Source organism: Aurantiacibacter odishensis, assembly GCF_003605195.1.
Classification (GTDB): Bacteria; Pseudomonadota; Alphaproteobacteria; order Sphingomonadales; family Sphingomonadaceae; genus Alteraurantiacibacter; species Alteraurantiacibacter odishensis.
Genome location: NZ_QYOS01000025.1, coordinates 1 through 110,257, shown reverse-complemented (window position 1 = coordinate 110,257; position 110,257 = coordinate 1). Strand labels below are relative to the sequence as shown.

121 protein-coding genes and 1 tRNA gene are annotated in these 110,257 nt (G+C 64.5%); 61 read left to right on the top strand and 61 right to left on the bottom strand.

All coding sequences use genetic code 11. The features are described 5' to 3' along the window. Window positions 1-62: 62 nt before the first annotated feature. The 13 genes from D4Q51_RS12405 (at window position 63) to D4Q51_RS12345 (ending at window position 10,193) form a co-directional block, all read left to right on the top strand. Entirely contained in the window at window positions 63-656 is a 594-nt protein-coding gene (locus tag D4Q51_RS12405) for a malonic semialdehyde reductase (RefSeq protein ID WP_120078088.1), read from the top strand. A 26-nt stretch (window positions 657-682) separates the two neighbouring features. Then, on the top strand, window positions 683-1,303 hold the full coding sequence (gene tsaB, locus D4Q51_RS12400; RefSeq protein WP_120078087.1) for a tRNA (adenosine(37)-N6)-threonylcarbamoyltransferase complex dimerization subunit type 1 TsaB: 621 nt from the start codon (window positions 683-685) through the stop codon (window positions 1,301-1,303). 20 nt (window positions 1,304-1,323) lie between these two features. Then, entirely contained in the window at window positions 1,324-1,755 is a 432-nt protein-coding gene (locus D4Q51_RS12395) for a GNAT family N-acetyltransferase (protein ID WP_240624715.1), read from the top strand. A 169-nt stretch (window positions 1,756-1,924) separates the two neighbouring features. Continuing rightward, window positions 1,925-2,359 carry a Ros/MucR family transcriptional regulator gene (locus D4Q51_RS12390; RefSeq protein ID WP_120078085.1) on the top strand — a complete coding sequence of 145 codons (435 nt, stop codon included), beginning with the start codon at window positions 1,925-1,927 and terminating at the stop codon, window positions 2,357-2,359. A 91-nt stretch (window positions 2,360-2,450) separates the two neighbouring features. Next, window positions 2,451-2,879, top strand: a complete 429-nt coding sequence (locus D4Q51_RS12385) for a Fur family transcriptional regulator (RefSeq protein WP_120078736.1) — start codon at window positions 2,451-2,453, stop codon at window positions 2,877-2,879. A gap of 11 nt (window positions 2,880-2,890) precedes the next feature. Further along, on the top strand, window positions 2,891-3,646 hold the full coding sequence (locus D4Q51_RS12380; protein ID WP_120078084.1) for a lysophospholipid acyltransferase family protein: 756 nt from the start codon (window positions 2,891-2,893) through the stop codon (window positions 3,644-3,646). Between the two features lie 48 nt (window positions 3,647-3,694). Next, on the top strand, window positions 3,695-5,038 hold the full coding sequence (gene miaB / locus D4Q51_RS12375) for a tRNA (N6-isopentenyl adenosine(37)-C2)-methylthiotransferase MiaB (RefSeq protein ID WP_120078083.1): 1,344 nt from the start codon (window positions 3,695-3,697) through the stop codon (window positions 5,036-5,038). Between the two features lie 130 nt (window positions 5,039-5,168). Beyond that, complete coding sequence (locus tag D4Q51_RS12370) at window positions 5,169-6,227, top strand: PhoH family protein (RefSeq protein ID WP_120078082.1); 1,059 nt, start codon at window positions 5,169-5,171, stop codon at window positions 6,225-6,227. Window positions 6,228-6,286: 59 nt separating this feature from the next. After that, window positions 6,287-6,679: a hypothetical protein gene (locus D4Q51_RS12365; RefSeq protein ID WP_120078081.1), complete on the top strand. Its 393-nt coding sequence runs from the start codon at window positions 6,287-6,289 to the stop codon at window positions 6,677-6,679. 3 nt (window positions 6,680-6,682) lie between these two features. Then, window positions 6,683-7,174, top strand: coding sequence for an rRNA maturation RNase YbeY (gene ybeY, locus D4Q51_RS12360; RefSeq protein WP_120078080.1), 492 nt, complete (start codon window positions 6,683-6,685; stop codon window positions 7,172-7,174). 20 nt (window positions 7,175-7,194) lie between these two features. Further along, entirely contained in the window at window positions 7,195-8,145 is a 951-nt protein-coding gene (locus tag D4Q51_RS12355) for a hemolysin family protein (RefSeq protein ID WP_120078079.1), read from the top strand. 120 nt (window positions 8,146-8,265) lie between these two features. After that, complete coding sequence (locus D4Q51_RS12350) at window positions 8,266-9,144, top strand: LysR family transcriptional regulator (protein ID WP_120078078.1); 879 nt, start codon at window positions 8,266-8,268, stop codon at window positions 9,142-9,144. Window positions 9,145-9,212: 68 nt separating this feature from the next. Further along, the gene (locus D4Q51_RS12345) at window positions 9,213-10,193 is read left to right on the top strand and encodes a nuclear transport factor 2 family protein (RefSeq protein WP_120078077.1); all 981 of its coding nucleotides are present in this window, start codon (window positions 9,213-9,215) and stop codon (window positions 10,191-10,193) included. 62 nt (window positions 10,194-10,255) lie between these two features. Here the strand turns inward: D4Q51_RS12345 and D4Q51_RS12340 are convergent, their stop codons facing one another. Then, window positions 10,256-10,720: a peptidylprolyl isomerase gene (locus D4Q51_RS12340; protein ID WP_120078076.1), complete on the bottom strand. Its 465-nt coding sequence runs from the start codon at window positions 10,718-10,720 to the stop codon at window positions 10,256-10,258. A gap of 115 nt (window positions 10,721-10,835) precedes the next feature. Between D4Q51_RS12340 and mgtE the strand changes: the two genes are divergently transcribed. The 3 genes from mgtE (at window position 10,836) to D4Q51_RS12325 (ending at window position 13,590) form a co-directional block, all read left to right on the top strand. Next, window positions 10,836-12,254, top strand: a complete 1,419-nt coding sequence (gene mgtE, locus D4Q51_RS12335) for a magnesium transporter (RefSeq protein ID WP_120078075.1) — start codon at window positions 10,836-10,838, stop codon at window positions 12,252-12,254. A gap of 124 nt (window positions 12,255-12,378) precedes the next feature. Further along, window positions 12,379-13,002 (top strand): class I SAM-dependent DNA methyltransferase, encoded by a 624-nt coding sequence (locus D4Q51_RS12330; protein ID WP_162925315.1) that lies wholly within the window; start codon window positions 12,379-12,381, stop codon window positions 13,000-13,002. Between the two features lie 180 nt (window positions 13,003-13,182). Then, window positions 13,183-13,590 (top strand): hypothetical protein, encoded by a 408-nt coding sequence (locus D4Q51_RS12325; protein ID WP_162925314.1) that lies wholly within the window; start codon window positions 13,183-13,185, stop codon window positions 13,588-13,590. Here D4Q51_RS12325 and D4Q51_RS12320 read toward each other — a convergent pair. Next, window positions 13,587-14,522, bottom strand: a complete 936-nt coding sequence (locus tag D4Q51_RS12320; protein WP_240624714.1) for a cyclase family protein — start codon at window positions 14,520-14,522, stop codon at window positions 13,587-13,589. The two genes, D4Q51_RS12325 and D4Q51_RS12320, sit on opposite strands and share 4 nt — an antisense overlap. Before the next feature lie 95 nt (window positions 14,523-14,617). Between D4Q51_RS12320 and D4Q51_RS12315 the strand changes: the two genes are divergently transcribed. The 3 genes from D4Q51_RS12315 (at window position 14,618) to D4Q51_RS12305 (ending at window position 15,652) form a co-directional block, all read left to right on the top strand. Next, a complete protein-coding gene (locus D4Q51_RS12315; RefSeq protein ID WP_120078072.1) occupies window positions 14,618-15,007 on the top strand; it encodes a DUF1489 family protein in 390 nt (129 codons plus the stop codon). A 110-nt stretch (window positions 15,008-15,117) separates the two neighbouring features. Beyond that, a complete protein-coding gene (locus D4Q51_RS12310) occupies window positions 15,118-15,327 on the top strand; it encodes a hypothetical protein (protein ID WP_120078071.1) in 210 nt (69 codons plus the stop codon). Between the two features lie 76 nt (window positions 15,328-15,403). Beyond that, window positions 15,404-15,652 carry a hypothetical protein gene (locus D4Q51_RS12305; RefSeq protein WP_120078070.1) on the top strand — a complete coding sequence of 83 codons (249 nt, stop codon included), beginning with the start codon at window positions 15,404-15,406 and terminating at the stop codon, window positions 15,650-15,652. Here the strand turns inward: D4Q51_RS12305 and D4Q51_RS12300 are convergent, their stop codons facing one another. From D4Q51_RS12300 to D4Q51_RS12290, 3 genes are read right to left on the bottom strand one after another with little or no spacing between them, the layout of a single operon-like run. Further along, window positions 15,653-16,333 carry a DsbA family oxidoreductase gene (locus D4Q51_RS12300; RefSeq protein WP_120078069.1) on the bottom strand — a complete coding sequence of 227 codons (681 nt, stop codon included), beginning with the start codon at window positions 16,331-16,333 and terminating at the stop codon, window positions 15,653-15,655. Further along, window positions 16,330-17,211: an NAD(+) diphosphatase gene (nudC, locus tag D4Q51_RS12295; RefSeq protein WP_240624713.1), complete on the bottom strand. Its 882-nt coding sequence runs from the start codon at window positions 17,209-17,211 to the stop codon at window positions 16,330-16,332. Before nudC ends, D4Q51_RS12300 begins: the two co-directional genes overlap by 4 nt. 7 nt (window positions 17,212-17,218) lie before the next feature. Beyond that, on the bottom strand, window positions 17,219-18,571 hold the full coding sequence (locus D4Q51_RS12290) for a serine hydrolase domain-containing protein (RefSeq protein WP_120078067.1): 1,353 nt from the start codon (window positions 18,569-18,571) through the stop codon (window positions 17,219-17,221). A gap of 105 nt (window positions 18,572-18,676) precedes the next feature. Between D4Q51_RS12290 and D4Q51_RS12285 the strand changes: the two genes are divergently transcribed. Continuing rightward, complete coding sequence (locus tag D4Q51_RS12285; RefSeq protein WP_120078066.1) at window positions 18,677-18,898, top strand: hypothetical protein; 222 nt, start codon at window positions 18,677-18,679, stop codon at window positions 18,896-18,898. A gap of 113 nt (window positions 18,899-19,011) precedes the next feature. On the opposite strand, the gene mutY is transcribed toward D4Q51_RS12285, so the two are convergent. Then, a complete protein-coding gene (gene mutY / locus D4Q51_RS12280) occupies window positions 19,012-20,097 on the bottom strand; it encodes an A/G-specific adenine glycosylase (RefSeq protein WP_120078065.1) in 1,086 nt (361 codons plus the stop codon). On the opposite strand from mutY, the gene D4Q51_RS12275 reads away from it, so the two are divergent. From D4Q51_RS12275 to smc, 4 genes are all read left to right on the top strand, one after another. Beyond that, window positions 20,079-20,639 carry a DUF721 domain-containing protein gene (locus D4Q51_RS12275; protein ID WP_120078064.1) on the top strand — a complete coding sequence of 187 codons (561 nt, stop codon included), beginning with the start codon at window positions 20,079-20,081 and terminating at the stop codon, window positions 20,637-20,639. The genes mutY and D4Q51_RS12275 overlap by 19 nt on opposite strands. After that, window positions 20,636-21,319, top strand: a complete 684-nt coding sequence (locus D4Q51_RS12270; protein WP_120078063.1) for a DsbA family protein — start codon at window positions 20,636-20,638, stop codon at window positions 21,317-21,319. The genes D4Q51_RS12275 and D4Q51_RS12270 overlap by 4 nt, the downstream gene beginning before the upstream one ends. 139 nt (window positions 21,320-21,458) lie before the next feature. Next, window positions 21,459-22,217 carry a thioredoxin domain-containing protein gene (locus D4Q51_RS12265; RefSeq protein ID WP_120078062.1) on the top strand — a complete coding sequence of 253 codons (759 nt, stop codon included), beginning with the start codon at window positions 21,459-21,461 and terminating at the stop codon, window positions 22,215-22,217. Between the two features lie 19 nt (window positions 22,218-22,236). Further along, window positions 22,237-25,659 (top strand): chromosome segregation protein SMC, encoded by a 3,423-nt coding sequence (gene smc / locus D4Q51_RS12260; RefSeq protein WP_120078061.1) that lies wholly within the window; start codon window positions 22,237-22,239, stop codon window positions 25,657-25,659. A gap of 48 nt (window positions 25,660-25,707) precedes the next feature. Here the strand turns inward: smc and D4Q51_RS12255 are convergent, their stop codons facing one another. Both D4Q51_RS12255 and soxR read right to left on the bottom strand, forming a co-directional pair. Then, window positions 25,708-26,154, bottom strand: a complete 447-nt coding sequence (locus D4Q51_RS12255; RefSeq protein ID WP_240624712.1) for a hypothetical protein — start codon at window positions 26,152-26,154, stop codon at window positions 25,708-25,710. Window positions 26,155-26,309: 155 nt separating this feature from the next. Next, window positions 26,310-26,747, bottom strand: a complete 438-nt coding sequence (gene soxR / locus D4Q51_RS12250; RefSeq protein WP_120078060.1) for a redox-sensitive transcriptional activator SoxR — start codon at window positions 26,745-26,747, stop codon at window positions 26,310-26,312. A 150-nt stretch (window positions 26,748-26,897) separates the two neighbouring features. On the opposite strand from soxR, the gene D4Q51_RS12245 reads away from it, so the two are divergent. After that, a complete protein-coding gene (locus D4Q51_RS12245; RefSeq protein WP_120078733.1) occupies window positions 26,898-27,272 on the top strand; it encodes a VOC family protein in 375 nt (124 codons plus the stop codon). 16 nt (window positions 27,273-27,288) lie between these two features. Here the strand turns inward: D4Q51_RS12245 and D4Q51_RS12240 are convergent, their stop codons facing one another. Together D4Q51_RS12240 and D4Q51_RS12235 are read right to left on the bottom strand one after the other, a co-directional pair. Beyond that, window positions 27,289-28,674, bottom strand: a complete 1,386-nt coding sequence (locus tag D4Q51_RS12240) for a glutamate--cysteine ligase (protein WP_120078059.1) — start codon at window positions 28,672-28,674, stop codon at window positions 27,289-27,291. Window positions 28,675-28,734: 60 nt separating this feature from the next. Next, a complete protein-coding gene (locus D4Q51_RS12235; protein ID WP_120078058.1) occupies window positions 28,735-29,514 on the bottom strand; it encodes a 16S rRNA (uracil(1498)-N(3))-methyltransferase in 780 nt (259 codons plus the stop codon). 39 nt (window positions 29,515-29,553) lie between these two features. Here D4Q51_RS12235 and ubiA point away from each other — a divergent pair, with 39 nt between their 5' ends. Further along, window positions 29,554-30,480: a 4-hydroxybenzoate octaprenyltransferase gene (gene ubiA, locus D4Q51_RS12230; protein ID WP_120078057.1), complete on the top strand. Its 927-nt coding sequence runs from the start codon at window positions 29,554-29,556 to the stop codon at window positions 30,478-30,480. Between the two features lie 4 nt (window positions 30,481-30,484). On the opposite strand, the gene D4Q51_RS12225 is transcribed toward ubiA, so the two are convergent. The 5 genes from D4Q51_RS12225 to D4Q51_RS12205 all read right to left on the bottom strand — a co-directional run bounded on the left by D4Q51_RS12225 (window position 30,485) and on the right by D4Q51_RS12205 (window position 36,246). Beyond that, entirely contained in the window at window positions 30,485-31,840 is a 1,356-nt protein-coding gene (locus tag D4Q51_RS12225; protein ID WP_120078056.1) for a methyltransferase family protein, read from the bottom strand. Between the two features lie 82 nt (window positions 31,841-31,922). Then, entirely contained in the window at window positions 31,923-33,293 is a 1,371-nt protein-coding gene (locus D4Q51_RS12220) for a PQQ-binding-like beta-propeller repeat protein (RefSeq protein WP_120078732.1), read from the bottom strand. Window positions 33,294-33,310: 17 nt separating this feature from the next. Next, the gene (locus D4Q51_RS12215; protein ID WP_120078055.1) at window positions 33,311-34,102 is read right to left on the bottom strand and encodes a tetratricopeptide repeat protein; all 792 of its coding nucleotides are present in this window, start codon (window positions 34,100-34,102) and stop codon (window positions 33,311-33,313) included. A 141-nt stretch (window positions 34,103-34,243) separates the two neighbouring features. Further along, window positions 34,244-35,383 carry a glycosyltransferase gene (locus tag D4Q51_RS12210; RefSeq protein ID WP_120078054.1) on the bottom strand — a complete coding sequence of 380 codons (1,140 nt, stop codon included), beginning with the start codon at window positions 35,381-35,383 and terminating at the stop codon, window positions 34,244-34,246. Further along, window positions 35,380-36,246 (bottom strand): alpha/beta fold hydrolase, encoded by an 867-nt coding sequence (locus D4Q51_RS12205; RefSeq protein WP_120078053.1) that lies wholly within the window; start codon window positions 36,244-36,246, stop codon window positions 35,380-35,382. The genes D4Q51_RS12210 and D4Q51_RS12205 overlap by 4 nt, the downstream gene beginning before the upstream one ends. A 61-nt stretch (window positions 36,247-36,307) precedes the next feature. On the opposite strand from D4Q51_RS12205, the gene D4Q51_RS12200 reads away from it, so the two are divergent. From D4Q51_RS12200 to rarD, 4 genes are all read left to right on the top strand, one after another. Next, on the top strand, window positions 36,308-37,708 hold the full coding sequence (locus tag D4Q51_RS12200) for a protein adenylyltransferase SelO family protein (protein ID WP_120078052.1): 1,401 nt from the start codon (window positions 36,308-36,310) through the stop codon (window positions 37,706-37,708). Between the two features lie 66 nt (window positions 37,709-37,774). Beyond that, window positions 37,775-38,233 (top strand): DUF3617 domain-containing protein, encoded by a 459-nt coding sequence (locus tag D4Q51_RS12195; protein WP_120078051.1) that lies wholly within the window; start codon window positions 37,775-37,777, stop codon window positions 38,231-38,233. 183 nt (window positions 38,234-38,416) lie between these two features. Further along, window positions 38,417-39,835 (top strand): succinylglutamate-semialdehyde dehydrogenase, encoded by a 1,419-nt coding sequence (gene astD / locus D4Q51_RS12190; RefSeq protein WP_120078050.1) that lies wholly within the window; start codon window positions 38,417-38,419, stop codon window positions 39,833-39,835. Between the two features lie 287 nt (window positions 39,836-40,122). Beyond that, window positions 40,123-41,046 carry an EamA family transporter RarD gene (gene rarD, locus D4Q51_RS12185; protein ID WP_120078049.1) on the top strand — a complete coding sequence of 308 codons (924 nt, stop codon included), beginning with the start codon at window positions 40,123-40,125 and terminating at the stop codon, window positions 41,044-41,046. On the opposite strand, the gene pyrC is transcribed toward rarD, so the two are convergent. Together pyrC and D4Q51_RS12175 are read right to left on the bottom strand one after the other, a co-directional pair. Next, window positions 41,047-42,084 carry a dihydroorotase gene (gene pyrC, locus D4Q51_RS12180; RefSeq protein WP_120078048.1) on the bottom strand — a complete coding sequence of 346 codons (1,038 nt, stop codon included), beginning with the start codon at window positions 42,082-42,084 and terminating at the stop codon, window positions 41,047-41,049. 10 nt (window positions 42,085-42,094) lie between these two features. Then, the gene (locus tag D4Q51_RS12175) at window positions 42,095-42,919 is read right to left on the bottom strand and encodes a patatin-like phospholipase family protein (RefSeq protein ID WP_120078047.1); all 825 of its coding nucleotides are present in this window, start codon (window positions 42,917-42,919) and stop codon (window positions 42,095-42,097) included. Between the two features lie 38 nt (window positions 42,920-42,957). On the opposite strand from D4Q51_RS12175, the gene ygfZ reads away from it, so the two are divergent. Beyond that, window positions 42,958-43,695 (top strand): CAF17-like 4Fe-4S cluster assembly/insertion protein YgfZ, encoded by a 738-nt coding sequence (gene ygfZ, locus D4Q51_RS12170; RefSeq protein WP_120078046.1) that lies wholly within the window; start codon window positions 42,958-42,960, stop codon window positions 43,693-43,695. Here ygfZ and D4Q51_RS12165 read toward each other — a convergent pair. Further along, window positions 43,692-44,288: a TetR/AcrR family transcriptional regulator gene (locus D4Q51_RS12165; RefSeq protein WP_120078045.1), complete on the bottom strand. Its 597-nt coding sequence runs from the start codon at window positions 44,286-44,288 to the stop codon at window positions 43,692-43,694. The genes ygfZ and D4Q51_RS12165 overlap by 4 nt on opposite strands. 53 nt (window positions 44,289-44,341) lie before the next feature. Here D4Q51_RS12165 and D4Q51_RS12160 point away from each other — a divergent pair, with 53 nt between their 5' ends. Then, window positions 44,342-45,205: a metal-dependent hydrolase gene (locus D4Q51_RS12160; RefSeq protein WP_120078044.1), complete on the top strand. Its 864-nt coding sequence runs from the start codon at window positions 44,342-44,344 to the stop codon at window positions 45,203-45,205. An 18-nt stretch (window positions 45,206-45,223) separates the two neighbouring features. Here D4Q51_RS12160 and D4Q51_RS12155 read toward each other — a convergent pair whose 3' ends face one another. The 3 genes from D4Q51_RS12155 to rplU form a co-directional block, all read right to left on the bottom strand. Continuing rightward, on the bottom strand, window positions 45,224-45,769 hold the full coding sequence (locus tag D4Q51_RS12155) for a GNAT family N-acetyltransferase (protein ID WP_120078043.1): 546 nt from the start codon (window positions 45,767-45,769) through the stop codon (window positions 45,224-45,226). 187 nt (window positions 45,770-45,956) lie between these two features. Further along, window positions 45,957-46,226 (bottom strand): 50S ribosomal protein L27, encoded by a 270-nt coding sequence (rpmA, locus tag D4Q51_RS12150; protein WP_120078042.1) that lies wholly within the window; start codon window positions 46,224-46,226, stop codon window positions 45,957-45,959. A gap of 12 nt (window positions 46,227-46,238) precedes the next feature. Then, window positions 46,239-46,730: a 50S ribosomal protein L21 gene (rplU, locus tag D4Q51_RS12145; protein WP_120078041.1), complete on the bottom strand. Its 492-nt coding sequence runs from the start codon at window positions 46,728-46,730 to the stop codon at window positions 46,239-46,241. A 218-nt stretch (window positions 46,731-46,948) separates the two neighbouring features. Here rplU and D4Q51_RS12140 point away from each other — a divergent pair, with 218 nt between their 5' ends. After that, window positions 46,949-47,449: a hypothetical protein gene (locus tag D4Q51_RS12140; RefSeq protein ID WP_120078040.1), complete on the top strand. Its 501-nt coding sequence runs from the start codon at window positions 46,949-46,951 to the stop codon at window positions 47,447-47,449. A gap of 12 nt (window positions 47,450-47,461) precedes the next feature. After that, on the top strand, window positions 47,462-48,145 hold the full coding sequence (locus tag D4Q51_RS12135; RefSeq protein ID WP_120078039.1) for a Crp/Fnr family transcriptional regulator: 684 nt from the start codon (window positions 47,462-47,464) through the stop codon (window positions 48,143-48,145). Between the two features lie 3 nt (window positions 48,146-48,148). Here D4Q51_RS12135 and D4Q51_RS12130 read toward each other — a convergent pair whose 3' ends face one another. From D4Q51_RS12130 to D4Q51_RS12105, 6 genes are all read right to left on the bottom strand, one after another. Continuing rightward, on the bottom strand, window positions 48,149-48,574 hold the full coding sequence (locus D4Q51_RS12130) for a hypothetical protein (protein ID WP_120078038.1): 426 nt from the start codon (window positions 48,572-48,574) through the stop codon (window positions 48,149-48,151). Window positions 48,575-48,639: 65 nt separating this feature from the next. Next, window positions 48,640-49,089, bottom strand: a complete 450-nt coding sequence (locus D4Q51_RS12125; RefSeq protein WP_120078037.1) for a molybdenum cofactor biosynthesis protein MoaE — start codon at window positions 49,087-49,089, stop codon at window positions 48,640-48,642. Between the two features lies 1 nt (window position 49,090). After that, window positions 49,091-49,333, bottom strand: a complete 243-nt coding sequence (locus D4Q51_RS12120) for a MoaD/ThiS family protein (RefSeq protein WP_120078036.1) — start codon at window positions 49,331-49,333, stop codon at window positions 49,091-49,093. Next, entirely contained in the window at window positions 49,333-50,334 is a 1,002-nt protein-coding gene (gene moaA, locus D4Q51_RS12115) for a GTP 3',8-cyclase MoaA (protein WP_120078035.1), read from the bottom strand. Before moaA ends, D4Q51_RS12120 begins: the two co-directional genes overlap by 1 nt. A 12-nt stretch (window positions 50,335-50,346) precedes the next feature. Next, window positions 50,347-50,673 (bottom strand): Rossmann fold domain-containing protein, encoded by a 327-nt coding sequence (locus D4Q51_RS12110; protein WP_120078034.1) that lies wholly within the window; start codon window positions 50,671-50,673, stop codon window positions 50,347-50,349. After that, window positions 50,673-51,041: a dihydroneopterin aldolase gene (locus D4Q51_RS12105; RefSeq protein ID WP_120078731.1), complete on the bottom strand. Its 369-nt coding sequence runs from the start codon at window positions 51,039-51,041 to the stop codon at window positions 50,673-50,675. Before D4Q51_RS12105 ends, D4Q51_RS12110 begins: the two co-directional genes overlap by 1 nt. 159 nt (window positions 51,042-51,200) lie before the next feature. Here D4Q51_RS12105 and D4Q51_RS12100 point away from each other — a divergent pair, with 159 nt between their 5' ends. Further along, a complete protein-coding gene (locus tag D4Q51_RS12100) occupies window positions 51,201-51,977 on the top strand; it encodes a DUF1499 domain-containing protein (protein ID WP_162925313.1) in 777 nt (258 codons plus the stop codon). A 4-nt stretch (window positions 51,978-51,981) separates the two neighbouring features. Here D4Q51_RS12100 and D4Q51_RS12095 read toward each other — a convergent pair whose 3' ends face one another. The 10 genes from D4Q51_RS12095 to coxB all read right to left on the bottom strand — a co-directional run bounded on the left by D4Q51_RS12095 (window position 51,982) and on the right by coxB (window position 60,898). Beyond that, entirely contained in the window at window positions 51,982-52,869 is an 888-nt protein-coding gene (locus D4Q51_RS12095) for a class I SAM-dependent methyltransferase (protein ID WP_120078032.1), read from the bottom strand. After that, window positions 52,869-54,296: a threonine synthase gene (gene thrC, locus D4Q51_RS12090; protein ID WP_120078730.1), complete on the bottom strand. Its 1,428-nt coding sequence runs from the start codon at window positions 54,294-54,296 to the stop codon at window positions 52,869-52,871. The genes D4Q51_RS12095 and thrC overlap by 1 nt, the downstream gene beginning before the upstream one ends. Window positions 54,297-54,357: 61 nt before the next feature. Further along, complete coding sequence (locus D4Q51_RS12085) at window positions 54,358-54,990, bottom strand: SURF1 family cytochrome oxidase biogenesis protein (protein WP_240624711.1); 633 nt, start codon at window positions 54,988-54,990, stop codon at window positions 54,358-54,360. Further along, on the bottom strand, window positions 54,987-55,343 hold the full coding sequence (locus tag D4Q51_RS12080; protein WP_120078031.1) for a DUF983 domain-containing protein: 357 nt from the start codon (window positions 55,341-55,343) through the stop codon (window positions 54,987-54,989). Before D4Q51_RS12080 ends, D4Q51_RS12085 begins: the two co-directional genes overlap by 4 nt. A gap of 45 nt (window positions 55,344-55,388) precedes the next feature. Beyond that, a complete protein-coding gene (locus tag D4Q51_RS12075; RefSeq protein ID WP_120078030.1) occupies window positions 55,389-56,270 on the bottom strand; it encodes a cytochrome c oxidase subunit 3 in 882 nt (293 codons plus the stop codon). A 64-nt stretch (window positions 56,271-56,334) separates the two neighbouring features. Next, window positions 56,335-56,940 (bottom strand): cytochrome c oxidase assembly protein, encoded by a 606-nt coding sequence (locus D4Q51_RS12070; protein ID WP_120078029.1) that lies wholly within the window; start codon window positions 56,938-56,940, stop codon window positions 56,335-56,337. A gap of 1 nt (window position 56,941) precedes the next feature. Next, window positions 56,942-57,067, bottom strand: coding sequence for a hypothetical protein (locus D4Q51_RS16050; protein ID WP_276309493.1), 126 nt, complete (start codon window positions 57,065-57,067; stop codon window positions 56,942-56,944). After that, complete coding sequence (locus tag D4Q51_RS12065; RefSeq protein ID WP_120078028.1) at window positions 57,064-57,975, bottom strand: heme o synthase; 912 nt, start codon at window positions 57,973-57,975, stop codon at window positions 57,064-57,066. Before D4Q51_RS12065 ends, D4Q51_RS16050 begins: the two co-directional genes overlap by 4 nt. A gap of 77 nt (window positions 57,976-58,052) precedes the next feature. Next, window positions 58,053-59,771 carry a cytochrome c oxidase subunit I gene (gene ctaD / locus D4Q51_RS12060; RefSeq protein WP_120078027.1) on the bottom strand — a complete coding sequence of 573 codons (1,719 nt, stop codon included), beginning with the start codon at window positions 59,769-59,771 and terminating at the stop codon, window positions 58,053-58,055. Between the two features lie 53 nt (window positions 59,772-59,824). Then, a complete protein-coding gene (gene coxB / locus D4Q51_RS12055) occupies window positions 59,825-60,898 on the bottom strand; it encodes a cytochrome c oxidase subunit II (protein ID WP_120078026.1) in 1,074 nt (357 codons plus the stop codon). Between the two features lie 182 nt (window positions 60,899-61,080). Between coxB and pyrE the strand changes: the two genes are divergently transcribed. The 9 genes from pyrE (at window position 61,081) to D4Q51_RS12010 (ending at window position 67,990) form a co-directional block, all read left to right on the top strand. Continuing rightward, a complete protein-coding gene (pyrE, locus tag D4Q51_RS12050; RefSeq protein WP_120078025.1) occupies window positions 61,081-61,659 on the top strand; it encodes an orotate phosphoribosyltransferase in 579 nt (192 codons plus the stop codon). Beyond that, window positions 61,656-62,717, top strand: a complete 1,062-nt coding sequence (locus tag D4Q51_RS12045; RefSeq protein ID WP_120078024.1) for a serine hydrolase domain-containing protein — start codon at window positions 61,656-61,658, stop codon at window positions 62,715-62,717. Before pyrE ends, D4Q51_RS12045 begins: the two co-directional genes overlap by 4 nt. Before the next feature lie 48 nt (window positions 62,718-62,765). Then, window positions 62,766-63,506 (top strand): pyridoxine 5'-phosphate synthase, encoded by a 741-nt coding sequence (locus D4Q51_RS12040; protein WP_120078023.1) that lies wholly within the window; start codon window positions 62,766-62,768, stop codon window positions 63,504-63,506. Between the two features lie 10 nt (window positions 63,507-63,516). Further along, a complete protein-coding gene (gene acpS / locus D4Q51_RS12035) occupies window positions 63,517-63,921 on the top strand; it encodes a holo-ACP synthase (RefSeq protein WP_120078022.1) in 405 nt (134 codons plus the stop codon). Window positions 63,922-63,932: 11 nt separating this feature from the next. After that, on the top strand, window positions 63,933-64,787 hold the full coding sequence (gene lepB / locus D4Q51_RS12030; RefSeq protein WP_120078021.1) for a signal peptidase I: 855 nt from the start codon (window positions 63,933-63,935) through the stop codon (window positions 64,785-64,787). Between the two features lie 5 nt (window positions 64,788-64,792). Continuing rightward, window positions 64,793-65,944, top strand: a complete 1,152-nt coding sequence (locus D4Q51_RS12025) for an AI-2E family transporter (protein ID WP_240624710.1) — start codon at window positions 64,793-64,795, stop codon at window positions 65,942-65,944. Between the two features lie 28 nt (window positions 65,945-65,972). Then, a complete protein-coding gene (locus D4Q51_RS12020) occupies window positions 65,973-67,094 on the top strand; it encodes a DUF3089 domain-containing protein (RefSeq protein ID WP_240624709.1) in 1,122 nt (373 codons plus the stop codon). Next, window positions 67,070-67,567, top strand: a complete 498-nt coding sequence (gene ruvX / locus D4Q51_RS12015) for a Holliday junction resolvase RuvX (RefSeq protein WP_120078020.1) — start codon at window positions 67,070-67,072, stop codon at window positions 67,565-67,567. Before D4Q51_RS12020 ends, ruvX begins: the two co-directional genes overlap by 25 nt. 108 nt (window positions 67,568-67,675) lie before the next feature. After that, window positions 67,676-67,990 carry a hypothetical protein gene (locus D4Q51_RS12010; RefSeq protein WP_120078019.1) on the top strand — a complete coding sequence of 105 codons (315 nt, stop codon included), beginning with the start codon at window positions 67,676-67,678 and terminating at the stop codon, window positions 67,988-67,990. Window positions 67,991-68,089: 99 nt separating this feature from the next. Here D4Q51_RS12010 and D4Q51_RS12005 read toward each other — a convergent pair whose 3' ends face one another. The 7 genes from D4Q51_RS12005 to argH all read right to left on the bottom strand — a co-directional run bounded on the left by D4Q51_RS12005 (window position 68,090) and on the right by argH (window position 73,906). Continuing rightward, on the bottom strand, window positions 68,090-68,989 hold the full coding sequence (locus D4Q51_RS12005) for a transposase (RefSeq protein WP_120078018.1): 900 nt from the start codon (window positions 68,987-68,989) through the stop codon (window positions 68,090-68,092). After that, on the bottom strand, window positions 68,977-69,945 hold the full coding sequence (locus tag D4Q51_RS12000) for a hypothetical protein (protein WP_120078017.1): 969 nt from the start codon (window positions 69,943-69,945) through the stop codon (window positions 68,977-68,979). Before D4Q51_RS12000 ends, D4Q51_RS12005 begins: the two co-directional genes overlap by 13 nt. An 11-nt stretch (window positions 69,946-69,956) precedes the next feature. Next, window positions 69,957-70,112 (bottom strand): hypothetical protein, encoded by a 156-nt coding sequence (locus D4Q51_RS15770; RefSeq protein ID WP_162925312.1) that lies wholly within the window; start codon window positions 70,110-70,112, stop codon window positions 69,957-69,959. A 106-nt stretch (window positions 70,113-70,218) separates the two neighbouring features. Beyond that, window positions 70,219-70,998 (bottom strand): precorrin-2 dehydrogenase/sirohydrochlorin ferrochelatase family protein, encoded by a 780-nt coding sequence (locus tag D4Q51_RS11995; protein WP_120078016.1) that lies wholly within the window; start codon window positions 70,996-70,998, stop codon window positions 70,219-70,221. Continuing rightward, a complete protein-coding gene (gene lysA / locus D4Q51_RS11990; protein ID WP_120078015.1) occupies window positions 70,998-72,278 on the bottom strand; it encodes a diaminopimelate decarboxylase in 1,281 nt (426 codons plus the stop codon). Before lysA ends, D4Q51_RS11995 begins: the two co-directional genes overlap by 1 nt. 15 nt (window positions 72,279-72,293) lie before the next feature. After that, the gene (locus D4Q51_RS11985; RefSeq protein WP_120078014.1) at window positions 72,294-72,533 is read right to left on the bottom strand and encodes a hypothetical protein; all 240 of its coding nucleotides are present in this window, start codon (window positions 72,531-72,533) and stop codon (window positions 72,294-72,296) included. Beyond that, entirely contained in the window at window positions 72,530-73,906 is a 1,377-nt protein-coding gene (argH, locus tag D4Q51_RS11980) for an argininosuccinate lyase (RefSeq protein WP_120078726.1), read from the bottom strand. Before argH ends, D4Q51_RS11985 begins: the two co-directional genes overlap by 4 nt. Window positions 73,907-73,925: 19 nt before the next feature. On the opposite strand from argH, the gene D4Q51_RS11975 reads away from it, so the two are divergent. From D4Q51_RS11975 to D4Q51_RS11965, 3 genes are all read left to right on the top strand, one after another. Then, window positions 73,926-74,531, top strand: a complete 606-nt coding sequence (locus D4Q51_RS11975) for a TlpA family protein disulfide reductase (RefSeq protein ID WP_240624708.1) — start codon at window positions 73,926-73,928, stop codon at window positions 74,529-74,531. Between the two features lie 133 nt (window positions 74,532-74,664). Then, window positions 74,665-74,740 (top strand) — tRNA-Val (locus D4Q51_RS11970). A gap of 69 nt (window positions 74,741-74,809) precedes the next feature. Then, complete coding sequence (locus D4Q51_RS11965) at window positions 74,810-75,790, top strand: asparaginase (protein ID WP_120078012.1); 981 nt, start codon at window positions 74,810-74,812, stop codon at window positions 75,788-75,790. On the opposite strand, the gene D4Q51_RS11960 is transcribed toward D4Q51_RS11965, so the two are convergent. Continuing rightward, window positions 75,787-76,797 (bottom strand): winged helix DNA-binding protein, encoded by a 1,011-nt coding sequence (locus tag D4Q51_RS11960; RefSeq protein ID WP_240624707.1) that lies wholly within the window; start codon window positions 76,795-76,797, stop codon window positions 75,787-75,789. The genes D4Q51_RS11965 and D4Q51_RS11960 overlap by 4 nt on opposite strands. A gap of 76 nt (window positions 76,798-76,873) precedes the next feature. After that, window positions 76,874-78,163 carry an adenylosuccinate synthase gene (locus D4Q51_RS11955; protein ID WP_120078011.1) on the bottom strand — a complete coding sequence of 430 codons (1,290 nt, stop codon included), beginning with the start codon at window positions 78,161-78,163 and terminating at the stop codon, window positions 76,874-76,876. Window positions 78,164-78,323: 160 nt separating this feature from the next. On the opposite strand from D4Q51_RS11955, the gene D4Q51_RS11950 reads away from it, so the two are divergent. Beyond that, on the top strand, window positions 78,324-79,139 hold the full coding sequence (locus D4Q51_RS11950) for an aldo/keto reductase (protein WP_120078724.1): 816 nt from the start codon (window positions 78,324-78,326) through the stop codon (window positions 79,137-79,139). A 12-nt stretch (window positions 79,140-79,151) separates the two neighbouring features. On the opposite strand, the gene D4Q51_RS11945 is transcribed toward D4Q51_RS11950, so the two are convergent. The 3 genes from D4Q51_RS11945 to D4Q51_RS11935 form a co-directional block, all read right to left on the bottom strand. Further along, window positions 79,152-80,264, bottom strand: coding sequence for an ATP phosphoribosyltransferase regulatory subunit (locus D4Q51_RS11945; protein ID WP_120078010.1), 1,113 nt, complete (start codon window positions 80,262-80,264; stop codon window positions 79,152-79,154). Window positions 80,265-80,306: 42 nt separating this feature from the next. After that, on the bottom strand, window positions 80,307-81,890 hold the full coding sequence (gene serA, locus D4Q51_RS11940) for a phosphoglycerate dehydrogenase (RefSeq protein WP_120078009.1): 1,584 nt from the start codon (window positions 81,888-81,890) through the stop codon (window positions 80,307-80,309). A gap of 126 nt (window positions 81,891-82,016) precedes the next feature. Beyond that, window positions 82,017-83,177 (bottom strand): phosphoserine transaminase, encoded by a 1,161-nt coding sequence (locus D4Q51_RS11935; protein ID WP_120078008.1) that lies wholly within the window; start codon window positions 83,175-83,177, stop codon window positions 82,017-82,019. Between the two features lie 215 nt (window positions 83,178-83,392). Here D4Q51_RS11935 and D4Q51_RS11930 point away from each other — a divergent pair, with 215 nt between their 5' ends. Then, a complete protein-coding gene (locus tag D4Q51_RS11930; RefSeq protein WP_240624706.1) occupies window positions 83,393-84,100 on the top strand; it encodes an extensin family protein in 708 nt (235 codons plus the stop codon). A 33-nt stretch (window positions 84,101-84,133) separates the two neighbouring features. On the opposite strand, the gene D4Q51_RS11925 is transcribed toward D4Q51_RS11930, so the two are convergent. From D4Q51_RS11925 to D4Q51_RS11890, 8 genes are all read right to left on the bottom strand, one after another. Further along, on the bottom strand, window positions 84,134-84,826 hold the full coding sequence (locus D4Q51_RS11925) for a response regulator transcription factor (protein WP_120078006.1): 693 nt from the start codon (window positions 84,824-84,826) through the stop codon (window positions 84,134-84,136). Between the two features lie 228 nt (window positions 84,827-85,054). Further along, on the bottom strand, window positions 85,055-85,810 hold the full coding sequence (locus D4Q51_RS11920) for a proteasome-type protease (protein WP_120078005.1): 756 nt from the start codon (window positions 85,808-85,810) through the stop codon (window positions 85,055-85,057). Next, complete coding sequence (locus D4Q51_RS11915; RefSeq protein ID WP_120078004.1) at window positions 85,807-86,631, bottom strand: transglutaminase family protein; 825 nt, start codon at window positions 86,629-86,631, stop codon at window positions 85,807-85,809. Before D4Q51_RS11915 ends, D4Q51_RS11920 begins: the two co-directional genes overlap by 4 nt. Before the next feature lie 12 nt (window positions 86,632-86,643). Further along, window positions 86,644-87,588 carry an alpha-E domain-containing protein gene (locus D4Q51_RS11910; RefSeq protein ID WP_120078003.1) on the bottom strand — a complete coding sequence of 315 codons (945 nt, stop codon included), beginning with the start codon at window positions 87,586-87,588 and terminating at the stop codon, window positions 86,644-86,646. 22 nt (window positions 87,589-87,610) lie between these two features. Continuing rightward, complete coding sequence (locus D4Q51_RS11905) at window positions 87,611-89,008, bottom strand: circularly permuted type 2 ATP-grasp protein (RefSeq protein ID WP_205689513.1); 1,398 nt, start codon at window positions 89,006-89,008, stop codon at window positions 87,611-87,613. Window positions 89,009-89,120: 112 nt separating this feature from the next. Continuing rightward, window positions 89,121-89,912, bottom strand: a complete 792-nt coding sequence (locus tag D4Q51_RS11900) for an esterase/lipase family protein (RefSeq protein ID WP_120078001.1) — start codon at window positions 89,910-89,912, stop codon at window positions 89,121-89,123. 82 nt (window positions 89,913-89,994) lie between these two features. Beyond that, complete coding sequence (locus D4Q51_RS11895; protein ID WP_162925311.1) at window positions 89,995-90,531, bottom strand: DUF3617 domain-containing protein; 537 nt, start codon at window positions 90,529-90,531, stop codon at window positions 89,995-89,997. 152 nt (window positions 90,532-90,683) lie between these two features. Next, a complete protein-coding gene (locus tag D4Q51_RS11890) occupies window positions 90,684-91,229 on the bottom strand; it encodes a DUF3617 domain-containing protein (RefSeq protein ID WP_120077999.1) in 546 nt (181 codons plus the stop codon). A 154-nt stretch (window positions 91,230-91,383) separates the two neighbouring features. On the opposite strand from D4Q51_RS11890, the gene uvrB reads away from it, so the two are divergent. Next, window positions 91,384-93,573: an excinuclease ABC subunit UvrB gene (gene uvrB / locus D4Q51_RS11885; protein WP_120077998.1), complete on the top strand. Its 2,190-nt coding sequence runs from the start codon at window positions 91,384-91,386 to the stop codon at window positions 93,571-93,573. Window positions 93,574-93,639: 66 nt separating this feature from the next. Beyond that, window positions 93,640-94,221 (top strand): hypothetical protein, encoded by a 582-nt coding sequence (locus D4Q51_RS11880; RefSeq protein ID WP_120077997.1) that lies wholly within the window; start codon window positions 93,640-93,642, stop codon window positions 94,219-94,221. On the opposite strand, the gene D4Q51_RS11875 is transcribed toward D4Q51_RS11880, so the two are convergent. Further along, complete coding sequence (locus D4Q51_RS11875; RefSeq protein WP_120077996.1) at window positions 94,218-96,239, bottom strand: protein-disulfide reductase DsbD family protein; 2,022 nt, start codon at window positions 96,237-96,239, stop codon at window positions 94,218-94,220. The two genes, D4Q51_RS11880 and D4Q51_RS11875, sit on opposite strands and share 4 nt — an antisense overlap. Before the next feature lie 54 nt (window positions 96,240-96,293). Here D4Q51_RS11875 and D4Q51_RS11870 point away from each other — a divergent pair, with 54 nt between their 5' ends. Next, window positions 96,294-97,520 carry an FAD-dependent monooxygenase gene (locus tag D4Q51_RS11870; protein WP_120077995.1) on the top strand — a complete coding sequence of 409 codons (1,227 nt, stop codon included), beginning with the start codon at window positions 96,294-96,296 and terminating at the stop codon, window positions 97,518-97,520. Here the strand turns inward: D4Q51_RS11870 and D4Q51_RS11865 are convergent. The 3 genes from D4Q51_RS11865 to hemC are packed head-to-tail and all read right to left on the bottom strand — an operon-like array spanning window position 97,517 to window position 100,159. Beyond that, a complete protein-coding gene (locus tag D4Q51_RS11865; RefSeq protein ID WP_240624705.1) occupies window positions 97,517-98,491 on the bottom strand; it encodes an MICOS complex subunit MIC60 in 975 nt (324 codons plus the stop codon). The two genes, D4Q51_RS11870 and D4Q51_RS11865, sit on opposite strands and share 4 nt — an antisense overlap. 59 nt (window positions 98,492-98,550) lie before the next feature. Continuing rightward, window positions 98,551-99,219: a uroporphyrinogen-III synthase gene (locus D4Q51_RS11860; protein WP_120077994.1), complete on the bottom strand. Its 669-nt coding sequence runs from the start codon at window positions 99,217-99,219 to the stop codon at window positions 98,551-98,553. A 7-nt stretch (window positions 99,220-99,226) separates the two neighbouring features. Beyond that, window positions 99,227-100,159 (bottom strand): hydroxymethylbilane synthase, encoded by a 933-nt coding sequence (hemC, locus tag D4Q51_RS11855; protein ID WP_120077993.1) that lies wholly within the window; start codon window positions 100,157-100,159, stop codon window positions 99,227-99,229. A gap of 44 nt (window positions 100,160-100,203) precedes the next feature. Here hemC and tsaD point away from each other — a divergent pair, with 44 nt between their 5' ends. The 9 genes from tsaD to D4Q51_RS11810 all read left to right on the top strand — a co-directional run. Continuing rightward, window positions 100,204-101,241, top strand: coding sequence for a tRNA (adenosine(37)-N6)-threonylcarbamoyltransferase complex transferase subunit TsaD (tsaD, locus tag D4Q51_RS11850; protein WP_120077992.1), 1,038 nt, complete (start codon window positions 100,204-100,206; stop codon window positions 101,239-101,241). Continuing rightward, window positions 101,238-102,221 (top strand): NAD(P)H-dependent glycerol-3-phosphate dehydrogenase, encoded by a 984-nt coding sequence (locus D4Q51_RS11845; protein WP_120077991.1) that lies wholly within the window; start codon window positions 101,238-101,240, stop codon window positions 102,219-102,221. The genes tsaD and D4Q51_RS11845 overlap by 4 nt, the downstream gene beginning before the upstream one ends. Then, window positions 102,218-103,789: a lipopolysaccharide biosynthesis protein gene (locus D4Q51_RS11840; protein ID WP_240624704.1), complete on the top strand. Its 1,572-nt coding sequence runs from the start codon at window positions 102,218-102,220 to the stop codon at window positions 103,787-103,789. The genes D4Q51_RS11845 and D4Q51_RS11840 overlap by 4 nt, the downstream gene beginning before the upstream one ends. A gap of 154 nt (window positions 103,790-103,943) precedes the next feature. Then, complete coding sequence (locus tag D4Q51_RS11835) at window positions 103,944-105,566, top strand: vWA domain-containing protein (protein ID WP_240624703.1); 1,623 nt, start codon at window positions 103,944-103,946, stop codon at window positions 105,564-105,566. 19 nt (window positions 105,567-105,585) lie between these two features. Next, window positions 105,586-106,326, top strand: a complete 741-nt coding sequence (locus D4Q51_RS11830) for an OmpA family protein (RefSeq protein WP_162925310.1) — start codon at window positions 105,586-105,588, stop codon at window positions 106,324-106,326. Between the two features lie 176 nt (window positions 106,327-106,502). Next, entirely contained in the window at window positions 106,503-107,195 is a 693-nt protein-coding gene (locus D4Q51_RS11825) for a hypothetical protein (protein ID WP_120077988.1), read from the top strand. A 73-nt stretch (window positions 107,196-107,268) separates the two neighbouring features. Beyond that, window positions 107,269-107,649 carry a response regulator gene (locus D4Q51_RS11820; protein ID WP_240624702.1) on the top strand — a complete coding sequence of 127 codons (381 nt, stop codon included), beginning with the start codon at window positions 107,269-107,271 and terminating at the stop codon, window positions 107,647-107,649. Window positions 107,650-107,713: 64 nt separating this feature from the next. After that, entirely contained in the window at window positions 107,714-108,898 is a 1,185-nt protein-coding gene (locus D4Q51_RS11815; RefSeq protein WP_205689494.1) for an acyl-CoA dehydrogenase, read from the top strand. A gap of 166 nt (window positions 108,899-109,064) precedes the next feature. Then, the coding region (locus D4Q51_RS11810; RefSeq protein WP_162925309.1) for an OmpA family protein at window positions 109,065-110,257 on the top strand (1,193 nt) is incomplete at its 3' end.

The following is a 110,257-nucleotide window of genomic DNA, read 5'->3' as shown; positions in this document are numbered from 1 at the left end:
GAACGATTGCGGGGGTTCGGCGTTGGGACATTGAAACCAACCCACCGGAGATTTCCCCGCAAATGACCGATACGCTTTCCGACGCCGACCTCGACCTGATCTTCCGCGAAGCGCGCAGCATGAATGGCTGGCACGACAAGGAAGTCACCGACGAGCAGATCCACGCCATCTACGAACTGGCGAAGATGGGGCCGACCTCGGCCAACCAGCAACCGGGCCGTTTCGTGTGGTGCAAGTCGAAGGAATCGAAGGAGCGGCTGGCGAAGTGCGCCAGCGAAGGCAACGAGGACAAGATCCTCACCGCGCCCGTCTGCGTCATCATCGGCTACGATCTCGATTTCCACGAACAGCTACCCTGGCTGTTCCCGCACACCGACGCGAAGAGCTGGTTCGAGGGCGACGAGGAAAAGCGGCGCGAGCACGCATTCCGCAACTCCGCCCTGCAAGGTGCCTACCTGATGCTTGCCGCGCGCTCGCTCGGCCTCGACTGCGGCCCGATGTCCGGCTTCGATCAGGATGCGACGACGAAGGAATTCTTCGCCGACCAGCCGCGCTACCGCGCGGACTGGCTGTGCTCTATCGGTTACGGCGACCGTACCACGATCTTCGATCGCAGCCCGCGCCCGGATTTTGACCGTTTCAATCAATTGATCTGATCGCAAACGCCCCCTAACCGGGGCGCGTGAGAACGCTTGCGATAGAATGTGCGACGGAGGCCTGCTCGGCGGCCCTTTTCGATGGCTCTGCACTGGTCGACGGTCGGTGCGAGATCATCGGGCGCGGCCATGCCGAGCGGCTGGTGCCGATGATCGCCGAACTGCCACACAAGGGCCGGGCTGACCGCATCGTCGTCTCGCTCGGCCCCGGCAGCTTTACCGGTGTACGAATCGGCCTTGCCGCGGCGCGTGCGCTGGGGTTGGCCTGGGGCGCGCCGGTGCTGGGCTATCCCACCCTCGAACTCGTGCGCGCGCGCAGTGTGGAGGCCCAACCGCGCGCCGTCACCGTATGCATGAACGGAGGCCACGGCGAATTCTTCGTGCAGAACTTTGCCGCCGATGGCAGCGCGCAGGATGCTGTACGATCTCTTCCGCCAGCCGACGCCGCAAAGGCTGCGAAGCACGAAGTAATCGTCGGGAACAAGGCGAAGGAGCTGGCAGACTTCCTGGGCGACGGCAGGCTGGCGCTGGACCTGTTGCCGGATGCCAATTACGCCCACCTCATCCATGACGTCCGGCTGATATCCGACCTGACGCCCATCTACGGGCGCGGACCCGATGCGAAATTGCCGGAGAGGCGCAGGTGAGGGACGCACTCGATGCCATCATGGCCGTCATGGAAGGAGCCTTCGATCCCCGCTTCGGCGAGGCATGGACGCGGCGGCAGGTGGCCGACTCGCTTACCCTGCGAAATGTCTTCTTTACGCTGATCGATCCGGCGGGGGCGGACCACGTCGATCCGGAACGCGTGACCGGCTTTGCCCTGACGCGCCAAGTACTGGACGAAGAGGAAATCCTCTTGATCGCTGTCCTGCCGGAGCATCGCGGCAAGGGCATCGGCAAGCAATTGTTGCAGGAAGTTATTGATAGGGCCCGCAATCGAAGCGTTACGCGCGTTTTTCTTGAGATGCGCGACGGTAACCCTGCCGAGCACTTGTATCGCGGATTCGGCTTCGAGAAAATTGGTCATCGCGCGGGCTATTACCGCGGGGCTGTTGGCGGACCATTGGATGCCATTACTTTTGCGAAAGATATTTGAAGCAAAAGACAAAGTAAGGGAAATGATAATTCGTTAAGCATTTCTCCAACGTGTTTTCCCGTTTTCCTATCTCAAAGACCTTGTGATTGGCGCGCAATGGCGTAAACGCGCCCGTTCCTTCCCGCCAAGAGGAAGGGTGAATAACGGGTCCCCCAATACCGAGGTACACATGGAAACTACCGAAACCGGTGCCAACGAGATGCTGATCACGCTGACAGCAGATATCGTCACCGCCCACGTCGCCAACAACAATGTGGATGGCGAAACCCTGCCCGGCCTGATCGAAAGCGTCTATGGCGCACTCTCCGGCCTGGGCACCGAAGAAACTGTCGAAGAACGCCCCGAGCCCGCCGTTTCCGTGCGCGCTTCGGTGAAAAACGATCATCTCGTCTGCCTGGAAGACGGCAAGAAGATGAAGATGCTCAAGCGCCACCTGATGACCGATCACGGCATGACGCCGGAAGAGTATCGCGAGCGCTGGAATCTGGGCGCCGACTACCCGATGGTCGCCCCCGACTATGCCGAGAAGCGCCGTGAACTGGCGAAGAAGATCGGCCTCGGCCGCAAGCCCGGTCAGAAGCGCGGGCGCAAGAAGGCTGCCTAAGCGCCTGTAGATGGGCGAAGGCCCAAGCTTGAGTGAAACGCCCCGGGCCACTATGGCTACGGGGCGTTTTCATTTTTATGCGGGACCAGCCTTGCACCAGCAGATCGATCTTGAAGCCCTTTGTGCCGAACGTGGCCTGCGGATTACCGACCAGCGCCGCGTGATCGCCAAGGTCCTGTCGGAAAGCACCGACCACCCGGACGTGGAAAAGGTGCACGAACGCGCCAGCGCAGTCGATCCCAAGATCTCCATCGCCACCGTCTATCGCACCGTGCGCCTGTTCGAAGAGGCAGGCATCCTCGATCGCCACGATTTCGGCGATGGCCGCGCCCGCTACGAAGCCGCACCCGAAGCGCACCACGATCACCTGATCGACGTGGAAAGCGGCAAGGTCGTGGAGTTCGTCGATCCCGAACTGGAAGCCCTGCAGAAGCAGATTGCCGAGAAGCTGGGCTATCGCCTCGTGGATCACCGCATGGAGCTTTACGGCGTGCGGATCGACCGCGAAGACAAGAACTGAGGCGCCGCGCCATGGCACCCGCTGTGGCTCCTGCTGCGCCCGCGATTTCCCCCCTCGGCTGGCTGCTGATCGGCTTTCGCCTCGTGTTGATGCTGGTGCTGCTCGCCATCTGCGTGCCGCTGCATTACCTCTGGAAACTGCTGGGGCTGGACAGGTTCTGGCCCCGCATTTTTCTTGCCGGGATCGGCATGGTGGCAGGGCTGGACCTTCACCGCCATGGCCAGCGCCAGCGCGGCGCGCTCCTGCTGTCCAACCATGTCAGCTGGCTGGATATTCCCGCCCTCGCCCACGCCGCCAACAGCGCCTTCATCGCGCACGATGGGCTGGCGCAGTTCGGCCTGCTGAAATGGCTGTGCGACATGAACGAGACAGTCTTCATCGCCCGGCACAAGCGTTCCGACGTCGGCAACCAGGCCGAGCAGATCCGGCTGGCGATGGACCACGGCGGCACGCTGACGCTGTTTCCCGAGGGCACGACCAGCGACGGCACCGGCATCATCCCTTTCAAGTCCAGCCTGCTCGGCGCGCTGGAGCCCTTGCCGGAAGGCGCCGTCGTCCAGCCGGTCGCCCTCGTCTACGAAGACGTGCCGGAGGTAAGCTGGGTCGGCGAAGAGCCGGGACTCGACAATTTCAAGCGCATACTTGCCCGGCTGCGTCCGGTGCGACTGGACGTGCACTTCCTTCCGCCCGTCAGCGGCGAGGATCTTGCGAACCGCAAGACCATAACTGCTGCGGCCCAGTCCGCCATCGGCACGGTCGTGCGCTAGCGGCGGCGATTGAATGGCGGCGCTCTTTCGCCTAAGAGCGCGCCCATCATGAAAACCACGGATTCCCCCAGGACCTACAGGGTCAAGAGCTTCGGCTGCCAGATGAACGTCTACGATGGCGAGCGCATGGCCGAATTGCTGGAGGCGAAGGGCATCACGCCCGCGCCTGAAGGCGAGGCGGCGGACCTCGTGGTGCTCAACACCTGCCACATTCGCGAGAAGGCGACCGAGAAGGTCTACTCCGACATCGGCCGCCTGGTGAAGAGCGGCGCGGAGGCAGGCAAGGAGCCGATGATCGCTGTCGCCGGCTGCGTGGCGCAGGCCGAGGGCGAGGAAATCATGAAGCGCGCACCTGCCGTCGGCATGGTGGTCGGCCCGCAGGCCTATCACCGGCTGGGCGACATGCTGGACCGCGCAGTAAAGGGCGAACGCTCCACCGACACGGACATGCCGGAGGACGCGAAGTTTGCCGCGCTGCCGAAGCGCCGCAAGGTGTCTCCCACCGCGTTCCTGACGGTGCAGGAAGGGTGCGACAAGTTCTGCACCTATTGCGTGGTGCCCTATACTCGCGGTGCGGAAATTTCCCGTCCTTACAGCGAGCTGGTGGACGAGGCGGCAAAACTGGTTGATGCGGGCGCGCGGGAAATCACGCTGCTGGGCCAGAACGTGAATGCCTGGAGCGGCGAGGATGCCAAGGGCCACACGCTCGGCCTCGACGGGCTGATCCGCGAACTGGCGAAACTGCCGGATCTGAAGCGTATCCGCTACACCACCAGCCACCCCAACGACGTGACCGAGGGCCTCATCGCCGCGCACGGCGAGGTGGAGAAGCTGATGCCCTATCTGCACTTGCCGGTGCAAAGCGGCAGCGACCGGGTGCTGAAAGCGATGAACCGCTCGCACACCGCCGAAAGCTATCTCAAGCTGCTCGAACGCTTCCGCGCTGCGCGGCCCGATATCGCGCTGTCGGGTGATTTCATCGTCGGCTTCCCCGGCGAGACCGAAGCCGAATTCGAGGAAACGCTGAACATCGTCGATGCCGTTGGTTACGCCCAGGCCTTCAGTTTCAAGTATTCGCCCCGCCCCGGCACGCCTGCCGCCGGCATGGAAAACCATGTGGCGAAGGAAGTGATGGACGAGCGCCTGCAACGGCTGCAGGCACACCTCGGGCGCGACCAGTATGCCTTCAACAAGGCCAGCGTCGGCAAGACCTGCGACATCCTGATCGAGCGCAGGGGCCGCAGGCCGGGCCAGTGGCTGGGCAAGTCACCCTGGCTGCAATCGGTGTTCTTCGACAGCGAACTGCAGATCGGCGACACGGTGCGGGCGGAACTGGTCCATGCCGGACCAAGCTCGCTGCAAGGTCGCCTGCTGGAACAGGTCGCCGCATAATCTATTGTTGCGACCCCATTTGTTACGATTGGACGACTATCCACCGTCATGTTGACGCACCCCGCTTGCCACCGCGCGGGCGCGCCCTATCTTCGCAGGTAGCCAATCGAAAGGAATCGCCAAGACCCGCATGGCCCGCAAACCTCCCCGTGACGCCGGCGACCACGCCGCCACGATCGCCCACCCCGAAGAGCGACGCGACGCGTCGAGGCGTGCCAGAGTGGAGGTTTCTTTCGACGACCAGACCACGCTTGGCGCGCTGTTCGGGGAGTTCGACGCCAATCTGGTCCAGATCGAGAACCGCCTCGGCGTCTACATCGCCGCACGCGGCGATACGGTTTCCATCGAGGGGACCGAAGACGACGTCGCCCGCGCGCGCGACGTGCTTATCAAGCTGCACGAGAAGCTGCTGACCGGCGAGGATATCGATGCAGGCGCGATCGACGCGCTCATCACCATGGCGGACGAGCCGCTGCTAGACGGCATCGTGACGGGCAAGGCCAAAGGCCCGCCGATCATGATCCGCACCCGCAAGAAGACGATCACCCCGCGCAGCAACACGCAGGCCGATTACATGCGGCAGCTGAACAGCCGCGACATCATCTTCGCGCTCGGCCCTGCGGGCACCGGCAAGACCTACCTCGCCGTGGCGCAGGCGATCAGCCAGCTTATCACCGGCAGCGTGCAGCGCCTGATCCTCTCGCGTCCCGCCGTGGAAGCGGGGGAGAAGCTTGGCTTCCTGCCTGGCGACATGAAGGACAAGGTCGATCCCTACCTGCGCCCGCTCTACGATGCGCTCTACGATTGCATGCCGCCCGAACAGGTGGACCGGCGCATCGCATCGGGAGAGATCGAGATCGCGCCTATCGCTTTCATGCGCGGCCGCACGCTGGCCGATGCCTTCGTGATCCTGGACGAAGCGCAGAATACCACGCGCGAGCAGATGAAGATGTTCCTCACCCGCTTTGGCCAGAACAGCCGCATGGTGATCTGCGGCGACCCAAGACAGGTGGACATTCCCGGCGGCGACCGCATGAGCGGCCTTGCCGATGCCGTCACCCGCGTGGAAGGGCTGGAAGGCATCGGCGTGACCCGCTTCACCGCCGCCGACGTGGTGCGCCACCCCATCGTGGGCCGCATCGTGGAAGCCTACGAAGGCCCTGCCGATGGGCGCGGACACGCGGATTGAGCGGCATCCTGTCGCCAAGGCAAGCATCGAGTTGACTGAAGCATAAGGGGCGAACGCTGTTGGGTTGGCGACATTACCGCGAACAAGGGCGTCGCTGGCCGCTATACTGGTTTGGGATCAACGCTGCGCTCTATTGCATAGCCCTGCTTATCCTGACCTTCGTTTTTCTGGACGAAGAGCAATGGTTCGTCCGTCTTTCGATTCCGCTCACCATCATTGCAGCGCTCTATGCATGGCGTACCTGTGACGCCAAGGTCAGCAAGATTTGGCGGATTTCCTTCGCAATATTCGTTCTGCTGTGGTGGGCGTACTGTCTTATGCTGGTGTTTTGGCCCGATGGTGACACAATCCTATGTTACGACCGAATTCAACAAACTGCGTTCAGGGGGCCGCTGATAAACAAAGGCCCCGATCCTTCATGTGCAGGCATTCCAATGAGTGGGCTCGATTAGCAATTGAACCTTGAGATCGACATCGAACACTGGCCGGACGGCGACTGGCATGCCCTTACCCTGCGGGTGGCCGAAGCAGCGCAAGCGGTCGCGCCCGAGCTTGCAAATCCGCGACTGATCACGAGCCTGCTGTTCACTTCCGATGCCGAAATCCACGCGCTCAACCGCGAATGGCGCCAGCGCGACAAGCCTACCAACGTGCTCAGCTTTCCGATGCTGGAACGCAGCGATCTGATCCATCTCGATCCCGAGGAGCCATTCCCCGAAATGCTCGGTGATATAGCCCTCGCCCACGAGACCTGTGCGCGCGAGGCCGAGGCGAAGGGCATCGCTCTGGAAACCCATGCCGCGCACCTCATCCTGCATGGTCTGCTCCACCTCGCGGGCCACGATCACGAGATTTCGGACGCGGACGCCGACAAAATGGAACAACTGGAAGTGAAGGCGCTTGCACTTTTGGGGATAGCAGACCCATATAGCGCGGCCACATCCTGAACGGAGAAAGTAACAGGGCAATGCCCGATAGCGACAGACCTGACGATTCCCAAAACGGAGAATCGGAGAGTAGCAGCCCCTCAGGTACTGGGGGCGGCTTATGGAACGCGATCCGCGGACTGTTTGAAGAACAGGGCGACACCAGCCTGCGCGCGCAGCTGGAAGAGGCCATCGACGAGCACGAGGACGAAACTGCCAACGGTGGCGAGCAGCCTTCGAAGGGGGACTTGTCCTCCGTCGAGCTGACGATGCTGCGCAACCTGCTGCATTTCAGCGAGCACGATGCCGACGACGTGGCGATCCCGCGCAAGGAGATCATCGCGGTGGAAGCCACCGTGCCCTGGGAAGAGATGGTGGGTCTGTTTGCCGAGCACGGCATTTCCCGTATGCCCGTCTACCGCGACCAGCTGGACGACGTGATCGGCATGATGCACCTGAAGGACGTGTTCGCCGTTCTCGCCAGCGGCAAGGCCCCGCCGCCCGACTGGACCACGATGATGCGTCAGCCGCTCTACGTGCCGCAGGCGCGCGGCGCGCTGGACGTGCTGGCCGACATGCGCCAGCGCCGCGTACACCTTGCCATCGTGGTGGACGAGTTTTCCGGCACCGACGGGATCATCACGATCGAGGACCTGGTCGAGGAAATCGTCGGCGAGATCGAGGACGAGCACGACGAGGCCCCCATCGAGCAGGTGGTGGCCGTCGACGAAGGTGTGTGGGATGCCGATGCCAGCGTGGAACTGGACGACGTTGCCCAGGTTGTCGGCGATCCGGCGCTGGCCGAGGTCGAGGAAGCCGTCGACACGCTGGGCGGTCTTGCCTTCGTGCTGGCGGAGGAGGTGCCCCAGCCCGGCACCATCCTTACCCATCCGAGCGGATGGCGCATCGAGGTGACGGCTGGCGACGAGACCCACGTCACGCGCCTGCGGCTCCACAGCCCCGACCGGGAACGCGAGACAGAAGAGGCCTGAGACGCGAGCCTGGGGTCAAGTGCTTCGCACTGCACAGTTTTTGGGTGCAGTGCGGCAAAAAGCCGCTGCGGCTGCAAATTTGATCTCGACAGAGACCAGTTTTCCCTCGACATTGTGCGTATGCGTCGTCTTCCGCCCTTGCGCGCCCTGGAGGCTTTCATTCGCGTGGTGCGGCTAGGCTCGGCGCGTTCGGCGGCGACGGAACTGGGTCTCAGCCCGTCGGCCCTGTCGCGCCGGATCAGCAACCTGGAGAGCTTCACCGGGCGCAAGCTGTTCTCGCGTTCGGGGCAGACCATGCGACTGACGGACGAGGGGCGCGCGTTCTACGATGCCGTAGCCCCGCATCTGGAATCGTTGGCAGCCGCCGTCGAAACGCAGAGCGAGAACCTGCAATTGATGCGTCTGCGCCTCGGCGTGATGCCGCTGTTCGGGACGCAGCGACTGTTCCCCCGGCTGATAGAACTGCGCAAGGCGCACCCGCGCCTGCACCTCGATATCGACACCGGCCCGCACCTGATCGACCGCGTGGGCGACACGCTGGACGCGGCGATCACGCTGACGCACCGGCCAGATTCCTCGCTCTATTCGGTACAGCTCGATCACAACACGGTCCACGCCATCGCCAGCGCCCAACTTGTCGAGGAGATAGGAGAAAACCCCGGAATTGACGTGCTGTCGCAGCAAACATTCCTGCTCCACACCGACATGGTGATGAGCTTCGATGCGTGGAAAGCGGCGCTGGGGCTGGAAAAGCTGCAACCTGCCGCCATCGACCATTACGATTCGGGGCAGATCATCCTGGAGGCCGCGGCGCAGGGCATGGGCATCGCCATGATGCACGACGATCACCTCAACCGCATCAACGATCCGCGACTGGCGCGCATCTTCGACAAGCAGATCGAAAGTCCGTATTCGTACTGGTTTGTCTGCCGACCCGCCGATCTGGCAGCGCGGCCGGTACGGATCTTCCATGACTGGATCGTCAACGCAGGGCTATAATCTGGCCTCTAGCGTGAGGAGATGAAATCGGGCATCTTCGGGCAAAGTCAACAAGGGAGGACTGTCCGATGAAACTTGCAACCCTGCTTGCCGCCACCGCTGCCGTAACGCTTGCCACGCCTGCCGCCGCGCAGATGCGGGCGCTGAACGATCCGGTCGTGGCGCACCCCGATCCGGAAAGCCTGTTCACCAGCGACGACCCCGAACTGCACCGCAACAAGCAGGCGGCGCTGCACATCATGCGCGAACTGCTTCAGTGCAACCAGTGGGATCGCGCGGGCGAGTGGCTGACCGACCGTTATATCCAGCACAACCCGATGGCCGCTTCCGGCCTGGAGGGCGTGGTCTACTACTTCACCGAAGTCGCCAAGGTGGAACGCATCGACGATTGCGGCGAACTCACCAGCCCGATCGTGGACGTGGTGGCGGAGGACGATCTCGTCACGGTGCTGATCAAGCGCGAGATACCTTACGGCGACGATCCGGAGGATACCTACACCACCACCTGGTTCGACACCTGGCGCTTCGTAGACGGCAAGGCCGATGTCCACTGGGACCCGGCCACCCTGCCGCCCGCCCAAACTCAATCGGCACCGCCGCAATCCGCCGCTCCCGCCTCTCCGGAACAGGAACTGGCCGACCGCGCCGCGATCGAGGACCTGATGTGGCGCTACGTCCGCGCCACGGACACGCTCGATGCCGATGCCTATGCTTCGGTCTTCACCCCTGACGGCTCGTTCAACAACGTGGAAGGCCGCGACGCGCTGCGCGGAATGATCGCATCGCTGGAAGAAGGGAATGCCGGACGGTTCGCGCGCGGCGAGATGCCGGGAGCGGGCATGTACCACATCATGTCGAACCAGCGGATCGAGTTCGTCGATACCGATCACGCCCGCGTCCACTACTACTGGCAGACGCTGTTCGGCGGTGGTGCCGGAGTGGAACCCGCGCCGCGTGTGGCCGCCGTGGGCCGCGGCGTGGACGACGTGGTGCGCGTGGACGGCGAGTGGCTGATCCGGAGCCGCAACGTGGTGCCGACGGAGGGCTGATCGCCCCACCGCCACCTCACCACATAAAGAAAGGGGCGCCGCAGCGGGCGCCCCTTTTCACATCAGGCGACGGTGGCCTTGACGATCTTGCCCGGGTTGGCGGGCGGTTCGCCGGTCGGCAGCGCGTCGACATGCTCCATGCCGCTCTCGACCTCGCCCCAGACGGTGTACTGGTTGTCGAGGAAGCGGGCATCGTCGAACACGATGAAGAACTGCGAGTTGGCGCTGTTGGGATCCATCGTGCGGGCCATCGAGCACACGCCGCGCACGTGCGGCACGTTGCTGAATTCCTGCTTCAGGTCGGGCTTGTCCGAACCGCTCATGCCGGTGCCGGTGGGATCGCCGCCCTGCGCCATGAAGCCGGGGATCACGCGGTGGAACACCACGCCGTCATAGAAGCCTTCCTTCGCCAGCTCGGTGATGCGGGCCACGTGGTTGGGCGCAACGTCGCTGCGCAGCTTGATGACGACATCGCCGCCCTTCCCGTCTCCGCAATCGAGGGTGAAAGTCAGTTTCTCATCGGCCATTTACGTATCTCCTGTGATCGGGTTGCCCGCCGCCTAGATGATCGTGCGAGGAAAGTCACCACGCCCTTGAAGCCCCGCCTTGCTTTTGCGGCCATTGTGCATAGACCCCGCAGACATGGCCGAAACCGATCTCCACGAACATGACGCAGAGGCAGCCCAGCAGGGCGAAGGCGAGCAGTTCGACGAGGAGAATCGGCTGAAGCCCGAATTCGTTCGGCAGGTTCGCGAGAGCCTGCGGGACGATAACGAGGACAGTACCTACGACCTCGTAGAACCGCTTCACCCCGCCGACATCGCCGACCTGTTTGAACTGCTGGAGCGGGAGGATCGCCGCGAGCTGGCCGCCGCCATCACCGACCTGATGAGCAGCGAGGTGGTGGCCGAACTGAACGACTATGTCCGCGAGGACATGCTGGAAGACCTGCCGCCCGAAGCAGTGGCGGAGATCGTCGGCCAGCTCGACACCGACGATGCCGTCCAGCTGATCGAGGATCTCGACGAGGGCGACCAGCGCGCCATTCTTGCCGAAGTACAGGCTGAGGATCGCGCGGTCATCGAGACCGCCCTCGCCTACCCGGAAGAAACCGCCGGCCGCCTGATGCAGCGCGAGCTGATCGCGGTGCCCGATTCGATGACAGTGGGTGACCTGATCGATTACCTGCGTAGCGAGGAGAACCTGACCACAGAGTTCTGGGAAGTCTTCGTGGTCGATCACCGATTCCACCCGCTCGGCACCTGTCAGCTGTCGTGGATCCTGCGCACGCCCCGTTCCGTGAAGATCACCGACGTGATGAAGCGTGACCAGACGCTGATTCCTGTCGGCATGGACCAGGAAGAGGTGGCCCTGCGCTTCCAGAAATACGCGCTGATCTCCGCCGCCGTGGTCGACGAGAACGGGCGGCTGGTGGGCCAGCTGACGGTCGACGATATCGTCCACATCATTTCCGAGGAAGCGGGCGAGGATGCCCTGCTGATGAGCGGCGCGGGCGAAGGCGACATCAACGAGCCGCTGCGCGATGCCTACTCCGCGCGCGTGCGCTGGCTGGTGGCGAACCTCGGCACTGCCGTAGTGGCCAGCGCCATCATCGCCTATTTCGGAGCGGCGATCGAGCAACTGGTGGCGCTTGCCGTGCTGATGCCGATCGTCGCCAGCATCGGCGGCAATGCAGGCACGCAGACCATGGCCGTGACCGTACGCGCCATTGCCATGAACCAGCTGACCAAGTCGAATACGAGCAGGCTCGTGTTGCGCGAACTGAAAGTCGCGCTGATGAACGGCGCGACCATCGCGGTGCTGATCGGGCTGGCGACGGCGGCGATTTTCACCCCGCAACTGGGCGGCGTTATCGCGGCGGCCATGGTTATCAACATCATCGTATCGGGCATGGCCGGCGTGCTGGTGCCCGTCGCGTTCGAGCGGCTGGATCAGGACCCTGCCGTCGCCTCCAGCGTGTTCGTGACCATGATCACCGATTCCATGGGCTTCTTCGCTTTCCTCGGCCTTGCCGTCGCGAGCGGCCTCGTGTCGATGTAACTGTCCTCCCATGTGAAGGGGCCACTTCGAGGTATTTCGGAACATGGGCAAGGCCCGCCCATTCGAGTCCTAGTGCAACCTGCACTTTCACCCCGACACCATCATGGCGAACAGGGAAATCCACATGGCGAACAAGCACCTGGACAGGGTTTACCAAGCATCCGGCAATTCCGAGATGCGCGAGATCTATGACGAATGGGCGGAGCATTACGATGACGATGTTGTCGGCAACGGCTACCTCACGCCCAGCCGACTGGCAAAGACGCTGGCCCGCTTCGTCCCCGATCGCGACACCCCGATCCTCGACTACGGCTGCGGCACGGGTCTGTCCGGGCAGGCGCTGGCCGATGCCGGTTTCACCACCATCGACGGCGCGGACCTTTCTGAAGGAATGCTCAAGCGGGCGCGCGAGACGAACGTCTATCGCAAGCTGCAGCATGTCGATCCCGACAATTCGCTGAACGCGCAGCTTGGCGAATACCCCGTCTTCACCGCCGTCGGCGTCATCAGCAAGGGCGCAGCCCCGCCGTTCGTCTACGACGACCTGCTGGGCCTGATGCAACCCGGCGCGCTACTGGCGTTCTCGCTCAACGACCTCAGCCTGGAGGACCCGGACTATTCCAGCCTGGTGCCTGGCAGTGTCGAGGCCGGAAAGGTCAAGATCCTCTGCGAAGAATACGGCCCGCATCTGGCCAAGTACGGCGACAACAGCGGCTCCAGCGTGGTGGTTATCGAAAGGCTTGGTTAGCATCAAAGCTTCCCGTCTCGCTTGTTCGGGTGAGCCGTTAAGTATAAATGCTTTCTGTCCTTCGGGGGCGACTTCCTTCAGTTAGGAACCAGTCGCAATCCGGTTGATTATATCGACCGGAAACCACCCGGATCATGCGAACTGTAACAGCGGTCGTATTCCCTAGTCGGAGACCGCTGCTTGTATTCTTTTGAGTCGCTCGATCGATTGGAGAACGTATACCACCTGCTGGTATCCGCGACTCTTGCAGACACCCCGCCCGATCTCTTGGCGATCCTTGCACTGCGCCAACGTTTCGCCGCCGAGTTCAACACCCTGCTGCTCACTCTCGGCGAGGACCTGAACGCGCCAGCACAGGCCGCTCTGCATGACGAACTGCAGGATCGGCTCGGGACTCTGCGCATCAGGCTCATGTCCTACACACTCGATTGGCAACCCCGGCAGATCGAGGATGATCGCAAGGGCCATCGGCAGGCCGCTCAGGACACCGCAGACCTCGTGCGACAGTTCATTGCCGAAACGCGCGACAGGCTGGAGCGGGCTGCACAAAGCCGTCCTGCCCCAAGGGAAGACCGCGCGACCGGCTAGCGAATCGCAACCGGATTGATGATCGCCTGCACGCTGCCCTGCAGGCGCGGCGCGCCAAGCACGAAGAAGAACTCGTGCACGCCGTCTGCTGCCAATTCGCGGGTATCGACTGTTTCGAGGATGTAGATGCCGTTCTCGGCAATCAGCATCGCGTGGACGGGAAGGACGCGGCCTTCGGGATCGGGCGCGTTGGTTTCGCCGCCTGCCGAATCCGATCCCACGGCCACCACGCCCTGCTCCACCAGCCACGCCGCCGCATCGGCATTGATGCCGGGCGCCTGGTTGATGAACACGTCCGTCTCGTCGATCCGGTTCAGCCAGCCGGTGTGGATCAGCACCACGTCGCCCGCACGAACGGTGACGCCCTGCGCCTCCGCCGCGGCCTGCACATCGGCGGCGCTGAACGAATCCATCGGCTCGTTTATGTCCACGCCCTTGTAGGCCGCCATGTCGATCATCACGCCGCGCGTGGCGATGGCCGGGATGTTTTCCGCGCCGTAGCGGACCAGACCGTCCTCGCGCATGATTTCAGAGTTGGCGACACCGTTGTAGTGCACGCCGTCGAGCCCGATGTGGCCAAGCCCGTCGATCTGGGTGCCGATGCCGAGGTGGGTTTCCACCCGGTCATCGTGGCCGGTCACCTTGTTCGGCCCGTTCACGCCGAGGTCGAAGATTTCCATCGAATAGGTGCGATCGCCCCAGACCGGCGTTTCCGGCCCGCTGACCACGCCCAGCCGATAGACCTTGCCTTCGGTGACGAGGTCGGCCGCGTCGCGAACCATGGCGGTGGTGAGACCGGTGAGCGCGCCTGCGTCCGGATCGGTGTACAGCTGCTCCACCGTTTCCGCCGTTTCCGCCGTCTCGTGTTCCTCGGCCTGCGCGGTGCCCGCGATGAGTGCCATCGCCGCAGTTGCGGCTACCAGTTTACGCATAGAAATCCCCTCTCCTGATCCTTTGCCGCAGACTGCGACGGCGCGGGCCGCTATGCAAGTCTTGAGGCAGGCATCCGAGTGCCTATCTAGTCGCCATGCCCGCCCACCTGACCAAGATCGCTTTCGGCGCCGCGAGCTTTGCCGATATCGAAAGCTGGTATGCCGGGCGGCGCAGTCCCCATGTCACCACCCGCTATCGCCCCACCCGCTGGGAGGAGTGCATAGGCGGATCGCTGTTCTGGATTCACCAGCACAATATCGTCGCGCGCTCGAAGATCCTCGGCTTTTCGCAAACCGACAACGGTCGCTGGCTGATCGAGTTGGAGCCCAACCTCGTGCGCGTGATGCCGAGGCCCAAGCGCGCGCACCAGGGATGGCGATACCTGAAAGGAGAGCCACCACGCGATCTGGAAGAGGGCGAGGAGATCGGCGACGTGCTGCCCGGCAAGCTGGCTGGAAAACTCCAGCGGCTGGGTCTCATCTGATACATTTGCTTCGAAATCCGTAAGTTATCACGCCGCAACACCGTTGTGCATTGCAGCATAAATCGCCAACAGAAGGCGGAACAAAGTCTGTCGCAGGCGGTTCAACCGCCATGAAGAACTCGAAGGATTCGCGCTTGGATCAGAAATTGATGCGCCGGCTGCACGAAGCCTGTCGTCCGTCGTATTCCCAAAGCGCCTTTGCCTTGCGGGTAGAGGACAACGGCGATTACGTGGCGCAGGGAGCGCAAAAGGTGGTCAAGCATTCGACGCTGGGCGCTTCGATCAACTTCCTTACCCCAAAACGCCTGTCGCGAACCTGAGCCTTCCAATTCACTTTGGAAATCCGTTCGGAACATTGCCCCTCCCCATCCCGTTGATCGGGAAAGGAGACTGCAAATGCCAGAACGCCAAAGCCGCCACCCCGACAATGACCTGATCGACAGCATGCAGGACGGCGCCACGCCTTCGCAGGGCAGCCGGTCGGGCGGCGCAGTGAACACCCGCGTGGGGACGCGTGACGAGATCAATCGCGCCACCGATCCCGACAACCGGGAGCCCGAAGTGGGCAGCGACAATCCATCAGACGATGCGAAGAAGGGCCCCAAGACCCGCGCCGCCATCCAGGACGAGCGCAACGATTCGTAATTAGGCCGCCGCTTCCATCGAAGCGATTTTCAGCAGGGCGTTCGCGAACCCTTCCGGTTCCTGGGCGCCCTGCAGCATGTACTTGTGGTTGATGACGAAAGTCGGAACGGCGGAGATGCCGCCCGATACGCCGCGCTCTTCCTCTGCGCGCACGGCCAGTTCCAGCGCCTCGTCATCCAGTGCCTCACGCGCTGCCTTGCCATCGAGGCCCGCGTTCTCGCACAACGACACTAGAACGTCCCGGTCCGCCATGTTGCGGCGTTGCTGGAAGTGCGCGGCGAACATCGCCTCCTTCAATCTCGTCTGCTCTGCCGGACCATAGGCCGCCAGCGACCAGCGCAGCAGCTTGTGGCAGTCGAAGGTGTTCCACATCATCGCAGGCGGTTCCTCACCCTCCCCCTGCCACGAGATAGAAAAACCTACGCGCTCCGCCGCGCCTTCCAGTTCGGCGCGCATCGCGGCAATCTCGTCCTCGCTGCGGTTGTAGGTCTTGGCCAGGTGCTCGGCCTGCAACTTGCCCTCGGGCGGCATCTGCGGGTTGAGTTCGAAGGGCATCCACCGGATCGTCACCTCCACGTCGCTGCCCGCCAGCCGCACGCCCTCGGCAAAGCTGCGCCAGCCAACGAGGCACCACGGGCACATCACGTCGGACCAGATATCGACGATCATCGGATGGCTCATGCCATGTTCTCCAGCCAGTATTCGAACAGGTAATTCGCGATAGCCGTGCGCGGCGGCGGCAGGAAGCTTTGCGCATCCTTCGGGTTCGCCATGGCATCGGCCACATCCTCGCGGGTGAACCAGCGCGCGTCCTCGATCTCGGTCTCGTCGATGGTCAGATCGCGGCTGTCGGCGTAGGAGTGACAGCCGATCATCAGCTGGCTGGGGAACGGCCATGGCTGGCTGGCGATGTAGGACACGTCGCGCACGCGCACGCCTACCTCTTCCCAAACCTCGCGTTTTACGCCTTCCTCGATGCTCTCTCCCGGCTCGATGAAACCGGCAAGCGCGGAATAGCTGCGTTCCGGCCAGCCCTTCCCGCGCCCGACAAGCAGCGCGCCGTCGTGCTCCACCAGCATGATCGCGACCGGATCGACACGCGGGAAATGTTGCCCTTTGCAAGACTCGCAGTTGCGCTGCCAGCCGCCCTTGGCGATCTGCGTGCGTTCACCGCAGCGGGCGCAGAATCGGTGCCGCGCGTGCCAGTCCGCGATCGAGCGCGCGCCGCCGAACAGGGCCAGTTCCTCTGGCGGTAGTTGCATCAGCGCCATCATGGTCTCGCGCATGGTGACGGCCTGGCGCATATCACCCTCAGGCGGCACAGCGACGAAGAGCGGCGCCCCGGCGCGCAGGCCGAGATAGACCAGTTCCGCATCCTTGCTCACCCCCGAAAGATCGGTGGTCAGCAGAGCGTTGCCATCGAAACGGGGCATCACGCCATCGAGAGCCACTAGCCGCGCATCGTCCCTTGCACGAAGCTGCGCCAGTTGCGCAGGATCGGCGCGGGCGTGATCGTCGCGGTCGAGATCGTGACCGGTGAAAGCGAGCGGTGTGGTCAAATCAGCCTCAATCAACGGAACGGGGCAAGCTACGCGAAAGGGCGGCCATGTCATTCGCCACGGCCAGCGGGAAATCGCCCTGCACGTCGTAGGCGTCGGCGGGCATGTATTGCGTCATCAGCGTGTGGCGCAGGCCCCAGTTGGTGTTCACGAGGCCGACGGTGCCAGCCGCGCCGAACCACCCGAACAGTCCTGCCGCATCGTCCGTGCCGACAAGCCCGCCCGCGCCAAAGCCAAAGGTGCGTCCGTTCCGCTCGAACCTGCCGTTCACGGCCAGCGTGTTAGGGAACAGGTCCGACGTGGCGAGCGCCACTGCCGCTTCGCTGGCGACCTGCGTGCCCTCGATCACCCCGCGACCGGCAAGCATCTGCAGGAAACGGTCATAGTCGCGCGCGCTGGAGACTAGCCCCGCCCCGCCGAAGGGGAAGGCAGGTTCGTCGAGGTAGACCGAGCTTTGCGGCAGGTCGATCGGCACGGGTATGCCGCCCAGCAGGAAATAGTTGCCGGTAAAACGCTGCACGTCGTCGCGATCCACGCGGAAACCTGTGGATGTCATGCCGCAGGGCGTGAAGATGCGTTCTTGCAGGAAGCTGTCAAACGACTGTCCGCTCACCACCTCGATCACCCGGCCCAGCAGGTCAAGGCTGACCGAGTAGCTCCAGCGCGTGCCCGGCTGGTAGACCAACGGCAGTTCTGCAAGTCCGTCGGCAAAGTCCGCTAGCGAGCGAGCGGGCTGTCCGCCGAAAATCTCCTGCGCGATGGCCATGTTGCTGACCTTACCCGGCACGATGCCGTTGGCGCGATAGGCGGCGCTGATCGGCCCGCCCTGCACGATGGTATAGCCAAGGCCCGCCGTGTGGGTGAGCAGGTGGCGGATAGTGATGGGACGCGCCGCAGGCTCAAGATTGTCGCGCGTGATCGGGCCGTCGTACCGGCGCTGCACCTGCATATTGGCGAAGGCAGGCAATACGTCGGCCAGCGGCTGATCCAGTTCCAGCAGGCCATCGTCGATCAGCATGACTGTTGCCATGCCGGTGATCGGCTTCGTCATCGAATAGATGCGGAACAGCGTGTCCGCGTCCACCGCGCCGCGTCCGCCGAAGGTGCGCGTACCTGCGGCAATGGTATCTGCCTCGCCTTGGCCTAGGCCCATGCGCGCCACCATGCAGGCGACGATGTCGCGCTCGACATAGCCGTTCACGAAGTTGGCAACCGTGGGCCAGCGCGTGGCGGCCGCCTCGCGCGCGAACACCGGATCGGCGAAGGGCAGCGAGGCTGCGACAGCCCCCGCGCCGAGCATGGCGGAGGAGCGCAGCATCGTGCGGCGGGAAACGAACTGGGAGGGGGATTCGTGGAGCATGGGGCAAGCGACCTTCGGCAAGCGTGTAGCGTGGCGCAAGGCTTAGGCAGCGAAAATGGATGCTGCAACCTTGCACCCATCTGCTGTGTTACCTATCTATAACACATGCTGAACATCATCTCGATTCTCGTCGGACTGCTGTCCCTGCTCATCGTCATCCCCGCGCAGATCCCGCTGCTGGGCTGGGCCAACTGGATCGCCCTGCCCTTCATCGTGGTGGGCGTGGTGATCGGCCAGCTCTCCAGCAGCAATTCGGGCCGCAACTTCTGCCTGATCGTGCTGCTGATCGCAGCCGTGCGCCTGACGCTGGGCGGCGGGATTTTCTAAGCTCGTCTTGCGCTCACGCCTCCGCGTGAGCGTCCTCGCTAGATGCGCAGTGTTGCTGCGCCCGCTGCGGGGCGGCCGCGTGGCCTTGCGGTGTGCTACGCCCACCGATGCAGCTATTCCGTTTCCCGGCCCGCCAGAACCAACCGGACTGCTTTCAGGAAGAGTGTCGGCAATCCGGCATCGTCGATAGTGTCGACGGGCCACCACTCGCCCTCGCCATGCGGTGAAGGATCGTCGCCCGCGTGAACGGCCACGCCCAGTTCGATGTCGAAATGTGTGAAGCCATGGCGCACTACCCCTGCCGCTCTCCACGCGCCCGATACCGGGGCATCGCCCTCGCCGTCGCCGCGGGCGGACCAGCCATCGTCCGGCAGGGCGCGCATTCCGCCCAGCATTCCCGTGCCGGGGCGCTTCACCAGCCATACCCTGTCCTCCCGCTCGATCCAGAAAGCCGTCCCCGTGCGGCTGGGCTTGGCCTTCTTCTTCGCCTTCACCGGCAACTCCAGCGGATCGCCCTCCGCCCGCGCGCGGCAATCGGCATTGAGGGGGCATAGCAGACACCTCGCATCGCGGGCGGTGCAGATGGTGGCGCCAAGGTCCATCATGGCCTGCGCGAAATCTCCAGCGCGCTCCTCCGGCGTGATCGTATCGGTCGCTGCGCGGATCGCCGGGCGCGAGGCAGGCAGCGGCTCGCGAATGGCGAACAGGCGGGACACCACCCGCTCTACGTTGGCATCCACCACCACGGCGCGTTTTCCGAAGGCGATCGCCGCCACCGCCGCCGCGGTATAGGCGCCCAGCCCCGGCAGCTTGCGCAATTCGGCTTCGGTCTCGGGAAAGCCGCCGCGCGCTGCCACTTCCCTCGCGCATTTCACCAGGTTTCGCGCCCGCGAATAGTAACCAAGGCCCGCCCAGGCGGCCATTACGTCGTCCTCCGGCGCAGCGGCCAGCGCCTCCACCGTGGGCCAGGTCTCGGTGAATTTCGCGAAATAGGGCGCGACGGCGGCAACGGTCGTCTGTTGCAGCATCACTTCGGAGAGCCACACGCGATAGGGATCGGGCGCGGGAGAGCCGGGTGCGCTGCGCCACGGCAGGGCGCGGGCGTGGCTGTCGTACCAGGCCAAAAGCTTGTCTGAAACGGTGGCGGACACGCCTCGCCTATGGCATGGGAGCGCCAGCCATGGAACGCGACACACCATCGAAATCGGGGAAGACTGCAAGCAAGGCACCGAAGAAAGGCGCCAAGCCCTACCAGCGCCCGCGTGGCGGCCCGGCAAGGCCAGTGTCCGAACTGGTGCCGCAGATCGGCCGCGCGGCCTTTCGCCGCTACGGCTTCGTGCAATCGAGCGTCGTTACCCGCTGGCCGGAAATCGTGGGGGAGCACCACGCGAAGGTCTGCGCGCCCGAAAGCATCCGCTTCCCGCCCGGCGAAAAGAGCGAGGGCATCCTGCAACTCGTCGTGCTGCCCGCCCACGCGCCGCTGATCCAGCACGTGATCCCCGAAATCATGGAGCGGGTGAACCGCTTCTTCGGCTACCGCGCCGTGGCCAAGGTGAAGATGCGGCAAGGTGCGGTTAAGCCGCCTGCTGCTCAGGAGAAAAGAACCGCTCCGCCCTCGCTCAAGCCCATTCCGATGGAACTGGGAGACAGCTTGCGTGATATCGGCGACCCCGAACTGCGGGCGGTACTGGAATCACTCGCGCGCACGGTCGCGCAGAAGGAAGAGGACGAACAGGGATGATACGCTGGGCAGCCGCCGCGCTGGTGGCCATGGCCGTGCCGATGGCTCCGGCCACGGCTCAGAACTGGAATGCACAAGTTGTCGAGACGGAGCAGGGATACCGTGTCGGCGATCCCGATGCTCCGCTGCAGATCATCGAATTCATCAGCTACACCTGCCCCCACTGCGCCACTTTCGACAGGGAAGCGGAGCCGGAACTGCGCTATCACTACGTCCACGAAGGCTACGCAGCGGTGGAAGTGCGGCACATGATACGCAACCCGGTGGACCTTGCCGCTGCGCTGCTCACCGAATGCGGCGATCCGGCGCGCTTCTTCGATAACCACAAGGCCGTACTGGCAACGCAAGACGACTGGCTCGCCACGGCCCGCGGCCTCACCCAGGCGCAGACCGCGCGCTGGGCCAGCGGCACCGTGGGCAGCCGGATGCGCGCCATCGCATCGGACCTCGGCCTCGACGATCTGATGGAAGGCCGCGGCTACTCCGCCAGCGAAGTGTCCGCGTGCCTGAACGACGAGAACCGCGCCGCCGAAATCGCCGAGAAATCGGAAGCCAATGTTGCCGAATATTCCGTGCCGGGCACTCCCAGCTTCGTGCTAAACGGCACCCTGCTGGAAGGCGTGCACGCGTGGCAGCCGCTGCGCCAGGCGCTCGTCGCCGCGCGGCAGAATAACGAATAGGGCAGACCGAATAGGGGACAAGCCTGTGCAAAAGCGCCAATTTACGCATAGAGGCGCTTTCCAAACACCAACCATCCGGTTCTAAACTGCGCATTCGCCTGATTGGGCCGGCCAAGATCATGACGGGAAGATTATTGCCATGACCATTTCGCGCCGTATCGCTTTCGCCACCCTCGCTGCGCCGCTGGCGCTGGGCCTCGCCGCATGTGGCGACAGCGCGGAGGGCGAACTCACCTCCAGCGAGCCGATCGAGCAGATCGCCGCACCTGATGGCCAGGCGTGGACCGACATGGTGCAGGTGACGGACGCAGACGGCTACCTTATGGGCAACCCCGATGCGCCGCTCAAGCTCATCGAATACGGCTCGCTCACCTGCGGCGCCTGCGCCAATTTCGCGCAGACCGGAGCCGACACGCTGAAGGAGCAATACGTCTCCACCGGCGTCGTCTCGTTCGAACTGCGCAACCAGGTGCACAACGCTTTCGACCTGACGCTGGCGGCGCTGGTGCGCTGCTCCGCACCGGAAAGCTTCCATCCGCTGGCCGACCAGGTGTGGAAGAACTTCGACGGCGTGATGGGCCAGATGCAGGGCGCGCAGGCGCAGCTTGCCAACTTGGCTGACGTGCCGGACGAGCAGCGCTTCGTCGCCATTGCCGACGCTGCCGGTTTCCTCGATTTCTTCGCCGCCCGCGGCATCAGCCGTGATCAGGCCGCCGCCTGCCTCGCCGATACCGAAGAAGTGATGGCCATCGGCGAACGTTCGGAACAGCAGTCCGAGGAACTGGGCGTCGATGCCACCCCCACCTTCATCCTCAACGGCCGCGTTCTGGAAGAACGCAGCTGGGAAGACCTGGAAGCCGTGCTGCAGACCGCAGGCGCGCGCCCGGCAGAGGGATAAGGGGTAGCGGCGGGCGCTTATGGAGTTTCGCAAGCTCAGACTTAGCGGCTTCAAGAGCTTCGTAGAGCCCGCCGAACTGCGCATAGAACCCGGCCTGACGGGCGTCGTTGGCCCCAACGGTTGTGGCAAGTCCAACGTGCTGGAAGCCATTCGCTGGGTGATGGGGGAGAATTCTCCCAAGTCCATGCGATCGGGCGGCATGGAAGACGTGATCTTTGCCGGCACTGCCAGCCGCCCGCCGCGTGATTTCGCCGAAGTCGTGCTGCACGCAGTCGACGACGAAGGCGAACCGCTGGACGTCACCCGCAGGATCGAACGCGGTGCAGGCAGCGCCTATCGCCTGAACGGCAACGACGTGCGTGCCAAGGATATCGGCCTGCTGTTCGCCGATGCCGCCACCGGCGCGCATTCGCCCGCCCTCGTCAGCCAAGGCAAGATTGCGCAGGTCATCGCTGCGAAGCCCACCGAACGGCGCATGATGCTGGAGGAAGCGGCGGGCATCGCCGGCCTGCACGTGCGCCGCCGCGATGCCGAGAGCAAGCTGCGCAGCACGGAGAAGAACCTCGAGCGGCTCGAAGACCTGATGTCGAGCCTCGATTCGCAGATCGGTTCGCTCAGGCGGCAGGCCAAGCAGGCAGAGCGCTACAAGGCCCTGTCGGACCAGATCCGCGTGGCCGAGGCGCGGTTGGTCTTCGCCCGCTGGCGCGATGCCGCCGCTGCAGCAGATGCGGCGCGCAGGCAGGCAAAGGGCGCTGACGAGGCGGTAGCCGAGGCGCAGGCCGCCGCGAAGGAGGCCCAGAAGACGCAGGCGGCCCTCGCGGAAAAGCTCCACGAACTGCGTGACGAACTGGCCGACCGGCGCGACGATGCCAGCGCCCACGGGCACCGCATGGCGGCCCTCGCCAGCCAGCTGGAAGCGGCAGAGCAGCGCCTTAAAGACCTCGACCGGCAGAAATCGCGCCTCGAGGAAGACAAGATCGACGCGGACCGCATGACGCGCGATGCCGCCAATGCCCTGAAAGAGCTGGAATCCGCGCTCGACAAGGGCGCGAAGGCGCTGGTGGCGGACGAGGCAAACCGCCCCGATATCGCCAAGGCCGTCGACAAGGCGGAGAGCGAGGGGCGCAAGGCGGAACTCGCGCTGGCCAAGGCCACGGCAGACCACGCCGGTGTCGAGGCCGAATGGCGCGTCGCCGAGGCGGAGATTTCGCAGGCGCAGTCACGCGTGGACCGGCTGGAAGCCGAGGCCCGGCGGCTGGAGGATCAGCGCGCGGCGCTTCTGGGCGAAAGCGATCCCGAGGAGGACGTTACCGCTGCGCAGAAGAGCGCCGAGAAGGCCGCAGCGCGGCTGGCGCAGCTGCGCGAGGGGCTGGAACAGGCCCGCGCCCGCAAGGATGAACTCGCCGCCACGCGCGACGAGGCCGCCTCGCAGCTATCCACCGCCCGCGCCGAGCTCGCAGGCGTGGAGCGCGAATGGCAGGCGCTGAAGCGCGACCGCGAAGCGCGCGAGCGGCAGAAGAAGGGAGACCATGGCTTGCCCGCCGCGCTCGACCGCGTGTCGGCGCAGCCCGGATACGAGCGCGCGTTGGCTGCTGCGCTTGGCCGCGATGCCAAGGCACCGCTGGGTTCGCCCGATGCCAAGGCGGAAGGTCGCTACTGGACAGGCTCGAAGCCTCCCTCCCCCGTCGCCGACAGTCTTGCTGCGCACGTGCGCAATTGCCCGCAGGAACTCGCCGCGCGGCTGGCGCTGGTGCACGTGGTCGACACAGATGACGGGCGCAACCTCAAGCCTGGCGAGTGGCTGGTGACGAAGGACGGGTTCCTGCGCCGCTGGGACGGTTTCGTCGCCCGCGGCGAAGGCGCTGCGGAGGCTGCGCGTCTGGAAGCGGACAACCGTTTTACGGCGCTAGAAGGTGAATTGCCCGTGCTGCGCGAGGCTGTCGAGACAGCGACCTTGGCTCAGGACACAGCACAGGCGGAACTCTCCGACCTCCAGCGCGACCTGGTGGCGCAGGAGCGCGGTATCAACGAGGCGTCCGAAGCCGAGCGGCAGGCTCTGCGCGCGCTCGATCAGGCGGAGGCGCGCCGCGAACGCCTGGCCGCCCGGCGCGAGGAACTGGCGACTAGCGGCAAGGACCTGGACGAGCAGAAGGCAGCGGCACTCGCCGACCTCGAAGCCGCCAAGGCGAGGAAAGCCGACCTGCCCGATCCCGAAAGCGGCCGCGCCGCATTGGAAGCCGCCCGCGCCAAGAACGAGGCCGCGCGCGAGGCCGCCCAGTCCGCCGCTGCAGCGCTCGCTTCGCACGACCAGGCGCTGGCCGTTTCGCGCGAGCGTGTCGCCACGCAGCGCAAGGACATGGCCGCCTGGCAGGCCCGCGCAGGCGATGCAGCGAACCGCCTTGCCGGCATGGAAGCCCGGTTCGAGGAGATCGCCGAGGAGCGCGCCGTGATCGCCGCCAAGCCGGCCGGGCTGATGAAGGAAATCGAGGGCGGCGAGGCCGTGCGCGCGCGGTTGGGCGAGGAACTGGCCAAGGCCGAGACCGCCGTGCGCGAGGCCGAGGAACAGGCCCGCGCCGCCGATGCGAGGCTGAACGACGTCAACGAAACGCTCTCCGCCGCACGTGAGACGCGCGCCACGCTGGCTACGCGCGCGGAGAACGAGGAACAGCGCCGCGAGGAAATGGCGCGGCTTTCGGGCGAGCGCTTCCAGTCGCCGCCTCCGTTGCTCCCGACAAAGTTCGAATTCGACGAAGGAAGCGTGAAAGACTCCGCCGCCGAGAGCGAGGAAATGGACCGCCTCACCGCCAGCCGGGAGCGGATCGGGCCGGTCAACCTCGTCGCTGCCGACGAACTGGAGCGGATCGAGGCCGAGCATGGTGCAAGTGCCGCCGAACAGGCCGAACTGGCCGAAGCCGTCGCGCGCCTGCGCGGCTCCATCGGCAATCTCAATCGCGAGGGTCGCGAGCGGCTGCGCAAGGCGTTCGAGGAAGTCGACGGACATTTCCGCAAGCTGTTCGCCCGCCTGTTCGACGGCGGTCAGGCGCACCTTGCGCTGGTGGACAGCGACGATCCGCTGGAAGCGGGCCTGGAGATCTACGCTCAGCCGCCGGGCAAACGGCTCCAGTCGCTAAGCCTGCTGTCAGGCGGCGAACAGGCGCTCACCGCCACGGCGCTGATCTTCGCCCTGTTCCTGACGAACCCCGCCCCCATCTGCGTGTTGGACGAGGTGGATGCCCCGCTGGACGACGCCAATATCGAACGCTTCTGCGACCTGCTGGACGCGATGAACCGCGATACCAAGACCCGCTACCTGATCGTAACCCACAACGCCGTGACCATGAGCCGCATGCACCGCCTGTTCGGCGTGACGATGGTGGAACGCGGCGTCTCTCGCTTGGTCAGTGTGGACCTGGGCGAAGCGGAAGCGATGGCAGCCGAATGATAAAGGGGCGCCGAAAACGGCGCCCCTTCCCCCTGTGAAACGGGTAAATCAGTCGTTCCAGACGAGGCGGCGCAGCAGCATGTCGCTGCCCACGCGCCGGTATTCCGCGCGGCCGGCCGATGCCTGCTGCATCTGTTCTCTCGTCATCTGCATATGTGCACGCATGGCCTCGCCGCGCGCCTCGCCATCCTCGGTAGACGGCCATTCGGAGTAGCGCACGAGCAGATAGAGGTCCGGCTCGCCGTCGCGGGCGTAGGTGTTGGCAAGAATTTCGTAGCTGTCGATCCAACCCTGCTCGACCTGGAAATCCATCGAACTGCGCCACATGCTGGCAAGGTGATTGGCATATTCGAGCTGGTGTCCGTCATCGATGTGGATCGCGCTTACGTCCACATATTCGGCCGGCCGCAGCGGCTGGTCCTGTGCCGCCGCGGCGGCAGGTAGCGCGGCAGCCAGGATAACGGCAGCGGCAGTGCGTTTGATCAGATTCTTCATGACAGAGTCCCCCTGTGAAGCCGCGGCGGGAATTCACCGCAGCAGCGCCGGGAGACGGGCGACCCATCCAGAAACTGGCTGCCCCCCATTGGCAGGCGCAATAATCTATCTTTTTACACGAGAGTCAATTCGCAGTGCAGCAATAGCCTTCTGCGCTAATCCAGCACCGCCCGCGGCCCCGGCCCTTTTAGGCCCAGCTTGTCGTCCTTGTTGTAGAGCTGGCATTTCGTCAGCGACAGGCAGCCGCAGCCGATGCACTGGTCCAGCTGGTTGCGCGTGCGATTGAGAAGCTTGATCTTCTCGTCGATCTGTTCACGCATGGCGCGGCTGATCTTCTGCCAATCCGTCAGCGTGGGGTTGCGGCCCTCGGGCAACTGCGCGAGGTGGTCCTCGATCTCCGCCAGCCCAAGGCCCAGTTTCTGCGCAATCAAAACGAAGCTGACGCGGCGAATGTCGCTGCGCAAGTAACGCCGCTGATTGCCGCCGCTGCGCAAGGGGTGGAGCAGGCCCTTATCCTCGTAGAACCGCAATGCGGACACCGCGACGCCGGTGCGTTTCGAAAGCTGGCCGATGCTGATGAATTGCGCCTGCAAGACTTGTCCCCACTATCCCCGATTTCCACAAATGCTTGACCTCAACTTAGCTTGAGGTTGCATGACAGGGCAAGCAGCGATTCGCGGACGACTTGCACAGGCTCCACGTTCTCGTTGTGAAACAGAAACTTGGAACAAGGAATTGCCATCATGTCGCAAGGTCGAATCGAACACGTCAATCTCACAGTCAGCGATGCCGAGCGTTCGGCGGCGCTGTTCACGAAACTGCTGGGCTGGCACGAACGCTGGCGCGGGGCGTCCAAACTGGGCGGTCGTACGATCCACCTTGGCGAGCGAGACACCTACCTCGCGCTTTACAGCGACGACGAAGGTGCCGAGCGGCGCGAGAAGGGCAAGCCGCTCAACCACGTCGGTTTCGTGGTCGACGATCTCGACGCGGCAGAGCGCGTAGTCAGGGATGCAGGGCTGGAGCCTTTCAACCACGGCGCCTATGATCCGGGCCCTACCAGCTTCTATTTCTTCGACTGGGACGGGATCGAGTTCGAAGTCGCCAGCTACACCTGACGGCGATCGGGCGGCGTCAGAAGGCTTCTTCGTAGACGCGCGAAATGTCGCCGCCCCACTCGCCGTGGTACTTGTCCAGCAAGCGCTGAGCGGGCACCCTGCCGCTCTCCACGATCTCCTTGAGCGGAGCAAGGAAACCGCTTTCGTTGTCGCCCATCGAGTTCTGGCGGCCACGCGCCACCAGTCCGTCGTGCGCAATGTCGAGAACGTGGCGCGCAAGGTCGCGCAGGGTTCCGCCGCGCGGTAGCGGCGCGTCGAGCGCCTGCGCCGGCACGGCATTGCGCAGGTGCTCGCGCTCTTCCATCGTCCAGCCCTTCACCAGGTCCCAGGCGGCTTCGAGCGCGCTGTCATCATACAGCAGCCCCACCCACAGCGCGGGCAGCGCGCAGATTCGGTTCCACGGCCCGCCATCGGCACCGCGCATTTCGAGGAAACTTTTCAGCCGCACTTCGGGAAAAGCGGTGGACAGGTGATCCTCCCAGTCGCTGGCAGTCGGCTTCTCGCCGGGCAGCGCGGGCAGTTCGCCCATCAGGAAATCGCGGAAGCTCTGCCCGGCGGCATCGATGTAGGTGCCGTCGCGGTAGACGAAGTACATCGGCACATCGAGCATGTAGTCGACGTAGCGTTCATAGCCGAAATCGTCGTCGAACACGAAAGGCAGCATGCCGGTGCGGTGCGGATCAGTGTCGGACCAGATGTGGCTGCGATAGGAGAGGAAGCCGTTGGGCTTGCCCTCCGTAAACGGCGAATTGGCGAACAGCGCGGTGGCGAGCGGTTGCAGCGCGAGCCCGGTACGGAACTTCTTCGCCATGTCCGCCTCGCTCGAATAGTCGAGGTTCACCTGGATTGTGCAGGTGCGCAGCATCATGTCGAGGCCCAGGCTGCCTACGCGCGGCATGTGGTTGCGCATGATCTCGTAGCGCTGCTTGGGCATGATCGGCAGGTCTTCGCGCGCCTTGTCCGGCCACATGCCGAGGCCTAGGAAGCCCACGCCGCAGGCCTCGCCCACCTGCTTGCACTGGTCGAGGTGGCGGCCGGTTTCGGCGCAGGTCTGGTGCAGCGTTTCCAGCGGGGCGCCGGACAGTTCAAGCTGGCCCGCAGGTTCAAGGCTGATCGTGCCATCGCTGCCGCTCATGGCGATGGTGTTGACGGTGCCGTCCGGGCCCCGTTCCTTCACCGGCTCCCACCCGAACTGCCGCATCGACATCAGTATGTCGTGAATGCCGCCGTCCTCGCCGTAGGAAGGCGCGTGGAAATCGGAAGTCTTGAAGACGAGCTTCTCGTGCTCCGTGCCAATGCGCCATTTCTCGCGTGGCTTCTCGCCAGCCTGCATGGGTGCGACCAACTGGTCGCGGCTTTCGATCACGGGCTCCTGCCCCTCGGATGCCTTGCGCGTGCTCATGGTGCCAGCCTCTAGCGGATCATGCCGCCGAAGCCAGCAGCAAATTGACCATGTCCCGGGTCAGGCGTCACCAGCCCAGTCGCCCGCCAGCCCCATCCACAGGGCGACTGCGGCAAGCGCAGCGGTTTCTCCGCGAAGGATTCGGGGGCCCAGCGAGATCGGGCGGGCCTGTGGAAGGGCGCGGATCGCCTCGCGCTCCGCATCGTCGAAGCCGCCTTCGGGGCCGGTGAGGATCGCAGCCTTGTGCGCCCCCTCCCCGCGTTCCGGGTACTTGGTGAAGGTGAACGCCTCTGCCGCGGGCCTGCCGCCTTCCTCGTCGGCGAAGAACAGCAGGCGGTCCGTGGGCCAGTCGCGCAACAGGGCGTCGAGCTTCCGCGGCGCTTCCAGTGCGGGCAAGGCGGTGCGGGCGCACTGTTCCGCCGCTTCGGTCACGATGGTGCGGGCGCGGTCCGGATTCAGCTTGTCCGCCACGCAGCGGCGCGTGACGACGGGGTGAATGGCGGCGACACCAAGCTCGGTCGCCTTTTCCAGCACCATGTCGAAACGGTCTTTCTTCAGGAGCGCAGGGCACAGCCAGAAGTCAGGCACGGCCTCGCGCTCGCGCAGCTTTTCACTGACGGTGAGCGAGACGGCGCGCTTCCCCGCCCCCTCCACCACGGCGAGCCATTCGCCAGTCACGTCGTCGCACAGGATAACGGCATCGCCGGGCGACACGCGCATGACCTTGGCGAGATAGTGCCCCTGCTGACCGTCGATGGACAGCACATGCCCTTCGGCAAGACCGTTCTCCACGAAAAGGCGCGGGGCAGACTTGGGCGGCCAGGCGGGCGTTGCGGGCATGGCTTTCCACTAGGGCCAAGCGCGGCTAACAGGCAAGCCATGTCCCCCACTCGTGCCCAATCCGAAACCGTTACGCCCGACAGCGAGCACAAGTCGCTTGCCGAACGCCTGCCGCAGCCCGCGCGCGACTATGCCCTGCTGGCGCGGTTCGACAGGCCCATCGGGTGGTGGCTGCTGTTCTGGCCCTGCGCCTGGGGCACCTGGCTGGCGGGCGCCGGCCTGCAATGGCAGCTTGTCGCTTGGTTCCTGCTGGGGAGCATCGCCATGCGGAGCGCGGGATGCGTCTATAACGACATCGTCGACCGAGACCTGGACAAGAGCGTGACGCGCACGGCCAATCGCCCCATCGCCAGCGGCAGGGTGAGCCGAAAGCAGGCGTGGATTTGGCTGCTGGCGCTGTGCGGCGTTGGCCTGATCGTGCTGCTGCAACTGCGCTGGGAGGCGCAGCTGGTCGCGCTTGGCAGCCTTGCGCTGGTGGCGGCCTATCCCTTCATGAAGCGGATTACGTGGTGGCCACAGGCGTGGCTGGGCCTCGTCTTCACCTGGGGCGCGCTGGTGGGCTGGACTGCGCTGCGCGGAGACAATCTCGGCGTGATGCTGGCTCTGTATGCGGGTGCCTTCTTCTGGTGCATGGGGTACGACACGATTTACGCCATGCAGGATCGGGAGGATGATGCGCTGGTCGGCATCAAGTCCTCCGCCCTGCGGCTTGGCAACAGGGTGAAACCGGGCGTCGCGGGCTTCTATGCTGCTGCCGTGGCGCTTTGGGCGCTGGCCTTCTGGCAATTGCGCGGCGATTGGATCGCGCTGTTGGCACTCCTCCCGGCAGCTCTGCACCTTGGCTGGCAGGTGGTGACGCTGGACGGAGACGACCCGATGAACCTGCTCACCCGCTTCCGCTCGAACCGCTATGCAGGCGCGCTGGTGGCGGCTGCATGCTTCGTCGTCGGCAACGCGGGCGGCTGATAACCTACTCCGCCGGTTGCGGCACCGGATCGGCCTTTCGCGGGTTCATCCGACGGGTCAGGCGCGCAAGACGCGACGTGATGACGCCGTTCTCCTGCATCCAGTCGTAGTATTCGCGGTACTTCGGATCCTCAGCCAGCAGGTGCGCCTCCTCCGTGCGGGCCCGCCAGTAGTAGATGACGCTCACCACACCCAGGAACACGGTATTGCGGATCGCGTCCGTCATGGTGTCCGAGGTGACAAGGAAGGGCATGTAGCAGAACCACCAGAAGGCATTCTTGGAAAGGTAGGCCGGGTGCCTCGTGTAGCGATACGGCCCATTGGTAATCACGCCGCGATAGGTGAGGTTGGAAAAGCGAATGCCGAAAGCCACCGTCGCCCATGCGTAGATAGCGGTGAGGAAGACCAGCCACGCAGCCCAAAGGTATAGCATCGGCGTATTGCCTGCGAACCAGTAGGCCCAGTCGGCGGTGTTGTATTCATACTGGATCATCCCGCCTTCGCCCATGATGCCATAGACGAACGGCGGATAGCACAGCAGCGCGGCCACCCATCCGGCAAGGAAGGGGTTGCCGCTGCGAATGTGGGCGTCGAGCGGCCTGAGAGTGAGCAGGTAGCCGACAGTCCCGATCTGCACGTCGATCACGAACAGAAGCTCGAACAGCGTTACGCCGAGACGGACCGGATCGTTCAGGATGTCCGCACCACTGGCTTCCACGACGGCGGCGAAACCGGGCGCGAGGATGCCGATCATGAAGGCGCTGAAGAACCCCTTGATAATCCAGGCACGCCAATGCTTCTTCACCTGCTCGCCGTCCCACGCCTCGCGCCCCACCAGCATGGCGCCGAAGTGCCAGCAGTGGTCCTTCGGGTTCACCATCACCCGGTCGATCCAGATGACGTAGGGCACGGAAAGGACGAACATGGGCACCACGGCCCAGCCGATGACCTGCATCGCAAACAGGTAATTGCCGTCCCAGTACCAGCGGCCCAGCATGTAGAACGCGCCGATGATGAACCACGTGGCCCACAGCCCGGCAAGCTTGGTGGTGGACACGTCCAGCACTTCTGACACCGGGCGGCGGCGCGACCAGTCTATGCCGGTGCTGGGATTGCGGTGGACCTTTTCCACCAGCACCGACCATGCCGCCATGGCTATGCCCGTCAGCACCATCGTTGCGAGCGCAGCGTTGGGACCGGATAGCCGCCCGCGATCGTTTGCCCAGCCCATGAACTCGCAGATTTCCGGCCAGCTGCGCGCAAGCAGGATGCAGGACAGCAGCGTGATCAGGCCGACTAGACCCACCCACGGGGAAACATCGCTGGCCGGGGGCCGCGAATCCTGCATCTTTGCGCTCATCGCCGCCGTGGTAGGCGCGAACGGTTAAAGGCCGGGTAACACCCGGCCCCATTCCCTCGCCAATGTCCCTGTAAGGAACAGCTTAGCGGAAGGCGTGAATCTCGCCGCTATCGTCGAGTATATAGAGCATGTTGTTCGCCACCACGGGGGGCAGCGACACGCCATCGTCAAGCTCGGTGAAATCGGTGGCCTCGCCGGTCATCACGTCGACGCTCTTCACCACGCCGCGGCTGCTGGCGATCCACAGGCGACCGCTGGCCAGCACGGGGCCGGTCCAGAAAATCGGCCCCTCGCGGTCCTCTGCATCACGCCAGCGATCGAACTGGCTGAGCCAGCGGATGCGGCCGGTGTTGCGCTGGATGGCCAGAAGCTGCGCATCGTCGGTCAGCGTGAACACCCATTCGCCCACTACCGTGGGGGTGGAAATGCCCGCCAAAGTCAGTTCCCAGATGCGCTGCCCGGTCAGCAGTTCATAGGCGGCCATGCGGCCACCCTGGCCCAGCGCATAGACGCGGCCCTGGTCGATGATGGGATCGGCGTCCACGTCGGTCAGCGTGCCTACCTGCGTGCTGATCGAGGTGCGGGCAAGCGCGTCAGACCATAGCTCGCGACCATTCTCGTAACGGTAGGCGACCAGTTCGCCGGTGGAGAACCCGGCAACGACAGTGCCCTGCCCGGCAGCCGGAGCCGCCACGCCGAACACGCCGGACTGGCCGGAAGCAGCGGCGCGTTGCCAAACGATCTCGCCATCGTCCGTGTCGAGCGCGAAGACCTGGTTGTCCTGCGTCATCACGAACACTTCGTTGAACGCGATGGTGGGCGCGCCGCGCAGCGGACCGGCAGGCTTCGCGCGCCATAGCTGTGCGCCCGTCTCGGCATCCAGAGCCACAACGTCGCCCACGCCGTTGGTCGCATAGACGCGGCCATTGTCATAAGCCGCACCGCCGCCGAAGGTTGCGTCGCGCAAGTCGCCCGACACCTGGATCTGGTGCTGCCAGCGCCGCGCGCCGGTGGCAGCGTCGAATGCGTGAATAACGGCAGCAGTATCCACTACGAACAGCTTTCCGCCACCCACCACGGGTGCGGCGGCAAGGCGGCGGGTCTTGGTGGTCCCGGCAATGCTTGCCGTCCACGCTCGGGTGGGGTTGTTCGAAAGGGTGACGTGGCCGGGCACCTTCGCGGCATTGCCGCCAGCCTGCGGCCAGGTCTCGTTGGTCTGCGCCGGGGGCACCACGACCGCGACGTTCGCCAGGGCCGGATCGGCGCTGATATCGGTGGCGATGCGCGACAGGATCGGCACACGGTTGCCGGTGGTGGGCGTCTGTTCCTCGTCACCCCCGCCGCCGAACAGGCCACCGGCGCAACCGGCAAGAGCCAGCGCGAGCATGGGGACGGCGGTCTTCTTTGCCCAGCTACGGGCCCCGTTTCGATTAGGGCGGTTGCGGTTCGTCATCGTCATAAATCTCGCTCTTATTCGACCAGCTCTACGGCCGGTTCTTCGAGGTCCTGCCCGGTCATTTCGGCAAGCGTGGCATCGACATCCTCGATCGCGTCGAAGCCCAGCAAACCCGCCAGGCGGCGCGCACGCTCGCGGATGGAGCCGGGCACTTCGTCGTTCCCGGCGATATCGACGAGCAGCGCACCTGCCTCGTCGTTCTTATCCTGGGCGAGGTAGGCATGGGCCACCAGTTCGCCTGCACTGCCGTAATAGGGGTTATCCGCCACGGCCAGCGGCCCGACGCGGTCGATCACTTCCTGCGGATCGAGTTGATCGAAACGGGCGGTGACGCTGCGGATGGTGGCGACGTCGCGCAGTTCGGCGGGCAGGTCTGCGTCATTGGCGATCTCGTCGAACAGGGCGGCACCTGCCTCGGCATCGCCTCGTTCCACCGCGATCCCGGCGCGCAGCATCCTGGCCATCGCCGCCGTGCCGCCTTCGCCCTGCGCCAGAAGCGCCAGTTCATCGTCGGCGATGTCGATGTTGCCAGCTTCCAGTTCGTCGATGGCGACGATCAACTGATCGGACTGTTCTTCGAGGTTGCCTTCCTGGCTGCCCTGCCACCACAGGAAACCGGCGAAGGCCGCCATGGCAAGTACGAAGGCAATGCCCAGCGGCCAGCCGTATTTCTTCGCGAAATCGCCCACTTCGTCTTGGCGGACGGCCTCGTCCACCTCGCGCATGAGCATATCCTGCTCCGCATCGGCGCGATCTCGCGACTTCGAACGGGCGGGCACGTTGGTGTTGGTCGGTTCTTTGGCCACTAGCTTTCGATCATGTCCGGATTTGATATCAAGCCGCGCTCTTTAACGGATGGTGCGGGCTTTTCAATCGAAGAGGCGAGAGTGTCCCCGTCGTGGTGAACGCCCCATGAAGCGCGTTTGATCTCCAACAGGGTGGCCAAGTCACTGGCCACGCGGATATTTCTGCATCAGGCCCCAGTACAGCGCGCGGTAGCGTTCAATCATGCGGCGCTCGTCGAATTCCTCGCGCGCTTTCTGACGGTTGGCCTGTCCCATACGCTTTCGCGTTGCGGGATCCTCGGCCAGCCGTGTCAGCGACCGGCGCAGTTCGGTCTCGTCATCCGGCTCTACCAGAGCAGGCCCGTTGTCGCTCGACACCATGGAGCCGATGTCACCCACGCGCGGCGCGACGACGGGCAGACCGGCGGCCATGGCCTCTACAAGGGAGATGGGAAACTGCTCCGAGTGGCTGGAGAGCGCGAACATGTCGAACAGGCCGATCAGCTTGGCAGGCTCCGTCACGAAGCCGGGCAGGTGGACGCGGTCTTCGACGCCCACGCGCTCCGCCTCGGCCAGCAGGGCATCGCGCTCCGGCCCCTCTCCGGCGATTACCAGCTGCCATTCGGGCGGCATCCATTCCATTGCCCGCACCAGCACATCGAGCTGCTTGACCGCGCGCAGGCCGGCAATGGTGCCCAGCCAGAACTCGTCTTTGTGCTTGATGAGGCCGGGCAGGATGTCGCGCTTGGGCGGAGCGGCAAAGGCACGGGTGTCGATGCCGTTGGGAATACGCCGCACGCGCGTTCGCGGCTGGCTCCACACGTTAAGAGCGATGTCCTCCAGCTTGGCCGAGGGCACCACCAGCGCCGCCGTGCGCCCCAGCGCGATCTTGCGGTACCAGTTGCGCCGCTTCTTCAGGCGCTTCGCCTCGTCCTCGTTGAAGCCGTCCTCGTGATGCACCAGCGGCGGCAGCTTGAAGGCATCGGCAAAGACCGTGTGCGCCATCACCGCATCGATCGCGCCCCAGTTGTAAGTGCATACGAGATCGTAACCCCGCATCCCCTTCGCCAATGCCGCCAGCCGCCCCGGCGTGGGCCTGCCCTGCAGCGGGGGGAACTTGGGCCACGAAACACGCGCCTTCTTGCCCAGCATCGCCGCCGCGCCGCGCTTCTCCAGATCGCCCGAGACGATCGCGTGGTCCACTTCCTTGCCCCATTCGTTGATGAGGCGGACATTGCGCAGTTCCTTGCCCCCTGCATCGAAAGTGGAGTGCAGGTGCAGTATCTTTGGTGTCTTGCTCATGCCTGTGCCACCTTGGCCAGCAGCCGCGCGATGGCTTCCAGCGCGGCGGGTTCTTCCAGCGTGGGCGCGTGGCCGACACCCGGCACGGTGACGAGTTCCATGCCTTTCACTTCCTCGCCCATACGGCGGAAGGTCGCGTCGGAGAGCAGGTCCGACAGTTCACCGCGCAATGCCAGCAGCGGCAGCCCTTCCAGAGACTTCAGCGCAGGCCACAGGTCCACGCCCAGCCCGCCACCGGGCTGCGCGAACGGAAGGGCGATCTTCATGTCGTAATCGTAGGCGATACGCCCGTTGCCCGACACGCACATCAGCCGCTTGGTGTAGCGCAGCCAGTCCTCGATATCGAAACCGGGATAAATGTGGCTCGCCCCGTCGCGCGTGGCCCAGGCGGCGTGCATCCATGTGGGATAGCTGCGGCCCTGCCCCACGTAGTCGCGAATACGCTCCATCCCGTCTTCCTCGATCACGGGACCGATATCGTTGATGACGGCGCCTGCGAATTTCACCCCCGCCTGTGCCAGCAACATGGTGATAATCCCGCCAAGCGAGGTGCCCACGGCCACCACTTCGCCCAGGTCTGCCTGCTCGATCAGGGCGGTCACGTCCTCTATATAATGGGCAGGTGTGTAGCTGGCGGGATCCTTGGCATAGTCGCTCTGCCCGCGCCCGCGCAGGTCCGCGCAGACCACCCGCCATTCCCCCGCGAAGGTTTCGGCCAGCGGCTCGAAATCGCGGGCATTGCGGGTTAGGCCGGGGATGCACAGGATCGGCGGGCGGTCGGCCCGTCCGGGATAGTCCCTGTAATGCAGAGTCAGCCCGTCGCTGCTTTCCCAAGTGCCTGTCGAGTAGGCCGCGTCGCTCAAATCATGTCCCTTTGTCCCGCGCGCCTTGCGGTGCGCCTTGCGAAGGGCCACTAATGGATGGATGCGACACGAACCGCAACCGGCCAAGTACACACCCGACACACGAATTGACGAGGTGGCGGATTTCCTTGCCGATCCGGTCGCCGCCGCCGACTTCCCGAAGAATGTGCTGCGATTTCGCAACCGCAGGTGGGACAAGGCCGTGGGTCTGGATTCGCTGTCGGACGAGGACTGGCTACGCCACTTCGGCCAGTTCGAACCGCTGCCGGATAACCTGCCCCGGCCGCTCGCGCTCAGGTATCACGGGCACCAGTTCCGCGTTTACAATCCGGAAATCGGCGACGGTCGCGGTTTCCTGTTCGCGCAGATGCGGGACGGCGAAGGCCGCCTGCTGGACCTTGGCACAAAGGGCAGCGGCACCACGCCCTACAGTCGCACCGCAGACGGTCGCCTGACGCTGAAAGGCGGGGTGCGCGAGATACTCGCCACCGAGATGCTGGAAGCGCTGGGCGTGAACACGTCCAAGACCTTCTCCATCATCGAGACCGGCGAAGCGCTGGAGCGCGGGGACGAGCCGTCTCCCACCCGCTCCGCCGTAATGGTGCGCCTGAGCCATGGGCACATCCGCATCGGCAGCTTCCAGCGGCTGATGGCATTCGAGGAGAACGAGCATCTCGCCCGGCTGGTCGACTATTGCCTCGCCACCTACCCCGGCCCGCCCCCGCCCGACGACGCGCCGGGGCGCGATGAGCCCGCGATCCGACTTATACACCAGGTGACGGAGCGGATGGCGGACCTTGCTGCCAGCTACATGGTGGCAGGATTTGTCCACGGCGTGCTCAACACCGACAACATGAACATCACCGGCGAGAGCTTCGATTACGGCCCCTGGCGCTGGCTGCCCCGGTGGGACCCCGGCTTCACCGCCGCCTATTTCGACCAGACCGGCCTCTACGCCTTCGGCCGCCAGCCCGAAGCGATCCGCTGGAACCTTGGCCAGTTCGCCATCGCCCTGCGCCCGCTGGTTGAGGCAGAGCCGCTGGTCGCCGCGCTGGAGCGGTTCGGCACGCTCTACCATCACGCAATGGCGCGCCGGTTCTGCTGGCGGCTGGGGATCGAGGAGCGCGGACTGGAGACCGATGCCGCTGTCATCAATGCTGCCGAGGGCACGATGCGGGAAGGCAAGATGGGGCCGGACGCATTCTTCTATCGCCATCGCGGAGGCAGGAACGCGCAAGGAGCGCTGGCAGACGCGCTGGAGGGCAGCAAGCCGCTCGATTTCAGTCACGAATACTGGAACGAGGGCGCGCCCGAATCGATGCTGATCGACGAGGTCGAGACGCTGTGGTCCGCCATCGACGAACGCGACGACTGGGCACCGCTTCACGACAAGGTTGCTCGCCTGCGCCGCGTGGGCGAGGCGCTGGGCGAACCGCCCTCTCCGCCTGCGCACGAGGGATGATTGGCGCTGAACCCGGTGATTTGATACGCTGGCATGTAATTGCCGTATCCAATCAGGGGGAAGACCATGCGCAAGTTAGCAATAGTTGGCATCGCAACCGCCGCCATCGCCACTTCGGCCTGGGCCATCGAGCCGGGCAATTGGGAAACCAACAGCCGCCTCGCCGATCTACAGCTGCCGGCAGACATGCCGCCGCAGGCTGCCGACATGATGCGCCAGATCATGGGCGGCGAGGGCATGACGGCGCAGAACTGCATCACGCAGGACGATATCGACAACTCACCTGAACGCATCTTCGAGGAAACCAACGGTGAGTGCCGCTACACCGAATTCGAGATGTCGGGCGGCGAAATCCATGCCGTGGCCCAGTGCGAGAGCGACGAAGGTACGATGGATATGACCATGGACGGCACCTACACCGCGTCCACCTACGACATGACCATGTCGATGCGCGGGAACATGGGCATGGGGCCGATGACCATGACCTTCGACGTTACCGGGCGCCGTCTCGGCGATTGCGGGTGACCGGCGTTTTGAGGCTGGAGTTGACAATCCGGCCTGCACGTTAAATCTGGCACGATAAATCTGGTTTGCGTTGAAACCGGTTTGCTTGGCGAGGATTTCCCTCGAGAGTTAACCCCACTTTGCCCGCGCGCAGCAATTCTGTAAGCCGCGCGGGACGTTCATCCTGAAGAAGGGCAGCCCGCCTTGAGCCACACCGCCGAACTCATCTCGTACGAGCCTGCTACCGGAGCCGAATTGTGGCGCGCCGCCCACGGCAATGTGGACGAACTGGTCGACCGCGCACGGCGCGCGTGGCCCGCATGGGCGTCCGAGCCGCTTTCGAAGCGCATAGAATTGGTGCGCCGCTTCGCCATCCAGGTGGAAAAGGACCAGGAGGCTTTTGCCCAGCTGATCGCGCGCGAAACGGGCAAGCCGCTGTGGGAAGCGCGCACGGAAGTGGCCGCCGTGATCGCCAAGGTCGATATCTCGATCAAGGCCTATTCGGAGCGGACCGGCCAGCGGAAACTCGACAGCGCGCTGCAGGGCTCTGCCGCGCTGCGCCACAAGCCGCACGGCGTAATGGCGGTGCTCGGCCCTTACAATTTCCCCGCACACCTGCCCAACGGACACATCATCCCGGCCCTGATCGCGGGCAATGCCATCGTCTTCAAGCCGTCCGAGAAAACGCCCGCCGTGGGCGAGGCGCTGGTCGGCTATTTCGCCAAGACGGGCATTCCGGCGGACCTGGTGCAATGCCTTGTCGGCGGGCCTGACGAGGGTAAGGCGCTGGTGGCCCATCCCGGCGTCGACGGCGTTCTGTTCACCGGCAGCGCGCAGGTGGGCATTGCCATCAACCGCAAGCTGGCGACCGATCCGGGCAAGATCGTGGCGCTGGAAATGGGCGGCAATAACCCCATCGTGCTCTGGGACACGCCCAAGATGGAGGACGCCGCCGCCCTCATCATCCAGTCCGCTTTTACCACCGCCGGGCAGCGCTGCACCGCAGGCCGCCGCCTGATCGTGAAAAGCTCGATGTATGACGAGGCGGTAAGCGCGGTGAAGAAGCTTGCCAGCCGCATCATCGTGGACGAGCCGTTTGCCGAACCGCAGCCGTTCATGGGCTGCGTGATCGACAACAACACGGCCGACCAGCTTACCGAAAGCTTCCTCTACCTGCTTTCCAACGGCGGCAAGGCCATCAGCCATCTGCGTCGCCCCATCGACGACAAGCCCTTCCTCTCGCCCTCGATCATCGATGTGACGGGCATGAAGGAACGACCCGATGTGGAGCTGTTCGGTCCGCTGCTGCAGGTCATCAAGGTGGACGATTTCGACGAGGCGATTGCCGAAGCGAACAACACCCGTTTCGGGCTGTCGGCATCGCTGATCGGCGGAGATCCCAAGCAATACAACCGCTTCTGGGCGAACATTCGCGCAGGCATCGTCAACTGGAACAGGCCCACCAACGGCGCATCCAGCGCCGCACCCTTCGGCGGCATTGGCCTCTCCGGCAACCATCGCCCAGCTGCCTATTACGCTGCCGACTATTGCGCCTACCCGGTGACAAGCACCGAGGTGGACCAGCCGCGCGCCAGCGTCGGCGTCGGGTTTACCGAGGGCTGAGCGACCGCTCATAAAAGCGAACAAGGCGCCCGGACCCGTAAGCCCGGACGCCTTGGCGCGACCCCCCTAAACACGACCCGAAGGGTCGCGCTTCAGTTGCTGCCCAACAGGGAGAGCAGCACCGATCCCTTTGTTTCAAAAACAAATTTCTCAGATTTCATCGTTTTGATAGCGGGTTTCCCCTTAACATCAAGCAACGTACCAATCGTTCGCTACACCGCAATTTCGCGAAATTTCCATCGATGAATGGCTTGGCCTTTTGCCACTTACCACCCTAGGGACCGGCCATGGCCGAGCAGGAAACCAGCAGGGAGCGTGCACTGATTCTCGCGCTCTGCACCCATGCGATCTGGGGTTCGATGCCGGTCTATCTGATGCTGGTGGACCGCGTGCCGCCGCTGGAATACGTGGCCTGGCGGACGTTCTTCACCCTGCCGATCTGCCTGTTCTTCGTCATCCGCTCCCGGATGCTGGGCGATCTTGCGCAGGTGCTGGTCAACTGGCGCACCATGCGCACCCTTGCCTTCAGTTCCGCGCTGATCGCCGTGAACTGGTTTCTCTATGTCTGGGCGATCCAGCAGCACCAGGTCTACGCTGCCAGCCTCGGCTACTACATCCTGCCTCTCGTGATGATGCTCCTGGGCGTTGCCTTCCTGAAGGAACGCCTCACGAAGCCGCAGGCGGGTGCGGTGGCGCTGGCAGTTATCGGCGTTGCGGCCCTGTCTGCCGGCGCGCTGACCACGCTGTGGCTCAGCGTGACCGTGGCCACCACTTTCGGCATTTACGGTTTGCTGCGCAAGACAGTGGAGGCCGGGCCTCTGCTGGGGCTGACCTGCGAATCCATCATTCTCCTGCCGTTCGTGATCGCATTTCTCGGCTGGACCGAACTGGTGGGAGACGGCGTGGTTCTCGGCCGGGAGGCGCTGGAAACGACCGCGATCGTGTTCGGCGGCGCGATGACCGCGGTCCCGCTGCTGCTGTTCGCCACGGCCGCCCGCGCCCTGCCCTACAGCACCATCGGCTTCCTGCAGTTCATCTCGCCCACGATCGTCTTCCTGCTTGGCCTCTTGGTATTCCGGCAGGAAATGAAGCCCGCGCAGCTCGTCTGCTTCGTCCTGATCTGGACCGCTATCGCGCTGTTCAGCTGGGACATGTTCCGCAACGCTCGCCGGGAGCGGCAGGCGAAGCTGGCACGCGGCGTAACGCCCTGATTAGCCGAGAAAGCGCCAGCGCAGCTTCTCGCCCGCGTGAAACGGCACGAGCTGCGTGCCATCGGCCTTGATCGCTTCGGGAACTTCGGTCTGGGCGCGCTCCAGCGTCACGCGATCCTCGTTCATCGGCAGGCCGTAAAAGCGCGGGCCATTCTCGGAGGCAAAGCCCTCGAAGTGGTCGATAGCACCCTCGTCCTCGAACACGGAGAGGTAGCTTTCCAGCGCAAAGGGCGCATTGAAAATACCTGCGCAACCGCAGGCGCTTTCCTTGGCCTCGCGCGCATGGGGCGCGCTGTCGGTGCCGAGGAAGAACTTGGGAGACCCGCTGGTGGCCGCGCGGCGCAGCGCCAGCCGGTGCTTCTCGCGCTTGGCGACGGGCAGGCAATAGGCGTGCGGGCGCATCCCGCCCACCAGCATGGCGTTGCGGTTGATGTGAAGGTGCTGCGGGGTGATCGTGGCCGCAACGTTCGCGCCTGCGCTCTCCACGAATTGCACCCCTTCCTCGCTGGTGAGGTGCTCGAACACCACTTTCAGGTCTGGCAATCCCTTCAGGAGCGGCGCAAGCGTGCGCTCGATGAACACCGCCTCGCGGTCGAAGATGTCGACGTCCGCGCTGGTCACTTCACCGTGTACGCACAGCACCATGCCGATCTCGGCCATCACTTCCAGCACGCCCCGAATGTTGGCGACATCGGTGACACCGCTGTCGGAATTCGTGGTCGCACCTGCGGGATAGAGCTTGCAGGCGGTGAACACCCCTGCCTCGAACCCGCGCCGCACTTCGTCGGGATCCGTGTTGTTCGTGAGATAGCAGGTCATCAGCGGAGTGAAATCCGCTCCTTCAGGCAGCGCCGCGATGATCCGCTCGCGATAGGCCTGTGCGGCGGCAACAGTCGTCACCGGCGGAGTGAGGTTCGGCATTACGATGGCGCGAGCGAACTGGCGCGCGGTGTGGCCGACTACGGCCTCCAGCATGGCGCCATCGCGCAGGTGTACGTGCCAGTCGTCGGGGCGGCGGATCGTCAGGGAATCGGTCATGCCTTGCGCCTTAATCGCCTCCGCCCTGCTCCGCCAGCCACGCCTTGCCGTCGCGCACGCCCTGATCCCATGTTCGCGTGACCTTGCTGGCATCGGAAAAGTCTATCTTGTCTGCCGCCACCTCGCAGCTGGGCATCACATAGGTTCGGCCCGGAACCTGCGGGCACTGCCGATAACGCGAGGTGAGCAGGACCAGCGTTTCGCCCTCGCTCTCCAGCGGCAGCGGGGCCTTGTCCAACATACCACCATCAAGGACGCGGCAATCCTGCCATCGGGGAACGTCGAACACCGGCGGGATGGTCGCGGCGGCGCAGATCAGATCCACCAGCTTGCCATCGCGCGCGGCCTGCCTGCCATCGACACGGATTTCACCAAGCCCCGAACCACGCGGCCAGCGCAGGTGCGGCGTGGAACGCACGGCCTGGTCCAGCTGGTAGAGCAAGCCATAGAAGATAGCCGAGAGGTGCGGCGCAAGCTGCTCGGGCGGCACGCTGAGAGCGACCTCGTATTCCGGGCCATCGGCCACCCGCTCGATCGCTTCTGCATCCAGCGTCACGTCCACCACGTCCCGGTAGATTTCCTGGTGCGGGGTGAAATTGGATTTCCCGGCATCGACGTTGGAATCGTTCACCTTGAACGCTTCGCTCATCACCGCCAGCAGGTCTTCCTCGCGCCCGCCGATCCAGCTGGCGGCGCTCAGTGCTCCGCCTGATACGCTGCTGATCCGCCGGGGTTGCAGTTCCTCGAAACTCCCGACCTCACTGAGGAAACCCCCGTGCCAGAAGCAACGGATGCCTCCGCCGGAAAAGACCACCTGATCGTATGTGCGCGCCATTGCATTGCCTATGGCGCGCGCGGTCCTATCTGTCACCCATGAGTGCAACCCGCCTGAAATCCCGCGCGCTGGTGCGCGTTTCCGCCACCGACTCCGCCGAGGACCCCGCCGCTTTCCTGCAAGGCCTGCTGACGAACGACGTCGTGGGTGACTTGCCCACCTACGCCGCGCTGCTGACGGCGCAGGGCAAGACCATGTTCGACATGATCGTGTGGCGCGATGGCGGCGACATCCTGCTCGACTGCGAGGCCGAGGTGGCGGACGATCTCGCCAAGCGCCTGTCGCTCTATCGCCTGCGCCGCAAGCTGGAGATCGGCCGCGACGAGACGCTGGCGGTGCATTGGCAGGCTGACGCGCGCGAGGGAGCCTCCCCCGATCCGCGGTTGCCCGCGCTGGGGTGGCGCTGGCTGGCCCCGGCAAACGATGTCGACGAAAGCGCAGACGCGGCGTGGCGCGCCCATCGCCTTGCCCTCCGCGTGCCCGAGGGGAGCGCGGAACTGGGCGATATCCTGTGGCTGGAGACGAACGCCGTCGAACTCAACGGCGTCAGTTTCAACAAGGGCTGCTACATCGGGCAGGAGAACACCGCGCGCATGAACTGGCGGCAGAAGGTGAACCGCCGTCTCATGGTGGTTCCCCTCGAGCGCTCGGAAGAAAAGCGTCGCAAGGCCATGCACGAGGACCTTGGCATTGCTGTCGATCACTTGCGCGTGGCGGATATTCCGGCGGACCTCGTGCCCGAATGGCTCGATCTGGGCGAAGTGGACGGCGCCTAGACTTCGATGCCGTTCTTCTCGAACGCAGCGATCATCATCGATTCCGCCCGGTCGCGCGCGGTGGTGCGTTCCACCGCCAGCGATTCGGCCAGCTGCTCTCCCAACAGGGCATCGCCCAGCGCGAGGAGGACCAGCGAGAAAGTCGTCTCGTGCATCGAGCGCTGCGAATCGTGAGCGACTTCCTCGGGATTGAGGTCGTCCACCAGCGTGTGAATGGTCTCGATGATGGGATTGAGCGCGTCCTCGTTGCCCGACGCCAGCATCCAGCTTGCCAGCGCGCCGCCACCCTCCTGCCCGAAAGCGTCGAACGTCAGGTCCACCACTTCGCGGGGACTGCCGATACCGGCCCGCGTCGCGCGCACGGCATCGCCGATCGAATCGCACACGGTCTGGGCCAGGTGACGGGCCAGTTCCTTCTGCAAGCCGGAAGCCGAGCCGAAATGATGGAGCAGGTTCGCGTGGGTGCGGCCGATACGGCTGGCAACGGCTTTCAGGGTGACACTCTGCGGTCCGGCCTCGATCAGCAGCGCGCGCGCCGCTTCCAGCGCGACCGCGCGGCTTTCCTCCGGGCTCAATCGCTTCCTTATTGACACCTTTGTAAGTACCCCCTATTTCCCGAGCAGTCATCATCGAAGAGGTCCGTGATATGACGGCACACCCGCACTGGCAAGAAACCCCGCCCGAAACTCGCTCGCTCACCATCCGCGACAAACGCTTTGCGCGCGACCGGAAGCGGCAGCGCGGGGTGGACCCGATCGCCTCTGCCTGGTTTGCCGCCCTCTCGTGCAGTTTCCCGCGCGGAGAAGCGATGTTCATCGAGGCGGTAAAGGCGCACCGTGACGACGTGCCGCCGCAATTGGCAGCCGAAATCCGCGATTTCATCCGCCAGGAAGTGAACCACACGCGCGAACACATCGCGTTCAACCGAGTGGTGGAAGAGGCGGGATACGACATCTCTGCAATCACGGCGCGCGTAAACCACCTGGTGGACCAGACGCTGGCGACACCGCCGATCGTGCAGCTCGCCATCACCTGCGCTTTGGAACACTTTACCGCCATGTTCGCGCACCAGTTTTTGAAGAACCCAGGCGCGCTGGCAACCGCAGGCATGGGCGATCCCGACCTGTGGATGTGGCACGCGGCGGAGGAAATCGAGCACAAGGGCGTCGCCTACGACACCTGGCTGAACGCCACGCGCAACTGGCCCGCGTTCAAGCGCTGGCGGGTGCGTAGCCTGCTGATGGTGATCGTCAGCTTCCGTTTTCTGCGCAATCGCTCCGCCGATGCGCTGGAACTGATGGCGCAGGACGGGATCACGGGTTGGCGCGCGAAATGGGGGCTTGTGCGCTACCTGTTCGGGAAGCCGGGGATATTGCGCAAGATATTCCCTGCGTGGCTTGGCTATTTCCGGCCCGGCTTCCATCCCTGGGACCATGACGACCGCCACCTGATCGCCGCGTACGATGGCGACACGGCGGGCAGCGAACCGGCAGCCGTGCCCGCCGAATAGCGACAGGCACGGCCGGCCTTACGCGGCCTCGGCGTCGGGTAGTTCCATCGTTAGCGTCAGATCGCAGCGATAGCGGCGGGCGAGAAACGCCTCTCCGCCACGCGCCGCGCAAGCCGTCGGGCGAATTTCCCCGGTCTCGACGAAACCGTTTGCCTTCAGCACCTTGCCGCTGACGGTGTTTTCTAGGAAGTGCCCGGCGTTTACGCTTTCCATACCGAAGGCGCGGGCCATCGACAGCACGCCGCGAACCGCTTCGCTGGCATAGCCGCGGCCTTGCCACTGGCGACCGATCCAGTAGCCCAGTTCGAAGCCTTCCTCGTCCGGCTCCACGCCGATCTGGCCGATCACGGGCGCACCGGTGATTTCGGGCAGCGTTACCGAGAATGTCATCGCACCTGCGGCTACCGAGCGGCGGCAATAGGCCTGCGCGTCGGCTTCGGTATAGGGCCACGGTGCGCGCGCCAGCATGCTGACAACGCCGAAATCGGCGATGCCGAGATAGATCTCGCGCCAGTCTTCAGGGAATATCGGCCGCAGGAACAGCCGCTCGGTACGCATGAACATTGGTATTCTCCCCAAAACCGAGTGCCCGCCTCCAGTGGGCCACCGGTGTTTCAAATTCGGGTCTGACCCTTGGGAAGGAGAATCAAAAAAGGAGACGGGGCGGCCCCATCTCCTTCCGATTTTTCGAGTCCTGTAGCGGCTCGAAAGGGGCCATCCCAGTGGATGACCCCATTATCGAATCATCCGGTTATTCGGCGGCTTCCGCCATCGCGTCTACCGATACGTATTTGCGGCCGAGCTTGCCGTCGTGGAAGCGGACCTTGCCTGCGCCCAGGGCGAACAGCGTGTGGTCCTTGCCCATGCCGACGTTGGCACCCGGGTAGAACTTCGTGCCGCGCTGACGCACGATAATGTTGCCGCCGATCACGTCCTGACCGCCGAACTTCTTCACACCAAGGCGACGACCTGCTGAGTCGCGACCGTTACGCGATGAACCGCCTGCTTTTTTATGTGCCATGGTTCGAGATCCTTACTTCTTGTCGGCCGACTTGTCGGCGCTCTTCTTGGTGGCGGCAGCCTTCTTGGGCGCAGCCTTCTTCGCCGTGCCAGCAGCTTCCTTCTTGGGAGCGGCCTTCTTCGGCTTGTCCGCAGCCTTCTCTTCCGAAGTGTCCTTCACAGGAGCGTCCGCCTTCTTGGCAGCAGCCTTCTTCGGCGCAGCCTTGCCTTCGCCCACGGCCGTGATGCGCAGCAGGGTCATCTGCTGGCGGTGGCCGTTCTTGCGACGGTAGTTGTGACGACGACGCTTCTTGAAAACCGTCACCTTCTCGCTCTTGGCCTGGGCGATCACTTCCGCCGAAACCGTGACCTTCGAAGCGTCGGCCAGTTCGGCGCCTTCGCCGGCCAGCAGAACATCGTCCAGCACAATCGTCTCGCCAGCGTCACCCGCCAGCTTCTCGACTGCGATCTTGTCTCCTTCGGCGACGCGGTACTGCTTGCCGCCCGTGCGCACTACTGCGAACATGGTGCTTAAATCCGTTTCATCTGGTGTCTTCTGCCGCACCCCGAACCAAGAGAACCCCGGCCCGTTTCACGGCAATGACAAAAAAGGCGCCCACAGGGCACCGGAAAGAGCGCTGCCGTTAGGCGAAGCGCCGATAGCTGTCAACCTTCGCGTGGCCGAATCTGCGACCGAAATGCGTGCTGGAAAGCTTTCCGTGCCGAATGTAGGGAAAGCAGCCTATGGTGCAAGTCTCTCGCCTCCTCCCTGTCTCCGCTTTCGCGCTGCTGGCCGCATGCGCTTCGCCAGAGGGGGATTATCCCTCGCTCGCCATTCGCGATGTAGAGCGGGTGAGCGGATCGCTGGAAGTGGAACCCGCGCCGCCGCCGCCCGCCCCGCCCGCAACTACGCTGGCTTCGCTGGACGAGCTTGCCGCCAGTGCCCGCGCCGCACACCAGCGGTTCCTCTCAGCCGAACCCGATGCGCGTGCCGTCACCGCCTTTGCCGCAGGCGCTGCCCGCGGAACCGAAGCCTGGGCCCGCGCGCAGGTTGCCATCGCGAACCTCGAGGCACAGCGCAGCCAGACGATGATCGCGCTGGCCGATCTCGACCGGATCTACGTGGATGCGGCAACCTCGGCCTTCGCAACCGAATCGATTTTCGACGTGCGCAGCGAGATCGATGCGCTTGTCGAGCAGCAGGACGCCACCATCCGATCCCTGCTGGGCCGGTTGGCGGGATAGGCGCCGGGCGTCATGTCCCTCGCGTGCAAAACCTGCGCGGTAAGAGACAGCGCGGCCTGTTCGGTCCTGACGCAAGAGGAGCGCAGCGAACTCGCTCGTGCCGGACGCACGCGCCACCTTTCGCGCGGTGAAACCCTATTCACAGCCGGGGACGAGGATACCGCCTGCGCCACGCTGGTTTCCGGCGCGCTGAAGATTTCGGCCTATGACGAGGACGGCAACGAGCGCATCCTCGCGCTGATCCATCCGGCCGGGTTCGTGGGCGAGATGTTCGCCCCCTTCCCAGCCCACGACGTCGTGGCGCTGACCGATTCGCAGCTTTGCGTGTTCGCCAGGACAGACATGACGCGGGCGCTGGAGCAGCACCCCGCCCTCACCCGCGCGCTGCTGCGTCGGTCGGAAGAAGACCTGCATCTGGCGCGCAAGCTGCTGGCGCTGGGATCGGGCTTCGGTGCGAACGAGCAAGTGAGCAAGCTGCTGCTGGCACTGGCGCAGGCGGCAAGCGATTCGCCCTGTCATCTGCGCCTGCAATTCGAACTGCCGCTGACGCGCGGGGAAATGGCCAACATGCTGGGCCTGACCATCGAGACCGTGAGCCGCGTCTTCACCGCGCTGGAACGCGCGAAGATTATCGAACGCAAAGGGGCGCGCGGGATCGATATCCTCGACCCGGCGCGCCTGGAAAGTTTTTCCTGACTGTCAGACCAGCGCGGCGATCGTCACGCAGACGAGGCCCCAGGCGAAGATCAGCACCGGCAGGATCAGCACTTGCACCGTGGCATCGCGTGCGCTGGTGCGGCCATAGGCGGTCATGATCCCGTCCTGCCGGAAACGACTCCAGGTCTTGGGCTTGCTCTTCGTCGCGGGCGCAAGGCGCGTCCAGATCGCGGGCACACCGAAGAAGGCCACCACGAAGAAGGCGAAGATGGCGAAGGGGATCACCATTTCGGGATTGCCGAAGCCCATGGCGAGCGTGCCGATGAAGCCGAGGAACAAGGCCACCGTGGTGGCGTAAAGCCCGGTGGGAAGTTCGAAAGTGCGATCCGTCGGCGCGGCGACGCGCGGCGCTTCGATGCGGATATCAGCCTGCTGGGCAATTTTCTCGCGGGTAAGTTGTTCGACCATGATGCGTTTCCTTCCTGTCGTGAGAAGGCAATGCATCCATTCGCGCGGCTATGCTTTGACCCCGATCAAATGTCCCAGCGTTTTGCGTCGTCGTGGTCTTGCGCACGCGGTTCTATCCAGTGCCAGCCGTCGCCGCGCTTCTCCCGCTTCCAGAACCAGCTACGCGACTTGAGGTGGTCCATCGCAAAATCCACCGCCTCGAATGCATCGCGGCGGTGCCGCGCGGCGGCGGCCACCAGCACGATCGGCGCGCCGGGTCGCATATGGCCGGTGCGGTGGTGGATCAGCAGGCCATCGAGTTGCCAGCGGCCTTCCACCTCGTCAGCCAGCTTTTCCATGCCCGGCAGGGTCAGACGTTCGTAGCTGATGAGTTCGAGGACTTTCACGCCCCCGTCGGGCCGCACCTTGCCGACGAAGCTGGCGATCCCGCCCGCGTCCGGGTGAGCCTTGGCGAAGAGGCCCAGCGCCTTGCCGGGCGAGAAGCCCTTGGTGAGAAGCTGGACGTCCCGCGCCATGTCAGCCGCCAGACACGGGAGGCAGCAGCGCCACTTCGTCCCCGTCGCTGGCGGAAAGGGCAGTCTTGTCGGCCAGCACTTCGCCGTTCACCGCGATCTTCGTGCGATCGTCGGAAACGGCGGCGGCGATCTCCGCGCCAAGCGCATCGGCAAGGCCAGCCCATATCAGCGGAGCGGCAACCTCGCGCTCGCCCTCGCCTGCAAGGTCGGCAAGCTTGCCGATGAAAACTACGGTAACGGCCATCAGCCGCCCGTCATCGACATGTGGCGCGGCTGAGTCGGCTCGGCACCCTTCTCGATCCGGAAGTGGTGCTTTTCCGGCTTGATCCGCATCGCCTCGTTCAGCGCAGCGGCAAGGTTGGCATCGGGTGCATCGGAGCGCAGAGCGGCGCGCAGGTCCACTTTCTCGGCCCCGCCGAGGCAGGCATAGAGCTGCCCCGTCGCCGTCACGCGAATGCGGTTGCAGGTGGCGCAGAAATTGTTGGTGAGCGGTGTGATGAAGCCCAACCGTCCGCCGGTTTCCTCCACCCGCACATAGCGCGCCGGGCCGCCGGTGTTGTCGGCGATGTCTGTGAGCGTGAAGCGCTGTTCCAGCACCTCACGCACGGCGGGCAGCGGCAAGTAATGATCGACGCGCTCGCCATCCACCTCGCCCAGCGGCATGACCTCGATCAGGGTCATGTCGTGGCCGTGGGTGCCCGCCCATTCGACGAGGAAGGGAATCTCGCTCTCGTTGATCCCCTTCAGCGCGACGGTGTTGATCTTGACATTGAGGCCGACTCGCTTCGCCTCGGCGATACCGCGCAGCACCTGCACCAGCCGGTCGCGGCGGGAGAGCGTTTCGAACAGCTCGCCATCCATCGTGTCGAGCGAGACGTTCACGCGGCGCACGCCTGCCTCGAACAGGTCGCCCGCGAATTCCTCCAGCCGGGTGCCGTTGGTGGTGAGCGTGAGTTCGTCCAGCCCGTCTCCAAGCTTGCGGCCCAGTGCCTGCACCAGTTCGATCACGTCGCGGCGCACCAGCGGCTCGCCGCCGGTGAGGCGGATCTTGGTTATACCGCGTTCGATGAAGGCGAGGCCGAGCTTGTGCAGCTCCTCCAGGCTAAGCACTTCTTTCTTGGGCAGGAAGGTCATGCGTTCGGGCATGCAGTAGGAACAGCGCAAGTCGCAGCGGTCCGTCACCGACAGGCGAAGGTAGGAAATCCGGCGCTGGAACGCGTCGACGAGGGGCTTTGAGCAACTCATGTGCCTGCCTATCTAGTCACTTGCACCCGAATTGTCATGGATAGCGAACAGTTGTCCGGTCACGCCCGGCGCGCCTTGCAGGTATTCGCACACGGCCTTCACATCCGCGCTGGAGCCGCCGACTGCGCCGTTCACGCGGCACGGAGCGGCTTCGCGAGCCAGTTCCTCCACCGCAGCGGTGCGCCAGTGCAGGTGGGTGTGATCGGCCGGGTCGAACAGCAGCACCAGGTCGCTGCCGGACGCGCGGCGCGCCTCGGGCAGGATGCGCGCGTGGAAAGCGGCGGCGGCATCCAGCGGCGAATTGGGCAATTCGCGTGCCTCGATGCGCACCAGCGCCATCACCTGCGCTCCCGAACCAGTGTGATGCCGATTTCCTCATCCGCCTCGCTCAAAGCCAGCTTGACGATCTTGACGCTGATTTCCTCGACACGGCTGTCCTGCAGGAACAGCGTCTCGCACACGTGATCCGCCACGGCCTCGATCAGCTTGTAGTGCCGATCCCCCAGCGCGTCGGAACAGGCGAATTTCAGGTCCATGTAATTCTTGCTGGCATCCAGCGGCGTTTCCGCATCGTAATGCGGCTCCACCTTCAGCTTTGCGCGCACGGTGAAACGCAGCGGCTGCGGCTGGCCGGTTTCCTCAGAATAGATTCCGGTGTGCACCATGTGCACGTAATCGGCGAGTTCGAGATGAAGGCTGTCTGCCATGATGGCCCGCGTGATTACAGGCTGCGGCGCGATTTACAAGGAAACAGACACAGTCAATTTCGCAATCGTGTTCCGGGGCATGGGCCTCTGGCCGCAGTTGACGCTGGCCCCTTTTTGCGGGCAAGCCTTGCGCGAAGACACAACAAGGGGACGTGGATCATGGCGGAAACGCGTGCAGCATCGGCAACGGGCACGAGGAAAGACAGCAAGGCCGTTCGCTGGCTCGGCAATTTCGTTCTGGGCGGCGCACTGATCGCGATTGTCATCGTGCTGGTGGCGGCCACCCTCGCCCGGTACGATATCATCGACAAGCTGGCAGGCTTCGGCCCGTTCTACATGGCCCTGAATCCGGCGCGTGTGCTGACAGTCATCGGCATTCTCGGGCTGGCGTTCGCCTTCTGGCGCAGCACGGGAGAGGTCGCGAAGCTGTTCGTCGGAACGATCCTTGCCGGCGCGCTGACGGCGGTCATTTACACCCTGCTTGTCATACCCGGCGGCAAGGTTCCGCCTATTCATGACATCACCACCGACCTGAACGACCCGCCCCAGTTCACCTCGCTGGCTGTCGACAACCCGGTCAGCACCGGCCCCTTCAGCCGCGAGGAATGGCGCGCGTTCCACGAAGGTGCCTACGCTGACATTGAGCCGATCGTGATCGACAGGCAGCCGCAGGAAGTGCTGGCCGATGCGCAGGCGCTGATGGAAGATCGTGGCTGGGAAATCGCCGCCTACGATGCCGAGGCTGGCAGGTTGGAAGCCACCGCGACGGCGGGCTACGTGCGCTTTTACGACGACGTGATCGTGGAAGTGACGCCGGTGGCCGATGGCTCTACCCGCGTCGACATGCGCAGCGTCAGCCGGGTGGGCGTGAGCGATGTTGGCTACAACGCCGCGCGAATCAGGGAATTCCTGGCGGACCTGCGCGCCGTCGGCTGATCGATCAGTCGTTGCTCCACCGCGCAAAGATCGCGGTGGGCAGCAGGCGGCCATCCGGTCCGTCTTCCTGAACGGCAAGGTCGCCGTGCTCCACCTTGCCCGGCAGGTCGGCAAAAACCTCCGCCAGCAAGCCACCGATGGCGAGCGAACTCATCCGCACGGCATAAACGGTGAGGAACAGGAACTTGCTGTTGGCATCGAGCAGCTGGCGGCAATCCGCAATCAGCCCCGGCAGCCCGTCCTCGATTCGCCAGGTCTCGCCCTTGGGGCCGCGCCCGAACTTGGGCGGGTCGAGGATAATGCCGTCGTAGCGTCGCTCGCGCCGCACTTCGCGCGCGGTGAACTTTACTGCATCGTCGATCAGCCAGCGGATCGGGCGATCCTCCATGCCCGATAGCGCGGCGTTTTCGCGCGCCTGGCCAACGGACTTCTTGCTGGCATCGACGTGCGTCACCGGCCCGCACTTGCTCAGCGCCAGCGAGCCGACGCCGGTGTAGCCGAAGAGGTTCAGCGTCTGCGCATCCTCGCGCCCGGCCAGTTGGCCGCGCATCCAGTGCCATACGGGCGACATGTCCGGAAAGAAACCGAGGTGGCGGAACGGCGTACACTGGGCGGTGAAGGTCACCTCTTCCCAGCCAAGCGGCCAGCCATCGCGCGGAACCTCTCTCGCGAACTGCCAGCGGCCGCCGCCGTCCTCGTCGCTGCCGGGCACGAATTCGCCGTCAGCCTGCCAGTCGCCCTGGCGAGGCGACCACATGGCCTGCGGTTCGGGACGGATGAAGCGGCGTTTCCCATAGCGCTCCAGCTTGCGGCCGTGGCCCGAATCGACAAGCCCGTAGTCCGGCCAGCCCTCGCCCACCATGATTACCGGATCACGGACAAGCTCGGCCATCAGCTGCTCGGCGTGGCGTGCTTGGATACGTAGTCGGCCACCGCGCCATATTCGCCGGGCAATTCCTCGAACGCCTCGGTCCGCTCGAACAGGTCACCCACGCGAGTCGGCAGCGAGGGGCGCATGCCGGTGGCGCGTTCCACCGCGTCGGGGAACTTCGCCGGATGCGCCGTGGCCAGCGTGACTATCGGCGTCGATGCGGCGATTCCTGCCTCGCGCGCAGCCTGGAACCCGATCGCTGTGTGCGGGTCGAGCACGTATCCGCACTGTTCGTTCGCCCAGGTCATGGCCTTTGCCATGCCGGCCTGGTCCACGCGGGCGCTGGCAAACAGGTGCGCCGCACCTTCACGCTGGGCGTTGGTGAGTTGCATGGCCTTGGTCGCTTCGAAGCCGCGCATCTGTTCGGCCATCGCCGCCCCGTCGCGCCCGCCCAGATCGAACAGCAGCCGCTCGAAATTGGAGCTGACCTGGATATCCATGCTGGGCGCGGACGTGGGCGTGACCGTGCCTGCCGAATAGTCGCCCGTGGCCAGCGCGCGGTGGAGAATGTCATTCACGTTGGTGGCGACAATAAGTTTCTCGATCGGCAGGCCCATCTGCGCGGCGACATAGCCCGCGAACACGTCGCCGAAATTGCCGGTCGGCACGCTGAAAGCTATCTTGCGGCGCGGCGCGCCCATCTGCAGCGCTGCGGCGAAATAATAGACCACCTGCGCCATCAGACGCGCCCAGTTGATCGAGTTGACCGCGCTGATGCGAAACTTGCCGCCCCGAGAAGCCGCCATCGCATCGTCGTTGAACATGCGCTTCACCATCGCCTGCGCATCGTCGAAACTGCCTTCGATGGCGAGGTTGTGCACATTGGGCGCGCGCACAGTCGTCATCTGGCGGCGCTGCACGTCGCTGACGCGGCCCTTGGGGTGCAGCATGAAGATATCTACCCGCTCTCGCCCCGCGACGGCATCGATGGCCGCGCTGCCGGTGTCGCCGCTGGTCGCGCCGACGATGGTGAGGTGATCGTCGCTCTGCTTCAGGAAATGCTCGAACAGGCGGCCTAGAAGTTGCAGCGCCACGTCCTTGAAAGCGAGCGTCGGGCCGTGAAACAGCTCGAGAATCCACTGCTGCTGATCGAGTTGCACCAGTGGCGTGACGGCCGCGTGGGAGAAGCGGCCATAAGCGCGCGTGCACAGGTCGCGCAGTTCCTCGACCGTCAGAGAGCCTTCGACAAAGGGCGTCATCACCCGCACGGCCAGCTCGACATAGGACAGGCCCGACATTGCCGCGATCTCGTGCTCCGAGAATTGCGGCCATGCCTCGGGCACATAGAGGCCGCCATCGCTGGCGAGGCCCGCCAGCGTCACGCCTTCGAAATCGAGCGGCCCTGTAGACGAATTGTGGGCGCTGCCACGGGTGGAAATGTATTTCATCGTAAGGCGCGCGTTAAAGCCATGGCCCGCGCTGGGCAAGCAAGCAGTGATTGCCGCGCTGTCACTTGCGCTTGGCGCTGTCGTCCCGCCAGCGGCGGCGCAGCGCGAGGAAGTAGATCACCAGCGCGGTGAGCGCGAAGAAGAACCACTGGCCCGCGTAGGCCAAGTGGTTGTTCGGCAGGTCGCCGGGATCGGGCCTGGCGAGCGGTTCGAGGCCCGCTTGCGGTTCGCTTGCGACAACCTCGTAATCCTCGCCTGCCGTGGAAAGGATGCCGGTCACGGTGCCGCCCTGCCACTCAGGCTGCTGTGGAGAGCGCGACCAGCCGATGGTGGCGTAGAGTACGGTGCCCGGAACACCATCCGTGAGAGCCTTGTCGCAGGCGAACATGTGGACGTAGCCGGATTGATCGTCCGCGTTCCGGCCCGCCACACCCTTCCAATCGCGCGGGTTTTCGCAATCGATCTCCACCGTGCGGAATAGATTCGCATCGAGGTGCGCGGTGTTTTCCGAGGCGTCCGATGGGAAAGGTTCGAAGCTGCGAAGGATCGGCAAGTCCTCGTTGGCCGCGTATTGCGCGATCAGCGCTTCCTTCTCACCCATCCGGCCAAGCTGCCACACGCCCAGCGCGACCATGACGGCAGCGGCGGCGATCACGATTATCGTGGGGATAATCGGCACGCGTCCTGCAGTCACGAGAGGTCGCTCCCGTCATGGCGGTGCTCTTCCGCCCGGCGCTGGTATTCGGCGACAAGCAGCGATGCCTTGGTGATGCGCAGGCCCGCGATCACGCCGATCACGGTCAGCGGCAACCACAGGATCACGTGGACCCACCAGGGTGGTTCGACGCTGAGTTGCAGCCACAGCGCCAGCACGACGATGATCGTGCCTATGCCCAGCGTCAGGAACGCCGCCGGGCCGTCACCCACGTTAAACTTGCTGTAAGCTAGGCCGCAGTTGTCGCAGGTATCGGCGAACTTGATCCAGCCGTCGAACATGGTCCTCGCCCCGCAGCGCGGGCAGGAACCGAAAAGGGCGGCCTCGCGCATTGCGGGCCGCCCCTTCGAAGTTTCAGTCTCGTCAGTCACGAAGGCTTAGTGGACCTCGGCGCCCCAGCCGCCCCAGACGTAGACGGTGATGAACAGGAACAGCCAGACGACGTCCACGAAGTGCCAGTACCACGCAGCGGCTTCGAAACCGAAGTGCTGGCGCGGCGTGAAGTGGCCAAGGTATGCACGGCGCAGGCAGACGATCAGGAAGATCGTGCCGACCAGCACGTGGAAGCCGTGGAAGCCAGTCGCCATGTAGAAGGCGCTGGAGTAGTTGTTGCCACCGAAGCCGAAGGGGGCAGCGGCATATTCGTAGGCCTGGATCGCGCTGAACAGCACGCCGAGACCGATGGTGAGCCAGAGGCCCTTCTTCAGGCCATCACGGTCGCCGTTGATCAGGCAGTGGTGCGCCCAGGTGACCGTGGTGCCCGAACACAGCAGGATCAGCGTGTTGAGCAGCGGCAGGTCGAACGCGTTGAGGACTTCGATGCCATCGGGCGGGAAGTTCGCCAGCATTGCGGCGCCTTCCTGTCCGACCATGCTCTGCCACAGCCCTTCGTCCACCATCTCGATGGGTGCCGGGAAAAGGGCAAAGTCGAACCACGACCAGAACCAGCCGACGAAGAACATCACTTCAGAAGCGATGAACAGGATCATGCCATAGCGCATGTGCAGCTGCACCACGGGGGTGTGATCGCCGCGCTGCGCTTCGTTCACGATCTTGGAGAACCAGCCGAAGAAGGTCGCGATCAGGCCGGCGATGCCGAGGCCCAGGACGATGCGCCAAAGGCCTTCCGGGAAGGAAGCATCGTCGGCGTGCATGAACATCACCATGCCGGTAGTGAATGTGAGCGCCGACATCGAGCCGACGAACGGCCAGATGTCAGGGTCTAGAATGTGGTAATCGTGGTTCTTGGCACCGGCCATGATGTTGATCCTGATCCTTGGGTTTGCTGCGCCTGTAATGCGTGGTTGCGTTCGGGTCCAGAGCCTAGCTGGGGTTCTCCTCGCCCGAAGTCGGGCCCCCAGCGACACGGGCGTCCGCGCGGTGGAAAGTGTAGGACAGGGTGATCTGCTCCACCCCTTCCATGTTCGCGTCGTCCAGCGCGGCCGGATCGACGTAGTAGAGCACCGGCATGCGAATTTCCTCGCCCGGCTGCAGCGTCTGCTCGGTAAAGCAGAAGCACTGAATCTTGTTGAAATAGCGTCCGGCCTGCTCCGGCTCCACGTTGAAGGTGGCGGTGCCGGTGATGGGGACGCTGGAATTGTTCTTCGCGGTGTAGAAAGCCATGTCGCGCTGGCCTATGGCGACCCGGTCAGTCACCTGCACCGGCTTGAATTCCCACGGCATGTTGCGCGAGGTGTTGGCATCGAAGCGGATCGAGTAGGTGACCCCGCCAGCACTGGCGCCGAGCCGCTCCGCCAGGGCCGCATCGCTCTCGCTTGCCACCTGCGTCGTGCCACCAAACCCGGTGACGCGGCAGAACAGGTCATAAAGCGGAACGGCGGCATAGCCCATGCCCAGCATGGCCAGCGCCATGCCGAAGCCGAAGAGCATGGTGCGCTTGTTACGATCTTCGAGGGTCATTGTAGCCATGTCAGTCACTCATCTGAACGATTGTGATCATGTAGAACAACACCACGAAGCCGGCCAGGATCAGGCCGACCACGAGATTGCGCTGCTTGCGGCGGCGCTCGAATTCCTTCTTCTCTTCGGGCGTCATGCGAGGATCACCCGGTCTACGACCAATGCACCGAACAGCGCGAACAGGTAGAGGATGGAATAGGCGAACAGCCGCTTCTCGGGACGCATCGTGTCGCCGTCGACACTGGTGCGCAGGCCCACCGGAACGGACAGGGCGAGGAAGGCCCCGGAAAGGGCGATGGCGGACAGGCCATAGGCGGCCCCGGTCCCGCCGATCATCCACGGAGTGACGCTGAGCGGCAGCAGCAGCGCCGAATAGGCGAGGATCTGGCGGCGGGTCGTCCGCTCCCCGCGAGCGACCGGCATCATCGGGATACCGGCTTCGGCGTAGTCAATCTTCACCCACAGCGCGAGGGCCCAGAAGTGCGGTGGGGTCCACATGAAGATGATAGCGAACAGCAGCAGCGGCATCGCCGTGATCTCGTTCGTTACCGCGATCCAGCCGATCAGCGGCGGGAAGGCCCCGGCAGCCCCGCCGATGACGATGTTCTGCGGTGTGCTGGGCTTCAGCCACATGGTGTAGATCACCACGTAAAAGAAGATGCTGAACGCCAGCACGGCAGCGGACAGCCAGTTCACCGCCAGCCCCATGATGACGACCGAGGTGCCTGAGAGGAGGATGCCGAAATCGCGCGCGTCCTCGCGGCGCAGCTTGGCCAGCGGCAGCGGGCGGCGCGCGGTGCGCTTCATCTTGGCGTCAATATCGGCTTCCCACCACTGGTTCAGGGCACCTGCCCCGCCGGCGGCGAGCGTGATGCACAGGATGGCGGTAAAACCGATCACCGGGTGGATGGTGCCGGGCGCTGCCAGCATGCCGCACAGCGCGGTGAAGACGACGAGGCGCATCACCTTCGGCTTCGTCAGCGCGAAGAAGTCACGCCAGTCGGCGGGAAGCTGTGTCGCTATGGGTGCTGCGGTTGTGGTCACGTTATCTATCTCAAGCGAAGGGGGCGCCCCGTCTCCGGCGCGCCCCCTCCCGTTTTTCGTCAGGCGAGGAGCGCCGATCAGGCGGTCGCCGGTTTTTCACTGATGTGATCGTCGTGGCTGTGGTGGTCCTCGATCACGGGCAGCGTTTCGAACTGGTGGAACGGCGGCGGGCTGGAAAGGCTCCATTCCAGCGTGGTCGCACCTTCGCCCCAGTAGTTGGCTTCCGGCTTCTTGCCGAAGAAGATCGCGTAGGCGATATTCACGAAGAAGATCACGATCGACACGGCCATGATCATATAGCCGATGGTGGCGATCTCGTTCCAGTAGGCGAAGGCGGCAGTGTAATCCGGGTAGCGACGCGCCATGCCCTGGAGGCCCAGGAAGTGCATCGGGAAGAAGATCACGTTCACGCCGACGAAGAACACCCAGAAGTGCAGGTGCGCCAGGAACTCGGAGTGCCAGCGGCCGAACATCTTCGGGAACCAGTAGTACCAGCCCGCGAACATCGAGGTAACGGCACCCAGCGACAGCACGTAGTGGAAGTGCGCCACCACGTAATAGGTGTCGTGCAGGTTGTCGTCCACGCCGCCGTTGGCCAGCACGACGCCGGTCACGCCGCCTACGGTGAACAGGAAGATGAAGCCCATGGCCCAGACCATCGGCGACTTGAACTCCAGCGAGCCGCCCCACATCGTGGCGATCCAGCTGAAGATCTTGATGCCGGTCGGCACCGCGATGACCATGGTGGCGGCAGTGAAGTACATCTTCGTGTTCACGTCGAGGCCGACGGTATACATGTGGTGCGCCCACACGATGAAGCCGACCACACCGATGGCGACCATGGCATAGGCCATGCCAAGGTAACCGAACACCGGCTTCTTGGAGAAGGTGGCCACGATCTGCGAGATCATGCCGAAGCCCGGCAGGATCATGATGTAGACTTCGGGGTGGCCGAAGAACCAGAACAGGTGCTGGTAGAGAACGGGATCACCACCGCCCGACGGATCGAAGAAGGTGGTGCCGAAGTTGCGGTCCGTCAGCAGCATGGTGATGGCGGCGGCAAGCACCGGCAGCGCCAGCAGCAGCAGGAATGCAGTGACCAGAACCGACCATACGAACAGCGGCATCTTGTGCAGGGTCATGCCCGGTGCGCGCATGTTGAAGATGGTGGTGATGAAGTTGGTCGCGCCAAGGATCGAGCCCGCACCGGCAAGGTGCAGCGAGAAGATCGCGAAGTCGACAGCCGGACCGACCGAGCCGGAGGTGGAGAGCGGCGCATAGACCGTCCAGCCAACGCCGGCGCCCATGCCGATGCCGCCAGGCACGAACATGGAGAACAGCAGCGACAGGAAGCCTGCCACGGTCAGCCAGAACGAGATGTTGTTCATGCGCGGGAAGGCCATGTCCGGCGCGCCGATCATCAGCGGCACGAACCAGTTGCCGAAACCGCCGATCATGGCGGGCATGACCATGAAGAACACCATGATCAGGCCGTGCGCGGTGATCAGCACGTTCCACATGTGGCCCTGCTGATCGAAGCTGGAGCCATCGCCGCCCAGCATGTCGACGAACATGCCCATGTACTGCAGGCCGGGAGCCGCCAGTTCGGCGCGCATCGCGCCGGAAATGGCACCGCCGATCACACCCGCGATAATCGCGAAGATGAGGTACAGCGTGCCGATGTCCTTGTGGTTGGTCGACATGAACCAGCGAGCGAAGAAACCCGGCTTGTGATCGGCATGATCGTGGGCGTGGTCTTCGTGGTGGGCGTCGAAACCTTCAGCGGTGGTGGCCATTTCTATGGAACCTTGTCTGCTATAATCGTCAGTTAAATCAAATACGAGAGAGCTTACGCGGCCTCGGCGGCAGCTTCGGCTTCCTCGGCAGCTTCGGTGTCACCGGCTTCGGCGGCATCCTCTGCGGACTGGGCGTCCTGCGCGGCAGGCGCGGCATTCTGCGCCTCGATCTGCGCGCGGGTCATGCCGCCGGGCTGCGTCTGCACCCAGGCATTGAACTCTTCCAGCGGGCGCGCCTCGATGGCGATCGGCATGTAACCATGACGGGCACCGCAAAGCTCCATGCACTGGCCGTAGTAGATGCCCGGCTCGTTGATGGTCAGCATCTTTTCATTGATGCGACCCGGTACGGCGTCCAGCTTGAACCAAAGCGACGGCACGCCGAACGAGTGGATCACGTCGGCACCGAAGGTCTGGATGCGCAGCGGCACGCCGACCGGCACGACCATGCGATTGTCCACCGCCAGCTGGTGCGGTTCGCCAGCTTCCAGCGCGGCTTCTTCGCTCAGCATGTTGGAAATGACTTCGAAGCCGCCGTTGTCGACGTATTCGTAACCCCAGTACCACTGGTAGCCATTGGTCTTGATCGTGATCGCGTCTTCGGGCGGCGACTGGTACTGGCGGGCCAGCAGGGTGATCGACGGCACCGCGATGACGACCAGGATCAGGACCGGAATAACGGTCCAGATCACTTCGATGAGAGTATTGTGGCTGGTCTTGGAAGGGACAGTGTTGGTGCGCTTGTTGTACTTCAGAACGACCCACAGCAGCAGCGCGAGAACGAACAGGCTAATCACGGTGATGATCGGCATCAGGATAGCATCGTGCATCCACAGCGCATATTCGCCGTTATCGGTGAACTGCGGCTGGAAAGTCATCGAACCGAGCAGGTCCTCATCGGAGCCTACCGGCTGACCCTTGATCATTTCGGGGCCGTAATATTCGAAAGCCGGAGCTTCGGCCGCCGATTCCTCGACAACGACAGCATCCGGATCGACGGCGCCTTCCTGCGCCATCGCACCAAACGGCAAAGCAGCCATTGCGAAGGCTGCCAGCACGAAAAGTGCGAGGAAGTTTAGTTTCTTGCGGGCGAATGCGCCGAAATTCATGGTTTCAATGCTTTCCATTTTTCGTCCCGGGCACGAATGCCCCCAGACCCCGACAGGGGCCGCCAACGCCGCGCCTATACGCGCGCTTGCCCCATGCCTCAAGCGCAACTAGGGACTTTTTTCCCAGACGCCTATCCGGACCTTGGTCCAAGGGTGCCCGATTACTTGCGATTGCCGAAGCGAAAGGACTGGCCAGCACCATGACACAGGACGAGGTCCTCGACGAATTCCGCGCCAGCGGTGCCTTGCTGGAAGGGCATTTCAAGCTGTCCAGCGGGCGGCACAGCGGCCACTACCTGCAATGCGCGCGGGTGCTGATGAACCCGCACCGCGCCGCGAGACTGGCCGAGGCGCTGGGAGAAAAGATCCCCGGCGAGATCCTCGATTCGCTCGATGCCGTGGTCAGTCCGGCGATGGGCGGCATCATCATCGGCCACGAAATGGGCCGCGCGCTCAATCTCGATTCCATGTTCCTCGAACGCCCCGATGGCGAGTTCCACCTGCGCCGCGGCTTTGCGCTGGAACCGGGCGCGAAGGTGCTGATGGTGGAAGACGTGGTCACCACCGGCCTTTCCAGCCGCGAGGCGATTGCCGCCGTGGCCCGCGAGGGGGGCGAAGTGCTGGCCGAAGTGGCGCTGGTCGACCGTTCGAACGGATCGGTCGACCTTGGCGTGCCGTTCTTCCCTCTGATCGATATCGACTTTCCCACCTATGCGGAAGACGAAGTGCCCGCTGACCTCGCCGCCCTGCCCATCACCAAACCGGGGAGCCGGAAGTGACTCTCGCCGCGCGGCTTCTTGCAGGAGCGCTCGGCTGCGCGATCCTTGGCGGTTGCGCGACACCGGGCGATCCCTTCGCCAAGCAGGATGCGGACCTGCGCGGCTATGCCAGGCTGCTGGAGAGCGGCTTCACCGGCGATGTCGCCTTCGCGGTGCCCGGCAAGCCCGACACCATATATTACGGCGACAGCTCGTCCGAGGAAGCCGCGACCCGCACGATCGAGGGCTGGCCCTGGGCGTCCGTCACCAAGCAGGTGATCGCCGTGCTGGTGATGCGCGAAGTGGAGGACGGGCGGTTTTCACTGGGGAGCGATGTCGGCACATGGATTCGCCCGCTGCGCGGCCGCGATATCTCGGTCGAAGACCTGCTGCGCCACCGCAGCGACCTGCCCAATCCGGACGATACGGCACCGGGCGCAGACGGTTTCCCGTCCTTCTACGCCGACGAGGACGATCCCCTTGCCTACTGCACGGGCGAAGGAGAGGTCCCCGCAGATGGCAGATGGGCCTACAACAATTGCGACTACATCGTGCTCGGCGCCGTGCTGGAAGCGGCCACCGGCACCAGTCTCGACCTGCTGCTGGCGCAGGGGATCGGACTGGATGCAGGCTGGATCAACACCAGTTTCCAGGAGTCAGGCAGCGAGCGGGCTTTCGCGTCGCGCACCGATGCCGAGGCGCAGCGCATCGCCGGTTACGGTGCATCGGGCGCGCTGGTAGGACCGCTGGACGATATCCTCGCGTTCGATCAGGCGCTGATGAGCGGTCGGCTGCTGAGCGACAGCGCACTGGCGCGGCTGTGGCAGAGCGATCCTGCATCGGGCTCGATGGCGCTGGGCCAGTGGGTGTTCGAGGCTTCTCTCGATGGGTGCGACGCGCCCGTTCGCATCGTCGAGCGGCGTGGGGCCATCGGCAAGTACCAGACCCGCAACATCATCCTGCCCGATCGCGGCATCGCCGTGGCGCTTGCCACCGATCAGGGCGATTTCGAATTCGGCGAAGTATGGACCGGCAGCGGCGTTATGCACGATGTGCTGGCCGAAGTGGCCTGCAGATAGAAGGGCAACTGGAATTGCCCGTCCGGTTCGACTAGAGGCGCTGCCACCATGACCAAGCAACTTCGCCTCGGCGTCAACATCGACCACGTCGCCACCATCCGCAACGCGCGCGGCGGGGACCATCCCGACCCGGTGCGCGCGGCGGAAATCGTGGCGGCCTGCGGCGGCGACGGCATCACCGCGCACCTGCGCGAGGACCGCCGCCACATCCGCGACGAGGACTTGCGCCGCATCCAGGATGCGACCGACCTGCCGCTCAACCTGGAAATGGCCGCAACCGAGGAAATGCTCGCCATCGCGCTTGCCCACAAGCCGCACGCCGCCTGCATCGTGCCCGAAAAGCGGGAGGAGCGCACGACCGAGGGCGGCCTCGATGCGGCGGGCCTGCACAACCAGCTCGCGCCGATCGTGTCGCGCCTGCAGGATGCCGGCATCCGCGTCTCGCTGTTCATCGAGGCATCGGAGCGCCAGCTCGACGCCGCCCTGCGGCTGGGCGCGCCGGTGGTGGAATTCCACACCGGCGAATATGCCCATGCCGGTCTGGACGGCGATTCCGGCAGGGTCGAGAAGGAACTGAAGCGCATCGCCGACATGGCCGCGCTTGCCGCCAAGAACGGCATCGAACCGCACGCGGGCCACGGACTCACTTACGAGAACGTGCAGCCCATCGCCGCCATCCCGCAACTGGCGGAGCTCAACATCGGCCACTACCTGATCGGCGAGGCAATCTTCTGCGGGCTGGAGCCTGCCGTACTGAAGATGCGCGAACTGATGGATCACGCACGATGAGGGACGCACGATGATCATCGGTCTCGGTTCCGACCTGTGCAACATCGAGCGCATCCAGAACTCGCTCGACCGCTGGGGCGAGCGGTTCAAGCAGCGCAGCTTCACCGACGTGGAGAACGCCAAGGCCGCGCGCCGTCCGCATACGCAGGCGGGCACCTATGCCAAGCGGTTCGCCGCCAAGGAGGCCTTCAGCAAGGCCGTTGGCACCGGCTTCAAGCGCGGCGTCTACATGAAGGACATCGGCGTGGTGAATGCGCCCTCTGGTGCGCCCACCCTCGCCCTCACCGGCGGCGCGGCAGCCCGGCTGGAGGAAATGACACCGCCCGGTCACACCGTTTCCATTCATGTCACCCTCACTGACGATCATCCATGGGCACAGGCCTTCGTGATCATCGAAGCCCATCCGAAAGCCTGATTGCCACCCGCATGAGCGACAAGAAGCCGAAGAAGCCGAAGAAGCCGATCAACTGGTTTGCCGAAGTGCGCGGCCTTGCGCTGATGCTGCTTGCCGTTCTCGCCTTCCACACCTTCGTAGCAAAGCCGTTCTACATCCCCAGCGCCAGCATGGTGCCCAACCTGCTGGTGGGGGATCGGCTGGTGGTGAGCAAGTATCCCTACGGCTGGAGCTGGGTCTCCACCAGTTTCCACCTTGCCCCGCGCGGTGACTGGCGCATTGCGCCCGCCACGCCCGAATACGGCGACATCGTCATCGCCGTGCCTCCCTACCGCGCCGAGGATTACATCAAGCGCGTCGTCGCCCTGCCCGGTGATACCATCGCGCTGGTCGACGGGCAGATCATTCTCAACGGCGAACCCGTAGCGCAGGAGATGGAACCGCCCGTACGGCTGCCGGTGGAGAACGACAACATCTGCGGCTACGGCACAGAGTGCCTTTCGGTCTTCGCGCCCTACCTCGTCACGCTGGAGGACGGCACGCAGGTCTACGAGCCGCCCACCTACCGGGAAACACTTCCCAACGGGGCGAGTTACCTGATCATCGATCACATGGACCAGGCGCTCGACGACATGGCCGAAATCACTGTTCCCGACGGGCACGTGTTCCTGATGGGCGACAACCGCGATCATTCGGCAGACAGCCGCGCGCCGGTGTTCGCCAGCGGCCTTGGCGGCCCCGTGCCGCTGGAAGACGTGGGCGGGCGCGCCGAATTCATCACCTTCTCGCTCGACGGGCAGGCCACGTGGAACCCGATAACATGGTTCCAGGCCTTGCGCGGCGGCCGCGCGTGGACCAGTCTGCGCCCTGAAATCAGGGGAGAATAGGCGCCGTGGGCGAATCAGCCGGACCGAACGACGACGGTGCGATGGGCGCGAGCCCTACGCGCATATCCTCTCCGGAACTGCGGTTCGAGGCTTGGCGCGCACTGACCTGGACCACGGTCGTCGGCCTTGTGGTGCTGGCGGTTTACATCTCGCAGAGCCTGCTGGTGATCTTCGGCGCCATGGTGTTCGCCACGCTGGTGGATGGCGGGGCGCGGCTGCTCGGGCGCTGGCTGCCCATCGGGCGCCCCTGGCGGATCGCGCTGGTGCTGCTCGCAGCGGTCGGTTTCCTCGCGTGGCTTTCGATGTTCGCCGGGGCGCAGATTTCCGAACAGGCCGCCGAATTCCCCACCATCGTTGAGGAGCAGGCGCGCTCGATCTTCAGCTGGATGCGCGAGCAGGGCTTCCAGATCAGCATGGATACCGTGCAGGCTATGGCCAGCCAGGCCGCCAGCGGTTTCGGCACCGTCACCCGCGCGCTCACCGGCCTGCTGGGCGGACTGACCACGCTGCTGCTGATCGTCATCATCGGCATCTATGTCGCTGCCGAACCGCGCCTTTACGAGCGCGGCGTTGCCTGGATGCTGCCCAAGGGGCGGCGCGACCAGTTTTATCACACCGCCAGCCAGATGGGTTACACCATGCGCCGCCTGCTGTTCGGCAGGCTGGTGGGCATGGTGTTCGAGGGGTGCTTCACCTACGTCGCGCTGCTGGGATACGGGCTGGTCACGGGAGAGCAGATCCCGATGGCGGCGCTGCTGGCCATTCTCACCGGCCTTCTTGCCTTCATTCCCAACGTCGGTGCGATTATCTCCGGCGGACTGATGGTGCTGGTCGGCTTTTCCGGCGGCGCGCAAATGGGCATCTACACCATCGTCGTCTACCTCGCCGTGCAGAATATCGACGGCTACTTCGTCATCCCCATGATCGCCCGCAAGACGGTGGACCTGGCGCCCGCGCTGGTGCTGGCCATGCAGCTCATCATGGGTATCCTGTTCGGCATTCTCGGCCTGCTGCTCGCCGACCCTCTGCTCGCCATGATCAAGGTCGCACTGGAAGAGCGCGCCCGCGCAAAGGACGAAGAGGACGGAAGCCTGCTGGACGAGAACGCGCGGCAGACAGCCGATCACACCCTCACCCCGGAGAACGACCCTGCGTAAGTTCCTCTACATTGTCGCCTTCCTGATCGTGCTGGCCATTGCCGTGCTGTTCGTGCTGCGCCTCTATGCCGAGGAGCTGACCGAGATGGCGCTGGTGCCCGACGTCGAGTTCACCGAGCAGGACCCGCTGGAGGCGAACGCCTACCAGGATCCGGCCATGTGGTTCAGCCGTCCCGGCAAGGGCGTGAACGATCCCGCCCGCTGGCAACCCGCCTTCAGCGAAGAACTCTCGTCCCGCGGCGCGCTCGAAGAACGCGAAGATGCGAAGGAAACGCCTGACTTCGCTGTTTTCTTCGTCCACCCTACCAGCTTCCTCGAAAACGATGCATGGAACGCCCCGCTCGACCACGAGGATTCGCAGAACCGCGCCCGCCTGATGGTGCGCGGCATGGCCAGCGCCTTCAACCGCGCAAGCGAAGTCTGGGTGCCGCGCTACCGGCAGGCGACCTACGGTGCCTTCCTCACCGATTCCCCCGAGGCCGGCCGCGCGCTGGACGCTGCCTATGCCGATATCGAGCAGGCGTTCGATTTCTTCGTCGATTCGGTGCCAGAAGGCACGCCCATCGTGCTCGCCGGGCACAGCCAGGGCGGCTACCACGTCGTGCGCCTGCTGACAGACAAGCTGAAGGGCACGCCGCTGATGGACCGGGTGGCCGTCGCCTACCCCATCGGCATGCCGATCTCGATGGAAACGGACCTGCCCGCGCTCGGCCTGCCTGCCTGTGCCAGCGGGCAGCAGGCGGGCTGCGTTGCGAGCTGGGCCAGTTTTGCCGAGCCTGCCGATCCCGGCCAGTACCTGCGGCTTTACAACGAAACCCCCGGCATCGACGGCGAGAGCCGCTCGGACACGCCAATCGTGTGCTTCAACCCGCTGACGGGCACTCTCAACGGCAGCGCCGATGCGGAGCGCAATCTGGGCACGCTGGTGCCCGATGGCGACCTGTCGAACGGAGAGCTGTTGGCAGGCGCGGTGCCCGCGCGGTGCGACCCGCAAAGCGGAATCCTGCTGATTGGCGATCCGCCCGAGCTTGGCCAGTACGTGCTGCCGGGCAACAACTATCACGTCTACGACATCCCTCTGTTCTGGCGGAACCTCCAGGCAGACGTCGTCAACCGGGTGCGTGCATGGCAGCCAGCCCAGGCCTCGTAACCGAAGACGCCGCAGAGTTCCGCAGCGCGCTGCCGCTGGGCGGCGTTCTGCTGGGGCTGGACCTTGGCACCAAGACCATCGGCACGGCGATCTGCGATGCCGGGTGGGCCTTCGCCACGGCGGGCAAGACCCTGTCCAAGGGCAAATTCACCCGCGACCGCGCAGCCTTGCAGGAGCTGTGCGAAACACGCTCCGCGGCAGGCATCGTCATCGGCCTGCCGCTCAACATGGATGGCAGCGCCGGTCCCCGCGCGCAGGCCAGCCGCGCCTTTGCGCGCAACCTCGCGAGCGCACAGAACGGCCTTGGCCTGCCGGTACTGCTGTGGGACGAGCGCTGGTCCACCACGGCGGCGGAGCGTGACATGATCGCGCAGGACACCAGCCGTCGTAAACGCGCCGAACGCATCGACAGCCACGCCGCCGCCGTCATCCTGCAAGGCGCGATTGACCGTCTCGCAGGTGGAATTCTCTAGCTGTCAGCCATTTGCAGGACAGGCAGAACCGGTAGCCCCAAGGCCGAGAGCGGACATTCTGCTAACGACCCGCTTGCCGACGGTGCTTCGGCCTGACAACAAGGCGTCATGAGCACCCCCGAGGAACCTGATTGGATCGTTGCCAAACGCAAGAGTGATCGCCGTTTTCGGAACACGGCATTGGGAGTTTGGCTTGCTTGTTTCCCGGTCGCCCTGATCATGATGTTTGCTTCTCGGTTTCAATACGAGGCAGCAATGATGATTGCCGCGGCCATTTTCCTAATCACTGGCCTTGCCTGCATTTTTGTGCGTCGTGGGGCCAAGAAGGGTTCGCTAGCGCGTTCGTTCAGCAACACTCTCGCAGTGTTGAGCCTTGCGGCTTGCACTGTGACCTTGGTCGCCGGAATGGCGCGTGCAGCCTGAAAGAGACATCCGCTTCCCACCCCAGTCTCAGTCATTCCGCATTGCCCGCGCCAGTCCAGATAACGGTCGCATGCTCCGCCCAGACCTCGCTTTAGGGACCTAACCCTGCTCTAGCGCCCTTCTCCTGCGTATTGCCTCCTGAGCGACTAGACGGCTGCCGCTGTCTTCAGCGCGACGCCACAGGTCATCGCGCTCCTTGAGGTCGAGAATGCCGGCCTGCGCTTCCAATGCCACGAGCCGCATGCGGTCACTCGGGTGGGCGCGGGCGAGACGGTCAGCAAGGTCGAGCGCATCCTCGCTCCCCAGCCCTACGGCCACGCGCAGAAAGGTCTCGTTCCCGCCCGGACTGATGACGCCCGCGATCTCGTCCTTCTCCACGTCGAAGCGGTATTGATCGAGCAGCCCCTGCGCGCCGCTGGCGTGCATGATGTTGATCGACACCGAGAGGCTTTCGGGCGGCAGTTGCGAATGGACGTCGAGGTGCGCGCGGTAATGCATCAGCTTGCCGGGATCGAGCGTGGAGCGTTCGACGAAGCGCAGCCCGGCCTTTTCGCCGATGGCGCCTGCCACCTTGTCGTAATCGTATTCGTAGTAGTCGCTTGAATAGCCGGGGCCGAAATAGCCGACGGTGAGGAAATCGAAATTGTGATCGTGCGGCAATTCGTAGCTGAAGGCCGATGATCCGCTGGCGCGGAACATGTGCTCGTCCGCGCTCGGCCAGAAATTTGCGCGCATGTAGTATTCGCGGCCCAGCGGCGACAGCATGACCACCTGCGGACCATAGCTGCTGGCATCCTCCGCCACGTCGACGCCCGCTTTCAGTTCCTCCAGCATCATGTCGCCGAGGAAACTGCGGTTGTTGGCAAGGCGTCGCAGCCATTTCGCGCCGTGGAGCAGGCTCTCTTCCTCGAATGGCCGGAAGCCTTCCGCCTCCAGCGCATCGATGCATTCGCCAAGGTCGCAGGCTGCACTGTCTTCGTATTGGATCACGCGGGGCATTGTTCGGCCTCCAGTTCGGCAAGCATGGGATAGGTTTCGAGCAATCGCGCCCGCAGCGCGCCCGCTTCGCGTGCCAGCGGATCGTCCTTGCGGCGGGCCACGGTGTTGAGGGCGCAGAATCCCGTCGCCGTGTCTAGAGCCAGCGCCTCTCGCAAGGCTTGCCAGCGCATCGACACATCTCCCTCTTCAAGCGCGACGCGCGCCATGGCGGGGACGGCGTCGGTGCGGCCCATCCGGCCAAGCAAGGCGATGGTCGCCTCGCGCCGACTGGTGCCGATGCGCCCGGCGCTCTGGTGCATCAGATTGCCGCTGGCCGCATCGTATTCACGGCCCGGCTGCGGATCGGCAGCGGTGCGCAGCAGGCGCAGCACGACGAACCGGCTCTGCACCTCGTCCACCACGAGTGTCTCACTGGCGAGATCGAGAGCGAGGCGATGACCGGCACGCAGGACCAGCGACTCCTGCGAGAATCCCGCGGTGGTGCCGTCGCGCCGCGCCATGCGGACGATCCGTGCATCGGCCGCTCCGCCCAGCACGGCATCGAAGCGCACAGCGTCACAGAACATGTATCCCGGATGGATCATCGTGCCCGGCTCTTTTGCCTGCAACATCAGTTGCGCGCGACCTGAACTTGCAAGGAGTATGGAGGTGGAGGTGCCATCGAACCCCTGACGGAACGGCGGATGGCCGATGGGGTGCGCGGCCATGGCGCGGCAGTAATGGCGGCTCATCAGGTCCATCAGCCGCTCTGCTTCGCCGCTGCCCGTGAACATCGCCTCCAGCATCGGGCACGCTTCCAGCGGGGCTCCTGCGCCGAACGCACGCAGAGCGGACTGCAGGTCGGCGGCTCCCGGCTCCCTCGCCCAGGCCTCGCCCGCTGCAAGCATCGCTTCCTGGGCCTCGCGTTGCGGAGCGCGGTCGCTCCGCAACGCGGCGATGTCGGGATGAACCTGCATCGCCCCGGACCTCAGATCAGGCCGCTGCCGGGAGGGTTGGTGTCGTAGACGACCGTGGCGATCACGATGATCGTGTCGTCATGGCCGGGGGTACGGATGGAGCCGAACAGGCCCGTCAGGGTGTCGAGATCGGGCAGACTCGCCAGATCGATCTTGGGAAGCTTCATTGTAGTCTCCTGCAAACGAAACGGCACCGCGCCGTTCCTGCAGGAGGTGTGACGAGCAAATCTCGGCTCTTTAAGTTAAATGACTGTAATCCCTCGCAATCGCCAATCAGGCGCGTTCAAGGAACACCACGAGACCAACAGGCATCGGGCCATCGTAGGGCAGCGTCAAGCGCTCTGCGTCGGCTCTGGCGCGGTCCAGTACGGCGGCGGGGATGGCGGGGTCGGCAATCACCGCGTCGGCGCTGCCCAGCAACCGGGCCTGGCGAATGGTGAGGTCTTCGGGATCGTCGCTCGCCAGAGTGAAGTGATGCACCGCATTTGTCTGATGATCGCCAGCGCTTTCGAGCCAGTCTCCGACGCGCCCTGCCCCGCCTTCCGCCAGCGGATCGAGCGGGCCGCCTGCGCCCAGCGCCTCGTCCAGCGCGCGGCGGCGTTCGCCCATGTCGGGAAAGCGCTCCTTGATCGCGGCGCGCATGGCGGAAAGCTTCTGGGCCAGATCGCCAAGGTCGGATGGCAGCAGCTTTTCCAGCCTCAGGCGCAGCTGCTTAGCGAGGCCCGCCGACGCGCCGCTGGTGCCCACGGCAATCAGCACCGGATCGCGCTCCAGCAGGCTGGGCGTGGTGAAATCGCACAGGTCCGGGCGGTCCACCACGTTCACCAGCAACCCGGCACAGCGCAGGCGAATGGCGTCACCCTCGCACATCTTCTCGTCGTCGTGAGCAACGAAGGCCAGCCGCGCGCCTTCGTCGATGCCTTCCTGCATGTCCGCCACCACGCGGCCGCCGGCACGTTCGACCAGCCGCCGCTTGGGTTCGGCCATGGCCCCCTCCCCCAGCACGATCACCGGCTGTCCGGCAATGCGGTGGAAGAGGGGCAGCGAGCGCATCAGTCGAGCAGGAAGTCCGGCACGCGTTCCGCGTCCATGATGGCATCGGCTGGGATACGGTCCGCCACCACGGCGAACTGTTCGCCATCCACCAGCACTTCGGGCACGAACCCGCGCGAGTTGTAGCTGCTTGCCATGGTCGCGCCATAGGCTCCGGCGGTGCGGAACACCGCCAGCTCGCCCGATTGCAAGGCGTCAATCTCGCGGTCGGTGGCGAAGGTGTCGCCCGTCTCGCAAATCGGGCCCACGATGTTGGCCATCATCTTGTCGCCAACGGGCACGACGGCATCGAAATCATGCCACGCACCATACATGGCCGGGCGGGCGAGATCGTTCATGGCGGCATCGACGATCACGAACGGCGGACCGTTACCGCCGCGCTTCACGCGCACCACGCGGGTCAGGAGCACACCGGCGTTGCCCGCGATCACGCGGCCCGGCTCGAACGTCAGGTGAACGTCCCAACCTTCTGTCGCGCGGGCCACCATCGCGCCGTATTCGGCAGGGCTGGGCGGGTTCTCGCTGGCCTTGTACGGCACGCCCAGTCCGCCGCCGAGATCGACGTGGGTGATCGTGTGGCCATCGGCCCGCAGGTCCGCCACCAGCTTGCCGACCTTGGCAAAGGCCGTTTCCAGCGGTTCGAGATCGAGCAACTGGCTGCCAATGTGCACCGCCACGCCGCGCAGGTTGAGGCCCGGCAGGTTAGCGAGCTCACCGAACACCTCGCGGGCGCGGACCAGCGGGATGCCGAACTTGTTCTCGGCACGGCCGGTGGAGATCTTCTCGTGCGTCTTCGCGTCGACATCGGGATTGATGCGCAAGGTCGCCTGCGCTTCAAGCCCCTGGCTCGCCGCGAGTTCGGCAAGCTCGCGGCCTTCCTCGGAGGATTCGATGTTGAACTGGCCGATCTTCTTCTCGAGGCCCAGTTGCAGCTCGGTGCGCGTCTTGCCGACGCCGGAGAACACGATCTTGTCCGCCGGGATCCCCGCCGTCAGCGCGCGCACCAGTTCACCGCCCGAAACGACATCGGCGCCGAAGCCTTCGCGGCTCAGCACTTTCAGCACGGCGACGTTGGGATTGGATTTTACCGCGAAAGCAACCAGCGGCTCCTTGCCGGATGCCTTTGCCACCGGCTCCAGCCCCTCGCGGAAAACGCGCGCGTGGCGCTCGAGTGTGGCGCGCGAATAGACATAGACGGGCGTGCCCACTTCTTCCGCGATGCGTGAAAGGGGCACGTCCTCGGCGTGAAGTTCGCCGTTTCTGAGTTGAAAATGATCCACTTTACGTAATTCCTGTCAGCTCTCGGGCGGGAGGTCGAACGGATCGTCCTCGCGCTCCTCGCTCTCCCGCCGCAATTCAACGCTGCGTTCGGGCGCAGCCTGCGGGTCGAGCGTGAGCAATTCCTCGGCATCGAGTGGTTCCTGCGCCCCGTATGGCGCGGGCGGCAGGGTCTCGCCTGCCGCAGGCTCGAGATCGGCGGTCTGGGCGCAGGCCGCCAGTGCCAGCAGGGGAAGGACCAGGAGAGCGCGCCTCATGCATCCATCCCCAGCGCTTCGCGGGCCTGCGCCACGCGTTTTCGCACTTCGTCCGGAGCCGTGCCGCCGTGGCTCTTGCGCGCGGCAACCGATGCCTCGACCGAGAGCGCCTCGTAGACACGCTCGTCGATGCGGCTGTCGATATCCGTCAATTCGTCCATGGTCAGTTCGTCCAGCGCCTTGCCCTGGCTTTCGGCCAGCTTCACCGCCGCGCCGGTGATGTGGTGCGCCTCGCGGAAGGGAATGTCCGCCTCGCGCACCAGCCAGTCGGCAAGATCGGTGGCAGTAGCATAGCCCAGTTCCGCCGCCTGTCGCATCCGGTCCGTGCGGAACGTGGCATCGGCCACCATGCCGACCATCGCCGCGATGGAAAGGCGCAGCAGGCTGGCAGCTTCGAACACCGGCGGTTTGTCGTCCTGCATGTCCTTCGAATAGGCAAGCGGCAGACCTTTCATGGTCACCATCAGCGCCGTCTGGCAGCCGACGATGCGCCCGGCATGACCGCGCACGAGTTCCGCCGCGTCGGGGTTCTTCTTCTGCGGCATGATGGAGGAGCCGGTGGAAAGCGTATCGGGCATCCGAACGAAGCCGAAGGGCTGGCTGGCCCAGATCACGAATTCCTCTGCCAGCCGCGACAGGTGCAGCGCGCACTGGCTGGCCGCGGTCAGGTAATCAAGGGCAAAGTCACGGTCCGATACCGAATCTAGGCTGTTGGCCGTCGGCCCAGCAAAGCCCAGCGCCTGCGCCGTCATCTCACGGTCGATCGGAAAGCCGGTTCCGGCCAGCGCTGCGCTACCCAGCGGGCAAAGGTTCATGCGTTCACGCGCGTCCCTGAACCGGCTGACATCCCGCGCGGCCATCTCGTAATAGGCCATCAAGTGATGACCCAACGTCACCGGTTGCGCGGTCTGCAGGTGGGTGAAGCCAGGCATGATCGATTCGGCGTGCTCGCCAGCGCGAGTGACAAGAGCGCGTTGCAGAGCCTCCAGCCCGGCAATCGCCTCGTCCATCGCTTCGCGCACCCACAGGCGGAAATCGGTTGCCACCTGGTCGTTGCGACTGCGCGCGGTGTGCAGTCGTCCCGCCGGCGCGCCGATAAGTTCGGCGAGGCGGGACTCGGTGGTCATGTGGATGTCCTCGAGGTCCCAGTCCTCGGGCACGCCGTCGGCTTCGTACTCGGCCGCAACCTGTTCCAGCCCGTCAATAATCGTCTCGGCATCCTCGTCCGTCACGATGTCGCAGGCCGCCAGCATGGCGACATGCGCCTTGCTTGCCGCTATATCCTGTCGCCACAAAGCCTTGTCGAACGGGATCGACGCATTGATCTCGCGCATTATGGCAGAGGGGCCTTCGGCAAACCGCCCGCCCCACATTGCATTGGAGGATGTATCCTTGGCCAAGTCGCGCCTGTTCCTGATCTGCCTTGCCGCCGGTGCGGCCATGTCTCTTGGCGCGTGCGATAACGGGGCGGAGGATGCGGCGCAAGAAAACGTGACCGCGCCGCAGCCAAGCGAAACTATCGAACTGACCGGCAAGCTCGACCGCAGCTTCGCCGGAGAGGCCATTCCTGAAGTGACTGTCGTCGATCCGGCGGGAGAGGAACTGGTGCTGTCGGAAGTGGGAGAGCCGGTGCTGCTGAACCTGTGGGCGACGTGGTGCGCGCCGTGCGTGGTGGAAATGCCGCTGCTCGACGAACTCGCCGCCGATCTGGAAGGCCGGGTTCGCGTGCTGACGGTGAGCGAGGACATGCGCGGAGCCGAAGTGGTGGAGCCCTTCTTCGAAGCGCGCGACCTGCCGAACCTGCCGCAGTGGCTGGACCCGGACAACGAACTGGCCTTCACCTTCGGTGGCGGCCCGGTGCTGCCGCTGACCGTGCTCTACGATGCCGAGGGCAACGAACTGTGGCGCGTGATCGGCGCATACGACTGGGGCAGCGAAGAGGCGCGTGCCGAAGTGCTGGACGCGCTGGCAGGGGCGGAACCCGCCAGCGATTCGTAAGCTTAGGCCACCACCGGCGGTCGGGAGCGACAATTTTGAGCGAAGGCGTCTTTCCCCCTTCCCACGCGGGCAAACCATGGGCTAAGGGGCGCGCGCTGCGAACGTAATGGTCGCAAGCTAAAAACTGGTGTTGGGGCGATTAGCTCAGTTGGTAGAGCATCTCGTTTACACCGAGAGGGTCGGCAGTTCGAGCCTGTCATCGCCCACCAGTTTTTGGAATTCGCCGGTCGGGCCAAGACCACTGGCTTTCCCGCAAGCCCGCCGCTAACGCCGCGCTCATGCGCGAACCCTTTATCCTCGTACTGGCCACCGGCGGCACCATTGCCGGGCAGGCAGGCTCCGCCACGCGGCGTGACTATCGCCCCGGCCAGATCGACATCGGCACCTTCCTGGATGATTTCGCCGAACTTGGCGTGGACGCTCAGTTGGTGGGTCGGCAGGTCGCCAACATCGATTCGGCCAACATCGGCCCTACCATCTGGCGTGACCTTCACGAAGGAATCGACGCGGCGATGGACGATGCCGACTGCGCGGGTGTGATCATCACGCACGGAACCGATACGGCGGAGGAAACCGCCTTCCTGCTCGACCTGACATTACCAACGACCAAGCCGGTTGTCCTGGTGGGCGCGATGCGACCCGCCGATGCGGTGGGCAGTGATGGCCTGCGCAATTTCGCCAACGCCGTGCGCGTTGCCGCCGATCCCGACGCCAAGGGGCGCGGCGTATTGCTGGTGATGGGGGACCAGGTCCTTTCCGCCCGCGATGCGCGCAAGGCCCGCACCACCGGTTCCAACGCGTTCGAGGGCTTCCCGCGCGGTGCAGTGGCACTGGCGACGCCTGCCTCGCTGGACTGGCTGCAACCGCAATGGCGCAAGGACGAGCCTGCGCGCTGGCAGTTTCCCGCAGAATTTCCCGAAGTCCCCATCCTCCACTGCTACGCCGGACAAACGGGCGACAGCGTCCGGCGACTGGTGGAAGCGGGCGCCGAGGGCATCGTGCTGGCGGGCCTTGGCGATGGCAATGCGCCCGACAGCGTGCGCGAGGCACTGGCTGATGCGGCGCGGCAGGGCATAGTGGTCGTGCGCGCCACGCGTGCCAACGAGGGGCTGGTCGACCGTGAGCCCGAAGACGAGGCCAACGGCTTCGTGGCGGCCCGCGCGCTTGGCCCGGCCAAGGCGCGGATCCTGGTGCAGATTCTCATCGCTAATGGCGTGACTGACCCGGCAACGGTGCAGGAAGCCTTCGGCAGGCGCTAGACCAGCGCCTTTGCGTCGCTGCCCAGTTCGGCGAAATAGCGCGCCATGCCGTCTGCTGCCTTGTCCGTCAGGCGGATGAAAGCACGGCGGCGGTCGCAATCGTCCTCGGCACGCTCGAACAGGCCGGCCTCGGTCATCTGTCCGATCCAGCGCAGCGCCGTGGTAGGCGGTACGCCTGATGCGATGCAGAGCGACGTTACCGACACCCGCTGATGCTCGACGCGGGCCGCCGTCAAGTCGAGCAGCATGTCCCACGCGGGATCGGCAAACAGTTCAGCGTCGAGGAAGCGCGCGCGCAACTTTCGCGCGGTGATGATCTTGCGCACCAGCGTGGCGCTGGGCAGCGCGGGCCGGCTCTGGCGCTGCGGCACCTTGGCAGCTTGCCGCTCCATTCCGGGCGCGCAGTAACTGTCGACCGGGCTTTCGAAGCGGAAGGCGCTGTCATCGACCGCGCCTGCATCCTGACCCCATTGGCCGCTACTGGCCTTGCGATCCATCCGATCCAGTCGTTCGGCGATCTTGCCCACCTGCTCCGTCAGGCGCAGCAGGGACAGACGATCGGTCTCCGACAGTTCGCGCAGCCGCAAGTTCGGCAGTTCGGCCAGCATCCGACCCAGCGCGATGACACGCTCCGCCCGCGTGGGATCGACCAGGATCTGCGGCTGGCTTTCCGCGCAGACACCAAAAATATCCTCAAGCCCGCCGACCGCAGTCGAAACGATCAGCCTACCCCCGGCGTGGGAGACGCGGCTGTCGAGCCGGGCGAGCGCCGCCATCGAGGCGACGTCCGGGCGTGGGCAATCGACCAGCACCAGATCCCCCAAGGCGCGAGCGTCACCTGCCAGCAGTTCGTCCATCGATCCGCTTTCGCGAATAGAGAAACCGGCGGCTTCCACGTCTTCCTGCAACAGGAGGCGCACGTCCTCGCCATCGGCGAAAATGGAAACCGCCAGCGGCAGCCCTGCCGGATCGGCAGCCATGTCATAAGCGAAATCGACCTGGCCCACGCGTGTTCTCCCCTGCGAATCAATTGAGAACACAGGTAGAACAAAGTAGGATCAAGTCAAGAATTATGCAGCAACATCAGTCCGCGAAGGGGTCCCGCACCAGGATCGTGTCCTCACGCTGCGGGCTGGTCGATACGCTGGCGACGGGGCAGTCGATCAGTTCCTCGATCCGGCGGATGTACTTGATTGCCTGCGCCGGAAGGTCTGCCCAGCTGCGCGCCCCAACGGTAGTGCCCTGCCAGCCTTCGAATTCCTCGTAGATCGGCTCCACCGCCGCCTGCTCCGCCGCGTGGGCGGGCAAGTAGTCGAGTACCTTGTCGCCCAGCTTGTAACCGGTGCAGATCCTGATCGTATCGAACCCGTCGAGCACATCGATCTTGGTGAGAGCGATGCCGGTAACGCCCGACAGCGCGCAGGTCTGGCGAACCAGCACCGCATCGAACCAGCCGCAGCGACGCTTGCGCGCGGTGACGGTGCCGAATTCGTGGCCCCGCTCACCCAGCTTCTGGCCGATCTCGTCCTCCAGTTCGGTGGGGAACGGGCCGCTGCCCACGCGGGTGGTGTAGGCCTTCACGATGCCGAGCACGAACCCCGCCGCGCCCGGACCCATCCCGGTGCCGCTGGCGACGGTGCCGGAAACCGTGTTGGAACTGGTGACAAAGGGATAGGTGCCGTGGTCCACGTCCAGCAGCACGCCCTGCGCGCCTTCGAACAGGATCTTGGCGCCCGTCTTCTTCACGTCGTTCAGCCGCTTCCACACGGGCTGGGCGAATTGCTGCACGAAGGGCGCAATCTCGCGCAGTTCGGCGAGCAGCTTCTCGCGGTCCACGCCGCCCTGCCCGAAACCGGCGCGCAGCGCATCGTGGTGGGCGCAAAGACGGTCCAGCATCGGGCCGATATCGTCGAGGTGCGCAAGGTCGCAAACGCGGATCGCGCGGCGGCCGACCTTGTCCTCGTAAGCCGGGCCGATGCCGCGCCCGGTCGTGCCGATCTTGCCCTTGCCCGCCGCGCTTTCGCGCAGGCCATCGAGGTCGCGGTGGAGCGGCAGGATCAGGGGGCAATTGTCGGCGATGCCGAAGTTGTCGGGCGTGATCGAAACACCCTGCCCTTCCAGCTTCTCGATCTCTGATTTCAATGCCCACGGGTCCAGCACGACGCCGTTGCCGATCAGCGAGAGCGTGCCGGTGACGATGCCGCTGGGCAGCAGCGAGAGCTTGTAGGTTTGGTCGCCCACCACCAGCGTGTGGCCGGCGTTGTGTCCGCCCTGGAAACGCACGACGGCATCGGCGCGCGCGGCCAGCCAGTCCACGATCTTGCCCTTGCCCTCATCGCCCCACTGGGCGCCGATCACGGTGACGTTGGCCACTATAGAATCCTTTTCGAGAAAACCCGCCGCGCCCTAGGCAATGCTGCGGGAAAGGGCAACTGCAAGGGATGGTTTGCGCGCCCCGGACATGGCCGAAAGCAGGTGCAATCCGCAGGAAAGATCGCGCGCGGTGCCCGTTGGTTCGTCAAAGGAGACTTTGATGACCGACTATCCCACCCTTACCCTCAACGACGATCGCCAGATTCCGCAACTGGGTTTCGGCACGTTCAAGATGTCCGACGATGAAGCGACGAAAGCCGTCGGCGATGCCATCGACGTAGGCTACTGGCTGATCGACACCGCCGCCGTCTACGAGAACGAAACTGGCGTCGGGAAAGGTATCGGCGAGTGGAGCGATATCTTCCTGCAAACGAAGATCTGGAACGACAGGCAGGGCTACGACGAGACGCTGAAGGCATTTGACGAGAGCCTGGAGCGGCTTGGCCGCGAACACGTTGATATGCTGCTGATCCATTGGCCCTGCCCCGACAAGGGCAAGTTCGTCGACACGTGGAAGGCGTTTATCGAACTGCGCGCCGCGGGCAAGGCCAAGTCCATCGGCGTGTCCAATTTCCGCGAGGAAGACCTGAAGCGCATTGTCGATGAGACAGGCGTCGTCCCCGCGCTCAACCAGATCGAACTGCACCCCACGTTTCAGCAACGCGACTTGCGCCGCGTGCACGAGGACATGGGCATCGTGACGCAATCATGGTCGCCGCTTGGCCAGGGCGAAGGGCTGGAGAACGAGACGATTAAGCATATCGCGGAGGAAACGGGCAAGCCTGCCTCCGCCGTCATCATCGCATGGCACCTTGCAAAGGGTCTGGCCCCGATCCCAAAATCGAGCAGCCGCGATCATATCGAGGCGAACTTCCAGGCATTGCAGACGTCGCTGACCGGCGATCAGATCGCTGCCATCGACGCGCTGGACGATGTCGATGGCCGGATGGGTCCTCACCCCTCCAGCTTTTCCTGATAGCGTTCGGCGTTAGAGCGCCGTCGCCTCGCTGCCTTCGAGCCTGTGCGAACAACCAAGGCTGCGCGCATCGTCGCCCTCGTCCAGAGCGGCGACGGTGCGCCAGCCTTTTCCGCGCAAGGCCGCGGCAGCGTCGCGATCGTGACCGAGAGGAAGGAACAGCTTGTCGCCCAGCGGCTCGTCCGCCTTCACCGCTTCCACCAGTTCTTCAGGATACAGCGAAAACCCGGTCGCGGGTTCATCGCTGCCGCCGATGCAATAGGTGCCGCCCCGGCCCAGTTCGCCGCGCACGCCCTCTGCATAAAGCGTGAAACCGAACCAGCTCTGGTATTCGAACCCGTGGCGTTCGCTGGGGTCCAACGTCAGGCGGGCACGGCCCTTCACGCGCTCCGCTATCTGGCGCAGGCCATCGATGCGCGTGTCGAGAACACCGGTGCTGTCGAGCGCCGCCAGTTTCTCGGCGGCTTCGGGGAACGGGCCGGTCGCGTGGATCAGCGGCAGGTAGGCCGCGCCGCCCGCTTCTACCAGACCGCCTGCATCCTTCGTATCGAGTTCCCGGCGAACCCGCTCGCGCGCCTGCGCGTCGAGAGGCAGCGGGCCGTCGGCCAGTGTCTCGACTAGGTCCGGCAGGGTGAAGTCGACCGAAATGCCCTTGGCACCCGCCGCTTCCAGCGCGGCGATGGCCAGTTCGAGAATTTCGCCCGCGGCGGCCACGGTATCGCGCCCGATCAGCTCTGCGCCGATCTGCAGGTTCTCCCGCCGGGGTTCCAGCTTGCTGCCGGTAATGCGCGCCACCTGCCCGGCGTAGCACAGGCGAAGCGGGCGCGGTGCGTCGGCAAGGCCGGTGGCGGCAATGCGCCCGACCTGCACCGTCATGTCGCTGCGCAGGGCCAGCGTACGCAGGCTTGCGGGATCGACGAAGCGAATCATGTGCCGCGTCATCACGCCGTTCATGCGGCGCGCCATCGATTGCTCGAACTCCACGAGCGGCGGGCGCACACGGTCGTAGCCATGTGCGCCCATCACGCCCAGCATTGCACGTTCGATACGGGTGGCCGCAGCCGCAGATTGCGGCAGGCGGTCTTCCAGCCCTTCGGGAAGCAGGTCCTGCGTCGGATCGGTCATGCGGCTTCCCCTAGGGGCAGTTTTCTCAGAACGCCAGTTCCCTCAAAACGAGAGTGCCCTGACGACCTTCACGCCATCGAGCGCACAGGCCTTGTCGATCACTTCTTTCGGGATTTCCTGATCCACGCTCAGAAGGATGATGGCCTCTTCCCCGTTGGCACGGCGGCCGAGGTGGAAGGTGCCGATGTTGATGTCGTATTCGCCCATAAGCGCGCCAACGCGCCCGATGAAGCCGGGAGCATCCTGGTTGACGATATAGAGCATCTTGCCCGACAGGTCCGCCTCGATGCCGATGCCGAAGATTTCGACGAGGCGCGGATCGGAATTGCCGAACAGCGTGCCGGCGACGGAACGGTTGCCCTGGCTGGTGGCCACGGTCACGCGAATCAGGGTCTGGAAAGTGCCTTCGCGTTCGTTGCGGATCTCGCGCACTTCCATGCCGCGCTCCTTCGCCATGAAGGGCGCGTTGACCATGTTCACGCTCTGCGAATAGCGCTTCATCAGGCCAGCCAGCACTGCACCCACGATGGGCTTCTGGTTGAGTTCCGCAGCGTGCCCCTCGGTCTCGATGCTGATTTTGTCCAGGTCGCCGTGAGCAAGCTGCCCGATCAGCGAGCCGAGGTTTTCCGCCAGCGCCATGTAGGGCTTCAGCTTCGGCGCTTCCTCGGCAGAAAGGCTCGGCATGTTGAGCGCGTTGGAGACGCCGCCGTTGACGAGGTAATCGGCCATCTGTTCGGCCACCTGCAGCGCCACGTTGACCTGTGCTTCGGTGGTGGAAGCACCGAGGTGCGGGGTGCAGATGAAGTTGGGCGCATCGAACAGCGGGTTTTCCTTGGCCGGTTCTTCCTTGAACACATCCAGCGCCGCGCCTGCCACGTGGCCGCTTTCCAGCATGTCCTTCAGCGCCGCTTCGTCGATCAGGCCGCCACGCGCACAGTTGATGATGCGCACGCCTTCCTTGGCCTGCTGCAGGCGCTCGCGCGAGAGGATGTTGCGCGTTTCGTCCGTCAGCGGGGTGTGCAGCGTGATGAAGTCCGCCCGCGCCAGCAGCGTGTCGAGGTCCACCTTCTCCACGCCAATCTCGATGGCGCGTTCCGGCGTCAGGAAGGGATCGTAGGCGACCACCTTCATGCGAAGACCCAGCGCGCGGCTGGCAACGATCGCGCCGATGTTGCCTGCTCCGATCAGGCCCAGCGTCTTGCCGGTGACTTCCACGCCCATGAAGGCGCTCTTGGGCCATTCGCCGGCCTTGGTGCGAGCGTTGGCTTCAGGGATCTGGCGGGCCAGCGCCATCATCAGCGCGATGGCGTGCTCGGCGGTGGTGATCGAGTTGCCGAACGGGGTGTTCATCACCACCACGCCCTTGGACGAAGCAGCGGGAATATCGACGTTGTCGACGCCGATCCCGGCGCGGCCGATCACTTTCAGGTTGGTGGCAGCGTCGAGAATTTCGGCCGTCACCTTGGTGGAGGAACGGATGGCGAGGCCATCGTACTCGCCGATCATGGCTTTCAGTTCTTCCGGCGTCTTGCCGGTGATGACGTCGACGTCGCAGCCGCGCTCTTCGAAGATGCGGGCAGCATTGGGGTCCATCTTGTCGGAAATGAGGACTTTAGGCTTGGTCATTGTCTGTCTCTGTCTTGTGCCGGTGCGCGGAAGGGTTTTCGGGCGTCGACCGGGAATGAAATCGGAAAACTTGCGGGCATGTTGCGCGCCCCGCCGCAAGGGCGGGGTCACGCGAATGAGCAAACCCTAGAGGTTGCCGGCCTTGAGCTCTTCGTAGGCCCATTCGATCCACGGCAGGAGGCGGCTGATATCCTCGGATTCGAGAGAGCCACCACACCAGATGCGAAGGCCCGGAGGGGCATCGCGGTAGCCGTTGAAATCGTAGCCGATGTCCATCTCTTCCAGCTTGGCAGCGATCTTCTTCGGCACGGCAGCAGCATCTTCGGCAGACAGGCTGTCGATCCATTCGCCCTGGAAGACCATGCACACGCCGGTGTTGGTCTGCTTGGCCGGGTCGGACACCATGTTGCGCAGCCACGGAGTGGCTTCGATCCAGTCCTTCACGATCTTGGCATTGGCGTCTGCGCGGCGGAACATCTCTTCCTTCCCGCCGATCGACTTCACCCATTCCAGCGCGGCGATGTAGTCTTCCGTCGCCAGCATGGAGGGGGTGTTGATCGTGGCGCCTTCAAAGATACCGCGGTTGATCTTGTCGCCCTTCTTCAGGCGGAACAGCTTGGGCAGCGGCCATTCTGGATCGTAGCTTTCGATCCGCTCCACGGCCTTGGGGCTGAGAATCAGCATGCCGTGCTGCGCTTCGCCGCCCAGCACCTTCTGCCAGGAATAGGTGGTCGCATCGAGCTTCGCCCAGTCCATTTCCATCGCGAAGACGGCGCTGGTGGCATCGTTGATGGCGAGCCCTTCACGGCCCGGCGCGAGCCAGTCGGTATTCGGGATCTTCGCGCCCGAGGTGGTGCCGTTCCAGGTGAAGACAACGTCGTTTTCCTGCGGGATCGCGGAAAGATCGGGGATTTCGCCGTAGTCGGCGTCCAGCACCTGCAGGTCCTTCAGCTTGAGCTGCTTGACCGCGTCCTGGATCCATACGTTGCCGAAGCTTTCCCACGCGGCGACGGTCGCGGGGCGCGCGCCGAGCATGGTCCACATCGCGCACTCCAGCGCGCCGGTATCGGAACCGGGCATGATGCCGACGAGATAATCGTCGGGGATGCCGAGCAGTTCGCGCGTCAGGTCGATCGCGTACTTCAGTCGACCCTTGGCATATTTGGAGCGGTGGGAACGTCCGAGGCTCTTTAGATCGAGCTTGTCAGGCGACCAGCCCGGAGGCTTGGCAGTGGGACCGGACGAAAAGAAGGGGCGCTCCGGACGGAGCGTCGGCATCGTAGTCATAGTTGTATTCTCTCCTTTCAGAGAGCTCGCGCGGCGTTGGGACCGCGTGGCCCGGGCCGCGAACTAGAGATTGCGCGCAATGAGTCAAACGAAATTGCGGTTTCCCTTGCAACGATCGAAGCGCGTGATCGGTGCCCGCCTTCCAAACAGGTTACGGACGCGTTAACCATAAGTTAGGGCTGTATGGTTAACCACGTGTGCGCATGGAGATCGTTATGAAACAGGCCCTTGTGCCTTGCGTCGCCGCGCTGGCGCTTTCAGCATGTTCGGTCCTGCCGCAGTCTGCGGGTGGCGCAAGCGACCGCGCATCTTCGGACCAGGCCAGCACGACGGCCTCATCGCCGCGCGTGAATGCGCCAGCTCCCGTCGCGAGAAACTCTGCCGACAACATGTGCCTTGCCGGACTTGGCGACGCAGGGGTACGATTCGATCCCCTGCCCGATCGTTATCTCGGCCAGGGATGCAGCACGCTGGGCACGGTGCAGATGCACGCACTGGCTGCGGACGAAGGGCGACTGGACGTCACCAATATCGGCCCTGTGACCTGCCCCGTTTCCGCAGCCTTCGCCGCTTGGGCCCGTTTCGGCGTGGACCGCGCGGCACGGCAGATTTTCGGCTCGCCGCTGGCCAGTATCCAGACCATGGGCAGCTTTTCCTGCCGCAATGTGGCTGGGACATCCCGGCGCAGCGCGCACGCCAGCGCCGATGCTATCGATATCGGCGGCTTCGTGCTGGCCGACGGACGACACATCAGCGTGCAGGAAGGCTGGAGGGGCGATAGCCGGGAGAGGCAGTTCCTGCGCGTCGTCCAGCAAAGCGCCTGCCGCCGTTTCGGCACGGTGCTGGGGCCGGATTACAACGCCGCCCACCACGATCATTTCCATGTTGAAGGCGTGATCGACGGCAATTCCTATTGCCGTTAATTCCGATGCGCAGCCTGTCCCGAACTGCGGGCATTATCCCGCGTTGACCGACCGCCGGATGGGGGATGCGCCCGCCTGGAGCGCTTCAGACTCCTCCGGCAGATTCTCCTTGTCACTGGCGCGATTCATCCGCGCTTCGAGCCGGAGCCGCACCGCCTCGGCGGCATGGTTGGCGCCGAGCTTGTCCATCATGTTGGCACGGTGAATTTCCACCGTGCGCGGGCTGATTTCCAGATTGCGGGCTATCGCCTTGTTCGAGCAACCTTCGGTCAGCCAGTCCAGCACTTCACGTTCACGCGGGGAGAGCGTGCCGATCCGCCGCCGCGCATCGATCAGGCGGCGCCGCGCCTCCGCATGACGACCGGCATCCGAATGGACGTGGGCGACCATGCGTTGCACTTCGGCCTCCGACAGCGGTAGCTTGAGGAAATCGAGCGCTCCGGCCTGAATGGCCTTTACCACTTCCTCCACCTCAGGCTCCGGTTTGGCCGCCACCAGCGGCGTCCAGATTCCGGCATCGGCAAGATAGTCGAGCAGGGTGGATATGCCGCGCTCCAGCACATCGTCGCTGGCGATGATGACACCTGATCGGGGCGGCCTGTCGATCAGTTCCACAAGGTCGGAATAGACTTCCGCGTGATGGCCAAGAGCCAGGATGAGGCGCGACTGCTCTGCCCGGGAACGGCTGTTGCCGCCGACGATGTGGATGGTGATACGCTGTTCCATGACCGCGATACTGCGCAGGATTCCCGATCCCACCAATCCGTATTACCTCGGAATCGAACCTATAACGGATTGATGTATAACAACGAATCAGGATTTCTGCGGATCAGCGGACATCTGGAATGGATGCATCCTAGGGAATAGCCGCAGTCAGGGGTTTCCACCGAGGATCGCGCGAGCGCGTAGCAGTGGATTTCACCCAAGTAGGAATACCTACCCGATCCCGAGGAACTAGGGCGTCTCGTCCCGCTGATAGAAACTGTAATCCGGCAGCGAGTGGAAGGCCGAACGCAGCGCTTCGCTCCAGCTGTCGCTGATCGCGTTGAAATAGGGATCGGTGCTTTCGATGCGCCGCTCGTGCTTGGCTTCGAAGCCGTCGCGCTCGATCACCATCAGGTCCAGCGGCAGACCGACGGAAAGGTTGGCTTTCAGCGTGGAATCGAAGCTGACCATCAGGAGCTTAACCGCATCCTCGAAACTCATGTCGCGGTCGTATCCTCGGATGAGGATGGGGCGGCCATACTTGGTCTCGCCAATCTGGAAGAAGGGCGTATCGAAGCTGGCCTCGATGAAATTACCTTCCGGGTAGATCATGAAGAGGCGGGGTTCCATGCCCTTGATCTGGCCGGCGAGGATGATCGAGGCGGTAAAGCGTCCCTTGCCGTGCTGGCCGTTGTCGTCCTGCGTTTCGGAAATCACTTCGCGCAGCAGCTTGCCGGTTTCGGCAGCCACCTGGAACATGGTGGGCAGTTCCATCAGCGAATTCTGCCGTTCGGACGGCTGCTTGGTGCGTTCCTCCAGCCGGCTGATCACCGCCTGGGTGGTTGCAAGGTTGCCCGCCGTCATCAGCGTGATGATCCGCTCTCCCGGAACGGACCAGCTGAACATCTTGCGGAACACAGAGATGTTGTCGACGCCCGAGTTGGTCCGCGTATCGCTCATCAGGACGAGGCCCTTGTCGAGCACCATTCCCACGCAATATGTCATTGTTGCTGCTGGTCTTCCCTTTGCTGCTCCACCGCGAGATCGACCGAGAGATCCTCCGTCATCGCGCCGAAGCTGATCCCCGTGATGGGCGCAGCATCGGTATAGTCGCGCCCGGTCGCCACACGCACATAGCGCGGATCGGGGCTGATGCCATTGGAAATGTCGAAGCCTACCCAGCCCAGGCCCTGCACGTAGGCCTCTGCCCACGCGTGGGTAGCCTCCTGCTCGATCCGGTCGTTCATCATCAGGTAGCCACTAACGTAGCGCGCCGGGATATCCAGGCTGCGCGCTGCGGCGATGAAGATGTGGGCATGGTCCTGGCAGACGCCCCTGCCCTCCACCGTCGCCTCCTCCGCCGTGGTAGCCACGCCGGTGCTGCCGGTGCCGTATTCCACGCTGTCGCGGATCGTGTTGGAAAGGTTGTGCAGGGTTCCCACCATACCTTCTTCGCTGCGTTCCACATTGGCGATCAGCGCCTTGATCCGCGGGCCGGGCTTCGTCAGCGGCGTCTGGCTCAGGAACGACCACAGCGGCAAGTGACCGGCATGGTGGCCGATGACGCCCGCGTGGTCCTGCGTGTCGACCTTGCCGCTGCAGGTTACGACGACTTCTCGCGCGCCTTCTTCCACCGCCACCAGCGTGACGTGGTTGTAATTCTGGTCATCATACGAAAGCTGCTCGTGCGCGCCTTCGAACTCCATGTTCCATTCGAGGATTTTCTGCCCCTGCGTTTCCTTGGGGGTCAGGCGCAGCCGCTGGATGCCGTGCGCCACGGGGCTGGCGAAGCGATATCGGGTGGTATGGCGGATAGAAAGGCGCATGGTTTGTTCCCGTCAGGAGACGAAGCGATAGTCTTCGGCAATGGCGCCGGCCAGCGCCTGGTTGCCGGCGATGAATTCCAGCAGGAACTGGTGCAGTCCCTGGTCGAAGATGTCCTCCACCGTCTTGCCGGTGAGGCGGAAGTCGGCCTCGCGCATGGTTTCGTGGGACTTGCCTTCCGCGCCGTGCAGCTTGGCCAGTTCTCCCAGATTGCCGCGCATGGCAGTGTAGCAGAAGGCGAGGCTGCGCGGGAAACGCTCATCAAGGATCAGGAAATCGGCGATGGAGCGTGCGTCCATCCGCCCGGCATTCAGCCAGCGATAGGCGCGCTCCGCCGCCAGTGCGCGCAGCACGTTGTCCCACTGCCCGGTATCGAGCGGGGTGCCAACGTAGGACAGCGAGGGCAGCAGCAGGTAGTACTTCACGTCGAGGATACGCGCGGTGTTGTCCGCCCGCTCCAGGAAGGTCCCGAGCCGGGCGAAAGAATAGGTCTCGTTGCGCAGCATGGAGCCATGAGAGGCCCCGCGCGCCAGCGTGCTTTCGCGCCGTATCGCGCCCAGTGACATATTGAGATTGGAATTGCGGACGGGGCGCGACAGCAGGTCGCGCAGGGTCATCCAGCCTTCGTTGATCGCTTCCCACACCTCCGCCGTGATCGCAGAGCGGCATGCTCGCGCATTGGTGCGTGCGCGCTCCATCATCGAGAGCACGCTCTCGGAATTGTGCTTCGAGCGCAGGACGAAGTCGCACACGTGCGCGCCGTCGTAGTCGTCGTAATGCTCCTCGTAAGCCTGGCGCAGGCCCAGCGTGGTGAGGATGGACTTCCATTCCTGGTCGGCCATCTCGTCACCGCGAGTGAGCGCCATGCGCTGCCCCGCCGCCAGCAGGCGAGCGGTGTTCTCGGCCCGCTCGAGATAGCGGTACATCCAGAAAATTCCGTGGGCGACGCGGCCTAGCATTGTTGGTTTTCTCCGATCCGCATCAGTCGTCCAGCACCCAGCTGTCCTTGGTTCCGCCGCCCTGGCTGGAATTGACCACCAGCGAGCCCTTCTTCAGTGCAACGCGGGTAAGCCCGCCCGGCGTGATGGTGACGCCTTCCGGCGAACACAGCACGAAAGGCCGCAGGTCCACGTGGCGCGGCGCGAGGCCCTTCTTGGTGAAGATCGGACAGGTCGAAAGCGAGAGCGTCGGCTGAGCGATGTAATTCTCAGGCCGCGCTTCCAGCTTGTGGCGGAACTCGGCGATTTCCTTCCTGGAGGCGGTCGGGCCTATCAGCATCCCGTAGCCGCCCGAGCCGTGGACTTCCTTCACCACCAGTTCGGCAAGGTTGTCGAGCACGTATTTCAGCGCGTCGGGATCGGCGCAGCGGAATGTTTCCACGTTCGGCAACAGCGGCTTCTCGCCAGTGTAGAACTCGACGATCTCAGGCATGAACGAATAGATCGCCTTGTCGTCCGCCACACCGGTGCCCGGCGCATTGGCGATGGTGACATTGCCCGCCCGGTACACGTCCATGATGCCGGGCACGCCCAGCACGCTGGAGGGATTGAACGTGAGCGGATCGAGGAATTCGTCGTCCACGCGGCGATAGATCACGTCGACCGGCTTGAAACCGACGGTCGTGCGCATGTGCACCTTGCCGTCAATCACGCGCAGGTCGCTGCCTTCCACAAGTTCGGCCCCCATCTGGTCTGCCAGGAAAGCATGTTCGTAATAGGCGGAATTGTAGATGCCCGGCGTCAGCACGGCGATGCTGGGATTGCCTTCCACGCCTTCGGGCGCGCAGGCAGCAAGGCTCTTGGCCAGCTTGCGCGGATAGTCGGAGACGTCGCAGACCTTCACCTTGCTGAACAACTCCGGGAACATCGCCATCATCGTCTCGCGGTTCTCCAGCATGTAGGAGACGCCGCTGGGCGTGCGGGCATTGTCTTCCAGCACCATGAACTCGTCAGGCCCGGTGCGGACAAGGTCGATGCCGACGATATGGGTGTAGACCCCGCCCGGCGGCGTGAAGCCGACCATCTGCGGCAGCCACGCGGCGTTGTCGCGGAACAGGCGTTCCGGAAGGCGGCCTGACCGGATGATTTCCTGGCGATGGTAGAGATCGTGCATGAAGGCATTCAAGGCCCTCACCCGTTGCTCGATACCCCGTGACAGCTTGCGCCATTCGCCACCGGTGATGATACGCGGCACCTGGTCGAAGGGGATCAGCCGTTCCTCGGCATCGTCCTCTCCGTACACGTTGAAAGTGATGCCGGTCTTGCGGAAGAAGCTCTCCGCTTCGAACGCCTTGCGGCGCATCCAGCCCTGATCCTGCTGCTCCAGCCAATCGTTGTAGCCCTGATAGGCCTCGCGCACGCTGCCGTCGGGCATGTGCATTTCGTCGAATTTGTCCTGGTCGGACGCGGTCACGCAGGTCCCCTCGCTATGCTGGAGTCAGCTTCTTCGCACATGCAGCATGCGCCAGATTGTCTCAATAATCAAAGCCTGATTAGCGCTTCAGTTCCTCAATGAGCGCGAGGATCACTTCGCGGGAGTCGCAAAACCCCATGTGCGAACAGCGCAGGGCCACGGCCCGGTCCCGCTCCCCCGGCTGGCCACACGCTGCGCGACGGGAAATCGCGCCGTCTCGAGGGGACCAGAACGCCACGGTCTCGACGGGCGGTTTCACCGCCAGTTCCGCCTCGATCGGCAACTCCTCGACCGGGTGCCCGGCAGTGAACTGGTACACCCGCCACAGGTTGTTGGAATAGGGGGTGTGGCTGAACGGGGTGCCCATGGTAATGACCTTGTCCACGCAGTCCGGGTGAACCTTGGCCACTTCGCGCGCGAACACGCCGCCAAGGCTCCAGCCGATCAGCACCACCTTTTGCCCATAGCGATCGTGCACGGCGCGGACCCGGTCCGCCAGCAGGGCGAAGTTCTCCGGCGTCGGCCCGAAGTTTGTGCCAAGCCCCCAGCGCTTTGCCTTGTGCCCTGCCCGCTCAAGCTCGCGCGCCATGTAGCGCATGGAGCCGGGATTGGCGGCAAAGCCGGGAAAGAGGATGACGATGCGCGGGTTCTCCGCCTTCTCGATCGGCAGCTTCGGCTTCAGCAGCCGCGTGACCGGCGCGATGGCATGGCCCAGTTCGGCGGCGAAAAGTTTCCAGGGCGGCCTGTGCGCGTCGGGCGGAGCCTGCCCCTTCAGCAGTTGCAGGCGGAAGCGCGCGGCATCGCGCAGGTCGCCAAGCCATTGCAGCGGCCCCCGGCGCCCGGAATTTTCCAGCTTTTCATCCGCAATCATCTTTCATCCCGCTTGCTCCCGATGGACATAGCGGGCCTGAAGGAAATTTCACGCGGTTCTTCTCCGCGGAGCATGCGATTGCTCAGCTGCAATCGCCCGTGCGCTCCGTCGCCACGTTTATCACGATGTTGGCGTCGCCAACGCCGGGGATCGGCTGTGCGAACGCCATTTCCATTTCGGACGATGTCTGCCCGGCAGTGCCGGTCATGGTGATGCGCCCCTGCGGGCCATCCTCGGCCTCGCACGTCATGACAAGATCGATGCTCTCGCCCTCCGCGTTCAGGCTCGACAGCGTGCAGCTGTTATCCTGCATGGCCGAAATCCAGGCCTCGCGGTCCATCGCCTCTGTCACGCAGAAATTGCCCTGTTCGGCCGCGCCTTCGCGGAAGGCAGCTTCGAGTGCCGCCATATCCGTGACCTGGCCGTTCTCCATTTCGATCGAGACGAGCTCGGACCTGATGGAATACTCGCCCGGCCGCGGCATGATCCCGTTATCCTGCCCCTCGGCGATGACTTCGTCCATCGACAGCGCTTCGCCCGACAGGTCCTCGTCAGGATCGTTGCCGCAGGCAGCCAGCAGGACGGCGGCAAACAGCGGTAAGATATGGATCGGACGCATTGTATTCCCCAGCAAATTCGCGGCAGGAAAGACCGCCGTCATCGGGGCCGGGAATATCAATGCCCCCGCCAACTGCCAATTGCGGCAGGGCGGGAAAGGGGCCGCCGTCCCATTTCAGGTCAGGCAGCCCCCGTGATCCGCGTGCGCCCGGCTTATGCCGCGCATTCCCCCACGCGCTCTGTCTGCATCCGCACGACCATGCGCATCGAGCCCATGTTCGGATCGTTGCCATCGACCGTCATGGTGGCATCCATGCTGGTGCTCGTCACTTGCCCTTCATAGGTCATGGAGCCGACGTTGCCCTGCCCGTCGTCGCAGTTCATCGTGGCGTTAAAGCCGTCGGAAGTGGCGTTGAAAGCGGTCATCTCGCAGGCCTCGTTGTCCTGCCCCATGTCGCCGATCATGCCTTCATAGCCTTCCTCGGCCTGCTCGGCAGTGATGCACTGGCTCTGCGGCTCGGTGAACATGGCGGCCATGAAGGTGCGCGCCATCTCGATCTCGTCCTCGGCCATGCCGGGCACTTCGAATTCCACCAGTTCGCCGGTCGTCTGGTATTCGCCCGCTTCGGGCTTGGGCAGGTTGGCCATCGCGTTTGCCACGCCCTCGGGATTATTGGCGGGATCCTCCACCGTGCCGGAATCGCCGCAAGCGGCAAGGGCAAGGCCGGCAATCAGCGGCAGGGTATGGATAAGGCGCATGAAAATTCCCTTTCGTGGCGGGCCGCAAATGGTGCTGCCCTGTTTCTTCGGACAATGGGTGTAACGGTTATGAACCTACCTGCCAACGCGCTTGGCCAAGGCAATACACAAAGCCACGTTGCCAATCCGTTCCCCGTCACCCATATCCCCCGCCATGGCCGAACTCGTTATCCGCCGCGGACTGGAAGAGCCCGACACCACCGGCGAATTCACCCCGCACAAGCCCGCCCGCCCCGAAAAGGCGGAAGCGCAGAAACCCTTCAAGCTGGTTTCGGACTACGAACCGGCGGGCGACCAGCCCACGGCGATTGCCGAACTGGTGGCGGCGGCGAAGGACGACGAGCAGACGCAGGTGCTGCTGGGCGTAACCGGCTCGGGCAAGACCTTCACTATGGCCAAGGTGGTCGAACAATTGCAGCGCCCCGCCCTGGTGCTGGCGCCAAACAAGATCCTGGCGGCGCAGCTATACGGCGAGTTCAAGAGCTTCTTTCCGGAAAACGCGGTCGAGTATTTCGTCAGCTACTACGACTACTACCAGCCTGAGGCCTACGTCCCCCGGTCGGACACCTATATCGAAAAAGAAAGCTCGGTGAACGAGGCGATCGACCGGATGCGCCACTCCGCCACCCGTGCCCTGCTGGAGCGGGACGACGTGCTGATCGTGGCCTCCGTGTCGTGCCTCTATGGTATCGGCTCCGTCGAGACCTATTCGGCGATGATCTTCGACATCAAGACGGGCGAAAGCGTCGACCAGCGCGAGCTGATCCGCAAGCTCGTCGCGTTGCAATACAAGCGCAACGACACGGCCTTTGCGCGCGGCTGCTTCCGCGTGCGGGGGGACAACCTGGAGATCTTTCCAAGCCACCTCGAGGACACAGCCTGGCGCGTCAGCTTCTTCGGAGACGAGATCGAGGATATCGCGGAATTTGATCCGCTGACGGGGAAGAAGGGCGAGAATCTTGGCAAGGTGCGCGTCTATGCCAACAGCCACTACGTCACCCCCGGCCCGACGATGAAGCAGGCCTCCGCCGCCATCAAGTTCGAGCTTGAGGAACGCCTGAAGGAGCTGCACGCCGAAGGACGCCTGCTGGAAGCCCAGCGGCTGGAACAGCGCACCAATTTCGACCTGGAAATGATCGCCGCCACCGGCAGCTGCAACGGCATCGAGAACTACAGCCGTTTCCTGACCGGACGCTTGCCCGGCGAACCGCCGCCAACGCTGTTCGAATATCTGCCCGAAAACGCGCTGCTGTTCGTGGACGAGTCTCACCAGACCATCCCGCAGATCGGCGCGATGGCCAAGGGGGACCATCGCCGCAAGCTGACCCTGGCCGAATACGGCTTCCGCCTGCCTTCGTGCATCGACAACCGCCCGCTGCGCTTCAACGAATGGGACGCGATGCGCCCGCAGACCGTGGCCGTTTCCGCCACGCCGGGGCCGTGGGAGCTGGAGCAGACGGGCGGCGTCTTTGCCGAACAGGTGATCCGCCCCACCGGCCTGATCGACCCGCCGGTGGAGATCAAGCCGGTGGAAGACCAGGTGCAGGATTGCATCGCGGAGGCCAAGGCCACCGCGCAGAAGGGCTACCGCACCCTTGTCACCACGCTGACCAAGCGGATGGCAGAGGACCTGACCGAGTTCATGCACGAACAGGGCGTGCGCGTGCGCTACATGCACTCCGACGTGGAAACGCTTGAGCGCATCGAACTGATACGCGACCTGCGCCTTGGGGTTTACGACGTGCTCATCGGTATCAACCTGCTGCGCGAGGGACTGGACATTCCCGAGTGCGGGCTCGTCGCCATTCTGGATGCTGACAAGGAAGGGTTCCTGCGCTCCGAAACCTCGCTGATCCAGACCATCGGCCGCGCCGCGCGTAACGTGGATGGCCGCGTCATCCTCTATGCCGATCGCATTACCGGCAGCATGGAACGCGCCATGGCGGAGACCGAGCGCCGGCGCGAGAAGCAGCGCGAATACAACGAGGAACACGGCATCACGCCGCAGACGATCAAGCGCCAGATCGCCGATATCGTCGCGCATTCCGCAGCCGCCGATGGCGTCACCGTCGACACTGGCGATGACGAGGTCAACAATCTCGTCGGCCATAACCTGCGCGCCTATATCGAGGACCTGGAAAAGCGCATGCGCAACGCCGCCGCCGATCTGGAATTCGAGGAAGCAGGCCGCCTGCGCGACGAGATCCGCCGCCTCGAAAACGACGAGCTTGGTCTTGGCGATGCCGAGAAGAAGGCCCCCGTCGTCGGTCGCAGCAACGAAGGCAAGCCGGGCACGCGCAAGCTGCGTTACGGCAAGACGCAGCGCAAGTTCGGGAAGAAGTAATCTGATCCCCAGTCCAATGCGTTGATCCGCTTGCCTCACGCCCGGCCAGCGGAGTAGCGCGCGAACATGCACCGCGCTGCCACCCTCGTCCTGATACCCCTCGCCCTATCGGCCTGCGACAAGCCCGCCCCGCTTCAGCAGGGCAGCGTTCAGCGCGTGGAACTGCAGGACACCGGCCAGCGCGCCGCCATGGCGGAACCCTCACCAGATACCAACCGTGCTGGCTGGACCGTATCCGAGGACGGGCAGGCAATCCGGTTCGGTAACATGGGCGAGCCGCCCTTCCTGACGCTTGCCTGCGACGTCGACGCCGCGCCGCCCGAATTCGTCATCATTCGCCACGCCCGCGCCTGGCCGGGACAGAGCGCGCTGTTCCCGGTACTGGGCAACGGTATGTCCAGCCGGTTCCTCGTCGATGCCAAACTTGCCGATGGGGAATGGCACTGGGAGGGGCGGCTACCGGCCGACGATCCGCAATTGGACGTGTTTTCGGGCACGCGGGACATTACCGCCACCCTGCCGGGACGCGGGATGCTGGAAATGGGCGGTGGCCGGATTACCGGCGAGTTCCTGGAATGGTGCCGCGCCGGTGGAAGGCCGGACGCCGTTCAGGGCGAACCAGACGAAGAGAACAGGGAAGAAGGCTAGTCCGCTTCGGCAAGGTCGGCAAGCATGGCAGGGGTCAGCACCTGCGGCAGTTGCTCGCCCTCGCCGCCTGCCGGATACCACACATACAGCGGCACGCCCGCTGCACCCCATTGTTCAAGGTATCGCGTAATCTCCGGGTCGCGCCGCGTCCAGTCTCCGCGCATGGCGACAACGCCCGCGTCCTCGAACGCCTCGCGCGTGGCTTCGCGTTCGATGGCGACCTGTTCGTTCACCTTGCAGGTGAGGCACCAGTCGGCGGTGAACCAGAGGAAGACAGGCGCGCCCGATGCCCGCGCTTCGGCCAGGGCGGCCTCGGAATAGGCGACAGGTTCCAGCACGCTTTCGCTGCTGGCAACCTGCTCCTCCACCCGGAAAGGCAAGGATACCGCGAAATACAGGGCCGCGATAACCGCGATGAGCGAAACCAGCAGGTTGCCGTTGCGCCGCGCCGTAAGCGCGACGACCGGCAGGATGGCGAGTGCCAGCGCGGCAAAGGCGAAACTTGTGCCGCCCAGTCGGAAGGCGAGCCACACCAGCGCCAGTGCGGTAAGCCCCATGGGCACGGCCAGCACGCGGCGGAACGTCAGCATCCATGCGCCCGGTTTGGGCAACATACGGCGCAGCGCTGGCACGAAGCCCAAGAGCAGGAAGGGCAGCGCCAGCCCCAGGCCCAGAGCCGCGAACAGCAGCAGGGCCTGCGGCGCGGGCAGCAGCAGCGCAGCGCCGAGTGCGGCCGCCATGAACGGCCCGGTACAAGGTGTCGCCACCACGGCGGCGAGCAGGCCGGTGGCGAAGGCCCCGCCCTCTCCGCGTGAACGGATCGGCAAGCTGGGTATCTCGAACAGGCCAAGGAAATTGGCGGTAATCAGCGTTGCCACCAGCAACAGCGCGGCCACCACCAGCGGCTCCTGCAACTGGAACGCCCAGCCGATCTGCGCCCCGCCCGCGCGCAGCACCAGCATCAGGCCGCCCAGCGCAAGGCAGGCGATCACTACGCCCGCGGTGTAGGCCAGCCCCTCAATCTTCGCCTGTCGCTCCTCGCCCCCAGCGCGCGCCAGCGTCAGAGCCTTCAGGCTGAGGATAGGAAAGACGCAGGGCATCAGGTTGAGCAGCATTCCGCCCAGCAGCGCGCCGCCCAGCAGCAAGGCAAGAGGGGTCTCAACGCCTCCCGGCCCGATAGGCGTGCCGCCGGTGGGCACGTCCCCCGGCACCGCTTCGAACTGGACGCCCTCGCCTTCGTCGCTGAACGCCAGCAGTCCGCGCAATTCCCTCGGTTCCGCCCGCAGGCCGCCGCGCGGCATCTCCGCCACCAGCATGTCGCCATCGCGATAGAAGGTCTGCGCCTCGGCGTAGGCGACGACATCCCGCTGTTCGATGAAGACATGCGGATCGCCGACCTCGAGGCTGGCAGGAAGCGGGATCGCGATACGCAGCGAACTGCCCGTCAGCTCGAACCGGGCCGTGGAATCGATCAGCGGCGGGATCGCGGCGCTCCAGTCGGCAAAGCGAGGATTCGCCGCGCCGCCTTCGCCTATCTGCACCGTTGCCGAAAGGCTCGCCCGCTGCGGCACGCACAAGGTATCGCTGCACGTCAGCCAGTCGGCATAGAGACCGACCTGGTAGGCGCCCGGCGCAGTCCCTTCGGGCACCGTCACTGGTAGCAGCACAGCGTGCTCGCCCTCGTAAATGTGGTTCATCAGGCCTTGCGTGATGTAGGTCTGCGGCACGGGATAAAGCGGCTCGCCCGCCTGCCAGCCTTCGGGCAGGTCCCAGTCGATGCACATGCCCTGCCCGGCATCGCCCGGATTGCGCCAGTAGCCGTGCCAGCCCTCGTTCGGCAGGAAATCGAGCGCGAGCTGGCCGCCTTCACCCGGCGCGATTGCCTCACCCGCCACCAGCCGCGCGCTGCCCCGGTCCATCAAGTCCGGACCGCGCGGGCAGTCTTGCGCCGACACCGGCAGCGCCACCAGCGCGCCGATCAGGGCGCAGAGACTGGCGAGATACCGGAAAAAGGCCATGGAGGGGGACGGCGTGCTTGCCTGCATAGTGCGCGACAACTAGTGACGGAAGGCATGAGCGACAAGTTGAATCCAAGGCGCGATCTCCTCATCCTCGGCGGCGGCCTTGTCGGCATGACGCTGGCCCTGGCAGCCGCGAAGAAGGGCATTTCCAGCCACGTGGTCGACCGGGCGGACCCGGCCGAACTGACCGCGGAAGGCTTCGACGGGCGCGCTTCGGCCATTTCCACGGCAAGCTGGAACCTGTTCACCAACATCGGCATCGCCGACGCGCTGGAGCCTTACGGCTGCCCCATCGCCTCCATCGCCGTTACCGACGGGATGAAGCCGGGCCGCATCGATTTCCAGCCGGAGCCGCACGAAGGCACGCTGGGCCGCATGTTCCCCAATCGCCAGCTGCGCCTGTCGCTGTTCGAGGCGGCGAAGGACGAACCGCTTATTGCCTGGCACTCGAAAGCCAATGTCGTCGATCGCCAGCGCGGCGAACATGGCGTTTCCGCCACGCTGGAAGACGGCACCGTGCTGGAAGCCAGCCTGATGTGCGCAGCCGAGGGCCGCGGATCGCCAACGCGCGAGGAAGCGGGCTTCACCATGGCGCAGTGGGATTACAGCCACCGCGCGATCATCATCGGGCTGACGCACGAGAAGCCGCACGACGGCGTCGCCTGGGAAATCTTCTACCCCGACGGCCCCTTCGCCCTGCTGCCACTGCTGGACGACGATCAGGGTCGCCACCGCTCTGCGCTGGTCTGGACCGTGGACGAGAAGGACGCGAAGGGCGTGCTGGCGCTGGGCGAGCGGGCGTTCAAGCACGAGATCGCCAAGCGGATGCACGGCATCTTCGGCGAGATCGAGGTGGTCGGCCAGCGGTCTTCCTACCCGCTCGGTTTCCAGCATACCGCAAAGATCATCGACCATCGCCTAGCACTGGTGGGCGATGCGGCGCACGGGATGCACCCGATTGCCGGCCAGGGCCTCAACCTCGGCCTGCGCGATGTCGGCGCACTGGTCGATGTGCTGGCGGAAGGCATGCGCCTCGGCCTGGAGCCGGGCGACGCGCAGATGCTGGCGAAGTACGAGAAGTGGCGGGCGATGGACTCGCTGATGGTGATGGGCGCAACCGACACCCTCACCCGCCTGTTTGGCATACCCGGCAAGCTGGCGAGCGCCGTGCGCCGCTTCGGCATGGCAGGCGTTCAGCGCACGCCGGTGCTGAAGGACTGGTTCATGGACGAGGCCCGCGGCATGAGCGGCGACCTGCCCGAGCTTCTGAAAGGTTAGTTCACACCCGCACGTCCCGGCAGCACCGGGCTCAACTGCTGCACCGTCTCACCCTCGCTGTCTCGCAGGCCGCGCGGGTCCAGCACGGCTGCGGTCTCCAACGTTTCCAGCGCGCGTTGGGCTGCCGCGAAGCGTTCCGCATCGGCAATCCACCCCTCGGCCTCCACGGCGTTAGGCAGGCTGCGCACTTCCTGCACGGCGGCCTCGATACGCCCGCTGTCGAGGAACATGCGCGCACGCTCCAGCCGACGCTCCGCCACAGGCGACGGCGTATTCTCCCGCCGCACGACGAACAGCGAGGACAACTCGCGCCCGATGCGGGTGAAGACGCCTTCATCAGCAGGCGCATCGTTGAGGATCGGAGCTAGACCTTCGAGCCGGGCAACCAGCCGGTCCAGCGTGACGGGATCCTGCGCCGCGTCGATGACGGTCTGCACCGCATTGGGCCGCGCCTCGCCAAAGCGCAGGCGAAGCTGGTCTGCAAGGTAGCCGAGCGGCGCGCCACGTTCGATGGCGCGGCGGCTGGCGAAAGCGATCAGCAGCCCCTCCGCCCGCGCGGCATTGCCAGCGGCGGCCTGCGACTGGAGATCGAGGCGCGTCAGGCGCTGCTCCATCGCGGCAACCCGGCTGTCGAGCCCGCCTTGCTGCTCCACCACCTGCTCCACGCGCTGCACCGCCTCGCGGGCGTCTTCGGCCACGGCCTGCGCGCTGGCAGAAGCGCTGGGTGTGGGCTGCGGCGCGGTAACGCCCTCTCCGGCAAGCGTCGCGGGATCGTCCGTCGTGGCAGGCGATGAAGGTTCTTCACTGCGCACGTTGAGAAGACCGCCCAGGCCCAGATCACCGTCGCGCGCCAACCATAGCGTGATGAGGATGCCCAGCAGGAAAGCAAGCGCCAGGCCGATCAGAGCCGGTCGCAGGGGAATGCTACGCCGTTGCGCCTCTGCGCCGGGAAATTCGTAACTCTGGTCCATCGTGTCCTTTGGCGCCCCGTCGCGGGCTTCGCACGGCCCGTCCTATCGGAGATGTTGCCTTAATGGCACATGTCGCGCGCCAAGGCCAACAGGGCATCGTCATTGGGTTGTGGAGCAGATTCGACCACCGCCCAGCCCTCACCTGCCGCTGCCGCGACACGCGGACCGATGCAGGCGAGATGTATGGCGTTCCGATCCAGACCGATGCGGTTGATTTCGTTGCCGAAGTGGCGGGCAGCAGCAGCACTGTGCACAAGCACGCATGGCATTCCCGTGCGCAAGCCCACCTGCGCGCTGCCGGTGATCGGCAAGGGCCGCACTTCATAAACGTCGCGGGCGGTTATCGCGTGCTTGCCGGGTTCCAGCGCAACTTTCTCGACTCCGCCAAGGCGCAGGTAGCGGGTTGCCTCGGCATTGTCGTCGAGGACGGATTGCAGCCCGCCCTCGCCCACGCGCTCGACAGTGAAGCCAGCCTCTTTGGCCGCCTCGGCTGTCGCGTTGCCAACTGCGTGGACGGGGAGATCGACGTATCTCTCCAGCGCCTTACCCGCGTGGCGCATGGCGTTGGCACTGCCGATCAGCAGGGCGTCGAAATCATCTGGCGAAGGCGCATCCCATTGCAGGGGCATGACTTCGAACAGGGGCAGCCCAATGGCGGCAAGGCCCATGTCGCGGGCGGATTGCAGGGTGGATTGCAGGCCGGGTTCGGGCCGGATGACGAAAATCATGCGCCGATCATTCCGGCGGGCCGTCGAACACGGCGGTAATGCCGGAAGTCGCCTTGCCGAGCAGTTCGGCAGCGAGGCGCGCGGGTGCGTTGGCATCGCCTGCTGCAAATGTCGCCTCTCCCTCCACGCGTTCCTGACCGGCAGGGCTGAACAGGGCGGCGCGCATCGACAACTGGCCTTCGTCGTAAGTGCAGCGAACGGCGATGGGCGAATGACATGTGCCGCCCAGCGCCAGCAGCAGTGCGCGCTCCGCCATGACTTCGGCCTGGCTCGGCGCGTGATTCAGCACGGACAGCAGTTCGCGTGCGCGCTCGTCGTCGGTTCGGCACTCGATGGCAATCGCGCCCTGTGCGGGTGCGGGCAGCCAGTCCTCGGGATCGAGCGGGGTACCCACATCGTCCTGCCCCAGCCGCGAGAGCCCGGCGGCAGCGAGGAAAGTCGCATCGGCTTCCCCCGCTTCCAGCTTGCCGAGCCGGGTGGCGACATTGCCGCGAAAGGTGACGACGCGGCAATCGGGCCGCTGGTGCAGTGCCTGTGCCGCCCGGCGCGGGGCGCTGGTGCCGATGACCGCGCCTTTCGGCAGGTCGGCGATGCTTGCAGCGCCAATGAGACGGTCCCGCTTGTCCGCGCGCGGCAGGATAGCGATGAGCGTGAAGGCATCGGGGCGGATCGTCTCCACGTCTTTCAGCGAGTGGACCGAGGCATCGATATCGCCTTCGCCCAGCCACACGTCGAGTTCCTTGGTCCACAGAGCCTTGCCGCCGATCTCCGCGAGCGGGCGATCCTGCACCTTGTCGCCGCTGGCTTCCACCGGCACCAGTTCGACGGCGTTGCTGTCCCAGCCGTGGGCCGCGCACAATCGCGCCCGCGCCTCCTCCGCCTGTGCCAATGCCAGCGGCGAGCGCCGCGTTCCGAGCCTGAGGAGTGGTTGCTGTGTCATGCCTTTGCTTGCCCTAGCGGCGCGAAAGTCTAAGGGGAAGCGGGATGACACTGGTTCTCGGGATTGAAAGCAGCTGCGACGAAACGGCAGCGGCGCTGGTGACGGGTGATCGCGCGATCCTGGCGCAGGCCATCGCCAGCCAGGAGGCCGAGCATTCGCCCTATGGCGGCGTAGTGCCCGAAATCGCCGCGCGCGCCCATGCAGAGCGGCTCGCCCCGCTGATCGAGAAGGTGCTGGCCGAGGCCGGAAAGACGCTGGACGATTGCGACGCGATCGCGGCGACGGCAGGACCGGGCCTGATCGGCGGGGTCATGGTGGGCCTTGTCACCGCAAAGGCGCTGGCCATGGCGAGCAACAAGCCGCTGCTGGCGATCAATCACCTCGAAGGCCACGCGCTCTCACCCCGCCTTGCCGATGAGCGCCTTGAATTTCCCTATGCCCTGCTGCTGGTGAGCGGCGGGCATTGCCAGATCCTTAGGGTGGAAGGCGTGGGCAAGTACCAGCGCCTTGCCACTACCATAGACGATGCACTGGGTGAGGCGTTCGACAAGACCGCCAAGATCCTCGGCCTCGGCTATCCCGGCGGTCCTGCCGTCGAGAAACTTGCGCGCGAGGGCGATCCCGAGGCCGTGCCCCTGCCCCGTCCGCTTGTCCACAGCAAGGAACCGCATTTCAGTTTCGCAGGCCTGAAGAGCGCCGTGCTGCGCGCGCACGATGCCGGGGAGCATTCGGATGCCGACATTGCCGCCAGTTTCCAGCAGGCCGCGCTCGATTGTATCATCGATCGTACGCGCCGGGCGCTGACTACCATGCCTCCCGTCACGGCGCTGGTCGTGGCAGGCGGCGTCGCTGCCAACCAGACGATCCGCGAAGGTCTGGAAAGGCTGGCTGGCGAATTCGGCCTGCCGTTCACCGCTCCGCCACTTGCCCTGTGTACGGACAATGCCGCGATGATCGCCTGGGCGGGTGTGGAGCGTCTTGCCACCGGCAGCGAGGCCGATCCGCTGGACTTGAAAGCCCGGCCGCGCTGGCCACTTGATCCCGATGCAGAGCCCGCAAGAGGCGCAGGAGTGAAAGCATGATTGGTGTGGTCGGAGCAGGCGCGTGGGGGACAGCCCTTTCCCAGATGCTGGCGAGCGACGGGCGCGAGTTGCTGCTCTGGGCGCTGGAAGACGGCCTTGCCGATGCCATCAACGCGCAGCACCGCAACGAACTGTTCCTTCCGTCAGCGGAACTTGCGCGCTCGATCCGAGCGACGAACGACCTGGCAGTGATGGCGCAGTGCGACACCTTGCTGATGGTCACGCCCGCGCAGCACCTTGGCAGCGTGCTGGACAAGATGCAGGCGTTCCCCCGCGATCTGGTGCTGTGTTCCAAGGGCATCGAGCAGAGCACGGGCCGCATGATGAACGACGTGGCGAAGGAAGCTGCGCCCGGCGCCGAGATTGCCGTGCTGTCTGGCCCCACGTTCGCGCACGAGGTTGCCGCGGGGCTTCCCGCCGCCGTCACGCTGGCCTGCGGCGGCGGCGATGCGCAGTGGGAGCGCCTTTCCCCGCAAATCGCGCGGCCCAATTTCCGGCCCTACTATTCGGATGACGTGACCGGCGCGGAGATCGGCGGTGCGGTGAAGAACGTGCTCGCCATTGCCTGCGGCGTGGTGGAAGGGCTGCAACTCGGGCAGAACGCCCGCAATGCGCTGATCACGCGCGGCTTTGCAGAGATGCTGCGCTTCGGCGTGGCGCTGGGCGGCAAGCCCGAAACGCTGAACGGCCTGTGCGGGCTTGGCGACCTCGTGCTTACCTGCTCCTCCACCTCCAGCCGCAATTTCTCTCTCGGCAAGGCGCTGGGCGAAGGGATGAGCGCCGCCGAAGCGCTGGCCGACAAGCGCACGGTGGCAGAAGGCGCGCACACCGCGTCGGTGCTGCGCGACCTTGCCGAAAAGCACGGCGTATCCATGCCGATCACCGAAGCGGTCAACGCGCTGCTGGGAGGCGAAGCGGCGCGTGACGTGGTGCAGGCGCTGCTGGCGCGTCCGCTGAAGGCCGAAGGGCACGACGCTTGAGCACTTCTAAGGCGAAGGTGGAAGCCGCCGAGGAACCGGGCGGCGATATTGCTGCGCTTGCCAAGGGCGGGCGCACCAATTTCTTCGGTTTCGTTCTGCGACTGCTGGCGCGCCTGCCGTTCCTCTTCATCGCTGGGCAGCTCTACGGCGCAGAGGCATTGGGCATCTACGCCTACGCGCTGCTGGTGGTCGAACTGACCGCGCTCGTCTGCTCCATCGGCGAAAAACGCGGCCTTGCGCAGCGTCTGCGAGATGCGGAAGGCGAGGAGAACGAGACGGGCCTGATCGCCGATTCCATGCTGGTGGCGCTGGTGTTCTCCGGCATCATGGCGGCGTTATTCTTCATCTGGCCGACGCCGCTATTTCCCAACGGCATGTCTAACGATCTCGACCGCTGGATCGTGCTGGCCATCCCCGGCTACGCGCTAACCGAGATCGTGCTGGCGGCCCAAGCCTATAAATACGACATCGGCACCACCGTTCGCGCGCGCGCCGTGGTGGAGCCATGGACGATTTCCATTCTTGCAGGCGCGTTCTGGTTCGTGCCCGCCATCGGCAACGCGGGCCTGACGCTGGCTTATCTTGCCTCGATCTTTGCCGGGCTTGCGACGGCGCTGGTTCCCTTCTTCCGCACTTATGGCCTGCCCAGAGGCTGGTCCCCCAACCCCGCTCGCCTCGGCCCAATGGTGGCACGCGCGCTGCCGCTGGCCGTTACCGATGCGATCGAATGGGGCACGCGGCGCGTGGACCTGCTGATTCTCGGCTGGTTTGCAGGCCCTGTGGCGCTCGGCATCTACTGGATGGCGCAGCAGGTCGCCAGCCTGCCGCAAAAGCTGAAAACCAGCTTCGAGCCGATTCTCGGCCCCGTCATAACTGCCAAGCTGAAAGTGAAGGACTATGGCGCCATCGCCAAGCAGGTATGCCAGGTAGGTTTCTGGATCGTCGCCGCGCAAGCGGGGATCGCGCTGGCGCTGGGTATCCCGGGCGAGGCGCTGATGGGCCTGATGGGAGACGACGGTGAGTTCGTGCCCGGCACCGCCGCCCTCGCTTTCCTGCTTGCGGCGGAAGTGGTGGCGGCGACTGCGGTCGTTTCCGAAGCAGCGCTGATCTATATGGCGCGGGTGCGGAACCTGTGGGTCTCGATAGGCACGATTGCCTTGCAGGCGCTCCTCACGGTCGCCGCCATGCTGGTGATCGACACGCTCACCTTCTCCAGCCCGGAACGCGCCGACATCTATCGTGCGGCGGCTGCTGCGGGTGCATTGATGGTGTCGCTGGGCATCGCTTCCATCGTGAAGGCCGTGATGCTGAGCAAGATTTTGGGCCATTCGATCAACAACTGGCGCTGGGCACTGGTGTGGGCGGCAGCGGCGGCTGTGCTGGTGGGCCAGGTGGCAATCCTGCTGCCCGAATGGGCGGAACTGGCATTCGGTATTCCGGCAATCCTCGCCGTATATGGCTTCATTATCTGGACGCGCGGTTTCGGGCCGGAGGACAGATTGCTGTTCAGCAAAACGCCCAAGCCGGCATCGGCGCAGGACGTTCCGATCGACAGGCCCCCGCTCTAGCAACTATCTTCTCAATCAAAACGGAATTTGACCCTTGGGGCAGAATAAGGCACGACTGCCTTAATTCCGCCGCAATTCAGCCATTATTAATGTTGTAACATACCATTTGCGATGGTCGTCCGTCTCGGGCGACGTCCAGATGGGGAGAGTTGTTATGACCAAGACGGCACGAATTTCCGGCATGGCAGGTGCACTAACCGCCACGGCCATGGTGATGACGCTGGTTGCCTGCGCACAGAACGAAGGCGCACAGAAGACGGAGCACCTTGCATCCTACGATGTACAGGAGCCGATGATGGCGGAACGCGCCATGGCCGATGCCGAATATGCGATGGCCCCGCCCCCGGTCATGTCCCACTACGTCCCGACAAGCACCGAACGCTACGACGGAGAAGCGATCGGCGCGGTGAAGCTGGTGGCGGCAGAGCCGGTGTCCACTTTCTCGGTCGATGTCGATACCGGCGCCTATGCCAACGTCCGCCGTTTTCTCTCTCAGGGGCAGATGCCGCCGGAGGCCGCCGTGCGGACAGAAGAGCTGATCAACTACTTCCGCTACGACTATCCCGCGCCGGAAAGCCGCAGCCAGCCATTCTCCGTCACCACGGACATGGCGATCACGCCGTGGAACCCGGAGACCCGCATCCTGCGCGTGGGCCTGCGCGGCTATGACCTGCCGCGAAGCCAGCGCCCGGCGGCCAACCTCGTCTTCCTGCTCGATGTCTCGGGCTCAATGTCCGATGCCGACAAGCTGCCGCTGGTGAAAACCGCCATGCGCCAGCTCGCCGGCGAACTTGGGCGGCAGGACCGGGTTTCCATCGTGGTCTATGCAGGCGCAACCGGCGTGGTGCTGGAGCCGACGAACGACGAGCGCGCCATCCGCCGCGCGCTCGACAGGCTCGAAGCGGGCGGCTCCACCGCCGGGGCTGCGGGCTTACGCCTCGCCTACGACATGGCGCGCAAGGCCTTCATCGAAGGCGGCGTGAACCGCGTGATCCTGGCGACTGACGGCGATTTCAACGTCGGCATCTCCGATCAGGACAGCCTCGTCCAGATGATCGAGAACCAGCGCGACAGCGGCATCACCCTCACCACGCTGGGCTTCGGCCAGGGCAATTACAACGAAGCGATGATGGAGCAGATCGCCGACCACGGGAATGGCAACTACGCCTACATCGACAGCGCGATGGAAGCGCGCAAGGTTCTCTCGGACGAGATGCAGTCGACCCTCTTCACCATCGCGCAGGACGTGAAGATCCAGGTGGAGTTCAATCCCGCCCACGTCTCGCAATATCGCCTCATCGGCTACGAGAACCGCGTCCTCGCCGAAGAGGATTTTAACAACGATACGGTGGATGCAGGCGACATCGGCGCAGGGCACCAGGTCACGGCGCTGTACGAGATCGTCCCTGCGGGCGGCAAGGGCTGGATCGGTCCGCGCCGATACGATGACAACCAGCGCAGCGTGATGCGCCAGAGCGGCTCGGGCGAAGAGGTCGCCTTCGTGCAGCTTCGCTACAAGCTTCCGGGGCAGGATCGTTCGCGGCTCATCCAGCGCCCCGTCTCCAGCCGAATGCTCGCCAACGCACGGCCCGCACGCGGCGACATGGCCTTCGTCGCAGCCGTTGCCGCCTATGGGCAGAACCTGCGCGGAGACAGCTTGCTGAACGGCTTCGGCTATGACGAGGCCGTCTCGCTGGCAGGCCGTCAGGATGGCTACTGGCGCGAGGAATTTCTGCAACTTGCCGGATTGGCGCAGACACTCGACGCGCGCCGATAACTCGCGCTAAGGCTTGCGCATGAAATTCCTGCGCAAGCCTTATGTCGCCGTGTGCCTGGGCCTCCTGGCCTGCTTCGTCCTTGCCGTGACCATCGGCAGCGCCAACGCGCCCGCCGTGGTGGAACGCATTTCCGCGCCCGCTGCTGATGCCATTGCCGAGGCAGGGGGAGGCGGCCAGGTGGAGGCGCATTTCCGAACGCCCAACGGCTTTCCCAGCCGCCACGTCGTCCTCACCGGGGCGGAGGGGCTGGACGAGGCCACGCGCAACGAAATTGCCCACGCCGTCGCGCGGCTGCCCGGCGTGGGCGGCATCAGTTGGTCCGATGGCGACATGATGGTGGAGCAGCACTTCAACCCGCTCCACTGCCAGGAAGACGTGCAGGCCCTGCTGCGCGCGCGCACCATCCGGTTCGAGGAAGGCTCGGCCCAGATCGATGCAGGCAGCCAGTCGCTGATCGACGAAGTCGCCCGCGCCCTGCGCCCCTGCCTAGGGGCGGTGATCGAGGTGAGCGGGCATACCGACCGCTCCGGCCCGGAGGAACGCAACATCATGCTTTCACGAGAGCGCGCCCAGGCGGTGAAGCAGGCGCTGGTGCGGCGCGGAATCCCTGCGGACGAAGTACGTGTGAACGGGGAAGGCTCTGCCGAACCGGTGGAGGGGCTGGAACCGACCGACCCTGCCAACCGTCGTATCGAATTCGCAGTGGTTTCCACCCAGCCGCTGCTTCCCACCCCGGTCGACACGCCCGGACCGCGCTAGGCTTTCAATCGCAAACAAGACCGGGCGATTTGCCCGAATCGTCCCACCTGCTGCAAAGGAACCTCATGCCGATCTGGATGGAAGTACTGGTGCTGATGCTGTTCGCCTATGCGATCGGGCTGGGCCTCGGCTGGGCCATCTGGGGCCGGGACACGTGATTTATCGGAGAAATGCACATGGCTGAATTGTTGCAGGCAAACTGGGTCCTGATCGTCATCGCACTGGTGATCGGGCTGCTGGTCGCCTGGTGGATCTTCGTCGCCTCCCGCCGCACCAAGGTAGAGATCGAGGAAAAGGACGACAGCGAGAGCAAGGGTGCCAAACGTAATCAGGCGCTGATCGATGCTCCGCCGGCCGCTCAGCGCGACACGGGTCCGCCCGAGCCTTCGGTCACCCCCGCCGCCAGCGACGTGCAGGACGTGGAAGCCGCGCGCAGCGATGCGTCCCCCGGCCCGACCTCGGCCGCCGCCAATGCGGATACCACCGCGGCCGCGCCATTGGGCACCGATGCCGAGACCGGCGACGGCGTTCCCATGCGCGAAGCCATGAAGGAAGTGCCGCCCTCCCCCGCACCCGCACCTGCCCCGACGCCAACCCCCGCCCCTGCCGCGGCGCCCGATACCGCTGCGGGCGACGACCTGCGCCGGATCAAGGGCGTCGGTCCGAAGCTCGTCACCCTGCTGGCCGAGCACGGCGTGACCAGCTTCGCGCAGATTGCCGGCTGGTCCGATGCCGATATCGACCGGATCGACGCTAAACTGGGCCGGTTCCAGGGCCGCATCAGGCGCGACAGCTGGGTAGAACAGGCAAAGTTGCTCCAGTCGGGCGACCTTGCCGCCTACGAGGCGAAGTTCGGCGCCACGTCCTGAGCGGGAACCCGCGCCCCCTTGCCGCGTAAGTGTAGAGCCGCGCCGTGTTCGGGCGCGAGAGAAAGGTACGTGTATGGCAAGTCAGGCAGCAACTGATCAGCCCACCGTTCTGGTGGTGGAAGACGAGGTGATCATCGCTCTCGACCTGTCCGAGACCGTGCGCGACATGGGCTACCGTGTCGAAGGCCCCTACGCCAACAAGGGCCATGCATTCATCGCCATAGATCAGGAAATGCCCGACTTCGCCATTCTCGACGTGATGACCGCCGATGGCGAGGTTTTCCCTCTGGCCGACGTGCTGACCGAGGCAGGCGTGCCGATCATCTTCCATTCCGGGCACATCTCGGAATGCGAGATCGCCAAGCGTTATCCCAACGCGCTGACGGCGTCGAAGCCCTGCCCGCCGGACAAGCTCATCCAGATGATGTCCGAAGCGAACAAAAGGTCTCATTGAGCGCAAGCCTCCTTGCCCCGCCCCGCCCGACTAAGTAGGGCGGTTTCAAAGGAGACTATTTGCCATGGCCGATATGGTGCCTTTCGACTGGGCCGACCCCTTCAACATCGATGACCAGCTGACCGAGGACGAGCGCATGGTGCGCGACGCCGCTCACGGTTTTGCGCAAGGCACGCTGCAGACCCGCGTGATCGACGATTTCGCGAATGAGGCGGACGCCAGCGAGTTGTTCCCGCTGATGGGTCAGGCCGGGATTCTCGGCGTGACCATTCCGGAAGAATTCGGCGGCGCAGGCGCCAGCTATGTCGCCTACGGCCTCGTCGCGCGAGAGATCGAGCGGGTGGACAGCGGCTATCGCTCGATGGCGAGCGTGCAGTCCTCCCTCGTGATGTACCCGATCCACGCTTACGGCTCGGCAGAGCAGCACGCGAAATATTTGCCCGGCCTCGCGTCGGGTGAACTGATCGGCTGCTTCGGACTGACCGAACCCGACGCAGGCTCCGACCCTGCCGGAATGCGGACCTACGCCAAGAAGGATGGCGACGGCTATTTGCTTTCGGGCGCGAAGACGTGGATTTCCAATTCGCCCTTCGCCGATGTCTTCGTGGTCTGGGCCAAGAGCGAAGCGCACGGAGACAAGGTGCGCGGCTTCGTTCTGGAAAAGGGGATGAAGGGACTGGAAGCGCCCAAGATACAGGGCAAGCTTTCGCTGCGCGCCAGTACCACCGGAATGATCCAGATGGACGAGGTGAAACTGCCCGCAGACGCGCTGTTGCCGAACGTCGAGGGTATCAAGGGCCCGTTCGGCTGCCTCAACCGTGCCCGCTACGGTATTTCCTGGGGCAGCATGGGCGCGGCCGAGTTCTGCTACCACGCGGCGCGCCAGTACGGGCTCGACCGGCATCAGTTCGGCGTGCCCCTCGCCTCCAAGCAACTCTACCAGTTGAAGCTGGCCGACATGGCGACCGAGATCGCGCTCGGGCTGCAGGGTTCGCTGCGCGTCGGCCGCCTGATGGACGAGGGCCGCTTCGCCCCGGAAATGATTTCCATCGTGAAGCGGAACAATGTGGGCAAGGCGCTGGATATCGCGCGGGCTGCGCGTGATATGCACGGAGGCAACGGAATTTCCGAGGAATATCAGGTCATGCGTCACATGCTGAACCTGGAAACCGTCAACACTTACGAAGGCACGCACGATGTCCATGCGCTCATTCTGGGGCGCGCGATCACCGGGCTTTCTGCCTTCTAGAAATGCCTCCCGATGGCGGGCGCAACCGTCGGTTTGGTTAATGTGGATTTTGCGCAACAGTTTTGCGGGCTTTGATCGATTTGTTCCCAACCCCGGAACAATGGTGTAAGCCTGCGATTGACCAGGGGATACGGGAAGTATCTCGTTGATCGTAATGAGGACAACTATGAAGAAGCTATTGATCGGCGCCTCGGTGGCCGCGCTTGCCCTTCCGGCAACCGCCCACGCGCAGGCCTATATCGGTGTCAGTGGTGGCGTGGTCACCAATGAGAATGCCCAGAACGAAGGTGAGTTCACCGAAACTGTACCAGCGGCTGGTGTTCCTGCCATTCCTGGCGGTACGAACTACGAGTTCGAGACGAATGTCGGCGTCGGTTGGACTGCCGGTGCACAACTCGGCTACGCTTTCGACAATGGCTTCCGCCTGGAAGTAGACGGCAGCTACGCCAAGATGGACATCGATTATCACCGAGGCCTTGTTGTCGGTGGCACCCCCCTCGATGATAGCGACCTTGGTCGCACTCTGCTGCGCGGTGAGCCTACCAACACGTCGATCGGCGCATTTCTGGCCGACGGTCAGGGCGATGTGACGACCTACAGCGTCTTCCTGAATGCACTGTACGACTTCCAGCTGGGTGGCATCGAACCCTACATCGGTGTCGGTGCAGGTGTGATGGCAGCCGACCTCGACTACCGCCCAAGCAACGTGCAGCTCGTTGACGACAATGATTCCGATTTCGCCTACCAGGGCATCGTCGGTGTGTCGGGCAACCTGTCTGACAACGTGCAGCTGTTCGCGGAATACAAGTATCGCGGCTTTTTCGACGAGCCGGAATATCAGTTTGAGCAGGTGCTGCCCGTCACGATGACGACGGATTTCAACCAGCACTCCGGTACGCTGGGCCTGCGGTTCCTGCTGGGTGGCAACGACGCTCCCCCGCCGCCTCCGCCGCCGCCGCCCCCGCCGCCGCCTCCTCCGCCCCCGCCGCCTCCGCCGCCGCCGCCGCCTCCGCCGCCGGCTCCGGTCTGCGAGCAGGGCCCCTACATCGTGTTCTTCGATTGGGACGAGTCCACCATCACTCCGGAAGCAGCAACCGTGCTCAACTCCGCCATCACCGCCTACGGCGATTGCGGTACCGCAGCCATCATGCTGGCCGGCCACACCGACCGCTCCGGCTCGGTCGAGTACAACATGGGTCTGGCAGAGCGTCGTAACGCCTCGGTCCGCGAATACCTCACCGGTCGCGGCATTCCGGGCGGTCGCATCTCCAGCGAAGCCTTCGGCGAAAGCATGCCCCGCGTGCCCACCGCAGACGGCGTGCGCGAACTGCAGAACCGCCGCGTGGAAATCACTTACGG

Bases quoted from the DNA above. Each gene is read 5' to 3' on its own strand.
- D4Q51_RS12225 (WP_120078056.1), bottom strand. From the start codon at position 31,840: ATGAGCGCAAAGATGCAGGATTCGCGGCCCCCGGCCAGCGATGTTTCC.
- D4Q51_RS12380 (WP_120078084.1), top strand. From the start codon at position 2,891: ATGGCACCCGCTGTGGCTCCTGCTGCGCCCGCGATTTCCCCCCTCGGC.
- D4Q51_RS11880 (WP_120077997.1), top strand. From the start codon at position 93,640: ATGCACCGCGCTGCCACCCTCGTCCTGATACCCCTCGCCCTATCGGCC.
- D4Q51_RS16050 (WP_276309493.1), bottom strand. From the start codon at position 57,067: ATGACGCCCGAAGAGAAGAAGGAATTCGAGCGCCGCCGCAAGCAGCGC.
- D4Q51_RS12320 (WP_240624714.1), bottom strand. From the start codon at position 14,522: ATGCGTAAACTGGTAGCCGCAACTGCGGCGATGGCACTCATCGCGGGC.
- D4Q51_RS12200 (WP_120078052.1), top strand. From the start codon at position 36,308: ATGCGACACGAACCGCAACCGGCCAAGTACACACCCGACACACGAATT.
- D4Q51_RS11995 (WP_120078016.1), bottom strand. From the start codon at position 70,998: ATGCGCTCGCTGCCCCTCTTCCACCGCATTGCCGGACAGCCGGTGATC.
- D4Q51_RS12105 (WP_120078731.1), bottom strand. From the start codon at position 51,041: ATGGCAGACAGCCTTCATCTCGAACTCGCCGATTACGTGCACATGGTG.
- D4Q51_RS12290 (WP_120078067.1), bottom strand. From the start codon at position 18,571: ATGCTCCACGAATCCCCCTCCCAGTTCGTTTCCCGCCGCACGATGCTG.
- D4Q51_RS11920 (WP_120078005.1), bottom strand. From the start codon at position 85,810: ATGACATATTGCGTGGGAATGGTGCTCGACAAGGGCCTCGTCCTGATG.
- acpS (WP_120078022.1), top strand. From the start codon at position 63,517: ATGATCATCGGTCTCGGTTCCGACCTGTGCAACATCGAGCGCATCCAG.
- rpmA (WP_120078042.1), bottom strand. From the start codon at position 46,226: ATGGCACATAAAAAAGCAGGCGGTTCATCGCGTAACGGTCGCGACTCA.
- D4Q51_RS12130 (WP_120078038.1), bottom strand. From the start codon at position 48,574: ATGGTCGAACAACTTACCCGCGAGAAAATTGCCCAGCAGGCTGATATC.
- D4Q51_RS11985 (WP_120078014.1), bottom strand. From the start codon at position 72,533: ATGAGGCGCGCTCTCCTGGTCCTTCCCCTGCTGGCACTGGCGGCCTGC.
- D4Q51_RS12175 (WP_120078047.1), bottom strand. From the start codon at position 42,919: ATGGCGCGCACATACGATCAGGTGGTCTTTTCCGGCGGAGGCATCCGT.
- D4Q51_RS12095 (WP_120078032.1), bottom strand. From the start codon at position 52,869: ATGGCCGAGCTTGTCCGTGATCCGGTAATCATGGTGGGCGAGGGCTGG.
- D4Q51_RS12300 (WP_120078069.1), bottom strand. From the start codon at position 16,333: ATGAGCCATCCGATGATCGTCGATATCTGGTCCGACGTGATGTGCCCG.
- D4Q51_RS11950 (WP_120078724.1), top strand. From the start codon at position 78,324: ATGACCGACTATCCCACCCTTACCCTCAACGACGATCGCCAGATTCCG.
- thrC (WP_120078730.1), bottom strand. From the start codon at position 54,296: ATGAAATACATTTCCACCCGTGGCAGCGCCCACAATTCGTCTACAGGG.
- D4Q51_RS12305 (WP_120078070.1), top strand. From the start codon at position 15,404: ATGCCAGAACGCCAAAGCCGCCACCCCGACAATGACCTGATCGACAGC.
- miaB (WP_120078083.1), top strand. From the start codon at position 3,695: ATGAAAACCACGGATTCCCCCAGGACCTACAGGGTCAAGAGCTTCGGC.
- tsaD (WP_120077992.1), top strand. From the start codon at position 100,204: ATGACACTGGTTCTCGGGATTGAAAGCAGCTGCGACGAAACGGCAGCG.
- mutY (WP_120078065.1), bottom strand. From the start codon at position 20,097: ATGGTGTGTCGCGTTCCATGGCTGGCGCTCCCATGCCATAGGCGAGGC.
- serA (WP_120078009.1), bottom strand. From the start codon at position 81,890: ATGACCAAGCCTAAAGTCCTCATTTCCGACAAGATGGACCCCAATGCT.
- D4Q51_RS12345 (WP_120078077.1), top strand. From the start codon at position 9,213: ATGAAACTTGCAACCCTGCTTGCCGCCACCGCTGCCGTAACGCTTGCC.
- D4Q51_RS12005 (WP_120078018.1), bottom strand. From the start codon at position 68,989: ATGCCCCGCGTGATCCAATACGAAGACAGTGCAGCCTGCGACCTTGGC.
- D4Q51_RS11830 (WP_162925310.1), top strand. From the start codon at position 105,586: ATGAAATTCCTGCGCAAGCCTTATGTCGCCGTGTGCCTGGGCCTCCTG.
- D4Q51_RS12370 (WP_120078082.1), top strand. From the start codon at position 5,169: ATGGCCCGCAAACCTCCCCGTGACGCCGGCGACCACGCCGCCACGATC.
- ygfZ (WP_120078046.1), top strand. From the start codon at position 42,958: ATGAGTGCAACCCGCCTGAAATCCCGCGCGCTGGTGCGCGTTTCCGCC.
- D4Q51_RS12120 (WP_120078036.1), bottom strand. From the start codon at position 49,333: ATGGCCGTTACCGTAGTTTTCATCGGCAAGCTTGCCGACCTTGCAGGC.
- mgtE (WP_120078075.1), top strand. From the start codon at position 10,836: ATGGCCGAAACCGATCTCCACGAACATGACGCAGAGGCAGCCCAGCAG.
- D4Q51_RS11820 (WP_240624702.1), top strand. From the start codon at position 107,269: ATGGCAAGTCAGGCAGCAACTGATCAGCCCACCGTTCTGGTGGTGGAA.
- D4Q51_RS12405 (WP_120078088.1), top strand. From the start codon at position 63: ATGACCGATACGCTTTCCGACGCCGACCTCGACCTGATCTTCCGCGAA.
- D4Q51_RS12100 (WP_162925313.1), top strand. From the start codon at position 51,201: ATGGCGGAAACGCGTGCAGCATCGGCAACGGGCACGAGGAAAGACAGC.
- D4Q51_RS12390 (WP_120078085.1), top strand. From the start codon at position 1,925: ATGGAAACTACCGAAACCGGTGCCAACGAGATGCTGATCACGCTGACA.
- D4Q51_RS12155 (WP_120078043.1), bottom strand. From the start codon at position 45,769: ATGTTCATGCGTACCGAGCGGCTGTTCCTGCGGCCGATATTCCCTGAA.
- D4Q51_RS11905 (WP_205689513.1), bottom strand. From the start codon at position 89,008: ATGCACATGCCCGACGGCAGCGTGCGCGAGGCCTATCAGGGCTACAAC.
- ctaD (WP_120078027.1), bottom strand. From the start codon at position 59,771: ATGGCCACCACCGCTGAAGGTTTCGACGCCCACCACGAAGACCACGCC.
- coxB (WP_120078026.1), bottom strand. From the start codon at position 60,898: ATGGAAAGCATTGAAACCATGAATTTCGGCGCATTCGCCCGCAAGAAA.
- D4Q51_RS11895 (WP_162925311.1), bottom strand. From the start codon at position 90,531: ATGCGTCCGATCCATATCTTACCGCTGTTTGCCGCCGTCCTGCTGGCT.
- D4Q51_RS12070 (WP_120078029.1), bottom strand. From the start codon at position 56,940: ATGGCTACAATGACCCTCGAAGATCGTAACAAGCGCACCATGCTCTTC.
- D4Q51_RS12110 (WP_120078034.1), bottom strand. From the start codon at position 50,673: ATGGCGCTGGTGCGCATCGAGGCACGCGAATTGCCCAATTCGCCGCTG.
- pyrE (WP_120078025.1), top strand. From the start codon at position 61,081: ATGACACAGGACGAGGTCCTCGACGAATTCCGCGCCAGCGGTGCCTTG.
- D4Q51_RS11900 (WP_120078001.1), bottom strand. From the start codon at position 89,912: ATGATTGCGGATGAAAAGCTGGAAAATTCCGGGCGCCGGGGGCCGCTG.
- D4Q51_RS11890 (WP_120077999.1), bottom strand. From the start codon at position 91,229: ATGCGCCTTATCCATACCCTGCCGCTGATTGCCGGCCTTGCCCTTGCC.
- D4Q51_RS12265 (WP_120078062.1), top strand. From the start codon at position 21,459: ATGACCATTTCGCGCCGTATCGCTTTCGCCACCCTCGCTGCGCCGCTG.
- D4Q51_RS12135 (WP_120078039.1), top strand. From the start codon at position 47,462: ATGTCCCTCGCGTGCAAAACCTGCGCGGTAAGAGACAGCGCGGCCTGT.
- D4Q51_RS12220 (WP_120078732.1), bottom strand. From the start codon at position 33,293: ATGACGAACCGCAACCGCCCTAATCGAAACGGGGCCCGTAGCTGGGCA.
- D4Q51_RS11815 (WP_205689494.1), top strand. From the start codon at position 107,714: ATGGCCGATATGGTGCCTTTCGACTGGGCCGACCCCTTCAACATCGAT.
- D4Q51_RS12275 (WP_120078064.1), top strand. From the start codon at position 20,079: ATGGAACGCGACACACCATCGAAATCGGGGAAGACTGCAAGCAAGGCA.
- D4Q51_RS12285 (WP_120078066.1), top strand. From the start codon at position 18,677: ATGCTGAACATCATCTCGATTCTCGTCGGACTGCTGTCCCTGCTCATC.
- D4Q51_RS11930 (WP_240624706.1), top strand. From the start codon at position 83,393: ATGAAACAGGCCCTTGTGCCTTGCGTCGCCGCGCTGGCGCTTTCAGCA.
- hemC (WP_120077993.1), bottom strand. From the start codon at position 100,159: ATGACACAGCAACCACTCCTCAGGCTCGGAACGCGGCGCTCGCCGCTG.
- D4Q51_RS12140 (WP_120078040.1), top strand. From the start codon at position 46,949: ATGGTGCAAGTCTCTCGCCTCCTCCCTGTCTCCGCTTTCGCGCTGCTG.
- D4Q51_RS12255 (WP_240624712.1), bottom strand. From the start codon at position 26,154: ATGAAGAATCTGATCAAACGCACTGCCGCTGCCGTTATCCTGGCTGCC.
- smc (WP_120078061.1), top strand. From the start codon at position 22,237: ATGGAGTTTCGCAAGCTCAGACTTAGCGGCTTCAAGAGCTTCGTAGAG.
- D4Q51_RS12040 (WP_120078023.1), top strand. From the start codon at position 62,766: ATGACCAAGCAACTTCGCCTCGGCGTCAACATCGACCACGTCGCCACC.
- D4Q51_RS12315 (WP_120078072.1), top strand. From the start codon at position 14,618: ATGCCCGCCCACCTGACCAAGATCGCTTTCGGCGCCGCGAGCTTTGCC.
- D4Q51_RS11870 (WP_120077995.1), top strand. From the start codon at position 96,294: ATGAGCGACAAGTTGAATCCAAGGCGCGATCTCCTCATCCTCGGCGGC.
- D4Q51_RS12125 (WP_120078037.1), bottom strand. From the start codon at position 49,089: ATGGCGCGGGACGTCCAGCTTCTCACCAAGGGCTTCTCGCCCGGCAAG.
- argH (WP_120078726.1), bottom strand. From the start codon at position 73,906: ATGTGGGGCGGGCGGTTTGCCGAAGGCCCCTCTGCCATAATGCGCGAG.
- D4Q51_RS12395 (WP_240624715.1), top strand. From the start codon at position 1,324: ATGGCCGTCATGGAAGGAGCCTTCGATCCCCGCTTCGGCGAGGCATGG.
- D4Q51_RS11925 (WP_120078006.1), bottom strand. From the start codon at position 84,826: ATGGAACAGCGTATCACCATCCACATCGTCGGCGGCAACAGCCGTTCC.
- D4Q51_RS12340 (WP_120078076.1), bottom strand. From the start codon at position 10,720: ATGGCCGATGAGAAACTGACTTTCACCCTCGATTGCGGAGACGGGAAG.
- D4Q51_RS15770 (WP_162925312.1), bottom strand. From the start codon at position 70,112: ATGAAGCTTCCCAAGATCGATCTGGCGAGTCTGCCCGATCTCGACACC.
- D4Q51_RS12080 (WP_120078031.1), bottom strand. From the start codon at position 55,343: ATGCGCGAGGCCGCCCTTTTCGGTTCCTGCCCGCGCTGCGGGGCGAGG.
- rplU (WP_120078041.1), bottom strand. From the start codon at position 46,730: ATGTTCGCAGTAGTGCGCACGGGCGGCAAGCAGTACCGCGTCGCCGAA.
- D4Q51_RS12075 (WP_120078030.1), bottom strand. From the start codon at position 56,270: ATGGCCGGTGCCAAGAACCACGATTACCACATTCTAGACCCTGACATC.
- D4Q51_RS12160 (WP_120078044.1), top strand. From the start codon at position 44,342: ATGACGGCACACCCGCACTGGCAAGAAACCCCGCCCGAAACTCGCTCG.
- D4Q51_RS11860 (WP_120077994.1), bottom strand. From the start codon at position 99,219: ATGATTTTCGTCATCCGGCCCGAACCCGGCCTGCAATCCACCCTGCAA.
- D4Q51_RS11875 (WP_120077996.1), bottom strand. From the start codon at position 96,239: ATGGCCTTTTTCCGGTATCTCGCCAGTCTCTGCGCCCTGATCGGCGCG.
- D4Q51_RS11845 (WP_120077991.1), top strand. From the start codon at position 101,238: ATGATTGGTGTGGTCGGAGCAGGCGCGTGGGGGACAGCCCTTTCCCAG.
- uvrB (WP_120077998.1), top strand. From the start codon at position 91,384: ATGGCCGAACTCGTTATCCGCCGCGGACTGGAAGAGCCCGACACCACC.
- rarD (WP_120078049.1), top strand. From the start codon at position 40,123: ATGGCCGAGCAGGAAACCAGCAGGGAGCGTGCACTGATTCTCGCGCTC.
- D4Q51_RS11835 (WP_240624703.1), top strand. From the start codon at position 103,944: ATGACCAAGACGGCACGAATTTCCGGCATGGCAGGTGCACTAACCGCC.
- D4Q51_RS12010 (WP_120078019.1), top strand. From the start codon at position 67,676: ATGAGCACCCCCGAGGAACCTGATTGGATCGTTGCCAAACGCAAGAGT.
- D4Q51_RS11965 (WP_120078012.1), top strand. From the start codon at position 74,810: ATGCGCGAACCCTTTATCCTCGTACTGGCCACCGGCGGCACCATTGCC.
- D4Q51_RS11865 (WP_240624705.1), bottom strand. From the start codon at position 98,491: ATGGACCAGAGTTACGAATTTCCCGGCGCAGAGGCGCAACGGCGTAGC.
- D4Q51_RS11825 (WP_120077988.1), top strand. From the start codon at position 106,503: ATGGCTGAATTGTTGCAGGCAAACTGGGTCCTGATCGTCATCGCACTG.
- D4Q51_RS12330 (WP_162925315.1), top strand. From the start codon at position 12,379: ATGGCGAACAAGCACCTGGACAGGGTTTACCAAGCATCCGGCAATTCC.
- D4Q51_RS12235 (WP_120078058.1), bottom strand. From the start codon at position 29,514: ATGCCCGCAACGCCCGCCTGGCCGCCCAAGTCTGCCCCGCGCCTTTTC.
- D4Q51_RS12355 (WP_120078079.1), top strand. From the start codon at position 7,195: ATGCCCGATAGCGACAGACCTGACGATTCCCAAAACGGAGAATCGGAG.
- D4Q51_RS12245 (WP_120078733.1), top strand. From the start codon at position 26,898: ATGTCGCAAGGTCGAATCGAACACGTCAATCTCACAGTCAGCGATGCC.
- moaA (WP_120078035.1), bottom strand. From the start codon at position 50,334: ATGAGTTGCTCAAAGCCCCTCGTCGACGCGTTCCAGCGCCGGATTTCC.
- pyrC (WP_120078048.1), bottom strand. From the start codon at position 42,084: ATGACCGATTCCCTGACGATCCGCCGCCCCGACGACTGGCACGTACAC.
- D4Q51_RS11935 (WP_120078008.1), bottom strand. From the start codon at position 83,177: ATGACTACGATGCCGACGCTCCGTCCGGAGCGCCCCTTCTTTTCGTCC.
- D4Q51_RS12195 (WP_120078051.1), top strand. From the start codon at position 37,775: ATGCGCAAGTTAGCAATAGTTGGCATCGCAACCGCCGCCATCGCCACT.
- D4Q51_RS11910 (WP_120078003.1), bottom strand. From the start codon at position 87,588: ATGCTAGGCCGCGTCGCCCACGGAATTTTCTGGATGTACCGCTATCTC.
- D4Q51_RS12240 (WP_120078059.1), bottom strand. From the start codon at position 28,674: ATGAGCACGCGCAAGGCATCCGAGGGGCAGGAGCCCGTGATCGAAAGC.
- D4Q51_RS12270 (WP_120078063.1), top strand. From the start codon at position 20,636: ATGATACGCTGGGCAGCCGCCGCGCTGGTGGCCATGGCCGTGCCGATG.
- D4Q51_RS12000 (WP_120078017.1), bottom strand. From the start codon at position 69,945: ATGCAGGTTCATCCCGACATCGCCGCGTTGCGGAGCGACCGCGCTCCG.
- D4Q51_RS12350 (WP_120078078.1), top strand. From the start codon at position 8,266: ATGCGTCGTCTTCCGCCCTTGCGCGCCCTGGAGGCTTTCATTCGCGTG.
- D4Q51_RS11915 (WP_120078004.1), bottom strand. From the start codon at position 86,631: ATGCGCCTTTCTATCCGCCATACCACCCGATATCGCTTCGCCAGCCCC.
- ruvX (WP_120078020.1), top strand. From the start codon at position 67,070: ATGGCAGCCAGCCCAGGCCTCGTAACCGAAGACGCCGCAGAGTTCCGC.
- D4Q51_RS12210 (WP_120078054.1), bottom strand. From the start codon at position 35,383: ATGAGCAAGACACCAAAGATACTGCACCTGCACTCCACTTTCGATGCA.
- lepB (WP_120078021.1), top strand. From the start codon at position 63,933: ATGAGCGACAAGAAGCCGAAGAAGCCGAAGAAGCCGATCAACTGGTTT.
- D4Q51_RS11945 (WP_120078010.1), bottom strand. From the start codon at position 80,264: ATGACCGATCCGACGCAGGACCTGCTTCCCGAAGGGCTGGAAGACCGC.
- D4Q51_RS12310 (WP_120078071.1), top strand. From the start codon at position 15,118: ATGAAGAACTCGAAGGATTCGCGCTTGGATCAGAAATTGATGCGCCGG.
- ubiA (WP_120078057.1), top strand. From the start codon at position 29,554: ATGTCCCCCACTCGTGCCCAATCCGAAACCGTTACGCCCGACAGCGAG.